The sequence below is a fragment of the Salinarchaeum chitinilyticum genome, assembly GCF_055390775.1.
The window spans coordinates 731,607-841,242 of record NZ_AP043888.1 but is presented as its reverse complement, the minus strand read 5'-3'; the positions used below and the strand labels follow the sequence as shown (position 1 = coordinate 841,242).

Sequence of the window (109,636 nt, the reverse complement as noted above, 5' to 3'; positions counted from 1 at the left end):
CTACGAGAGTCCACGAGCGGTCTCGACGGCGGAGCTGGCCGAGGCGATGGACATCTCCCAGCCCTCCATGTCGACGCTGCTGCGTCGCGGGGAACGACAGCTCCTCACGACGACGCTCGGTGCGGAACCACACTTGAATACACTTTCCAGCTAGCACCGAATTGAGGGCGGCTGCCGCCGAACACTGCACGAACACATGAAGGCAGCAGTGTACGGAGGCCCGGGCGAGATTCGTATCGAATCGCGAGCGGCGCCGTCGATCGAAGCCCCAACCGACGCGATCGTCGACGTCACGCACACCGCGATCTGTGGCTCTGACCTCTGGTTCTACCGCGGCGCTGAGGACCACGAGGACGGGGCGCCCGTCGGTCACGAACCGATGGGGATCGTGCGGGAGGTCGGTGACGCAGTCCGGCACGTCCAGCCGGGCGATCGAGTGTTCGCGCCGTTCTCCTCGAGCTGCGGGTCGTGTGAGTTCTGCCGGAAGGGGATCCACACCGCGTGTGCGAACCTCGGATTCTTCGGCCCGAACAGTGGTCGCGGCGCACAGGCCGAGCAGCTCCGCGTTCCCCAGGCGAACGGGACGCTCGTGCGAGTCCCCGATCGGTACGCCGACGACGAGGACGTCCTCGAGTCCCTGCTCCCGTTGACCGACGTCATGGCGACTGGACACCACGCCGCAGTCAGTGCGAATCTCGAGGCCGGCGATACGGCCGTCGTCATCGGGGACGGCGCCGTTGGCCTCTGTGGCGTGCTTGCGGCTCGTCGCATCGGAGCGGAACGGATCGTCGCGATGGGTCACCACGAGGACCGACTGGAGATCGCTCGCGAGTTCGGCGCGACCGACGTCGTGTCGGCTCGGGGCGAGGAAGCAGTCGCAAAAGCGCAGGAGCTCACCGGCGGCGGGGCGAACCACGTGCTCGAGTGCGTGGGTGCAGAATCGGCGCTCGAAACTGCTGCGCAGATCGTTCGACCGGGCGGCGACATCGGCTACGTCGGCGTCCCGCACGTCGAGAATCCAGCCTTCGTGGAGCAGCTCTTCTACAAGAACGCCTCCTTCACGGGCGGTCCCGCGCCGGTCCGGGCGTATGCCGAGGAGCTCATGGCCGACGTCCTCCAGGGTACCCTCGATCCCTCGCCGATCTTCACCAAGACGGTCGATCTCGACGGCGTTCCGGAGGGGTACCAGGCGATGGACGAGCGCGACGCGATCAAGGTCATGGTGAAACTCGATGGGTGAGCGAGGACAGTCGAGGACCCGCCCAGGAGGGCCTGAGACCGATCGACAGGTCTGGTTCGTCACGGGGACGAGCCGCGGGATGGGCCGCGAGTTCGCCAGGGCCGCCCTCGACGCGGGGCACGCGGTCGTGGCCACCGGCCGGGATACCGACGCCGTGGCCGAGGCCGTCGGCGCACACGACGACCTCCTCGTCACGGAACTCGACGTCACGGACACCGACGACGCCGAGGCGGCGACGGCGGCCGCCGTCGAGCGGTTCGGCCGGATCGACGTGCTGGTCAACAACGCGGGCGTCTCCTACAAGGGCTTCTTCGAGGAGATGACGATCGAGGAGATTAAGCATCAGCTGGAGGTGAATCTCTTTGGCCAGATGTACGTCACGCGGGCCGTCCTCCCGGTCATGCGCGAGCAGCGTTCCGGCCACATCATCACGATCTCTTCGGGTGCGGGATTCTCCGGGTTCGCGTTCAGCTCGGCCTACGCCACCGCGAAGCACGGGCTCGAAGGGTGGATGGACGCTCTGTACGAAGAGGTCGGGCCGTTCGGCATCGACACGACGGTCGTCAACCCGGGATTCTTCCGTACGACCCTGACCGAAGAGCGGTCGATGCCTTTCACCGACCCGTCGATCGACGACTACGACGAGCGCAGAGCCGAGCAGATGGCGTGGTGGAAGGACCAGGGCGGCGAGCAGCCCAACGACCCCGCCAGGCTCGCCGACGCGCTCGTCGAGATCGCCGGCGAGGACGATCCTCCCCGCCGGTTCGTCGCGGGCGAGGACGCGATCGAACTCGCAGAAGCGAAGGTCACCGAACTCGCCGAGCAGATCCACGCCTACCCCGAGCTCTCGCGATCGATGGCCTACGACGATGCGTAGCCGACCGAGTACCGGAACGGCGAGTCAGACCACGATGCTAGATCCGAACGCGCCGATCGACGACGGACGCTGGGGGCGGAGCTGCGATGACTGAGATAGCGGAGTCCGAGAGGTACGACGACGCGATCGACTCCGCCCGGGGCTGGCTGCTGGTCGCTCTCGGGGTTTGTATGTTGACTCTTCTCTGGGGAACGCTGTTCACCTACACCGTGTACGTCGACCAGCTGTCGGCAGCGTTCGGTCTGACGTCGTTGCAGGCTTCGGCCGTCTTCTCGATCACCTCCGCGATCTTCCTGCTGTCCGGTGGCGTCTTCGGCGTGGTCGCCGCCCGTTTCCCGCTCCGGCCGGTCGTCGCGAGCGCGGGCCTCGGACTCGCGGTCGTTGCCTGGGCGGTGCAGATCGTCAACTCCTACGCCGGATTGCTCATTGCGTTCGCCCTGCTGGGGATGGCGGGTGGGACGGCATTCATCGTGGTCGTCTCGCTCGTTCCGCAGTGGTTCGACGCCTACCAGGGTCGTGCGATGGGGATCACGATGACAGGCAACGGCCTCGGCGTCCTGACGGTCCCGTTCGTCTGGCTCTGGCTCTTCGACCGCGTCGCGTTCCAAACCGCGTTTGGCGTGGTCGCCGGTGGGGCAGCCGTCGTCGTCCTCGCGTCCAGTCTCGTCTACCGTCGCCCGCCGGGCCACACCGGGACTACCACGACCGCGGACCTGTCCTGGCTGCGTCGTCGCGTCGCCGATCGCCGGTTCCTCGGCGCCGCGATCGGCTATGGCCTCCTCTGGGGCTGGTACTACGTGCTCTCGGCCCAGCTCGTCGACATTCTGACCGGCAACGGGATCGATCGTGCGGTCGCGGCAGGTGCTTTCGGAATCGTCGGTGGCGTCAGCATCGTCGCGCGCGTCGGTGGCGGTGCCGTCGGCGATCACGTCGGTCGGCGAACCGTCTTCGTGGCCTGCGTCGGGGTCGCGGCGGCGTGCGTGCTCGTCCTCCCCGTGGTCGGCTCCCCACTTCTGCTCTACGTCGTCTTGGCCGGGTTCGGGATCGGCAACGGGACGCTCGCCGCGCTCTGGTCGCCGATCGTCCTCGATAGCTTCGGCTCTGAGAACGCGACGGCGACCGTGGGCCTGCTCAACGCCGCGACCGCCGGCGCCGCCTTCCTCTCACCGCTCGCCGTGAGCGCGCTCCGAAGTGCCACCGGCGGCTACGGGATTCCGCTCGTCGCCCTGGCGGTCGTCACGGTCCTCGGCGTCGTGCTCTTCTACTGGGGAACCGCCCACGATCCCCGCAAGGGTATAAACGCCCCATCTGGATAGCATCGAATCAAAGTCGATCCGCACACACCGCTCCCGTGGGTACAACTGATGGACGTTACTCGAGCCTGTTCACAGGCCTCCGTCGAGGGGCCCGAGGAGTATTTCACCGGCAACGCACGGATCGATCCGCTGTTCGACCCCAACGACGACGCTCGCGCTGCGGCGGCGAGCGTCACCTTCGAGCCCGGCGCTCGCACCGCCTGGCACACCCACCCACGCGGCCAGCGCCTGATCGTGACCAGTGGCTGTGGCCTGGTCCAGCGCGAGGGCGGCGAGATCGAGGAGATTCGGGCCGGCGACGTGGTCTGGTTCCCACCCGGCGAAAAGCACTGGCACGGCGCGAGACCCGACAAAGGGATGGCGCATGTCGCGATTCAGGAGGAAGCAGACGGCGAGGTCGTCAGCTGGCTGGACCACGTCACCGCCGAGGAGTACGATCCGGACCACTGACAGGCGGCGGAGCCCGCCGACCGTGAGCGTTCAGTCGTCATCCGCGGCCGCGGTCTGTGGCTCGCCGTGATCGATCTCGGTGCCGAGCACGTCGAGGAACTGCGAGAGCCACTCGGGATGGTCCGGCCAGGCCTGCGCGGTGACGAGGTTGCCGTCGGTCACGACGCCGTCGACCCACGAACATCCCGCGCGTTCACACTCCGCCCGTACGGCGGGGTACGACGTGGCGGTCCGACCGTCGAGCACGCCAGCTGCGGCGAGAATCTGCGGGCCGTGACAGAGCGTCGCGACCGGCTTGTCTTCCTCGAAGAAGTGCTGGACCGTCCCGATCACCTCGTCGTAGGTCCGGAGGTACTCCGGCGCGCGGCCGCCTGGGACGACGAGCGCGTCGTAGTCGGCGGGATCGATCTCCGCGAGCGAGGCGGTGATCTCGAAGTCGTGGCCGCGCTCCTCGAGGTAGGTCTGGTCGCCACGGAAGTCGTGGATCGCGGTCTTCACCGTGTCTCCCGGATCTTTCTCGGGACAGACGGCGTCGACGTCGTGGCCGACCATCTGAAGCGCCTGGAAGGGCACCATGTTCTCGTAGTCTTCGACGAAGTCGCCGGCGATCTGGAGGATTTTCTTGCCAGTCATTGGCATGCACCGCTCGAAACTACGGCGTCCGACAGGATAAAGCTAGCTCCGGCTCGGGGAACGAGATCGCGAACCGCCGCCGCTCAGACCGTCAGCGTCTCTTCGAGCTCGCCCTTCTCGTCGAGCTCCGCGAGCACGTCGCTCCCGCCGACGAACTCGCCGTCGACGAACGTCTGGGGGATCGTCGTCCAGCCGCTGTGTTCCTCCAGCGCCTCGCGATAGGCGTCGAGGGCCTCGAGCGTGTCCACCGTCGCGACGTCGTCGCGGTGCTGGCCGATCAGCCCGAGTGCGCGCTTGGAGTAGCCACACTGGGGCATCAGCTCGTTCCCCTTCATGAACAGGACGACCTCGTTCTGTTCGATGGCGGCGTCCACCTGCTCCTGGACCTCCTCCGGCGAGAGCGACGGTTCGGACTCGAATGACATAGTGTCGCGTAGCCGGCGAAGCGTCAAAGGCGTTCTGCAGTCGGTGCGCGCGAATAGCTTCCTGGATCGACGACTGAAACAGCGCGACGCCGGGTATCGGCTCTACTCCTCGGCCTCGGCGGGCGTCTTGGTCGTCAGCTCCACGGCGTGGATGTCCGTCGTCATGTGCTCGCCGAGCGCGTCGTAGACCAGCTCGTGCCGGTCGAGCACGGACTCGCCCTCGAACGCCGGAGAGACGACCTCCGCGGCCAGATGGTCGTCGTCATCGACGCCGCGTGGCCGCGAGACGGTCGCGGTGGCCTCGGGAATCCCCTCCTCGATCAGCGCTTCGACGTCCTCGTGATCCATATTCCTGCGGAGGCGGTCGAGCGCCAAACCGGTTGCGCACTGCCCCGAACGCCGTTGCCCTGGCTGTCTCCCGATCCGGCCGCGTCACGGCAACGCACGGCGAACGACGTGCTCCACACCTCTGGCGACGGTCTCGACCTCGCTGAACGATCGGAGGTGTGCCGAGAGGTCGAGCGCCTCGTGTCGGACGAACAGGCACTCGCCGCCTCGATCGAGCACCGCGTGAATCCCTGCGAACAGCTCGGAAAGCACGCCGCTGCCGGCGTGGGTCGGTGGGTTCGTCGCGACGAGGTCGAAGGACCGATCCGCGACGCCCTCGGTGCAGTCGCCGGTGACGACGGTCGCATCGACGACGCCAGCCCCCTCGACGCCGGTCCGTTCGAGGCTGCACTCCGCACACCGCGTCGCGATTCGATCGTCGTCGGTCAACCAGACCTCACAGTCGTCGCTCGCGGCAGCGTACGTGCCGATCGGGCCGTAGCCACAGCAGGCGTCGAGCACCCGAGCGCCGTCTGGAACGTCGAGCGTCTCGATCAGCAAGCGCGTGCCGTGATCGAGTTCGTTCGCGGCGAACAGGCCGGGGACGGTGACAAGTTCGAGTTCGACGCCGTCGACGGTGGGTTCGAGAGTCCGCGGCTCGACGTAGTTGGATCGGTCCGTGGTGCTGGAGTCGGCCGCTCGCTGCGACCGGGTCGCTTCGAGCACCGATACGCCGTCTCGCTCCTCGACGGTCTCGACGGAGCCACCGAGCGCTTCGAGCGTTTCGCGGTAACGAGCGAGTCCGGTGGTCGGTTCCGCCGCGACGAGACAGCGCCCGCCCGGTGCGAGTAGTTCGAGCGCGTCGGCGATCCGCTGGTGACTGACGGCGAGGGGAACGTAGGGTTTCGGCGCGTACGCGACGGCGTCGAACTGCGGCTCGCGATCGGTGCTTGCGCGTCGCTCCCGGAGTTCGTTGAGTGCCGCGAGAAGTGAGACGTTCATGTCGCCGTCGACGACGTTCCGCCGGACGTTCTTCCGGCAGCACGCCGCCGATCGCGCGCTCGACTCGGTCATCGTGACGCGCCCGACAGCGCCGGCGAGGACCGTTCCGACGACGCCGTAGTTGGCCTGGGGGACCAGCAGTGACGTCGGCGGATCGTCCCAAAGTGCCTCGGCGAGTAGCAACTCGGCGACGCGGAATTTCTCTGGCGAGCAGACGCCGTCGACGGTCGCGAACGCGAAGCGGTCCGGACCGTCGTCGGTTCGTGCAGCCAGTGTGAGGTCGGAGGCTGCGTCGCTCACTGGCGATCACCCGTGCCTCGGCGGACGGTGCGCCCGGGCGGGAGTGCCCCTGGAGTGCGGACAGGACACAGCAGGTGCTGGAGACGGTGCGATCGGTCGGGGGTGGTGCGTTGCATTCGGTGTGGGTCGGCAGGCTGGCAGTCGAAAGCCGGGGCGAACCACGCCCAGAAAATGAGCAGCGTGCCGTGGGTTGGCAGATGCTGCTACGTCGAGGGGCGTGGCGACCGGGTGCCGAGTTCAGCGGACGCGCCGCCGGGATCGCTGCCGATCGCGGGCCGGCAGCGGCGACGACGCGCCCACAGTCGGCGAGCCAGCCGACCCGAAGCGTCGCGACAGTACGTCGCGAAGCCTACCGGATCAGCCGAGGGGCGCTGTGCAACGTCGATTCCCGATCGAACGCGATCGTAGAAAACGGTTTTGGGAGTGGTGCTGTCGGTAGGTCTGGATACGACACTGCTGGCGACCCTGACGCCATCGCTGAGTCCGAAAACGATCGGAATCTTGTTCCGCGCTGCACCCGAATCGAAACGCAATGAAGCCCTCCAGGCTGTTGCTGGGCCTCCTGGTCCTCTCCGGCCTCGTGGTCGGACTCGCCGTCGCGTTTCCGGTGACGGTCCCCGAGGAGTACGCTTCCTCGCAGTCACCGGACGCCACCCAGCCGACGGAACTGCCCCAGTCCGAGGGCCCTTCGCCGACGCAGGAGTCACTGGCGGCCTACACCAATGGGACCGTGGGGGTGACCGGCGGCGAGATCGACGCCGACCGGACCGAGCTCTGGGCGTGGACCCAGCACGCGATGAATCGGAACGTCAACGTCACGCCGACGATCGAGATCCGGGAGTTCCCGGACGGTCTCACCGGCTCGACTGCGGGCTCTGAGGAGACGGCGTTCCGGCGGTTGCTCGTCTACGACGACCCCGACGATCCGCCGCCGGGGGAGATCCTCGCGTACGTCACCGCGTTCTCGCCGACCGTGAACGTCAACGAGGCGCTACTGCCTTCCGTGAAGGACGAGTCGGCGGGCCGGAGCGTCGAGGGACTGCTCGTCCACGAGTACGCCCACGTCGTGCAGTTCCAGACGCCCGCATTCCGGGACAACCAGCACTTCGGGTTCGGGTCGCCGTCCGACGAGACCCGGGCGTACCGGGCGATGGTCGAGGGCGGTGCGGAGTTCGTCGCGGACGCGTACACGAACGAGTCCGCGATCGAGCGCGTCCGGGCCCTTTGGAACGCTCCGTCGACGACCGCCGCCGAGCGGCTCGGCCAGTGGCCCTACTACCGCGGGCTGGTCTATCTCGACGAGCGCCTCGACGACCCCGCGAATCTCTGGGGCGTCTACCGGGACCGCCCGGTGACGACGGCGACGATCCTCCGCGGCGACGCGCCCGGCGATGGCCCGCCGGACCGGAGTCTCTCGCTCGATCTGCCGGACTACCACTCGGAGGTCGAGGATCGTCCTGGCGCTGCGATCGCCGAGGTCGCGCTGACGAAGGAGATCGACCCCGAGCGAGCGCGGAACGTCGCCGCCGGCTGGCGCTGGGGCGCGCTCCGGTCGATCCAGCCAGATCAGGGCGCCGCGTCGGATGGGTCGCTCCGGCACGTCTGGGTGACCGAGTGGCAAAACGAGTCCGCGGCCGACGAGTTCGAGACCGCGATGACCGAGTATCTCGACGGCCGCTGGACGAAGGATGGCGAGTTCTGGGACGCCAGCGGCGGCCGGTCGTTCGATCTCGTCCGCGTCGACGACGAGTCGCTGGCGTTGCTCGTCGGGCCCGAGTCGTTCCTGGCGGGCGCGACGGTCGAAGTTGAAGGCGACGAGTACACGATCGAACCGGCGACCGATGCGACGGCCGCGACTGTCGGCGCTCCGAGCGCGTCTGCCCGCGTCCCCGGCACGGCCGTTGTCGGATAGCTGCATAGCTGGGTCTCTCGTCGATTCCCGTTGCCATCTTGCACTTCGAGGCCTCCGTGAGGTATCGCGCCGGTCGACGCAAGACATATCATTCGTCTATTCGACGTGGTAATTATGCGACGGGTCCTCCGCTGGGGCTACGGCGGCGTGTTGCTGACCATGCTCATCGTGCTGGGGATCCTCGGGGTGCTCCTGCTGACCGAGCCACCGCCGCCCGAGCCGGAGATCACCGTCGTCGGTGGGGAGATCGAGTCCAACGAGAGTGCGGTCTGGAAGTGGACCCAGAACGAGCTGGGCCGACAGGTCGCGTCACCGCCCGACATCTCGATCCGGAACGTCTCGGCCGCCGATGTCTCCTCGACGGCCGGACTCGGCGGGTTCGAAGCGCTCCTCGTCGGAAACGCCTCCGCGAGCGAGCTCGAGGGCTCCCCACCGGCAGTCGCTCGTCCCCCTACCTTCGTCCGCATCGATCCCGGTAGCGTCCCTGGCGAGTGGAACGACTCGGCGACGACGCAGTTCAACCAGCTGCTCGCTCACGAGTTCACGCATCTGGTGCAGTACGACTCCGAGGTGTTCCTCCAGAACCGGCCCGACGCGGAGACGCCCACGGACGAGCGTCTCGCGTGGCTCGCGCTCGCCGAGGGCAGCGCGACCTACGTCGCGGACCGCTACGCGGACAACTCCCGGATCGAGCCGCTCCGCGAGCGCTGGCGAAATCCAGCGACCACCGTCGCCGAGCGCTACATGCTCTGGCCGTACCTCCGCGGCGCGGAGTACGCGGAAGCGACCCTCGACGATCCCAGCGAGCTATGGTCGCTCTACGGCGATCCTCCGCAGTCGACGGACACGATCCTCAAGGGTCAGGAAGATGGCGGGGGGACGCCAGATCGCCAGCTCGAGGTGGAACTCGAAGACCACAGCGTCTGGCAGGAGTCAACCGTCGGCGCGGCGTTCGTCGAGAGCGCGCTCGCGTCGACCGCGGACGCGGACCGTGCGAATTCGATCGCCGCGAACTGGCGCTGGGACACGGCCGTGCGGATCAGGAAGGGAGACGACGGCGGGGTCGACCACCGCTGGGTGTGGGTCACCGAGTGGGACGACGAGGCCGCCGCGGACGGCTTCGAGTCCGAGATGACGGCGTTCTTCGACGACCGCTGGTCGCAGACCAACGGCACGTGGGATCACCCCACGAGAGACCGTTCAGCGGCGATCGAGCGCGTGGACGCCGACGCCGTGGCGGTGCAGATCGGGTCCGAGGCGTTTCTCGCGAACGCGACGGTGACGACGACGGCGGACGGGTACTCGGTCGTCCCCGCGACGTCAGCGGAATCCGTCGGCTCAGGGACGCTCTCGACCGACACCAATACCGTCGCGCGAGCCGGCGCCTGAGCGAGTCTTTCTTACCGGCGGCCCACCAACCGACGCGTATGGACCGACAGCAGATCATCGCGCTGTTCTTCGTCCTCCTGATGGTGCTCTCGATGATCGCGGCGGGAGCGTCGGCGCTGTAAGTGAGGGGGAACGGCGGAGCAAGACGGTGCTGCAGTGATCGCCCCGGCCGGGGTCGCCAGCGACCGGCTTCGGTCGATCGGGCCGATCACGGCAGCTACCCGTCGCCCCAGACGTCGCCCAGCGGCGAGCCCTTGGCGCTCTGCTCGCCACGTCCGGTACCACCGGTGTCGTCGATAGCCGTCTCCTCGCTCTCCGTTTCCTCCTCGCGCTCCTGATCGCTGCCCTCCTCGCCTGCTTCGTCGGTGCGCTGTTCGGCAGTGCTATCCCCGGTTCCGCTCGATCCCGCGGCGGAGCCGCTGCTCCCAGACCCGCTCGCGGACCCTCGTGCGTCCGTCGATTCGGCGGCTCCGTCGGCCGTAGCGGCTGCCGGTGCCGGGGCGCTCTCTACGGGCAGACCAGAGACGTCGGGCACGCTCATCGCGTCGACCTGCTCGCGGAACCACGCGGGCATGGCCGTCCGGGCGCGCTCGAAGACGTCGAGGAGGGCGTCGTCGGCGACGTAGGTCGCGCCGTGGTCGTCGGGGGCGCGGACGATTCGGCCACAGGCCTGGATGACCGTCCGCAGCGTCGTGCGGTAGTACCACGCCCAGCGGTCCTGCTCGAGTCGGTGGGCGACCCTGGCGTCGCCGGCGTTCGGGAACGGCGCCTTGCAGAGCACCTGCCAGCGCGCGAGGTCGCCCTCCAGGTCGAGGGCCTCCTCCATCTTCACGGAGAGGAGGACGCCGGCACCGCCCGAGCGCTTCCAGGCCGCGAGCGTGCCGTCGCGGTCCTGGCTGTCGTGCTGCCAGAGTCGGGCGTCGTGCCCGCGGTCTTTCAGTAGCTCCCCGAGGCGCTCCTGGATGGCGTAGGAGTGGCAGTGGATCAGCCCCTTCTCGTCGTCGTGTTCGTCCATGAGGCGGGCAATCGTGTCTGCCATCCTGGGGAGCGTGGCGTCACGGTGATCCTGGGTCATCCGGCCGCAGGTCACGTCGTAGAGCCGGCGGTTCTCCAGCGGGAAGGTGTGGGGCAGATCTACCATTGCGACGTTCGTCGGATCGAGCCCGACCTGTCGGCAGAAGGCGTCCTTGTCGAGGATCGTCGCGGAGAGCAGCGCGAAGCGGTTCGCGCGGTCCCAGACGGTGTGGTGGAGGTAGCGTTCGGGCTCGAGCGGTTTGATCGTGATCGCGCGGTTCTCGGCCTGGTCGACGAGCCACTCCGTGGCGCTGTCTGGATCCTGATAATCCTCGCGGAACCACTGCAGTTCGCCGATGCGTTCCTGCAGGCGGTCGCGCTCGGCGACCTCGCTGGCGGAGAGCTCCGCCTGGCCGAGCAGGGCGTCCTTGCGGTGCTCGCAGGCGTTGATCGCGGTCTCGGCGAAATTGAACGCTGCTTCGGCAGTGCCGACCTCCTGGTCGGCGAGCTTGGGGACCGACAGCTCGTCCCAGACCGGCACGGAGTAGGGCCCCAGTTCGATCGTCGCGTACATCTCCGCCCACTCCGCGAGCCCGTGGGCCTCGTCGATCACGCAGACGTCGCGCTTGCGGAACACCTCCGAGCCCGCGGTCTGCATGAAGTACGCGAGCGTCATCGCGGCGATGTTGCGGTTGGCCGCGAGGTTTCGGTTCGCGAAGTACGGACAGCGGTCCTTCACCGAGCAGTCGTAGCCGGCCTTCCGGGCGCAGGGCGCCTGATCGACCGGCGTGTTGCGCTCCTCGGGCAGGATGCAGTCGTAGTTGGACTTCCCGCGGATGATCGCGAAGTCCTCCAGCAGATCGTCGCCGCTCACGTCGTCGAGCTGGGAGACCTGCGGCGTCGTGTAGTAGGAGCCGACCGCCTCCGCAGCGTGCTCGGTGTCGTCGTGCGTTTTCGCCGTGCCGCAGATGGCGCGGGCGAGAAGGGACTTGCCGCTGCCCGTCGGCGCGCGCACGAGCACCACGTCGTTACCGTCGTCGAACGCCGCTGCGATGCGATCCAGGGCGTCTTCCTGGTGACCGCGGTAGGAGGGCGCGGGGAAGGCGTCGTGAATCCGCTCTGTGTGCACTGCAAGGCGGGACGAGTCACGGCCTGCTAAAGATGTCGTTCGAATTTGCGACGCTGTTGGGTATCTGGCAGGACTGGTTCTGGCTCGATGGCTACCGCGACAGCAGGCAGCTTGGAAGCCCCCGACTGCTCCGGTCGCGCGACTCGCTGCGCTCCTCGCTCACTCCGTTCGCTGCGGTGCTTGCTTCGTCGTGCTTCCCGGAGCGGTCGGCCCCTTCCAATCCCACCCGGAGCCGGTTTCCCGAGCCCGATACGTGGTGGGGACCCAACCTGCTGAGCTGGTGGTCGGACAGCCGATTACAGCTGGCATGACAATCTACCGGAGGCGAGAGCCGATCCAGATCCCACGGGGTGGGACTGGAAGGGGCCGACCGGTCGCGTTCGTTCACGAAGGTGAGTCGAGCGAAGCGAGGCGAACGTCGAAAGACGAGCGAAGTCCTGCCGAGCGGAGCGAGGCAGGGCTCGAGAGGCGAGCGAAGCGAGTCTCTCGGCGCGAAGTCTTTCGGAATAAGCACTGCAGCGAGCGCAAGCGAGCGAAGCGCGCAGCGAGTGAGCGGGCGCGAGCGGGAGGGGGCTTCCAAATGCTGCTGCGTTGCTGTATCCCTCACGATCCCAGATTCCTCAATCGAACCCACTGATCAGCGTGACCAGCCACTGCGCGGGATCGCCCCGTTTCCGAACTTCGACTCGGACGATCCACTTCACCCACTGGAAGCCCCGCCGACCCGGAGCCACCAGTCGGACGGGCGCGCCGTGGCCGTGACTCAGCCGCTCGCCGCCGACGTGGGTCGCGAGCAGTGCGTCCTGGGCCTCCTCGATCGGCAGCGACCAGCGATAGCCCGTCACCGAGACGAAGCGGACGTACTCGGCGTCGCTCGCCGGGTCGACCTCCTCCAGCAAATCTCCCACGCGGATCCCCTGCCAGTCCTGGACGGTGTACCAGCCGCTGGTGCAATCGAGCAGGGCTTCCAGTTCTGTGTCGGAATCCAGGTCGTCGTATTCAAGCGCCAGTTCCGAATCCACTGCCCCGCGAACGTCCAGCGTCCACGAATCTCGGTCGATCGGATCGGGATCGTCGGCGACCCAGGACGTCAGCGGGAACGCGTCGTTGCCCTCGCCCTTACGGACCTGCGATCCCGTGAACCGTCGGTCCTCGCCGGCGGTGCCGAGCAGTCGATTCGCGAGCTCCTGGCCGCGGTACGCCACAGCCCCGCCGACGAAGATCGCCGAGTACTGCAGCGTCGTCCGCCGGCGATCCAGATCCGCCCGCCGGGGGAGCCGAAAGCGCGTCGTGAGGTGCGCGATCATGAGCGGAACGAGCAGGAGGCCGAACCCGACGTGGATCGAGAGCAGCGTCCAGAAGGAGAGCCGAACGTCCAGTCCGGCGACCCAGACGATTCCGGTCGCGAGCGCGCCGATCGCCGCGATCGCAGTCAGCACTGAGAACGCCATCGACCGCAGCCACCGGTCCCTGTCGAGAAGCCGACCGCGGACACGCGCGAGCTTGAAGGCGAGGAAGACCACGAACGCGAGGCCGGCGATCCGGTGCGCCCAGAAGATCCACCAGCCGGAGGGATCGGCGACGGTGAACGAGTAGAGCCCGGAGATCGTCTCGAAGACGACGATCGAAAAGAGCGTCCAGTCGACGAGCCGTGGCGGCGGCTGGAGAGCGTCCCAGGCAGTGTGGAGCGGCTCCAGCCGCGTGCGATCCATGCACACGGTTGGGTGCGTACGGCAAGAAGCGTTGGGTCGCAGCGACCCCCTCGTCGGACTCGATATCCTGTCGGATCGCGAGCGATCCGACTCAGCAGACGGGCTTGGGATCGACGCCGAGCTCTTCGAGCTGGGCGACGTGCCCCTCGTACGCGATCTGGACGGCCTCGAGCGCGGCAGCCTTGGCAGTGTCCCAGTCGTCCTCGTTCTCACAGACGGCGTCGAGCAGCTCCAGCGCGCGACCATTCTGCTCCTCGAGGTCGCCGCGAACGTCGCGGAACAGCGACGCAGTCTGCGGATCCGCATTGCCGACGAAGAAGCCGACGTACTGGGATGCCCGCTCGTCGGCGACGAGCGCGTGGCCGAGGTACGCACCGGCCCGCGGGACGGTTCCGCCGATCTCGCGGAGGTGTGCGACCAGCGGCGGTTCGGTCTCTCCAGCCTGGTAGTCGTCGAGCTCCGCGGCAATGGTGTCGGCGTGGTCGCTCGCCTCGGTCGCCGTCGCCTCGAAGGCGTCGCGGGCCTGATCGTTCTCCTCGTCGTCGGCCCAACTCTCGAAGACGGCCGCGGTGGCCCGCTTGGCGTCGGCAGCGGCCGCGAGCACGGCGTCGGATTCCATCTCGCCGCCGGTGGCGGCGTAGAGCGACTTCGAGGAGCCCAGTCGGGAGAGCTCCGTCGCCTTCTGCTCCTGGACGGCGTCGCGAACGTCGGTAGCTTCCATGCCGAGAGCCACGGCCTCGCGTCGCTTGTACCCATCGGGATCCGGGCTGTACGGAACGGCCACGAGCGCCGTCGCTGTGCACCGCCGCGGTTGCCCCAGCGCGAGGATTCTTCCCAGCCCGCTGGCAACGGTGCCGACATGGAGATCCGGAACGCGGATGTCGTCCTGACGAACCCCGGCCGGAACTACGTGATCGTCCGTCTCGAAACCGCGGACGGCCTCGTCGGCTGGGGCGACGCCACGCTCAACGGTCGCGAGAAAGCCGTCGAGGCGGCCCTGGCCGAGCACGTCTTCCCGGAGATCGAGGGACGCGACGCCCACCGAATCGAGGACGTCTGGCAGTCGCTCTATCGCGGCACGTACTGGCGCGGCGGGCCGGTCCTGCAGTCCGCGCTCTCCGGCGTGGATATGGCGCTCTGGGACCTGAAGGGGAAGGCCGCCGGCCTCCCGGTCCACGACCTTCTCGGCGGGCGAACTCGCGAGTACGCGACCGTCTACGACCACTGCGGCGACGACTCGATCGACGCGATCGTCGAGAACGCCACCGCCGCACTCGACCGAGGCATCGACCACTTCCGGGTGAACGTCGGCGATCCGATGGGCGACTACCTCGACCTCGACGGCGTGGTGGATGGCGTTCTCGAGGTCCGCGATCGGCTCGGTCCCGGTCCGGAACTCATCGTCGACGTGCACAGCCGGGCATCGCCGGCAGAAGCACGCCAGATCGCTCGCGGGCTCGAACCCGCGAATCTCTTCTTCCTCGAAGATCCGCTCGCTCCCGAGCACGAGAGCGAGTACGAGGCGCTTCGATCCGCGACCACAACGCCGATCGCGTATGGCGAACTCGCGACCGATCCCTTCACCCTCCAACCGCTGATCGAGGGCGGACTCCTCGACTTCGTCCGGGTCGACCTCTCCCACGTCGGCGGGATCACCGCCGCGCGGAAGCTCGCCACCGTCGCGGAGGGGCACGGCACCGAGACGGCGTTCCACGGCCCACCGGACCTCTCGCCGATCGGCCAGGCCGCGACCGTCCACCTCGACCTCGCGCTCCCGAACTTCGGAATCCAGGAGCTGACCGACTACGAGGAGCGCTACGGCGACGCGATCGGCGAGGTGTTCGAGGGCGGCGCGACGTTCGACCCCGAGGTCGGCGGCCTCGACGTGCCCGACGAGCCAGGACTGGGGATCGACGTCGACCTCGACGCCGCCGAGTCGTTCGGCTACGAGCGTTCGCACCTGCCGAAGCGTCGCGCGGCCGACGGGAGCGTCGCGGACTGGTAACGAGCACACGTCGACGCACCGATCATCGGTACCACGTGCGTCGAGCACCTCGAGGACGCCGTAGAAGCACTAGAAATCGACCTTTCGGACTCGGACATCGAGAAGCCCTACGAGCCCCAGCTGATCGTCGGGATCTGGATCAGTCCTCGGCACCGAGCGAATCTCTGTCAGTCCGTGACCGGATCTGCGACATCGATCCAGTCGAGCCGTTCGCCCACTCGCCGGAGTGCCGTGTCGTGCGTCCAGAGACGGCTGACGTCGTTGCGTTCCATCGTCGCGAGGACAGAGGCATCGCGGCCTCCGATGCCAGCCTGTCGGTGCGCTCCGAGTAATTCGCTTGCACGCTTTACTTCCCGGGACGTTAGATCTGCAACCCAGACGTCCTCACCTGTGAGAAACGTCTCGAGGACTTCCTGGCAATCGTCCCGTTGATTCGAGATGTAATGTAGTACCTCGAGCTGAAGGACCGTTGTAAGAAACAGTGGATTGGATCTGATGACGTCGCCGACTCGGTCCACAACCATCTCGTGCTCGGCGAGGTCCTCGTCGAGATAGTATATCCAGATGTTTGCGTCGAGACAATCCATTAGTTCGGAAGGTCGCTCGTCCAGTCGTCTTTCATCGCGAGTGGATCCATCGGCTCCGAATCGTCCGCTCTCGTCTCCTCATTGATGCACCCCTCAAGCTTCTCCGCGAACTCCTCACGGGAGATGCTCGGCTGGATGACGATGCGGCCGTCCTCGAGTCCAACGTCGACCTCTTCGCCCGGATCGATTTGGAGGGACTCTCTGATCTCCTGTGGGATCGTGATGCGTCCCTTCTCGTCGACGCGTCGTTGTTCGCTCGCTCCCATTGGTTCCCACTATGGTGGGATCGTTCATAAACCTGTGGCAGTTCCGCGACCTTCTTGACGTGTACCACCCCATCGAACCATATGGACCCGGAGGACGTGCGCGATGGCTGGGCGAACCGCTCCGGGAAGTACTCGCCCGCCTACTACGCCGAGATTGGCCCCAACGAGGTCAGCGAGACGCTCGTGGACGTTCTGAACCACTACGCCACCGACGACGCGCGGATCCTCGAGGTCGGCTGTGGCTCGGGCCGCCACCTCGAACACCTCCGAAACCACGGCTTTGCGAACCTCACCGGGATCGACATCAACGACGAGTCGTTCGACGTGATGGCCGAGCAGTATCCCCGGCTTGCCGAGACCGGACAGTTCCAGACCGGCGAGATGGAAGAACTACTCCCGGAGTTCGAGGACGACGCCTTCGACGTCGTCTACACCGTCGAGGCGCTCCAGCACGTCCACCCCGACGACGCGTGGGTGTTCGACGAGTTCGCCCGGATCACCACGGACCTGCTCGTGACCGCGGAGAACGAGGGGAACAGTCCGGATCGTGGAACGGGGGATTCGGACGTGAGTATCGTGAACGACGAGTTCCCGCTCTTTCACCGGGACTGGAAGGCGGTGTTCTCCGAGCGAGGGTTCGCGCAGTTGCTGCGGGAGCCGACGTCGCGGGATACGATTCGGGCGTTTCGGGTCGTTTGAACTAGTGAGGACTCCGATTGATCTCTCAGTGAGTGTTCAGGCCTGTAAGGTGTTGACGGAAAGCGAATTTGGTCGGATGTTAACCATGAGTCCGTCGGAATCCGGTTGTGATTCGCCGATCACCTCCCATTCGTACTCCACGCTCGAACCGCCAGTCACCGAGGCCTCCAGACGATAGTTGCCTTCTCGCTTTACAGGATTCTGATAGTCCTTCGATTCGTCCGCAGCAACTGTATCGGTTGCATCAAGCACCACGTTTCCGCGACCAGTATCCTCGACGGAGACGTGATACTCGACGTCCTCATTTCTGTCGTTCATTACGATGACGTCGGGTACCCCCTCCTTCGAGCCGGTAAGGACCGAACAGCCAGTCGTACCAGTCACGAGAAGGAGCGTGCTCAGTTGAAGCAGGGACCGGCGGCTGCGTGACATTACACGCTGTGAGGGCGCCCCCGGAATGTGCTTTCTGGTGCGGAAGTAGGGTCGCAAGAAAGCCGATTGTTCGGCTGTACGCTCACGCGCTGCGACAAAAACGAAGAAGCTTCCGTCGGATCGACCGATTAGCTGTCCTTCTCTATTGGGGCGTCGACGAGGTTGCCCCACTCCGTCCAGGAGCCGTCGTAGTTGCTCACGTCCTCGTAGCCCACCGGTTCCGAGAGCACGAACTGGGCCAGCAAGCCGCCTCCTCCGGGTTCTCTTCCGTTACGCTCCCGCGCCACCGGCCGCGATTCGATCGGTGTCGAACCCCCGAACGAGCAGCCAGATCGCCAGGGCGATCTCCTGGATGGCCATCGGGATCGAGAGCGCGACCTGGACCGTCGAGAGCGGGTTCACGATCTCGAACAGGACCAGCAGGGCTGCGGCGAGGTAGAGGAATGCGGCGAGGATCCCCCATCCCGACAGCCAGCGGGGAACCAGGCGCGAATCCCACAGGACGTAGTAGAACAGCAACGCCCCGACGGGAAAGACGAGTGCCAGGATGACGTGTCCGACGACGTCGTTGATCTCGAGGACGACCGCGCCAACGGCTTCCAGGTGGGACGCATCCGCTCCTTCGGCTTCGGCGTACTCTTGGCCGACGTGGAGGAGGACCAGCCAGACGAGTGACGAAACGAGGTAGAGCGTCGTTTCGATGGCGCCCCTGAAGACGACGTAGCCCAGCGCCAACGGTTCGCTGTGTCGCTTGAGGATCGGATACAGCAAGAGTGGGATCGCCGCGAGGGCGAACCCCATGAGCAGGATGAGGAGCGCGGCAGCCAGTACCTGGTCGGTCTGCTGGCTCACCTCCAGCAGCTCGTTCTGGGAATTCTGTATCGGCGTCAGCAGGGCGGCACTGAGCCCTCCCGCGACGGTCCCGACGATGTACAGTACGCCAACGAGTCTCGCCGTCGTTCTGGTCGATATCACGTGTGTAGTCCTCGAAGCGATCCGTGGCTGGAGTCGTGCTCCTGGGAACGAGCCGTGGCGAACGACGGATCCCTGGAACCGTGTTCCGACCAGCGATTCGGCAGCTACTGGTATAGTAATCCCCACGTTAGCACCGTCAGCGTCGAGCCTCGGCCATCGATCGCGACGCTACCGACTGTCCGCGCAAATGCCTGAAAAAGACCGAAACGGGCTGGGTAGCCCAATATAGAAGACGCTCACGCTCGCCGTCTGGAGTCGCGAGCGTCGCCGCTCCGTTCAGTTACTGCCCTTCTCGATCGGGGCGTCGACGAGGTTGCCCCACTCCGTCCAGGAACCGTCGTAGTTGGTCACGTCCTCGTAGCCCAGCAGCTCCGAGAGCGCGAACCAGGCCAGCGAGGAGCGCTCGCCGATGCGGCAGTAGGCGACGACCTCCTGGTCGTCCGTGATGCCCTCGGACTCGTAGAGCTCGAGCAGCTCGTCGTGGGGCAGGAAGCGACCGTCGTCCTGGACCGTGTCGGCCCAGGAGATGTTCTTCGCGCCGGGGACGTGGCCGCCGCGCTGGGCGGTCTCCTGCAGGCCCGGGGGCGCGAGGATCTCGCCGCTGAACTCCTCGGGGGAGCGAACGTCGACCAGCGGAATGTTTCGCTCGACGGCCTTCTCGACGTCGTCGCGGTAGGCGCGGATGCCCTCGAAGGGACCGCGTGCGGTGTACTCGACCTCGCTGAAGGAGGGGACCTCGTCCGTCGTCGTGAAGTCGTTCTCCAGCCAGTACTCGCGGCCGCCGTCGAGGATCTTGACGTCCTCGTGGCCGTAGTACTTGAACTGCCAGTAGGCGTAGGCGGCGAACCAGTTGTTGTTGTCGCCGTAGAGGACCACGGTGGACTCGTTCGAGATGCCGTGGCTGCCGAGAAGGTCCTCGAAGTCGTCCTTCTCGAGGATGTCTCGCTGGGTCTGGTCCTGGAGCTGCGTCTCCCAGTTGAACCCGATGGCGCCGGGCGCGTGAGCCTCGTCGTAGGCCTCGGTGTCCACGTCGACCTCGACCAGACGGAGGCCGGGATCGTCGCTCTGGAACTCGTCGAGTCGCTCCTCCGCCCACTCGGGCGATACGAGCACGTCGTTGGCGTAGGTGTCGTCTACCATACACAGACCCGTACGTCTCCCTTCCTTAACAAGGCACGTCACTCGGAGAGATCCGCCACTCGTCGGTTTCACCGGAGGATGTTGCCGCAACTATCCGGCATCCTGTCGACAGCCACCGAGACGCCTCGATTGCAGCCGACGCAGGCTGGGGATGGACGCTGCCACGCGAACCGACCAGAATCGTTGCCGGCAATATTATCCGGCGGCGCAGACCGCTGCGGTTTCGGGAGACTCATTCCAGCGGCCCCCGATTGCGCGACCATGACCGAGTTGCTCGTCTCGATCGACTGGCTGGCCGAGCGGATCGGGGAAGGTGATGAGGGGACCGAGGACGGTGATCGCACCGTCCGCGTCGTCGACGTTCGCGACGCGTGGGAGTACGACGGACTCGGACATCTCCCGGGCGCGATCAACGTCCCTTTCGACGAGTTCCGGAGCGAGGCGGGGCCCGAGGAGGGCGGCGACGTCGGCCATCTGCCGGGCGCGGCGGCGTTCGCCCAGCGCATGGGCGATGCCGGCCTCTCTCGCGAGGACACCATCGTCGCCTACGACGACACGAACGGCGTCTTCGCCGCGCGATTCCTCGTCACCGCGCTCGTCTACGGGTTCGAGGACGTCCACCTGCTGGACGGCGACCTGAGCGCGTGGCGCCAGTCCCAGCCCGTCAGCAACGAAGCCGTGGAACTGCCGCCGACCGACGTCGAGCCGGTGCGGGTCGAGGGCGATGCATCGCCGCTCGTCGACGCCGACGAGGTCCAGACCGCAATCGCCGAGGGCAGCGACGCGGTGTTGCTCGACACACGCGACCAGCAGGAGTACGACGACGGCCACCTTCCCGGCGCCGTCCGGTTCGACTGGCAGGAAGCCGTCGATCCCGAAACCCGCGGCGTCAAACCCCGCGAGGAACTCCTCGAACTCTTTGCCGACCGAGGCGTGACGCCGGACAAGCGCGTGATCCTCTACTGCAACACTGCGCGCCGCCTCAGCCACACGTACGTCGTCCTCCGGTGGCTTGGCTTCGAGGACGTCGGTATCTACGAGGGGAGCCTCACGGAGTGGCGCGAGATCGGCGGCGACCTCGTCGCGAGCGGGGGGTAGCGTTCGAGGGTCGCCCACGGGATGCGCTCACGACGGTCCGCACGCGGAGATTTTCACCCGGCAGTCCTGTGACGTTTCGATTCTGAACCCGGCCCTCCGATCGATGTTCGAATCGTCACTAGCAGGCGTCAGACGCCCGTCCGTCCCCCGTCTGACAGCCGTTTCGTCCCCCCCGCCGTCATCGAATTTCACTTTCACTCCGCTCGGCCAACCGTTAATGTCTCCACTGCCATACGATCGAGCGCAGTCACACGCTGGCCACTCACCGTGGCACTCCCCACTAGCTCCACTTTCCAACCTGACCGACGAGCGGCGGCACAGCCGATGCGTCTGTCGCGCCTGTTCTTGCCGAACCTTCCAAGCGAAGGCACCGACGACGTCGTCAGTTGCAGCAGTCCCGACCGAGCCCGCCGAGCGACTCCGTCGCTCGTCGTTACTCCACGCGGATCGTGTTCTCCTCGATCGACCGCGGGAAGGTCGTTAGCCGGTCGATGCCGTCCTCGGTGATCGCCACCGTGTCGGAGTGTCGATACCCCTCCGAGTCGGTGTACAGCCCCGGCTCGATCGTCCAGATCATCCCCGGTTCCATGGTCGCGTCGGCGGCGTCGGACGCCGTCGCCTCGTGCTCGCAGTGAGCGGTCCAGCCACGATCGATATACGGCGGTTCGTGCCCACCGAGGCCGATGTTGTGGCCGACGTGGTGTCTGGCGAGGTCGCTGACGCCCTGTTCCTCGAAGTAGTCCTCGACGACCTCGTCGACGTACGCGATCTCGGCGCCGGGCCCGAGCGCGTCGATCGCGAGCCGCTGGGCCTCCGTCGCGAGCTCGAAGTACTGTCGTTGCTCGTCGTCGGGCTCGCCGAGGAACATCGTGCGCTCGAGCTCCGAGTGGTAGCCGTCGACGTTCGCGGACGCCCCAGTGACCATCACGTCGCCGGGTTCGAGCCGGCGGTTCGCGGTGTGTCCGTGGGGAAGCGCCGTCTGCTCGCCGGTGATGTAGCCCGCGTGCACCGGGCCGGTGCCTCGCGTTCGCGGGACGTACTCCGATCCCAGTGCGTCGAGCATCGCACGCGAACCGTCCATCGACGCGCGCTGGCTGACCGTCGCGGGGTGTGTACCCACCTCCGTGTAGTCGGCGAGATAGCGGTGCGCGAGGTTCGCCCAGCGCGCGGACTCGCGCACGAGGTCGACCTCGGTCTGGGACTTGCGCCATCGCATGCGGTCCACCCACGACTGGGTCGACACGGACAGCTCGTCAGCGGTTCCTGCTGCGGCCGTCCAGCCCTCCGCGAGCGTCGCCCCCTCGAACCCCATGACGCCCGGTGCTCCTTCGGCGTCGGCGGCGATCGATCCAGCGTCGAGCCCCGCGAGCATCTCGACTGCGACGCCGATCGGATCGCCGCCGGGATAGTCGCGGTAGTGGTGGACTGCGTCGATTTGCGGGTTCGACTCGACCCGCTCGACTTCCAGCCGGGGGACGGTGATCTCGATCCGGTCCTGGGTCACCGCGAGCACGACCGGGCGCTCCGTCTGGATGTGCGCGAAGCCGGAGAGATACTCGATGCTCGTCGCGGAGAACCAGACGCCGGCGTCGGCATCGGCGTCGCCGATGCGATCCCGAACGTCGTCGAGGCGGTCGGCGAACTCACTCTGTGGAACAGCCGTCGGCATACCCGACCCAGGGCCGAACTGTGAATAAGCGTTGGTGGCCCGGCAGTCGCCGCCGGAGCATCCCGGGCGATCGAGCGCCGTTCCGCTGGGTTCACGCGGCTTCCTGTCCTTCGACGTGGCAACGATACGATCAAGTACTGGGAGCGTGTAACCAATTGACATGGAACGGGAGATCACGGCCGAAACTCTCCAGAGCGTCCTCGAGGAGCTGTCCTACCCAACGCTCCGGCCGGACGCGGCGGCGGAGCTCAAGGACGTCACCGTCGTGTTCGACGACGGAGAGGCGAATCTCGGTGCGCTGATCTCGGAAACGGGTCACGACTCCTACAAGACGCCCGAAGCGCTCGCGGAGGAACTCGAAGACCACATTCCGGACGCGACGCTCCCGTAGGCGCAACCCAAAGCGGACCGCTTAACTGCGAGAACGGCCCAGTTGTGTCAACCGATGCAATTCTGCGACGAGTGCGGTTCGATGATGAAAACGGAGGACGGCACCTGGGTCTGTGGCAGCTGTGGCTACGAGGAGGCCCGCGACGCCGACGCTGAGGCGTCGATGGTCACGACGCAGGGCCAGGAGGAATCGGAGGTCGTCGACACCTCGGACGTCGAGGCCGAAGACATGGGGCCCACCACGCGAGCGAACTGCCCCGAGTGCGAGAACGACCGGGCGTTCTGGGAGATGAAGCAGATCCGCGCCGCCGACGAGTCCGAGACCCGCTTCCTGACGTGCACGGAGTGCGAGCACAAGTGGCGGGAGGACGATCACTAGGGACCTTTTTTTTTCGAGAAGGGAACTCTCCTCCAAAAAATCTCCACCAAATAAAGGCCGAGCCTCGCTCTGCTCGGCTCGGAGAACCGCTCGTTGCAACCGCACCACAGCCGCGGCTGTGACGATCGCTCGACCTCCTTCGTTCTCGTGGTATAGGTCCTCGAAACCGCGGTGCGTCAGGTATTTGCCCGCGGCGAGCGACGTCTCGCGCATGTTCGGAGGAGGCGGTGGGTTCGACCCGCGCAAGATGGAACAGATGATGCAGCAGATGGGCATCGACATGGACGAGCTCGAGGCCGAGGAGGTCGTCATCAAGACGGCCGACGCCGAGTACGTCTTCGACGCGCCCGACGTCACCAAGATGGACGCGCGGGGCCAGGCGACCTATACCGTCGTCGGCGATCCCGAGGAGCGCGAGCGCGGTGCCGGTGGCGACGCTGCCGGCGCAATCGAGTCCGGTGACGACGCCGACGCTGAGGGAGACGACGGTGGTATTCCCGACGCGGACGTCGAGATGGTCCAGACCCGCACCGGCGCCAGCGAGGCCCAGGCCCGCGAGGCACTCGAGGAGAACGACGGTGATCTCGCCGCTGCCGTCGCCGCCCTGGAGTAACGGTGCACGTACTCCTGGTGCGTGACGGCCGAGAGTACCTCCTCGCACCGGGAGAGACGCTGGAGACCGATCTCGGCGTGCTGGAGGTGCCTGAGGATCCCACGAGCGGCGAGACTATCGAGACGCACATCGGCGAGCCGTTCACGGTTCGCCGGCCGCGCCTTCCCGACTTCTTCGATCACTTCGAGCGGACCGGCGCGCCGATGATGCCCCGCGACGCGGGGCTCGTGCTCGGCGAGACCGGCGCAGGCGCTGGCGATCGCGTCCTCGACGCCGGCACCGGAACCGGCGTACTTGCCGCCTATCTCGCTAACGCAGGCGCGGACGTGTTGACCTACGAACGCGACGAGGAGTTCGCAGAGAATGCTCGCGAGAACTTCGAGCGGGCCGACCTCGCCGATCGGGTCGAGGTTCGGACCGGCGACCTGACCGAGGAGATTGACGAACTGATCGCGGACGCTTCCGTCGCTGACATCGACGACGCCGAGGCCGATCCCTTCGACGTGCTTACGCTCGACACCGAGGACGCGCCGGCCGTCGTCGAGCGGGCGCCGGACCTGCTCGTCGACGGCGGCGCACTCGCGGTCTACTCGCCGTTCGTGGAGGCGACGCGCGAGGTCGTACAGGCCGCAAGAGCGGCCGACTTGCGAGAGATTCGCGCCCGGGAGACGATCCAGCGCGACCTCGACGTCGACGAGCGGGGCACGCGTCCGTCGACCCGCGGCGTCGGGCACACTGGCTATCTGGTCTTCGCGCGGCGGTAGGGCCCAGTTCGAGACAAGCATCCGCGAGCGAGCGCAGCGACGCGAGCGGTTCACGCAGGCGAGGAGCGAAGCTCCGAGCCTGCGCCTTTTTTGGTCCAGATTTTTTCGAGGAGGGTTCCCGCAGCGCCGCTCCGCGGCGCGAGGAAACCCGACGAGAAAAAAGGTGGGCCTTAGTACGCGTAGTCCGCGTAGCCGTCGGACGTGATCGCGTCGGTGGTCGTCGAGTCCTCGAGCTTCTGGAGTGCGGCCCGGAAGTCCTGCTCCTGGACTTCGGTGCGGTCGTCACGGATCGCGAACATCCCGGCTTCGGTGGTGAGGGAGTTGATGTCCGCACCAGAGAATCCTCCGGTCTCGCGGGCGAGCGCCGCGAAGTCCACGTCGTCGGCGACGTTCATGTCGCGGGTGTGGATCTGGAGGATGCGCTCGCGACCCTCGGCCTCGGGCTCGGGAACCTCGATGAGGCGATCGAACCGGCCGGGCCGGAGGATCGCGCGGTCGAGCATGTCGAAGCGGTTGGTGGCGGCCATGATCCGGATCTCGCCACGCTCCTCGAACCCGTCCATCTCAGAGAGGAGCTGCATCATGGTGCGCTGGACCTCGGCGTCGCCGGAGGTCTTGGACTCGGTGCGCTTGGCGGCGATGGCGTCGATCTCGTCGATGAAGATGACGGCGGGCTCGCGCTCGGAGGCGAGTTCGAAGAGGTCCCGCACCAGGCGGGAGCCCTCGCCGATGAACTTCCGGACGAGCTCGGAGCCGGCCATCTTGATGAAGGTCGCGTCGGTCTCGTTGGCGACGGCCTTCGCGAGCATCGTCTTGCCGGTGCCCGGCGGGCCGTGGAGCAGAACGCCGCTCGGGGGCTCGATCCCGACCTCGTCGAACTGCTCGGGGGATTCGAGGGGCTGCTCGACGGCCTCTCGAACTTCCAGCACCTGTTCGTCGATGCCGCCGATGTCGGCGTAGGAGACGCTCGGCGAGGCGTCGACTTCCATGGCCTGCGCGCGGGCGTCGGTTTCCTGGTTGAGGACAGTCTTGACGGTGAAGGAATCGTTGACGGCGACGCGGTCGCCTGCCTCGATGCGCTCGCCCATGCGCTCGGAGACCTCCGTGAGGACCTCCTGGTTGTTGCCGTGTTGCTTGACGATCGCCTCGCCGTCGTCGACCTCCTCGACGGTGGCGACGTACAGCGAGGTGGTCTTGAGGGTCTCGTTCTCGCGTTCGAGGCGGTCTGCCTCCTCCCGGAGCTCGCGTCGGCGCTCGTCCGCGCTCTCGAGCTGTTCGCGAAGCTGGCGATGTACCTCGAGAATCTCGACGTAGTGATCACGGAGGGCGCTCAACCGCTCGTCGTCGTCCATCTCCGGATCGAGTTCCAGCCGAGGCCGGTCCGGGAGCGAGGGACTGTGCGACATCAGTTGTCTCCGATAGCGGGGCGGCGTAGAAGTGCCTTTTGGGTCCGGTGATGTTCGCAGGTGAGTGCTCGTCGGACGCGTGGCGAACGGCTGGCTGACGTCCAGCGATTTTCGTCGGCGGATAGGACTGCCGACGCCAGCGGTCAGTCCGACGAACTGGAGCGACGACTGGTCTCGTTCAGAGGATCTTCTCGACGTCGTCGAGGCGCTCGTCGTACTCCGCGATCGCTGCCTCGACGGCCTCGCCCGACTCCACGTCGACGCCGACCTCGGCGAGCAGCTCCGGCGGGTAGCCTCGACCGCCCCGCGAGAGGAACTCCAGGTAGCGATCGGTGGCGTCGCCGGGCGTCCCGGTCGCGTCGTCGAAATCGGCGACGACGTCCCGCGCGATCGAGACCGCCGCGGAGATCCCCGTCGCGTACTGGTAGACGTAGAACGCCCAGTAGAAGTGCGGGATGCGCATCCACTCGCGGGCGATCCGGTCGTCGACGACGGCGGGCTCGTAGTAGTCGGCCTTGAGGCCGCGGTAGATCTCGTCGAGGCGATCGGGGGTGAGCGACTCGCCGTCCTCTACGAGGCGGTGGGTCTCCTGCTCGAAGTGTGCGAACATCGTCTGGCGGAACAGCGTCGATCGGAACCGTTCGAGATACTCTTCCAGGACGCGCTGGCGAAACGCCTCGTCCTCGACGGTGTCGAGCAGGTGTCGCGTGAGCAGCGTCTCGTTGACCGTGGAGGCGACCTCGGCGACGAAGATGTCGTAGTCGCTGTAGACGTAGGGCTGGGCGTCGTTGGTCAGTTCGGAGTGCATCGAGTGGCCCAGCTCGTGGGCCAGTGTGAACATCGAGGAGACGTCGTCCTGGTAGTTCATCAGCACGAACGGTTGGGTGTCGTACGTTCCGGCGGAGTAGGCGCCCGAGCGCTTCCCCTCGTTCTCGTAGACGTCGACCCAACCGCCGTCGAGACCGGCCTCGACCCGATCGCGATAGTCGGTGCCGAGGGGTTCGACGGCCGCCAGGACGTGTTCGGTCGCTTCGTCCCAGGAGATCTCCGGCTCCTCCTCGCCGGTCATCGGTGCGTAGAGGTCCCACATCTGGAGCTCGTCGACGCCGAGCGCCTCGCGTTTCAACTCGGCGTGGCGGTGGAGCACGTCGAGATTGTCCTCGACGGCGTCGACGAGTGCGTCGTAGACGGAGACGGGGACGTTCGACCCGTCGAGGGCGGCTTCCCGCGCGGTGTCGTAGTTCCGCGCCTCCGCGAGCCTGACGTCTGCCGTCACGCTGCTCTCGTAGCTGGCTCCAACGGTGTTCCGAACCGTCTCCCACTCGTCGTAGAACTCCTGGTGGACGGACTGGCGGAACTCGCGGCCCGGGCGCTTGAGGAGATTCGTGAGGTTCGCCTGCGAGATCTCGACGGGCTCGCCGTCGGCGTCCTCGACGGTCGGGAAGCTCATGTCGGCGTTCGCGAGTAGCTGGTAGATGTCGCCGGGCGATCCGGTGACCTCCGAGAGGTCCGCGAGCAGCTCCTCGACCTCCGGGGACCGCGTGTGGGGTTTCATCCGCAGGACGTCTTCGAGGTGAAACTCGTAGGCGTCGAGGCCGGGCTCGGCCTCGAGCAGGTCCTGGAGCTCGTCGCGGTCCCACTGCTGGATCGCCGGTTCGAGGAAGCTGGCGGCGCTCCTGGCCTCGGCGGAGAGGGTCTGGGCACGTCCCTTCATCGCCTGGTACTCCTGGTCGCGCGTGTCCTCGTCGCTGCGCAGTCGCGCGTACGTGACGACCTGCGAAACGGTGCGCATCGTCTCGTCGCGCAGCTCGAGGAGTTCGAGCAGCGCGGTCGCGTCGGTCACGTCGGACTCGTCGTGTTCGTCGAGCGTGGCGACGGCATCCTGGGCTGCCTCGAAGGCGGTCTCCCAATCCTCGTCCGTGGCGTAGATCGACTCGAGGTTCCAGGTGTCGGCGTCGTCGAGCTCGGATCGCTCGGGAACGGAAGCCATAGTTGCGCTCCCGTACCGAATCGCCGAAAGCCTTCCGCAGCTGGGGGCTCGTCGCTTGACCGGTCCGATCGGCCTCAGCGCTTATATCTGACAACCGAATACGGGGTCCAGTGACACGCCGATCGTACGTCGACGGGCTGCCGACAGTCCTCGTTTGCGGGGTGGACACCCGGTCGGTCGTTTCGCGGCTCGACGATGCCCTGGGGGACTACCGCATCGAGACGACGGACTCGATCGAGTCCGTCACCGACGGGAGCGTCTCGCTCGAGGCGGTCGCCTGCGTCGTGGCCGTCGATCCGGTCTCCGACGGATCCGGAATCGACCTCGCGGAGCGGCTCGATCGCGGCGAGCGGTCGCCGCCGGTGGTGCTCGTCCCCGAGCACGTCGACGAGGAGGTCGCCCTCGCGACGACGGCTGGCGCGAGCGCGATCGTTCCACCGGGCGCCCTCGACCGACTCGCCGAAACGGTCGACGCGGAGGGATCTGCCTATCTCGAGCGCATCGCCGACGCACGTGAGGTCGCCGCGCTGGAGACGCTGTTCGATCAGATAGAGGACGTCTTCCAGATCAAGGACGCGGAGGGGCGCTACCGGCGGCTGCTGAGCAATCGCGAGTGGCCCGCGGCGTCGGAGGCCGTCGGGAAGACCGATCGCGTGCTCCACGACGACCAGTTCGATCTCAACGAACGGTACTACGAGGAGGACGGGCAGGTGCTGTCGACCGGCGAGCCGATCGTCGGCGAGATCACGGGCTACGGTGAAGGTCCGCTGTTCTGGCTGGAGACCACGAAAGTGCCGCTGCAAGACGACAGCGGCGAGATCACCGGGCTCGTCGGTCACGTTCGCGACGTCTCCGAACGGATGCACCACCGTCAGGAGCTCCAGTCGAAGAACGACCGACTCGATCGGTTCGCGAGCTACGTCTCCCACGACCTCAAGAACCCGCTGAGCATCGCGACGGGCTATCTTGACCTCGCGCGCGAGGGCGACGAGGAGGCCCTCGACGCCGTCGACGACGCCATCGGCCGCATGGAGGAGCTCGTCGACGACGTCGAGATCCTCGCACGGGGCGAACAGCAGCTCCTCCGCGCGGACTCGGACGCGACGCTTCAGGCCACGAAACACTCGATCGCTGCGATGGTGCGCAACGTCTGGACCGTGCTCGCTACGGACCGCGCGACGCTCGAGGTCGAACTGCCGGACGACGCGGTCGTCTACGCGAGTGAAGCGGAGTTCCGATCGATGGTCGAGAACCTCCTCACGAACGCGATCGACCACGGTGGTGCGGACGTCACGGTTCGCGTCGGCCGCACCGAGAGCGGGTTCTACGTCGAAGACGACGGTCCGGGCGTCCCCGAAGACGATCGCGAACGGATCTTCGAACAGGGGTACTCGACGGCCAACGGCGGTACGGGAACGGGGCTGGCGATCGTCTCGGAAGTCGCCGCCGCGCACGAGTGGGAGGTCGCCGTAACGACCGGCCGCGAGGGCGGCGCACGCTTCGAGATCAGCAACTGTCTGCTGGTTCCGGTGACGAACCGTTCCCCAGCGCTCGGCGCCGCACTCGATCTTACGGACGCTACCGACGTCGGGAACCCGGGCGAACCCGGCCACGCCGAGTACGATCCGGACCGGGACGCCTGGACGGTCTCCGGCGCCGGCGAAGACATCTGGGGCGGGGAGAACGACTTCCACTTCGTCTACGCCACGGTTTCCGGCGACCTGCGGCTCCAGGCCCGCGTCGCTGGGGTACACGACGTCTACGAGTTCAGCAAAGCCGGCGTGATGGTACGGGATAATCTCGAGGAGGACAGCTGCCACGGCTACGTTGGACTCACCCGCGATCTCATCGAGGTGCTGTGGTGTGACTCGACTGGCGCTCCGACGACGAGCCAGCACCTCCGGAACGCCGACCGCGTCTACGACTGGATCCGCATCGACCGCGAGGGCGACCGGCTCACCGTCGCCGTCTCCGCGGACGGCGAGACGTGGCATCCCATCGACCAGCGGCGAATATCGTGTACGGAACCGGTCCACGCGGGGCTGGCGGTCTGTAGCGCGGTCCACCGTGACTCCTGCACCGCGATCTTCGAGGACGTTGCCCTCCACCGGCTCGACGATTCGTAGCCTCACCCTCTGCTACGTCAAACGGGATCTGCTATGCCAAATGGGGGCTGCTACGCCAAATGGGCGGGGACGAGGCCACGCGTAACCGGAACGGCCTCGTTGCCGAGCCGCGGGTCGGTGCGGGTCGGCTGGTGCAGCGAAGGCCACGACCGACGACCGGACCGACCACTAACAGTTTCGATGAAACGACCGCCGAGAAAGTGCGTCGGCCGAGATTTGAACTCGGGTTGCGACCGTGGCAGGGTCACGTGATACCACTACACTACCGACGCCCTCGCGTTTCGTATTTCTTCGGAGTGCCGTATAAGGGTTGCGGAACGGGGGAGGGCGTGGGGGGCGATGACGAACTCCCGACGCTGGCCCGACGTCACCAGTCCCTCCGTTACTCTCGATCCTCGCCGAAACCAACGCGTTCGGCGTCTGCCTGCGCTCGCTCGGCCGCTGCGTCGAGATCGAACTCCCGGACGACCTCGCCGTCGCGGACGAGCGGTTCGAGGAGCGGCTCCGCGTCGTCGGGAACCGACGATCCGGTACCGTCCTCATCCTCGTCGCCCGCTTCGGCAGCCGCCGGTGCGTCGGCGAGCGCGACGAGGTGCCCACCGTCGTCGGTCCGGTAGACCGTCTTCCGACCGGGCAGCTTTCCGCGCTTCGAGATCGGCTCGCCGTCGACCTCGACGACGTCAAGCGCGAAGTCCGTCGGATCCGCGTTCGTCACGTAGCTCCCGATCCCGAACCCGTCGACGACGTCCCGGAGCTTCAGGATCGCGTCGCGGTCGATGCCGCCGCTGGCGAAGATCCCCACGTCCTCGTGTCCCGCGGCGTCGAGTTCCCAGCGAACCTCCCGGAGGATGTGCCGGAAATCCCCGCGCCGAGAGCCGGTCGTGTCGATTCGCACGGAGTCGAGCGCGTCGCCCAGCGTCGCCGCAGCCTCGCGCGCTTCGACGGTCTCGTCGTAGAACGTGTCCACGAGCGCGACACGGGGCACCGAGGCTCCGACGCCGTCGTCGAACGCTCGCCAGCCCTCCGCCTGGTTGCCCTCGCCGAAACACAGCAGGAGCGCGTGGGGCATCGTCCCGCCGGCTTCCTCGCCGATCAGCTCGCCGGCGGCGACGTTCGAGATGCCGTCGAGCCCGCCGACCAGCGCCGCTCGCTCGAGCATCGGCGCGATCGCGGGGTGGAGGTGGCGCGAGCCGAAGGAGAGCACCAGCGAGTCGGGCGCGGCCAGTCTCGCCGCCAGCGCCCGCGTGGCGAACGCACTGGCCTGGGAGAGCAGCCCGAGGAGCGCCGTCTCGTAGCGCGCGAACGCTCGATACTGCCCCTCGATCCGCAGGACCGGGCCACCGTCGAAACACTGCCCGGTCCGGAGTGCGTCGACGTCGACGGGAAGCCCCTCGAGCAATGCTGCGGCGTCGGCGCAGCCGGCGAACACCTCGAAGGTCCCCGTCGGGAACTGGTCGGCGGTGACCTCGGCGACGATCGTCGGGTCGCGGTCGGCGGCCTCCAGCGTCTCCTCGGTCCGCAGGAAGTAGGCGTCGGTCGCACGACCGTCCAGGATCGTCGATTCGTCGAGGAGATCCAGCCCTGTCATGTGCGACGGTTGGTGCGCCCTGCGAAAAAGCCCGCCGCTGTCGGTCGCGGGCCCCGCGTCGGCGTTACCGGCGGCGGGCGACCTCGAACGCGACGAGCCCGAGCACGAGGATCGACCCGATCACTGCGAGTGCACCGAGTCCCGAGAGCTCGTCGGTGACCCGATCGGCCGTCCCGTCGTCCCCGTTCGAGGCCGGCAGCTCGGGAGGCTGCTGGGCGGCGTTCGCGTCGAGGGAGCGGACGGCCTCCAGCGTCGGCGCGTGGACGACGGTGACCGAGCTGCCGCTCCGACGGATCGAGACCCGCCCGTCGTAGGTGCTCTCCGGCGGGAAGCTGTACGTCCCGGCGAACTCGTTGGACCGATCGCCCCCGCGCACCTCGAGCAGCTGGACGTAGCGCTGGTAGAAGGTCGCCGCGGACTGCTCGCTCTTCCACGTGGTGCGCCATCGGACGGCGGTGTCGTCGCTGTCGGTGTACACTTCCAGCCGACCGCCCTGCCAGCCGGTCGCGGCGTCGACGCTGTAGACGTACGGCCTGAGCGGATCGAGCTCGTTCTCGCCGACGTTGTTGGTGACGTGGTTCGCGCTGTAGATCTCGCCGCCGTCGGTCGAGTCGAACGTCGGTGCGATCATCGCCGCACCGATCGTCCCCGGGCCCATGACGTCGTGAGCGGGCCGCCCGTCCGGCTCGACGAGGGTCCAGTTCGCGTCGACCTCGGTTGCGAACGTGACGGTGGCCGGCTCGAAGCTCTCCGGCGTCGACGGAACCATGATCTGCTTGCTCGAGACCGGCGGGTCGTCGTAGCGCGCGTCGACGGCCGCCCAGCCGCCCGCGTCGTACAGCGTCTCGACGTACCGGCCACCGTTGTTGTACGGCTGGAAGAAGAACAGCTCCAGTGCGAGGAACTCACCGTTCTCCGTGCTCTCCACGTCGTAATCGAGACAGCTTGTGGCCCAGCCCGGGTTCGAACAGCGCCGCTCGTAGCGGTGTTCGACCAGCGACGCGTCGCCCTCGATCAGCCCGCTCTCGGCGAGTGCGACGTCCGTGAGCGCCGCGTCGAACCGGCTCAGATCGAACTGCTGGTCCTGGAGTGCGTGGACGAGCTCGTGGGCGAGCGTCGGCTCGTCGACGTACGTGCCGTTCTCGTCGCCGACGAGGACGATCTCGTCGGTCTCGGCGTCGTAGAACCCCCGCGTCGCGCCAGCGGTCGTCGCTGCCCTCGCTTGCGTCGCGTTGGTCTTGGTGCCGAGCAGGAGCGTTGCAGCCAGGCGTGCGTCGTCGAACCGGCGGGTCGCGGCCGACCGGTTCGCCAGCATCGCCTGCTGGTCCGCGCGGACCTCGCTCCGGTTCGCGATCTCGATCGTCGGGACTGACGCGAAGGAGAGACACCGCAACGTCTCGACGCGTGCGGCAGTGCGGGCGACGACGGCCGCCGCCTCCGCCTCGTCGAGCCCGTCGCTCGCGTCGAGCTCGCGGGATTGGGAGCCGTCACCGGCGTCGCCGCCCGAGCCACCGCCTCCGGAGCCGTTCGCCTCGATCACGATCGGCTCGTCGTACCAGTAGCCGCCGACGTAGCCGATCGCGTCGCCCTCGGTCGGTGCGGAGAAGTTCGACGGCGACTCCGCCGCGCAGCTCTCGAGTGGCTGTTCGTGCTCCGCAGCACCGGCGCCGCCGGACGCCACGAGCGTCACGAGGACGATCCCCACGAGTACTGTCGCGACTGTGGGGTAAATTCGCATGATTTCGACGTGGATCCGACGCCTCAAAAGTGTGATCCCCGGCAGACGACGGGGTCCGTGGTGCTCCTCTCGCCGTCGCCGTGGATGGACTTTTCGGCAGCGAGCGTCTACCACGGCACATGAACCTCTCACCGTCGTCCGGTGCGCTGGTCGTCGTCGACGTACAGAACGGGTTCTGTCACCCCGACGGGAGCCTCTATGCCCCCGGGAGCGAGGACGCGATCGCTCCCGTCGCCGACCTCGTCGATCGCGCCCACGACGCCGGCGTCCAGGTCGTCTTCACCCGGGACGTCCACCCTCCAGAGCAGTTCGACGACGCGCACTACTACGACGAGTTCGACCAGTGGGGCGAGCACGTCCTCGAGGGGAGCTGGGAGGCCGAAATCGTCGACGCCATCGACGTGCAAGAAGACGACCACGTGGTCGAGAAACACACCTACGACGCGTTCCACCAGACGGAACTCGACGGCTGGCTTACCGCGCGGGGAATCGACGACCTCGCGATCTGTGGGACGCTCGCGAACGTCTGCGTGCTCCACACGGCGGGATCGGCGGGGCTCCGGGACTACCGGCCGGTCCTGATCGAAGACGCGATCGGGGCGATTGAGGACGACCACCGCGAGTACGCACTCGACCACGCCGACTGGCTGTTCGGCGAGGTGACGACGATCGACGCCCTCACGATGGGCGAGTAGGCGGGCCGGCCCAGAGTAAAGGGAACCGTGATCGGCGTGTGCCAGAGGGGATCCGGGTGAGCAGCGCTCGCGCCGGGCAGCGATCGGCAAAGATGGCGAAAAACGGCGGTGCTAGTGCTCCGTGGATCTCGCGTTGGTCGAACGTCCTCGGGTGAATCCTCAGGCGAACGTCGACAGGAACGCGTCGCTGAAGACGACCAGCCCGATGCCAGCCGCGACGATGATCCCCAGCCAGAGCGTCGCGATTTTCGCGGAGCGCCGCATGAAGTCCTCGTCAACGTCGGATGCGCTGCTGGACATTACCTCACCGTTCGATTCGGAACGGAAAACGACGCCGGTTCGACCCGCCCCTGTCACGTGGTTCCACGGCACAGTATCCGAACTGGGCTCACCGGAGCACGACGGGTCGGTTCGCGCCGGGAGACGCTTACGCGAACGCGTCCATCAGCACGTCCCCCCACAGGACGAGCGCCAGACTGGCGAGAAACAACATCAGTATCCAGCCGCCGACGAGCAGGGCGAGCATCCGCATTAGCTGCTCGTTCTCCTCCTCGACGGTGGGGACGACGTCAGTCTGTTCCATGAAGGATCGTTATGGTTCTGGGCACGTAAATCATGCCCCGAACCGATCCGGGACAGGGAACGACAATGCCGTCGAACCGGCCACTGCTCGCGACGCGATCCTCGTTTCGACTCCCTGTCGACCGGCTCAGGGCAACAGCGCCCTGAGCTGCTTCGTCGAGAACAGCGACGTCGGCCGGTCCATGTGGACGCCGATCTCACCCGAGAACGTCCGGAGACCGGCGCGCTGGACCGTCCGCGGGAGCGAGTACGCTCGCCGGATCGCGTGCCCGAGACGGATCTCCCGCCCGAGATCCGCCCGCCACGCCGATTCGTAGTCGGCGAGCGTCGCGGGATCGTCCGGGTCGATCTGCTCGACGGCGTGGTCGGCACAGGTCGTCCCGTAGCGGATGCCGCCGCCGGTGAACGGTTTGGTCTGGCCCGCCGCGTCGCCGATCAGCAGGCCCCGGGTTCCTGTCACGCTGTCCGGCGGGCCCACGGGAATCGCACCGGAGCAGCGCCGCGAGACCTCGACGCCGTAGGCTTCGCAGAACGCCTCGAAGTGCTCGCCGGCGTGCTCCGTCGGCGGCACCGCCAGCCCGAACTCGACGCCGGCCTCGCCGCGGGGGATCCGCCACGCGAAGAAGCGCGGCGGCGTGAGGTGGACGTCGACGAAGTCGGCGTGATCGGGCTCGTCGGTGAATCCGAGCACCCCGTGGAGGAGCTCGTCCGGCTCGGGCAACTCGAGCGCGTCTCGCACTCGCGATCGCGGGCCGTCACAGCCCGCGACCATCTTCGCCTCGAACTCCTCGGTCCCGCCCGGCCCGCGAACGGTGACGGAGATCCGATCGTCGCGCTCTTCGACGGCGGTAACGGTGTGGTCTTCCCGGCAGTCCGCGCCAGCGTCCCGCGCGAGCGCCGCGAGATGGCGATCGAGCCCGACCCGATCGATGACGTTCGATACTGGCTCGTCCTTGTAGAACGGGTACGCACCATCGAGCTCGCTGCCGGCGTCCCGCGCCACGTCGTCTGGCCGTTCTCCGTTCGTCGACGGGCCGTCGCCTTTCTCGGTCGCCGTTGGCCCGTCGCCGTTCCCGGCGGCCCCGGGACCGTCCACGTGGAATCGTGCGCCGTAGACCTCGTTCTGGAGGAGGTCGTCGCGTGCGCCCTCGCCCGTGATCGACCAGAGGTCGGTGCTCACGTGGCCCGAACACGCCAGCGGCTCGCCGACGCTGCCCTGCTCGAACGCGAGGACGTCGTGGCCAGCCTCCGCAGCGCGGCGAGCGAAGCGCGACCCGGCGGGGCCGAGGCCGACGACGACGAAGTCGTACACGTCGGAGGGTACGCGAGCCAGCGCTTACGTGTTTCGACGCTGGATCGGCGTAGGTGCCGGCTACGGGCCCCTTGCCCTCGCGCTCTCGACCGGGATCCACGCCTCGGGTCACTCCGGGCGCCATCGGCGGTATCGCTCACTCCGAAGCATCTGCTGGAACCACGGCGAGCCCTCGCGCAGTCTGCTCCTCGACCGCGGCCGGCCACTCGACGTCGATCCGCGTCCAGGCGGTGCCGAACTCCGTCGAGCGGTAACAGCCCCGGTTCGTCGCCGCGTAGACGTGCCCCGGCTCGCCGTCGGTCGCGAGGACGGCCCGGAGCACGCCCTCGCCGCTGACGGGCCCGTCGAGACGCTTCCAGCTGACCGTTTCGCCGCGTCGTTGGCCGTGGCCGCTCCGTCGGCGATAGCAGTAGGACTCGCCGGGTAGGCTGTGGGCGGATCCGGGTCCGGTCGCTGCGCTGACGAGTACGCGATCCGGATCGCCAGGATCGGGAACGACGCTCCAGACGTAACGATGGTCGAGGCCGTCGTGGCGGACAGTCCAGTGCTCTGCGCCGTCCTCCGACTCCGCGAAGCCGTCGCCCGCGGCGGAGTAGACGCGCCCCGGTGCGTCGGGATGGGTCGCGAGCTGGTGATTGTCCCGGCGCGATCCCGGTGGCCGATCCGACCAGGTCGCGCCGCCGTCGGTCGTGTAGAGCAGCGCGCCCGCCTCGATCCCGACGTAGATCCGGTCGGGATCGGCCGGATCGGGTTCGATCCACCGGACGTGGTGGGTGTCGGGCCGCGGCGGGAACGACCATTCCTCGGCGGAGGGCACGTCGGTGATGCCCTCGACCGATTCGAAGGAATCGCCGCCGTCCACGGAGCGGTAGAGCCGGCTAGGCTCCGTGCCGACCCAGACCGTCTCGGGATCGAGTGGCGATACCGCGACTGCCGTGACGGCGTCGTGGTCGAGGGTCTCGCCGACCGGATCGAACGTCCGACCGCCGTCCGTCGTGCGATGGAGGCCGGCGTCGAACGTCCCGACGAACGCGCGCTCCGGCACGCCATCGTGGGCAGCGACGGCCTCGAGGTCGTGGCCGAGCAGCGCGGTCCGCGCGTGGGGCGCTGGCCCCTCGGTGCCTTCGATCGTCAGCAGTCGGTCGCGGTGAGCGAGATACGCACGCACGCGCTTGACTACCACGGCCTCGGACAAGTCGCTGTGGGTGGGACGGCTGCCGGCACCACTCCGCGGATCCGGTCGCCGTTTCGCGGATCATGAACCCTTATGCTCCCCGCCCGGTTGCTCACTGACATGACCGACGACGAGGGCCCCGAGAGCGGGGCCGAAGCGGGCGCGACGGATGGCGCCGACGCCGAGGACGAGACGGCGACAGGTGGTGACGCGGCCGGGACAGACGGCGCCGGCGAACCAGCGCCCGACGACGGTGCTGGCAAGGATCGAACCGACGATGGGTCGGACGACGTCGCTGCGGAGGAAGCGATCGACGACGATTCGGGCGCCGACGGTACGGACTCCGCCGACGCTTCGAACTCCGCTGACGGGGCGGACTCCGACGACGAGGCCGAGGCTACCGAATCGAACGGCGCCACTCCACAGCAGCCGGCGGAGGGCGAGTCGCCGATCGGCCACGATCTCACGGATCGCATCGCCGAGTACGACGAGTCCCTGGCCGGCGAGGTCCAGCTCGTCGTCGAGAAGGCCCTGGAACTGAAAAAACGGGTCGACGAGCAGGCCGAGGAGCTCGAGGCGAAAGACGAGCGCATCGATCAGCTCGAGAGCGCGCTCGCGAAGTCGAAGGCGGACTTCCAGAACTACAAGAAGCGCCAGGACCGCGAGAAGGACCGCATCCGCGACCGTGCCACGGAGGACCTCGTCGAGCGGCTGCTCGACGTTCGCGACAACCTCACGCGTGCGGCCGAGGACGACCACGACGACGTCGAGTCGATCCAGCAGGGCGTCCGGATGACGCTCAAGGAGTTCGACCGCGTGCTCGACGCCGAGAACGTCTCCGAGATCAAACCCGATCCCGGCGAGGAGGTCGATCCCCAGCGCCACGAGGTGATGATGCGCGTCGAAAGCGACCAGCCAGAGGACACGATCGCGGACGTCTACTCCTCCGGCTACGAGATGGCCGACAAGGTGCTCAAAACCGCCCAGATCACCGTCAGCGAAGGGCCCGCCGACGACGCCGATTCCGCAGAAACCAATGCGGACGAGGAAGCCGAGGAAAGCGGTTCGCAGGCGGAGCAGGGAGACGCCGACGAGTCGGCTGACGCAGCTGCGGACGCCGCATCGTCGGAGACGGACGCGGACGGCGCCGAGGACGACTCGACGGCGACGGAGTCCACGACCGACGATCCCGAGCCAGCGGAACCTGCGCCCGCGGCCGAGGCAGCCGAACCCGTCGAGCCCACCGACGACGTCATCGCCGCGGAGCCAGTCGACGATGGCGACGACGCCGACGGTGCGTCGGCGGACGACGAATCCACGTCCGGCGCGGAACCGGTCGACGAGGCGGAAGCTGCCGACGACAGAGGATCTGCTGAGGACGGAGAAGCGGCTGACGCCGAGAGCGGGGGCACGGCGGACGCCGACCCCGGCGACGAGGAGACAGCCGACGGTGCCGAGGACGGTGGCGACGCTGCAGCGGACGACGCGGAGTCGGATTCCGAAGCGGCTGACGCCGACGGAGCGGCTACCGAGGACACCGACGGCTCGGCGGCTTCGGACGCCGATTCCGACGAGAAGTGACCCCACGCACGCGGTCGCGGTAGTCTACGATGCCCCCGGGGCAGAATTTTATTCCGAGCCGTGATTCGGTGTAGCAAGGTTTAAGCGGGACAACGTACAAAGCACGTTCAGCATGACCAGTGACAAAATTCTGGGGATCGACCTCGGAACCACGAACAGCGCATTCGCCGTCATGGAGGGCGGCGATCCCGAGATCATCGTCAACAGCGAGGGCGAGCGAACGACACCGTCCGTCGTCGCCTTCTCCGACGACGGCGAGAAGCTCGTCGGGAAGCCGGCGAAGAACCAGGCGGTCCAGAACCCCGAGCGCACGATCCAGTCGATCAAGCGCCACATGGGTGAGGAGGGCTACACCGTCGACGTCGACGGCGAGGAGTACACGCCCGAACAGATCTCGGCGATGATCCTCCAGAAGCTCAAGCGCGACGCCGAGGAGTATCTCGGCGACGAGATCGAGAAGGCCGTCATCACGGTGCCGGCGTACTTCTCGGACAGCCAGCGACAGGCGACCAAGGACGCCGGCGAGATCGCCGGCTTCGAGGTCGAGCGGATCATCAACGAGCCGACGGCCGCGTCGATGGCCTACGGCGTCGACGAGGACGCCGACCAGACGGTGCTCGTCTACGACCTCGGTGGCGGGACGTTCGACGTCTCCATCCTCGAGCTCGGCGGCGGCGTCTACGAGGTCGTCGCCACGAACGGTGACAACGACCTCGGTGGCGACGACTGGGACCACGCCATCATCGACTGGCTGACCGAAGAGTTCGAGAACGAGCACGGCATCGACCTCACTGAGGACCGACAGGCGCTCCAGCGGCTCAAGGACGCTGCCGAGGAGGCCAAGATCGAGCTCTCCTCCCGGAAAGAGACCGAGATCAACCTCCCGTTCATCACGGCGACCGACGACGGTCCGATCCACCTCGAGAAGTCCCTCACGCGGGCGAAGTTCGAGTCCCTCACGTCGGACCTCATCGAGCGGACCGTCGAGCCGACCGAGCAGGCCCTCGACGACGCCGGCTTCGACAAGGGCGACGTCGACGAGGTGCTGCTCGTCGGTGGCTCCACGCGCATGCCTCAGGTCCAGGAGAAGGTCGAGGACCTCGTCGGGCAGGACGCACAGAAGAACGTCAACCCCGACGAGGCCGTCGCGCTGGGCGCCGCGCTCCAGGGCGGCGTGCTCGGCGACGAGGTCGACGACATCGTCCTGCTCGACGTTACGCCGCTGTCGCTGGGCGTCGAGGTCAAGGGTGGCCTGTTCGAGCGCCTCATCGAGAAGAACACGACGATTCCCACCGAGGAGTCGAAGATCTTCACCACCGCTGCGGACAACCAGACCTCCGTCCAGATCCGCGTCTTCCAGGGCGAGCGCGAGATTGCCGAGGAGAACGAGCTGCTCGGCGAGTTCCAGCTGACCGGCATCCCGCCGGCGCCGGCTGGAACGCCCCAGATCGAGGTCACCTTCGCGATCGACGAGAACGGCATCGTCAACGTCTCCGCGGAGGACAAGGGCTCGGGCAACACCGAGGAGATCACGATCGAGGGCGGCACCGGTCTCGCCGACGCCGAAATCGAGCAGATGAAGGAGGAGGCCGAGGCCCACGCCGAGGAAGACCAGAAGCGCCGCGAGCGCATCGAGGCCCGTAACGACGCCGAGGCTTCGATCCAGCGCGCCGAGACGCTCCTCGAGGAGAACGAGGAGGAGATCGACGACGGGCTCCGCGACGACATCGAGGCCGCCGTCGACGACCTCGAGGCAGTCGTCGAGGACGAGGACGCCTCCGTCGAGGCGATCCGCGACGCCACCGAGGAGCTCTCCGACGTCCTCCAGGAGATCGGCAAGCAGATGTACCAGGAGGCCGCCCAAGCCGAGGCTGGCGGTGCAGGTGCCGCGGGCGCTGGTCCCGCCGGTGCAGGTCCGGCAGGTGCCGGCCCCGCAGGCGGTCCGAACCCCGGCCCCGAGGCGGGCGCCGCCGAAGACGAGGAGTACGTCGACGCCGACGTCGAGGACGTCGACGACGAGCCTGTCGAGGAGGACGCTGGCGCGGCAGACGGCGACGCCGACGAAGTCGATCCCGACGAAGCCGACTGATCCCCCGGTCGCTGTCACTGGGTGGTTCGTTTTTCGTTTCGCTGCCGGGGAGCCACTGCATCGCCCCCGAATCGCCCCGGCGTCGAGATCGCCGAACCGAGTTCGATGCGTCGAACACGTTCGGAGCAACGGTCACCCACCTCCCGACCCGACTGTTACTCGATGTCCGCCTCAGACGTCGCCGACCGACTGGACGCCCGAGAGATCGACGGCGAGCCCTTCGGTGCGATCACGGCAGCGATGGACGACCTCGCCCCCGGCGAGACGCTCCTCCTGATCAACAGCTTCGAGCCGGTGCCGCTATACGACGTGCTCGAACAGCGCGGCTTCGACCACGAGACGGAGCACGTCGACGAGGACGAGTGGCACGTCGAGATCACGAAAGAATAGCGTCCCCCGCGTACCGATCGCGTTCTCTCCTCGACGGCGGTTTTCCGTCGGTGCCTGTCGTGCGTCAGTCCCGCCAGACGACGGTAACGACCTCGTTTTCGACGTCGAGGGTCTCGTACTCGTAGCCGCGATCGTCGAGCTTGGGGTAGAGGTGCTGTGGAGCGCGGTCGTTGCGCTGGACGAGAACGGTGTCGTCGTCGAGGTCGGCGAGTAACTCGAGGGAGTTCGTGAGCGGCTGGGGCGGTGGAAGGTCGCGGGCGTCGAGTGTCTCTCTCGGTCGATCGATCGGTGCCCCAGTGTTCGCGAGAATGTCGTCGGTATCGACCATACCGATCGTTTGGTTCGGGAGCCGGAAACGGTTCTCCCGAAGATATTCTCCGACGATCGGTCGCGCGTGTGGCCGAATATATCCGGGACGGTCGATAGGGACCGCCGCGTCGTACACGGAGATATGGCCGGCTTCCCTTCGCCGTTTGGCAGCGACGACGATTCGCTGTTCAACGGCTACGACGAGTTCGTTCCGGAACATCTGCCGGACGCCGACGAGTTCCTCGCCGACCAGACGCTCCTGACCGGCGACGACCACCTCGCCTTTCACCGGCTCACCAGGGAGGTCTTCGAGGAGCGGAAGGTCTACGACATGACGTTCAACTACAACCTCGCCCGGCTGAACCTCGACACGCGCCACACCGGGGCTGGCTATCGCTACGCCCGTGAGGCCGACGACCCCTCGGTCCTGCGCGCGGAGTTCACGCCGACGACGCCCTTCTGCCCGCAGACGCACACCCTTACGATCGGCTCGTTCCGGGCGTGGAACGGCCTCGCCGATCGCCACGAGTACGACCTCGTCCGGGTTCGCGCGGCACCGCTCCACCACCAGTCGGAGGCGATCAACGAGCAGCTCGCGGAGATCGAGGCGGCCTTCCAGCGAACCGGTGACGTGACCGTCGAGCCGGAGGACGCGCCCGAGGTCGGCTCGACCCCGATGGAGCGCAACGAGATGGCGCAGTCGAACAGCCGCGGGAGCCAGGACGCACCGTTCTGAGAGTGGAGAGACTGCGTCGGTCTCCTCCGTCGCTTCTTTGTTTCGCAGTTCCGTCAGGGAGCCTCGTTCGCTCCAGCACCGAGCTACGCTACCGGACAGTCGGCCGGATCGCGCTCCGCGTCGTGACAGCACGCGCTCGGTTCGGGGACGAGCGCGTCGAGTCGATCGATCGCCTCCTCCGGCAGCACGTAGCCGATCCGGTAGCCCGCAGTCGCCGGGATCGCGACGTCGAGCTCCGACTCGAAGAATCGGCTGACGGTGCACGCCCGGCCCGCGAGGTCGCTCGCGACGACGACGCCGCGCTCGGTGAGTTCGACGCCGCGGTGCTTCTCGTAGTCGACGAACCCGTCGTTCGCGAGGCGCTCGAAGGTCTCGGTGACGGTCGCCGGGCTGACGTCGACCCGATCGCTGACGTCGCCAGTCCGGGCGCGGCCGTCGCCGTCCAGCGCGGCCCAGTAGATCGCGACGAGGTAGCGCCCGACCTGCCGGTCCACGCAGGTCTCGGGGTGTCGGCACTCGCAGGTCGTGGCGGTTCGGGTTCCTGCGGCCATACAGGAGGAAGCGGCCCCAGCAGCAACGGCCTCACCCCGAACGTCTTCGAGAACTGCGGCCGCTGTCGAGAAGGACGGCCTCTGTCGAGAACGGCGGTCGTAACCGAAAACGGCGGCCCAGTCGGGACGGCCGCGCACAGCCCAAAATGAGGTGGTGGTTCAGAACGGCGCTTCGGTGCCGCCGTCGGTGGCTTCGACGTCCTCGCCAGTCTCCACGCCCTCGGCCTTCCCGACGAGCACGCGGAATTCGCCGGGTTCCTGCTGGCGGTATTCCCACCGGAACTCCGGGCCGGCCTCGGCGTCGAACTGGTGGTAGAGCGGCTTGGGATCGTGATCGTTGACGAGGACGAACCCCTCGCCGCCATCGAGATCGGCGTAGGCCTCGAAGATCGCCTGGTGGCGCTGGGCCGGCGGCCGGTCCCGGACGTCGAGCTCTTCGGTGATCTCAAGCGAGCGATCGGACTCGGCGCCCGCGTCCGCCGGTGCGTTCGCGCCGTCGGCGTCCATGGCATGATCGTGCTCGTGGCCGTGGTCGTGGTGCTCGCGTTCGTGGTCGCCGTGGTGACCACAGCCCGCACCGTTGCCCTGCGCCGACGGCTCGTCGGTCCCGCTCTCCGACGCCTCGTCGATCCCGCTCCCTGACGTCTCGCCGTCGCCAGGAACTGCCTCAGGCTTCGTGACCTGGACGGTGCAGCGGCCTGGCTCCTCCTCGACGATCGACCACTCGAAGTCGTCGCCGTAGCGCTGGCGGAACTCCCGCTGGAGCGGCCGCGGGACGTGGGGAGCGATCAGCTCCATGGTGCCGCCCTCGGGGAGCATTCCGTAGCGATGGTGAATCGTGGGGTGGCGCTCCCGCTTTGGAATTTCCCGGACGTCGAAGCGCGTGACGACGTCGTCGTCGCCCGCGGCGGCCGCTCCCGTCTTGGTGATCTCGACGATCCACTCGCCGCCGTCCTTCGAGCGGTAGTCCCAGCCGACGACGTCCCCGCGCGTGGAGTTCAGTTCGTGGTAGAGCGGTTTGGGGTCGTGGTCGTTGACCAGGCGGAACCCCTCGCCGACGTCCAGCTCGTCGAAGGCAGCGGTCAGCGTGCTGTGGCGTTGCTGGGGTGGCAGGTGCCGTGCGTCGAAGGCGGGATGCTCGCCCTCGGCGACTGGCCCCGCGTGGGTGACGGTGAGCTTCCAGACGTCGGGGCCGACGGTTTCGTAGTCCCGGTCGAGTTCGGCCCCTCGATCGATCTGGTAGCGGATGAGGGTTGCCTCGACGTTTCGGTCCGCCAGTACGTCGATGGCGTCGCCCTGGTCCGTCTCGTCGAGCGTTTCGTGGATTCGATCCCCGACGGCGTCCGCCGCCGTCTCCCTGCAGTCGAGCTCCGGTGACATGTCGGTTCGACACAGGCGGGGCTCGCCGATAACGCTCCGGCCGAAGCGCTTCGGGGCCGGGAACCGGTGAAACTGCCGCGCAACGGGTGATCGATTGCACATAAAAATCCGACGCGAACGTGTTCGCGCCAAGTTCCTTTTAGGCAGTCCTAAAATATGGGTGTAGCAGCGGGCCCTGGTTTCGAAGCGGGCGCCCGTCATCCACCAATGCCATACGCCGAACTCACCATCACGATTCCCGAGGCAGTCTGGATCGGACGATTATCGCGAACGCACCCCGAGACGCGCTTTCGCGTGCTCGCCGCGACGGCCGACGAGGACACCGGCGTCGTCCGGCTCGAAGTGCTCGGCGAGGACGCACCGGCCGTCGTCGAGGCCATGCGCGACTGTGAGCCCGTCACGACGCTCACGGTGTTCGAGACCGGCACCGACCACTGCCGCATCCAGTTCGAGTCGAAGGTGGCGGTCCTCCTGACGGCGCTCCAGCGCTCGGGGGTCCCACTCGAGACGCCGTTCGAGGTCCAGGACGGGTCGCTCCAGCTCGCGACCACGACCCCGCGGGAGCGCCTCTCCGCGCTGGGCAACGCACTCGACAAGCTCGGGATCGGCTACACGCTCGAGCGGGTGACCGAGGAGCCCGAGACCGAGGACCCCTTGCTCACGGACCGCCAGCGCCGCCTCCTGGAGGCCGCACGGGATCGGGGCTACTACGACACGCCCCGGCGGATCACGCTCACGGAGCTGGCTGCGGAGATGGATCTCGCCGCCTCGACCTGCAGCGAGGTGCTCCACCGTGCGGAGGAGCACCTCGTCAAGGAACACCTCGGAACCGAGCGCGATCCCGTCGGTACTCTCCAGCCCGTCGGCGCCGACTGAGATCCCGCAATCGCTCCACGGTCGATCCCTCGTCCATGGGAATGCCGATGCCGCCGATGGTCGTGACAGCGCCGATGGACGTGACAGCGAATATTTTCGGGCACAACGTGAGGATCGCCGGAAGCCAACCCGCTCACATGGGCGCGATTCCCGGCGGCGTCGACACGTCCCAGCAACCGCCTATGACGGTGCCGCTCCGGCACTTCGTCGTCGGTCTGGGGTTCCTCCTGGCTGGCACGCTCCTGGGTATGGGACACGCCGCCGACGCGATCGACGGGATGGCCGGACTCGCCCACGTTCACCTCCTGCTCGTCGGCTGGGTCTGCGTGACGATCATGGGCGCGATGACGCAGTTCGTGCCGGTCTGGTCGGGAACGAAGCTCCACTCCCGGCGACTCGCGAACGTGCAGCTCGTGCTGGTCGTGGTCGGTCTGCTCGCGTTCGTCGCGGGGCTCCTGACCGTCGAACTCGAGCTGCTCGCCGTCGCCGGCATGGCCATGCTCGCCGGCTTCTGGACGTTCGTCTACAACGTCGGCCGGACGCTCGCGACCGTCGAGGAACTCGATGTCACCGAGCGGCACTTTGCGCTCTCGCTGGGGTTCTTCGTCGCGTTGACGCTGCTGGGCGTCGTGCTGGCAGCGGACTTCACACATCCGCTCCTCGCGGACCGCCCGGTCACTCGAATCGGCGTCGTCGGCGCTCACGCGACGATCGCCGTCTTCGGCGCCGTGTTGACCACGATCTACGGCGCGCTCTACCAGCTCGGAACGATGTTCACCCAGACGGAGCTCCACGGGATCGACCACCGGCTGCGGCCGATCGAGGAGGTCGGCCATCCGCTCGGCGTCGTGCTCCTGGCGGGCGGTCGGCTGTTCGAGGCCGTCCCGATCGCGCGGCTCGGCGGCCTGCTGATCGTCGTCGCCGCGCTGGCGTTCGCGACGGTGCTCGGGCGGAAGCTCTACGAGATGCAGGTCGCTCGGACGCCGATGCACACCCGCTACGCGGTCGTCGTGGTCGCGCTCGCGAGCTGGGCGCTGCTGGCCGCGCCGGCGTGGCTGGCCGACCCCACGGCGATCGATCACCGGTTTGGCGCTGCAGGCAGCGCGCACCTGCTCTTCCTCGGCGTCGTCGGATTCGTCGTGCTGGGGACGCTCTATCACATCGTCCCCTTCGTCGTCTGGGTCCACCGCTACAGCGACGAGCTCGGGTTCGAGCCGGTGCCGATGATCGACGACCTCTACGACGACCGGATCGCGGCGATCGACGGCACACTGCTCGTGACCGGGACCGCCGGGCTGGTCGCCTGGGAGCTGCTGGCGCTCTCCCAGGCCGTCGTCTCGGTCGCAGGCGGGCTCGTGTTGCTCGCGATCCTGGCGTTCCTCGCGAACGTCGTGCTCGTCCTTGTCCGGCACAGCCCACAGCCGATCGATCGCATCGTCTTCGGATCGCTCAGCCCTCGCCGCACTGGCGAGGTCGTCGAGGAGTCACCGACGGAGTCCCCCTGAGGTACGTCCAGTCATGCAATCAGTCACGCTCACGCGCACGATCGACGCACAGCCCGGGACGGTCGCCGACGCGATGGACGACCTGGAGCCGTTCATGCTCGCCGCCGGCTTCGACGAGGTTGACGTCGACGGCGACGCGATGCACGTCGCCAACCTCGTCGGGATCGCCGAGATCGAACTCGTCCTCGAACTGGTCGACGAGCCCGGGGCCGCCCTCGCCTACGAGCAACGCGAGGGGATCTTCGAGGAGATGGTGACGAGCTACGCGATCGAACCGGTCGACGCCAGTGACGAGGTCGTCGCCGCGGACGACGGGGCCGACGGCGTTGACGTCGAGACGGACGCGGTGGACGGCGATACCGATGCCCCTGACGACGATACCGAGGCCGATCCCTCGGGCACGGAGGTCACCGCCACCACCGAGTTCGCGATGGACGTCCCGCTCGTCGGCGGGATCCTCGACGCGACCGTGATCAAACGCCAGCGCCGGACGGAACTCGCCGCACAGCTGGACTGGCTCGAGGCGAACTGCTCACCGACCGGGCCCTGAGATCTCTGGATCCGGTGGATTCTTGCCCGCTCCCGAGTAGAGGTTCCTCTATGTCACTCGCCGTCACGTCGGTCGCCCGGAGTTCCCTCCGACGATCGAGAACGGCCGGCAGCCAGCTCTATCAGTATCGGCGCGAGGCGGACGTCCTCGAGACGCTCCTGCTCGTCGGCGGGTTCGCCGCCCTGACGGGACTGGCCGCACAGATCCGGATCCCGCTGTGGTTCACGCCGGTTCCGATCACGCTCCAGACGTTCGCGTTCCTGCTCGCCGGGCTCGTGCTGGGCGCACGCTACGGCGGCCTCAGCCAGGGGCTCTACGTTGGGGGCGGCGCGCTCGGCGTCCCGTGGTTCCAGTCGATGGGCGCTGGCTTTGGCCACCTCGCCGGGCCGACCGGCGGCTACCTCGTTGGCATGTTCGTCTCGACGCTGTTCGTCGGGTACGTCGTCGATCGGTTCCACGTCCGCGAGCAGTTGCCGGCGCTACTCGGCGTCCTCGGGATCGCGAACGCGCTCGTCTACGTCGTCGGGCTGCCCTGGCTGTTCGTCTGGTCGACGGTGATCTCGGGCGGATCGGTCGGCGCCTGGGAGCTGCTCACGATGGGGCTGTTCCCCTTCGTCGCCGGCGACGTCGTGAAGCTCGTCGGTGCGGCCGGCGTCGGTCGGCTGGTCGCGCCGCCGGAGGGCTGCTACGAGGACGCTGCGCTCCGTCCGGATACGGAGTAACGGTTCGGCTACTGACCGTCGCCGTGACGGGAGTCGTTCCCGCTCGACGGTGCAGGACGGAGCTGCTGGGATTCTTTAGGCCGACGCGACCGCGTCGAGTAGCTCGTCGTAGTCCGGTTCGTTCGTCGGGTCGTCGGCCTCCCAGGCGTAGGCGATCGTGCCGTCCTCGTCGACGACGAACACCGACCGGTTCGCGACCCCGTGGAGGCCGAGGTCCCCGATGTCGATCTCGACGTCGTAGGCACCGATGGCCTCCCGGGCCATGTCGCTGACGAGGTCGAACTCGAGGCCGTGCTCCTCGCGGAAGGCGCCCTGTGAGAACGGGGAGTCGGCGCTGACGCCGAAGATCGTCGCGCCGGCGTCCTGGAACCCCTCGAGGTGCTCCTGGAGGGCCACCATCTCGTTGGTGCACGGCGGCGTGAAGGCGCCCGGGAAGAACGCGAGAACGACGGGGCCGTCGCCGAGGTGGTCGTCGAGGTCGAACGGCTCGTGGTCGCTCGTTCCGATCGTCGCGGTGAACGTGGGGGCCTGATCGCCTGTCGATGGCATACTGGCGTGTTCGGTCGTCAGGTACGTAAACGGTGTCCCGCAGGTCTGCGGGGGTCCGTCCTCCTGGTTCCTTCAGTGGCGCGGCCGTTCGCGGTCTCGTGCCCCGCATAGGCCCCGCAGACCGATGCCGGGCTTTTCAAGTAGCTCAACGGACTATCCAACGCTAACTGATGAGCGAGGACTTCTACGACGTTCTCGGTGTCTCGCGGGACGCAGACGAGGACGAGATCCAGCAGGCCTACCGGAAGAAGGCCGCCGAGTACCACCCCGACGTCTCCGACGACCCCGACGCCGAGGAGAAGTTCAAGAAAGCCAAGAAGGCCAAGGAGGTCCTCACGGACGAGGAGAAACGCCAGGCCTACGACCAGCTCGGCCACGAGCGGTTCGTCGAGGCCGAGAAACGCGGCGGCTTCGACGAGGGCCGCGGCGGCATGGGCGGCCAGGGACCGTTCGGCGGCGCCGCGGGCGGGGGACAGGGCCCCTTCGGCGGCGCCGCCGGCGGCGGGCAGGGGTTCGGCAGCGTCGAGGACATCTTCGAGCAGTTCTTCGGCGGTGGCGGCGGTCGCGGTGGCGGCAGCCGGCGTCGGCAGGGCTCCGATCTCCGAACCGGCCTCGAGATCGACCTCGAGGAGGCCTACCACGGCGTCGAGAAGCAGATGACCGTCGAGCGTCCGACGCACTGCGGGAAGTGCGACGGCGAGGGCCATCCACCCGACAGCGAGCCCGAAACCTGCCCGGAGTGTAACGGCCGCGGCCAGGTCCAGCAGGTCCAGCAGACGCCCTTCGGCCGCGTCCAGCAGACCGGCACCTGCGGGCGCTGTGGGGGCAGCGGCGAGGTCTACGACGAGACCTGTAGCGAGTGCCGCGGCGAGGGCGTCGTCCGCGAGGAGACGACCCTCTCCGTCGACATCCCCGCCGGCATCGAGGAGGGGCAGACGCTCCGGATGGAGCGCGAGGGCGCGCCCAGCCCCACGCAAGGCCCCAACGGCGATCTGCTGATCGACGTCCAGATCGCCGATCACCCCGACTTCGAGCGCGACGGCGACGACCTCCGCTACCACAAGGGCGTCACCTTCCCGCAGGTCGTCTTCGGCGACACCGTCTCCGTCCCCACCATCGACGGCGAGACCGAACTCGAGGTTCCCGCCGGCACCCAGAGCGGCGAGGAGTTCCGGCTCGCCGGCGAAGGGATGCCCCGGCTCCGCCGCCGCGGCGAGGGCGACCTCTACGTCACGATCCAGGTCGTCACGCCGGAGTCGCTCAACGAGGACCAGCGGGAGGCGCTCGAAGCCTTCGCCGAGGCTGGCGGCGAGGAGATCGAGGTCGACCAGAGCTTCCTGCAGAAGATCAAATCCTCGTTCTAGCCAGCCTTTTTCTTCGTTCGAGTCGAGTGCGATCGGATTGCCCGCTCAGCTGATGACGATCGCGTCGTCGACGGATCGCCGACGCTCCGGAGTTCGGGGACAAGGGCTTTCCCGCCGCGATCCGGTGTGCGTGCAATGGCTGGAGACGCGAGCGATCGTGTCTACTACGTGATCAGCGATCTCCACATTGGGGGTGACGAGCAACTCGAAGACGTCCCCTTCCTCGAGGAACTCCTGGACTTCCTCCGGGAACTCGAGGCGACCGACGAGAACGCCGAACTCGTGATCAACGGCGACGCGTTCGGACTCTGGGAGTTCACTACGGTCGAGGGAATGGCGAAGTTCGACGCGATAGAGGAGCGCTACCCGGCGCTGTTAGAGCAGTTGCGCGCGACGGGCGAGAACGTCCCGATTACGCTCGTTCCCGGCAACCACGACCACGAGCTGTCGGCCTACGACGAGTACGTCGATCGCCTGGCTGAGTACAACGTCGACCTCGTCCAGTCGGTGTCGACGACGCGACTGATCGGCGATCGAGTGATCCACTTCGAACACGGCCACCAGCAGGATTCCAACAACCGGATCGACGCGTGGGGCGATCCCAACGCCACCCCGCTCGGCTACTACTACAACACGCGAGTCACCAGCCGGGCGGGCCAGCTCTCCGATCGCGGGCGCTTCAACTGGCTGCGGGACGTCCAGGCGGTCACGCCGACCGAGCGGCTGCCGATCTGGTTGCTATCGAAGTACTTCTACCGCGAGATGCATCCACTGCTGCGCTACGCGCTGGTTCCCTTCCTCCTCCTGTTCAACGTCAGCGCGCTGCTCGCGGTTCTCGCGGGACTCGAGCTACTCGGCGTCTCGTCGATTCCCGTCGACGGCGTCACCGCGTTCCTCGGCCAGTTCGGACGCGCCGGCACCCTCATCTGGTTCACCCTCGCGATCAACGTGGTCGTGGCGGGACTCCTGTTGCTCGTTGGCGTGCCACTGTATCTCATTCGGCGTGACATCAAACGGACGATAGCGCGGTTTGGCGTCTTCGAGACCGACCTCACGGTCGACACCGGCGTTCCCTACGAGTCGGCCGCTCGCGAGGTGTTCGAGGATCGCCCGGAGACGGCCATCTTCTGTTACGGTCACACTCACCGCCCCTCCATGCGATCGGTCGACGGACGACTGCTCGTCAACACGGGTACGTGGCTCAAGCGACTCTACCGGCGGGACGGCGTCATCGGTATCCTCCCGCCGGTGTTCTACCCCGCCTATCAGCTCTCGGTCGTCCGCATCGCCGCGGAGTCGGAGGGCATAGCCGTCGAGTACCAGGGCATCGAGAAGGAGAGCCCGACCTCGGAGGAGCTAACGCTCACCGAGCGCATCCTCACGATCGGCCGAGAGCCCGACACCGCCCTCCCCGACCGAGCGGTCGTCGACGACGAGTTCGATGGCAAGCACGGTGAGAATTCGAGCGGCGGTGGCGAATCCGGTAGGGCCGGTCCCGACGATGACGATTATGCTGCCGACGCGCCCGTGCCCGACCCCACGACGGAGTCCCGTGACTGACCTCGCATCTCGGCGAGCGGTCACTCCGCCAGCGCCTGGCGCACGCGTTCGGCCGTCCCTCTCGCTCGCTCGGCCAGTGCCTCGCTCACGTGGCCAGCCTCCACGGCGCCGTCGAGTTCGTCCTCGTCGACGACGTACACCTCGCCCTCCGGCGGGTCGATCACGTCGACGTGGAGGTCCACGTACCGTGCGGCGTCGGGGAACAGCTCTACTGGGGTACAGACGTTGACGTAGGTTCCCTTGCGCTGGCCGTCCTCGCCGCGGTACGCCGTCGGGTACCACCAGCGGCCCTCCTCGAGTTTGGTGATCGCGACGTCACCGGGCTCGCGATCGGTCCCGAGCCCGTCGTACTCGCCGGAACTCGAGATTTCCCGGCGGACGGTGAGCGATCCCTCGGGGTCGTACTCGGTGACCTCGCCGGAGCCGAGCACGAGTTTTCGGCCGTCGGGTTTCCCGTGGTGGATCGCGAGCCGATCGCCCCTCGTCGGGCCGAACTGTCTCGTGACGGCGTCGAAGGGGAACGTGGCGTCCTCCCCAACTGCTGTTTCGCCTACCAGCGCTTCTGCCAGATCGACGCCCGCACTCGCGCTCCCGTCGGCGGCCTTGATCCGGTGGTGGCCGGGAATCGTCGTGGTCACTGTGCGCCGGCGGTCGTCGAGCGCGAACCGACTCTCACGGCCGAACCAGATCCACGCCGTCGCGCGGTCCGACGTGGATGGCGTGACGATCGATCGCGGTGCCTCGTCCTCCGGATCCGGCGCGTCGGCGAGCGCGTTCTCGACCGATTCAACTCGCACGAGTGCGTCTTCCAGGGCGTCGCCGCGGGCGTCGAGGGCTGCATCGACCGCCGCTCGCTGCCACCGCAGGCCCCAGCCGTCGGGCAGTTCGAGGTCGAGGAGCTCCGTTGTCCGGGCAAGCGCGGTCGCGTCGTCATCGCGCACGTTCGCGCGGACGCCATCGTCACCGCGGACGAGGCGGAGCAGGCCACCGGGATCCTCGATCCGGATCTCCGTCGAGACGCGGGAGTCGTACTCCGTCCAGGGAGGCGTCGGATCTGTGACCTGCACGCGGAGCCGATCGCCGGCGTCGACGTAGCCGTCGACGTCGTCGAAGGGCAGGTAGCCGGTCGCGCCACCGGGGAGGTCGAGGATCGCACCGCCGCCCCGCGTCCCGGTGACTTCGGCGTTGCTGACGCTCCCGATCGGTGCCGGGTCCGGCCAGTCGAGGGCGTCGATGCCCACGTTGGCGATCGTCTCCCGGAGGTCGGCGACGACGGCGGGCTCCCCCGAGAGCTGGACGCCCTGGCGGTCGCGCGTCGCGTCGATCGTCGCGGCGGGCGCCGTGGTCCCGAACGTCGCGTCGAAGCGGCGCTCGATCGGGTCCGAGGCCTCGACGACCTCGTAGCCGCCGTCGAGGAGCAGCCGCGTGAGCGCGGTCGTGTAGATGCCACGGAGCTGGACGCTGCTCATCGGCGCACCTCTTTGCTGTCGTCGTCACCGCGTCGACGTGCCCGAACGATCCGTCCGGGGCGGGCGCTCCTCATTCGAGGCGCTCCCGCTCGGGCGCAAAGCGCACTCGGTCGTGGACGGTCGGCCCGAGCGTGAGTTCGACGAGGTCCTCGGCGAGCACGCGGCCGTCCTCGACGTAGACGCCCCAGCTCTCGAAGCGCAGCCAGCCCCGGAGCTCGTCGGCGTGCGTGTAGGTGTCGAGGTGATCGACGTCGTGCTGGGGGTACTCCGATGCGGAGTGTGCCTGGTCCATGTCCGAGTAGACGGTGTCGTGGTCGGCGAAGAACTCCTCGAGGACGACGGCGTCGGCTTCGACGAGCGCCGCCACGCTCTCGGCGGCCTCGCCGAGCTCCTCGTCGTCGAGTCCGAGGTCCCGAAGCGCCCGCTGAGTTCGCTGGTCGAAGTGCATACCCGCGGCATCGGGCGCCGGCTACAAAGAACGTGCCATCCTCGGCAGTCGGTAGCTCGTGCGGGGACTCGATTCCACACCGAGTCGGCACTTGCCCGCTCGACTCCCTCATCGGTCGCTCGTGGGGCAGCTGCCAGTGGAGTGACTGTCCGAGCACCAACGCCTTTCACTCGTCGTGGCTACGTAGGGCCCATGGGCGAACCGGATCCGGTCGAACGCGCCGCCGACGGCGAAGCGATCTACGAGGTAACCGACTGGGAGCCCCGATCGCGGCTGGATCGAATCGCCGTGCAGGTCTACGCCGGCGTCGTCACGGGCTCGAAGTGGCTCGTGGTCCTCACCGCCATCGCGATCACGGTCGCGATCGTCGGCATCTCCGGCCTGGATCTGGTCCTCGAACCGATCGTCAGCTGGCTCGTCGTGATGTCGGTCCTGCCGGCGCTGGCGATCGCGGCGTACCTCCGCTACGCCGACGTGACGAGCGGCGAACCGATCGGCCTGCTCGCGATCACGTTTTTGCTCGCAACCGTCGTCGCCGGGTTCGCCGCGGTGATTAACACCGTGGCACGGGGCGGTCTCGGGGTCGTCGCGGAACAGTTCGGCGACGTCGTCGCGATCGCGATCTTCTTCTACCTCGTCGTGGGGCCCGTCGAGGAGTCCGTCAAGCTGCTCGCGGTCAGGCTCTACGCCTACCCCGACGAGCGCTTCGACGCCGTGATCGACGGCGCGGTGTACGGCGCCGTCGCCGGGCTCGGCTTCGCGACGATCGAGAACGCGATCTACATCACCGACCTCATCCAGTCAGAGGGCGGTCTCGCGTCGAGTTCCCAGGGCGATCTCGGCGGCATCACCGCCTCGCGTGCGATCGCCGGTCCGGGCCACGTGCTCTACTCGGCGATCGCCGGCTACTACCTTGGCCTCGCGAAGTTCAACGCCGACCGCGCTGGGCCGATCATCGCGAAAGGGCTCATCGTCGCCGCCGTATTCCACGGCACCTACAACCTCACCGTCGGCCCCGGATCGAACGCCCTCTCGACGGCGCTCCCGGTCTCTCGGTTGGTGAGCGTTGCACTGTACGTGATCGGCTTCCAGTCGATCGTCGGCTACTACCTCTACAGGAAGCTGCGGCGCTACCGGCGGGCGTACGACGAGTACGACGCTGGCGCCACGCCGCCGGATCCCACCCCTGAGCTGACGGAGTTCGATCCGTAACGAAGGCTGGTTTGGGCCTCACGATACGGCCCTGTCAGGCTACCGGCGATCAACGCTCGACCATCGACTCGACGTACTTCGCAATCACGTCGTACTCGACGTTCACCGCGTCGCCGGGCTCGCGAGCCGAGAGCGTCGTCTCCTCGTACGTCTCGGGGATGATCGCGACGTCGAACGTGCCATCGTCGGCGTCGATCGCGGCGACGGTGAGGCTGATGCCGTCGAGCGTGATCGAGCCCTTGTGGACTACGTAGCGGTCCTCGTCTGGAAGGTCGAACGTGTAGCGCCAGTCCTCGCCAGCGGACTCGATTCGGTGGATTGCGACGGTGTCGTCGACGTGGCCCTGCACGACGTGGCCGTCGAAGCGCCCATCGGCGGGCATCGCGCGTTCGAGGTTGACGTGGTCGCCGACGGCGAGGTCCTCCAGCGAGGTGACGGCTCGGGTCTCCTCGGCGAGGAACGTCTCGAACCATCCGTCCCCCGCGTCCTCGACGGTGAGACAGCAGCCGCTGACGCTCACGCTCGCGCCGCGGTCGGGAACGTCGAGCCAGTCGGCGGTGATGCGGAGGCGAAGTCCATCGTCAGTCTCCGTACGATCGGTGACCTCGCCGACGCCTTCGACGATGCCGGTGAACATAGAAAATCGACCTCTGTGCGGATTAGTCGGCCTGGACCGGCTCTTTCGCCTCGTCGAGCAGCTCCTCGACGTCACGGTCGCTGGGCGCGTTCGTCAGGAGCACGTCGATCGGCAGCGTCGGCGCGCCGCCGACGAGGTTCTCCATGATGACGAGACGCTCCCGGGCCCGGCTCATTCCGACGTAGAACACGCGCCGTTCGTTGTCGGTGAGAATGGGTACCGGGTTCGTCGTCTTGGTGAACTCCTCACAGCCCTCGACGTCCGTCGGATCCTCGACGGTCGCGGCCATCTGCTCGACGACCTTCTCAGTGAGGTCTGTCCCGAGGAACACGTGGTCGGCCTCGCGACCCTTCGCGGAGTGGATCGTGCCGACGCGGACGCGGTCGCGTGCGATGGTCTGGTAGTCGCCCGCGAAGTAGGCCTTCATGCTCTCGGTCTGGAAGCTCGTGATCTTCCGGGACATGTCCGCCGCGGAGGCGGGACCGGGCATGAAGGGAACGTGGTCCGTGACGAACTCGGGGTCGACATCGATCTCCGCGAGGTCGTCGATCTCCAGCTCCTCCTGGCGGTCGTCGATGGCGTCGAAGAGGTCGTCGCGCTCGTTGGAGCCGAAGGCGGAGTCGGCGAGCATGTCCGCCAGGCGACGCGCTTCGAGTGCGGTGAGCGGTTCGCCGGCTTCAACGGCCTCGATCGCGTCGACGAACTGCCCGAGGCGGTCGGTCCACATCCGCTGGTCGGTCATCACGCCGAAGGGGATTCCTTCGTCGATGAACTCGTCGATGAATCTGAACATCTGGTAGCGCGCCCGGAACAGCAGCATCACCGACTCGTCGCCCTCTTCCTGGACGGTCCGGCGGATCTCCCGCACGAGATCGAGCATCGAGGGCGAGTCCATCGGGATCACGTCGCCCCCTTCCTTGCGCGGTTCGAGGTCCTTCTCCTGGCGCTTCTCGATGTGGCTGATCTCGCGGTTGACCGCGTTGAGCACCTTCGAAGGAAGCCGGTAGGAGTTCGGCAGGACGTTGTCGTCGTCGACTTCCTCGTCGAGCAAGAGTGCGGGATCGGCGCCCTGCCAGGAGTAGACGACCTGGTCGTCGTCGCCGGCGATCAGCACCCGCTCGACGTGGGGTTTCCACTCCTCGTAGACGTCGTACTGCAGCGTCGTGATGTCCTGAAACTCGTCGATGACGAGGAAGTCGACGCCGGGCTGGAGCGACCGCTGCTTCACGCGTTCGAGCATGTCGGCGAAGCCGGTGAGCTCGTGCTCGCCCTTGTAGGCCCGCCAGCCCCGGATCGCCTCGGGGACGTCGATCCGGTCGTCGCTGGTCGGCCACGTCGGGGTGTACTTGTTCCCCTCCTGGGCGTTCGGGTCGATCTCTGGCGGCAGTCGCACCTCCTCCTCGTCCCACTGGAAGGGAACGTCGTACCAGTCGGCGACGTCACGGCGGGTTCGCTGGAGCCACTGACTCGTCGCGATGATCTTGTTCCCGATCGTCGTCGATCGCGCGGTGCGTCGGCCGGCACCGCTGTGTTCGTCCTCGAACTCCAGCCCGAACTCCTCGCAGAACTCCTCTTTGTCGGACTCGCCGACGACGTCGCCGCGAGAGAGGTTGAGGAGCTCGTACGCCTTCGCGTGCATCGTACAGACGTTGCCCTGGAGGGAGCGGGGCGTCTCGTCGATCCGCTCTGCGAGTCGCTCGCGGATCTCCGCCGCGGCGGCCCGGGTGTAGGAAACGACGAGCACGTCCTTGACGTCGACGTCGTCGTCCTCGATGATGTCCTCGACGCGGTCCAGCAGGGCCGTGGTCTTCCCGCTTCCCGGCCCGCCGAACAGCCGGACGACGTCCGTGTCGGACTGGCTCATTGGACACTCGAAGGACCGGGAGCCGTATAAGCCCGGGGGTTTCCAGCACCGGCGGCGCTGCCCCCGGATTTCGGCGTTCTGACGGCGGCATCGGGAGCCGAACCGCCCCGACGAATGTCGCCGATCGATGCGCTCGCGATAGCGGAGACGGGGTTCTGGACTCACAGGCTATTTGTGCCCGCGGTGCTGCCCTCGACCCATGACGCTGGATCGGCTCCGCCCGCTCGCCGACAAGGGCCTCTCGCCGTTCGTCACCGCCGCTGCCCGCGTCGGACTGACACCCAACGGCGTGAGCGTGCTCGCCTTCCTCGTCGCGGTCGTCGCAGCGGGCAGTTTCGTCGCCGCGGGCGAGGAGCCGCTGTACTTCGTCGCCGGCGGGCTGCTCGTCGCCGTCAGCGGCTGGCTGGACCTCGTCGACGGCGCGCTCGCGCGGCGACTCGACGTCGCCTCGCCCGCCGGCGACCTGCTCGATCACGTGCTCGATCGCTACGCCGACATCGTCCTGATCGCCGGCATCGCGGCGGGGATCGAGCGGTACGCGCTCGGCCTGCTGGCCGTGACGGGCGTCCTGATGACCTCCTATCTTGGCACGCAGATCCAGGCCGTCGGCCTGGGCCGGGAATACGGCGGGCTCATCGGCCGTGCCGACCGGCTGGTGCTCGTCGGCGTCGCCGCGGTCGCGACGGCCGCCTACCCGGACGCGATCGAATCCCTGACGATCGTCGGCTGGCTGCTCGTCTTCTTCGCGATCGTCGGCCACTTCACCGCCCTCCAGCGCTTCGCCGGTGCGTGGCGGGACGTGTAGGGATCGGGTGTCTCCGCACGCGACCACCGCTCGACGCTCCCAGTCACCACATTCCCGTCCGTTACGACCCGAATCCCTTTGTCGTCGGGCGATCACGTCCTTGCAATGCCACGGCTCGTCCACACCGCCGACGTCCACCTCCACCCGGACGCGCCGGAGCGACGCGCCGCGCTCGAAGCGGTGCTCGAGCGCGCTGAGGCGATCGATGCCGACGCTGTGACGATCGGCGGCGACCTCTTCGAGGACGAGGGTGCCGCCGAGCGGCTCCGTCCGGAACTCCGGACCCTCTTTTCGGATCGCACGTTCCCCGTCGTCGTCATCCCGGGAAACCACGACCGCGACGCGTTCGCCGGCGACGCGTTCTTCGGGCCTGCGATCCGGCCCGCGACCGCGGACCCCTTCGAACAGTTCACGATCGCCGACGGTTCGGTGCGGCTCACCTGCGTCCCCTACACGCCGACGCTATCGGACGACCTGCTGGTCGCGCTCGGGAACCGGGACGCCTTCGACGGGCTGGACTGTCTCCTGGTTCACTGCAGCCTCGAAGCACCGAGCGCGGCCGGCGGTGCGGGGGATGCGGGTGCAGGCGAGGAGGCCGCGACCCGGTACGCGCCAGTCTCCCGGAGCGAGCTCGGGGCGCTGTCGTTCGACGTCGTACTCGCTGGCCACTACCACGGCGCGAACCGCGTCGAGTTGCCTGCGGAATCCGGTCACGCCGGCACCTTCGTCTACCCCGGCACGCCGGCCTCCGTCACGCGAGCCGAGACCGGCCGCCGGTCCATCGCGATCGTCGACCACGACGTGGCCGACCCTACCGACGCGGCCGAGGTGGCCGACGCTGCCGAGTCGGCCGAGGTGGCCAACGCGATCGACGTGGCCGCCGCGGCCAACGCAGCCGACCCGACTGACGCAGCCGAGGTGGCCGACGCTGCTGAGGCGACAGACGTAGCCGATGCTGGCGAGACTGTCAACGCCGCCGACGCGACCGAGGCCGCCCGGCCGGTGCGACTCGAACCGCTGGAGAGCTTCCACTACGACGACCTCGAGATCACCGTTCGTCCCGGCGAGGCAGACGACGCGCTCGCCACCGTCCGCGAGCAGGTCGAGACGTGGGCGGAGCGCGACGCGGGCGGCACAGCCGCTACCTCGGCAGGGTCGGCGGGCACTCCGGCGCCGACGGTCGAGGCGCGAATCACCGTCGAGGGGTTCGTCGATCGCGACGAGGCCGTTTTCGCCGAGTCGCTGGCCGAGGCCGCTGGCGACGTGCCCTTCGAGAACCGGACCCGGTCGGTATCCCAGCTGCTCGAGCACCCGATCTACCGGGAGTTCGACGCGCGTCTCGACGCCGAAACGGCAGCGACCGCGGCCGAGCACCACGCCGATCCGGATCGGCTGGCCGAGGCGGCTCGCGAGCGACTGCTCGCAGCGATGGCCGATCTCGCCGCCGAGGGTGAGCTGACGTGACGGGTCGAACTGCCGTCCCTCGGTTGCGGGGGCGCTGGCTCGCGGGAGGTGGGCGGCCGTGAAGCTCCAGTCCGTTCGCGTCGATCGCTACGGCCCGCTCTCGGGCATCGAACACGAGTTCGACGGTGGGCTGGAGGTCTGCTACGGCCCGAACGAGTCCGGGAAGACGCTGTTGCTCGACGCCATCCTCCGGCTGTGCTCGCCCGACGCCGTCGACGTGCTGCCGGACGTGGGCCGGGTCGAGGAGCAGCCCGTCGGCCACGCAGTCCTCGAAACCGGCGGTGCCGAGCCCGCAGTCGCCCGAGCTGGCGATACGAGCGACGCTACGGCCGCGGGCGGTCCGAGGAGCGTCGACGAGCACGTCCTCGGGGACGGGACCACGTTGGGCGACGTGACCGACTGCACGCCCCGTCAGCTCCGCAACGTGTTCGTCGTCCGGGACGCCGACCTCCGCCTCGACGACGAACACGAGTTCTACGACGCGACGGCCAGGCGCCTCGCGGACCTCCACACCGCCGAAATCGACGCGCTCCGGAAGGCGGTGGTCGATGCGGGCCGGCTGACGCCAACGACCCTCAACCTCGCCCGGGCCGACGAGCACGGCAACGTCAGGGAAGTCCGTGACGAGGCCGCCGACCTCGCGGAGCGCATCGATACCTACGTCACCGACTGCCGCGCGTCGGGCGTCGAATCCGCCGAGCGCGAACGCGTGGAGGTCGCGACCGAACTCGAGCGCGCCCGGGAGGCCCTCGAACGACAGCAGGCGGCGGAGGCCCTGGCGACGTACGAGCGCCTCTCCGCCCAGCTCGAGACCGTTCGGGAGGCGACGGCAACACTCGCGGACCGGGACGCCACCGAGGCTGGCCTCGATCGGCTCGAGAGCATCGACGGGGAGCTCGATCGGATCGCCGACGACCTCGACGCTGTCGAGGAACGCCGGGACGAACTGCGGGCGGAGCGACAGCGCCTCGACGGCCAGATCGAGGACCTCGCAGCCGAGCGCGGGACGCTCGCGGATCGGCTCGCGGAACTCGACGCCGTCGAGGACCGTCTGGAACGCTACCGCGAGACGGTACCCGTCGGCGCCGACGGCAAATCGGTCCACCTCGGTGCTGGCGTCGCGATCGCCGGCGCACTCGGCGCGGGTGCAGCGGCGATCGCGGGCGTGCTCCCGGCCGCACTCGGTCTAACGGCACTCGCCGTGCTGGGCGGCGCGTGGACGCTGTCTCGCCACCGAGCGCAGCGGCGGGCCCAGCGCGAGCGCGAGTCCCTCCTCGCAGCGGCTCGCGACGCAGGGATCGACACCGAGACCGCCGAGGCGATCGCCCCGGCGATCCGCGATCTCCGGGACGAACGCGACCGGCTGACCGACCGACTCGACTCGCTGGAGCAGGATCGCGAACTCGCGGAGCGCCGCCTGGACGACGTCGAAGCAGAACGCGAGGACGCGATCGAGCGCCGTCGAACGCTGCGCTCGGAGCGTCGCGAGCTCCTGCGGGAGGCCGGCGTTCCGGACGTCGAGCGCTACCGGGCGGCCGTCGCCGACGCCGAGTCCCTCCTCGCGGACCGTCGCGAGGCGATGGCCAGCCTCGCCGAGCGGTTCGGCGAACCGGACCGGGAATCGCCGGCCATCGACGAGCGGATCGACTACTGGGCGGACGAACTGGCAGCGCTCCGCGACGACGTCGACGCGCCCGCCGTCGACGCCGAGGCGTTCGATCCCGAGGAGCGCGACCGGCTCGAGTCGACGGTCGCGGAGCTGGAAGACCGGCGCACGGAGCTACGGAACCGACTCGACGACCACGAGGCCACCGTCGACCGGTTCGCCGACGAGCTGGGCCGGCTCCCGACCGGCCGATTCCGCGACGAGCCGATCGGACTCGCCGCGCGATCGGTCGCTGGGCTCGCTGCGACGGCGCGAGCGCTCGAGTCGTTCGTCGCGGAGATCGAGCGCGACGCCGACGTCTCGCGGGTGGCCGTGGCCGCCCTGGAGGACGTCCGGGCCGACGAGGAAGCCAAGCTCGCGGCGCTGTTCGGCGACGAGAGCACGGCCGCCCGCACGTTCGCGTCGATCACCGACGGCCGCTACGAGGGCGTTCGCTACGATCCCAGCGACGAGACGCTCGTCGTCGACGCGGCCGACGGCACCACGCTGACGCCGCGCGATCTCAGCCGCGGGACCACGGACCAGCTCTACCTCGCCGCGCGGATCGGGCTCGCCGACCGACTCCTGCCCGGCGAGCCGGGATTCCTCCTGCTCGACGATCCACTACTCCCGGCGGACCCGGACCGGCTCGCCGCGGGCTTCGACGCACTTCGGTCGCTGGCCGACGCGGGCTGGCAGATCGTCTACTGGACCGCGAAACCAGAGGTCGGCGAGCGACTCGTGGAGCGACACGACGTCGCGCGTCGGCGATTCGAGCAACTGGAGTGAACGACGGCACGCAGGCACCGCTGGCGGCGTCGCGACCAGTCCGACCCGATCGCTCGGTGGTGGCGTCGTCGCTGCTGTGAAGTGAAAGCGAACGTCCGGCGGCGGGGTCCCCGCCCCGCGCCGAACAGTCGTACGGTCGGTCGGGCGACCCCGACGCGATCCCAGGTGGAGCGTGTGACAAGCGAGGGCGAAACGCCCTCACACGTGGTCGGTGAACGTCCGCCCCCTTATAGATGGGCGAAGCAGACCGGAAGTGAAATCGCCAGCGGGCTATCGGGCGTCGAACTGGCGTCAGACGATCGCACGACGCCGGGCGCTGGGCCGCTTGCGACCCGCCGCGGCGCAGTGTGGTTCGGTGAGCGCCGCTTCGCCGAGCCGGGCGAATCGTGCGTGCCTGGATCGCTCCGACAACTACATTCCACGTCGCGTTCGACGGGCGTGCATGTACGTCGGACGCTTCGTCGTCGTCGGGCCGGACGTCGCAGCCTATCGAGTCTCCTCGCGATCGTTCCCGAACCGCGAGATCCGCGACCGGGACGGCACGCTCACCGTCGGCCCGACCGAGGACGCACCGCCCACCGACAACCCCTACGTCGAGTACAACTGTCTGCGAACGACCGCGGAAGGGCCCCGGGAGGAGCCGGCGGCAGTGCTCGGCAACGGTTCGCACGTCGATCCGATCGTCGAGAAAGTCGAGCTCGGCTACCCGGCACGGGACGCGCTCGCCGACGCGCTGCTCGCACTCGATTACGAGAAGGACGACTACGACACGCCGCGGATCGCTGGCGTCCTCGACGGCGACGGCGCACACGTCGGCATCGTGCGAAACGACGCGCTACTCGTCAAGGCGGTCGAGCGACCGACGCTCGTCGCGACGTACGGACGCGACGCGCCCTCGCCGGTCGAGTTCGATGCGACCGACGCGGTCGCCGCTGCGGAGGAGGCTTACGAGTTCGACTTCGAACACGCCGTCTGCGCGGCTGGCGTCGCGAGAACGGAGGACGGCTTCGAGACGGCGATCGACAACGGGGACTGATCGCCGCGCGCTCGCCGACGTTCGGATCGTGGACCGACCCGGGCTCAGCCGAGCAGGAATCGGAGCCAGGCGTTGTTCTGGACGACCTCGCTGTCCTCGAGCTTCGCGTCGAGGCCGAGGATCCGGCCGGCGCCGATCGCGGCGAGCCCGAACAGGAGGAGCACGTAGACGACGGTCTCGTCGACGACCCACCCGTGCTCGACCGGCAGCCCCGCCAGGATCCCGCCCTGCAGGTGCGAGAGCCAGAACAGGAGCATCATCAGCGCGCCCCAGAACGCCGACCATCGCACGAGGAGGCCGACGATCAGTGCGACGCCGATGAGGATCTGCCCCCAGACGACCAGCGGGTCGACCCAGGTGACACCGGCCATCTCGGCGAACAGGTCCTGTGCCGGGTTGTCAGGGTGTAAGGCGTTGTTGAGGTAGCCTGCGGCGCTGAAGCCGCCGGTCAGGGGCTGGTTCTGGATGCCCTCGATCCCGTTCCCCGTCCACTTCTCCAGCCCCGCCTGGAGGAAGATCCAGCCCATGGCCACTCTGAGCAACACCACCGAGTAGGCGATCCAGCTCTCCGAGTAATCGAACGTGACGTCGCGTCCGAACAGTTCCGCGTCGAGCGTGCGTTCAGCCGGTCTCCGGTCAGTTGCCATATGTGATCCCTCAACTGGCAGTTCACAGTCCAACCCCATATAAATGGGGCACCGTTTCCGCCCCGCGGGAATCGGACGTCGACGGCACGCAGCTCCTCGACGGCTATCGATCGCGAATTCGCATCGAGCTTCGACGCCGCCGCAGTGATCGAAATAGTATCCACAGCTGATGCATCCTCGAAACTATTGCAAATCGAGAGAATGACCGGGTCCCGTTCACATCCCGCTCCGGGCTGGGACGGAGGAGGGCAGACTGCAGCCCGCTCAGTCGTCGGCCGGTGTGGCGGCGGTCCGCTCGATGGGTTCGGCCGGCTGTGCCAGCTTGTAGACGGCGTAACACAGCCAGATGGCCAGCCCGGCGAGCACTATGTACGCCCGGAGGTCCGGGGGCACGAGCGGTTCGGCGGTGACTGCGCCCGCCTCGTTGGTCTGCTCGATGTGCGGGTTCTGCGTCAGCGTGTTCAGGGCGCCGAGGACGACGACGCCGAGGACGATCAGTCCGCCACCGAGCATGGCGATCAGATCTGCCGTGGATTCGCGTGGTTGCATTCGTTGGTCACCCCATCAGGTACCGCAGCCGTGGATGTTGCTCGAGCAGTTCGGTCCCCTCGAGGTAGCCGTCGAGGCCGTAGACGCGCCCCGCGCCGAACAGCGCGATGGTCGCGAATACGAGCAGTCCGAACAGCTCGCTCGTCACCATCCCGTTGCTCCAGCCCGCGTTCCCGAGGTAGAAGAACGTGGCCAGGATCATGCCGTTCGCGGCGGCGAGCCGCGTCAGCAGCCCGACGATCAGCCCGAGACCGATCGCGATCTGGCCCCACGGCACGAGGAGGTTGGGAACGAACGCCGCGTTGAGCGCGAACCACTCGAAGACGGGGTGCAGGACGCTCCCCTGGGTCCCCATCTCCAGCCAGCCAGTCGTGTCGTAGAGCAACCCCTGCTCCAGGACCTTCCCCAGCCCCGCGTTCAGGAACCACCACCCCGCGATCACGCGGAGCAACACGAGCCAGTAGGCGCCCCATGGCCCGTCGAAGCTGTACGCCACGTCCCGACCGAACAGTCGGGTGTCGACCGTCGCCGTGTCAGTTGGCACAGTTAGCTCACCTTACGGTTGCAGCTTTGCGGGCAGGTCCGGTCGCCCTTCCCCCGAAGTATACTGGTGTTTAAGTCGGAGATCGTCGCTCGTCGCGCACGGCCGGGGGATCGTTTGACCGGTCGTCGTCTGCGCGCTCATCATACTGCCCGACCGCCGTCCGCACGATCGTCATACGTTTCGATCGTCGTCTACGGCTCGTCATGCTGTCCGACCGTCGTCTGCGCGATCGTCCTACGACACGTTCACCGTTTGCACGATTCTCGTACAGCACTATCGTCGCGCTCCACTGTCGATCGCAGGTCGCTGACTCTGAGGTCGCTGAACCGGGCGTCAGGAGTGGCGCTCGCGGGTGCTCACCGACGTCGGCAGCAGCCGTCACACCTCGGGCTAGATCGCTGCCGACTCGACGTCGAGTGCGTCTCGAGCGCCCGACTCAGCCACCCGGACGATCGCGTCGCCGTCCCCGTGCAGTGCGACTGCAGCCGGTGCCCAGAGTGCAGTTCGCACCGCTGCCGAGACGGATTCGAGCCGCGCCATCCGCTCGCGGTGTGCGCTGCGCTGGACGAATCGTTCCCAGTCCGCCTCCGCCCCGAACGTGAAGACGAACCGCACCTGCTCGCCGTCGTCGTCCACGCCGCGATAGATCCGAAAGCTCCGCACGTCGGGCTGGGTCGTCCAGTCGAGCACGACGTTGGGAAACCACTCCTCGAACCGCTCGCGGTGGCGGTCGGATAGTTCGACGGTCACCTCGTAGGCGACGCCGTCGCTCAGCACGGTCCTTCACCCCGGTTCGATCGTCGCTGGTCGTCCGTCATCACGATTGAACGTAGGGAACTCGACCCCCTCACTGCCGTGCAGGATACTACGGGACTTTAGGCGGCGATGAGGTCGACGCCCGTCCACGCGGCCCGCTCGAGCGGACCGTCCGGTCCTCTTCTACACCGCTTCCTCGGGCGCACCGGTCGTCCCATCGTCCCTCGTGGCCAGCTCCGCCTCGCCCACCTGCTCGAGGTCGGTGGCGTCGACGAGCGCACGGATCAGCGTCGTTTCCGCCGCGTTGAGACGTTCGGACGCGGCGGACCGGGAGATCCCGAGCGCGTCGGCGATCGCGTCCAGATCGGTCGCGCGCGGGCGCTCGTAGTACCCCCGGTCGACGGCCACTGCGATCGCCTCGCGCTGTTTCGCCGTGATCGCGCCGGCGTCCACCCTGAGCTCGCGGCGACCGTCGCTGGCTTCGAGCGGGAGCACCTGCTCCAGATGGACCGTGGCCTCGCGCTCCCGTACTGCGTCGACGAGGTCGCGGAGTGCCGCCCGGTCGGGAACGGTAACGTCGACGATCAGGGCGCCGGCGCTGAACCCCTCGATCTCCGCCGCACAGTTCACCTCGCGGAACGCCGGACAGACGCAGTACTCGCCAACGGCGCCGGAGACGAACTCCCGGGACTGCTCGCCGCCGACGTCGACGGTCACGGCGGCCCGACAGGCGCAGTCCCCGTCGTCCGCCTCGCCACAGCTCGTCTGGACGATCTCCTCGCCACGCTCGCCCGCGGAGAGGACGGCACAGCTCGCCGACTCGTGGGGCTCGACGCGGAGGCGTGCGCGGAGCGGTTCGGCCGCGGCGCCGGTGGGATCGTCGGCGGTGTCCGTCATCGGTTGATTCTTCGTCGGCGGTGCTCCTATAGGGCGGGTAGCGTTCCCACGTCACGGGAACGGCGGGCTCGTCCGGATCCGCCAGTCTCCGGCTCGGCTCACTCCAGCGCAGCCACTGCGTCGCGGAAGAGGCCGTCGAGGATCTCCGGCGTCGTCGGGTGGAAGGCTCGATCGGGAAGCTCCCGAACGTCGAGGCCCAGCTCCACCACGACCTGCATCGTCTTCGCCATCACGTCGGCGTGATAGTGGAGCCCCTGGTAGCCAAGCACCGTACCGTCGGCGCCGACGACCAGCGTCGCGAGCCCCTCGGGCACGTCCTTGGTCTTGAACACGCCGTCGTCGCTCGCCGCTCGCGTCACGGCGACGTGGTCGATTTCCTGGGACTCCGCGGTGGCCTTCGAGCAGCCGACGGCGGCGTAGGGATAGACGCCCAGCCCGGTGAAGATCACGTGGTGGCGGACGTTCTCGTAGGGGGTCATCGACTCGCCGCGGGCGTGTGCGAGGACGTTCGCGGCCGCCTGGAACCCCTGCTCCTTCGCGACGTGAAGGATCGGCTCCTTCCCGTTGGCGTCGCCGACGACGAACACGCGGTCGTTGTCGCGGCACTGCATCGTGTCCGCGACCCAGTTCTCTCCGGGCGCGATCCCGGCGTCGGCGAGTCCCAGTCCGTCGAGGTTCGGACGGCGGCCGGTGAACAGGAACAGTTCGTCGGCCTCGACCGTCTCCGTCCGCCCTTCGCCGTCGGCGTCGATCCTTCGTTCGACCGCCAGTCTAACACCGCCGTCGTCGGTCGGTTCGACGCTTCGCTCGGTCGTCTCCGTCAGGATCTCGATCCCGTACTCCTCGCGATACAAATCGAGGATTTCCTCGCCGAATTCGGGGTCCGCTTCGTCGAGTGGCCGCTCGTCGTGCTCGATCACCGTGACGTCCATGCCCGCGGCCTCGCTCAGGTACGGCGCGAGCTCCAGGCCGACGTAGCCAAAGCCCATCACGACGCCAGAATCGGGGAACGTCGTCGCGTCGAGGACGTCGGCGCTCGTGGCGTAGTCGACCGATTCGATGCCGGGGAGGTCGGGGACGTTCACCGTCGAGCCGGTCGCGACGACGACGTAGTCGGGCTCGATCGTCCGGTCGTCGCCGTCCGTAGCGTCGATCGCGAGCGCGCGATCGTCGACGAACCTTGCCGTCCCGTGGACGAACTCAACGGACTCGCGTTCGGCGAGGTCGTGGACGCTCGCGCGCCGGTGTTCCGCGAAGGAGTGGACGTGTTCGTCTTTCGTCGCGACCACCGACTCGAGGTCGACCTCGGGCACGCCAATCAGTCGGTGATCCGCCCGGGCCTGGTAGCGGTGCGCCCCCGCGGAGAGCACCTCTTTCGACGGCATACAGCCCCGGAGAATGCAGAGCCCGCCGCCAGGCTCGCCGTCGTCGATCAGCGTCAACTCGACGTCCTCTCCGTCGGCGAGGTCGCCAGCAGCAGCGACTCCCGCACTCCCGTAGGCGCCAACGACTGCGACGTGGACCATACGACACCGAGGACCGCCGGTCGAAAAGGCATTCCCCCGCTCGCGCGCCGATCGCGCACGATCGACGGCGATCGCCGAACTGATCGGTGGGTGCGTTCCGACGGGCTCGGTTTCAGAGCAGCCAGAGGAAGGCGCCACCGACAGCGATCGCGATTCCACCAGCTGCCAGCCCGATCGCGAACTCCCGTGGCACGTCGAGTTGCTGCCCTGCGAGCAGGCTCCCACCAGCGGAGACCGCCCCGAACACGACGAAGAACGGCCAGATCGAGAGCCCGTCGTCCTGGCCGTTCTCGTGCCCGACGTGGCCCTCGTGGGCGACCACTGGCGTCGAGAGCACCGCGACTCCCAGGATGAGCACGAGCAGGAGTAATCCACCTCGGCGCGACCACTCGGCCATGATCGGCTCTCGGAGATCAAGCACTAACTACCTTTCTGACCGCTCCCGTCGGTCGCGGCGTTCGTGCGCTATCGCTCGAACGCTGCCGTCGGGCTCGTCCGGGCGGCGGTCCGGCGTCGCCGGGTTCGCCCGTTGCGAAACCGTCATCACGCTGCCACCGATAGCTCCTCGCGATGCAGTGCACCAAGTGCGACCGCGAGGCCGTCACCCACGCAGCCTACGCCGGCACGCACCTCTGTGAGACGCACTTCCGCCGGTCCGTCGAGAAACGAGTTCGGAGCCGGGTGCGCGAGGACGGCCTGTTGCCCGACGACGCAACGCCCGACTCGCCGACGACCTGGGTGCTCGGCCTCTCAGGCGGCAAGGACAGCGTCGTTCTCGGTGCAATCCTCCAGGACACCTTCGCGGAGGACCCCCGCGTCCAGCTTCACGCGCTGACGGTTCACGAGGGGATCGACGGCTACCGCGACGAGAGCGTCGAGGCGGCAGAGACGTTCGCCGAATCGTACGACGTTCCGCTCGAACTCGTGGCCTACGAGGACGAACACGGCGTGCGAATGGACGACGTCGCCGAGGAGGACCCCGAAAATATGGCGCCCTGTGCCTACTGCGGGGTCTTTCGCCGGGACGTCCTCGAACGGTACGCCGACGAACTCGGCGCCGATCTCCTGTTGACGGGGCACAACCTCGACGACGAGGCCCAGACCGCGCTGATGAACGTCCTCGAGGGCGACGTCGACCAGATCGCCAAACACTTCGAGGCGTCGCTGGGTCCGATCGACGACCGGGCGGATCAGGACGAGTTCGTTCCGCGCGCGAAGCCACTCCGGGACGTCCCCGAGTCCGAGGTCGCACTCTACGCCCATCTCCGGGATCTCCCGGCACAGATCGCGGAGTGTCCCCACGCCGAGGAGGCCTATCGCGGCGAGATCAAGGAGCTCCTCCACGAGCTCGAGGACGGCCATCCGGGCACGCGACACTCGATCCTCTCGGGCTACGAGGAGCTGGCCAAACTGGCCGCGGACGCCCGGGAGAACGGGTCGGCCGACGTCGGCGAGTGCGAGCGCTGTGGCGCCTCGACGGCGCGGGACGTCTGTCGCACCTGCTCGTTACTTTCCTAGATGGAGTTCGCCTGAGAACCATCAGTGTAGACCGCAGTTCAGGCACGTTGCCTGGGGTGTCGACCGGTCACTCCGTGACTTCGACGGTTCCCGTACCGGAGATCCCACGAACCTCGTATTCGTATGTTCCGGCGACTTCGAACGTGTGCGTGTGGGTCTGGTCACCGGAAATAGCGCTCGCGCCCGGCCCCGACCAGCCGTCTTCCGGCCCCGTCACGTTGCGGATGAAGAAATCTCCGCCCCCTTCTATGGCTTGCCAGCTGACGGTCTCGCCGACGGCAACCTCTACAGTTCGTGGATCGATTCCCTGGTCTCCGCCGAGCGTCACCGTGATGTCGGCGTTGGTGCCACCGTCATCGGCACTGCCGCCGCCACCACAGCCGGCGAGTGCCGTTGCGATCGCGACGCCCGATGCTTGCAGGATCCGTCTGCGTGAATGGTCAGTCCGTACCATGGAACTCAATGACTCAATGATGGCCTCTGTGATAGTCGTTATGTTATTTACGGGATAGAATCTGCAATATTAACGTTCGACGAACGCTGTCCCCCGTGCCAAATGGTCGGCGGAACTGACTGTCGATTGGAACGCCGTCGCTCGGCGGTTGACTCGCGAAGAATGACCGACCGGGTCGGCGACGGAACTACCGGATGACGTCGACGCCGTTCTCGCGGTCGCGAACGTCCTGCCCACCGTCGCTCTGTGCGCCGCCGGCGGAGACGGTCTCGACGTTGTTCGACGCGTCGAAGTCGACGTCTTCGAGCTCGGCGCGCGAGCGGTCAGCCTGGCGCTGGGTGCTCGGACCGAGGACCTGTGCGGACTGCACGCCCGTCATGATCGCCATGACTCGCACCTTGCCCTTGTAGTTCTCCTGGATGCGGGCGCCCCAGATGACGTTGGCGCTCGCGTCCAGTCGCTCGGTGATGTTGTCGGCGATTCCCTCGGCCTCCTTCAGCGTGAGGTCGGGGCCGCCAGTGATGTGGACCAGCCCACCGGAGGCGCCGCGGTAGTCCACGTCCAGTAGCGGGTGGTTCATCGCGTCTTTCACCACCTCGTCGGTCTTGTTCTTGTCCTGGGTCTCCCCGACGAGCATGACGGCGACGCCGCCCTGGTTCATGATCGTCGTCATGTCCGCGTAGTCCAGGTTGATGAGGCTCGGCTGGGTGATCGTCTCGGAGATCCCCTTGACCGTCTCGGCGATGATCTGGTCCATCACCGAGAACGCCTTGCCGATCGGGAGGTTCGGGACGTAGTCGAGCAGCCGGTTGTTGTCGAGGACGATAATCGAGTCCGCTTCGTCGCGAAGCTTCTCGAGCCCCTCCTCGGCCTTGACCGTCCGCGCGCGCTCGACGTTGAACGGCGTCGAGACCATCCCGACGACGATCGCACCCTGCTCCTTGGCGATCTTCGAGACGACCGGTGCCGCACCGGTCCCCGTGCCGCCACCCATACCGGCGGTGACGAACACGAGGTCCGCTTCGCCGAGGACCTCCTTGATCGTGCCCTGGGCCATCTCGGTTGCGCGCTCGCCCATGCTGGGGTCGCCGCCCGCACCGAGTCCGTTGGTCAGGGACTTGCCGACGAGGATCTTCGTGTCGGCCTCGATCATCTTCAGGTGCTGCTTGTCCGTGTTGATCGCGATGGTCTCGGCGCCGTCGACGCCGATGTTGTAGAGGCGGTTGATGGTGTTGTTACCCGCACCACCAGCCCCGACGATGACGATCCGGGGGTCCCCGAACTCGTCACCGTCGGTGGAGACGTCCTCCATATCGCGCTGTTCTTGCTCTGCGTTCTCGAGGGCGTCCTGGACGATGTCTTGCATCGTTTACACCTTTGCCCAGGTACGCTCTCGCGAGCGCTCGTGGACCGGTTCTCCCTGGTCCTTGATCTTTTCTCGGACCGCGGCCCTGATGGCCTCGGACCGGTTCGGGAATTCGCCCGACTCGACCATACGTTCCACTGCTTCGATCTGCTGTTTCGGAATGCGGAGTGTCACACGCTCCATGGTTATTAGCTCCCCGTTTAGTAAGACGGCGGGCGCGTGTCGTACACGCATCGAGTCCTCCACGCGTAAACCCGGGTAGGGCGCCGGCATTTGGGGGGTGCCGTCGCGTGTAAGACGACCGTCTTACGCAGACGTACCCTCTGAGGCAAGGGTAATAAAGGTAACGCCGACGTATCACACTGGTGTAAACGAGCGGAAGAGATGCTCACGCCCGAGTCTATCACCGTTTCGGAGGTCGGTTGCCGTCGATTCAGCCGGTGCAGCGGGTCGCCCCGACGGGAGCCACCAGCCCACGAGGCCGACTGGGTAAGCGACGCTTACTCCCCAATTTCGACCCGTTCGATATCTTGGCGGCGTGTTTACAGATTCGCCTGTCCACTGCCCACTACGTCTCGACGTGCAGTTCGTTCTCCCTGCTGTGGTACACGGTCTGATTCGCTGTGACACAGTGTACACGTCCGGTGGACCGCACGAGACGGCCGATGACTACAGTACCGTCGAACCGTTGCACTCCAGTGATCGAGCCGTTTTCGTCCGTACACGTCGCTGTACCACACTCCGGCGCAAACCGTTGATCGACGAGGCGGTCGATCCACAGACGCTCGATTCGAACCGGCCTCGCGTGTGCGATCGCGCTATCGATTTGACGGCCGAGCGCGGAGGCCAGCAGCTTCGGATCGCTGTTTCCACTCGCGATCCTGTGCTTGCAAACACGGCCACGTCGACAGCTTGCACCCCATCGCGTCGTCGGGACTTCGGGCCACACGCCGTCCACGATCGACCGGCATCGGCCGGTCGCCCTCTTGCGGAAAGGTAAGTCTTTTATCCGCGTCCGGCTGATTGACTCGATGCCCGCCCTTAGCTCAGACTGGTAGAGCAGTCGACTGTAGATCGACTTGTCCCCCGTTCAAATCGGGGAGGGCGGATCCGAAATAAAGTCGGTTTCGAGCCGATTCCGTTCTCCGCGTTTGCACCACGTAGCACCTCACAGACGCCGGTTTCCGATTTCGAAAATCGGCCCGAAAATCCGTGTCGGAACTGGTACCCTAACGCACCCCGGCGCCCGCACGGGATATCCATAGTTGAGTACGGAACGGCTCGAGCTGCACGGGCCGCTCCTGCCGTTGCGGATGCTTCCCCGTCCTTTCGCTGTAGGGTGTGCAACTGCTGCAATCCATCATGGTTTTTCAAACGTTCGTCGGTACATCTCTCGGCCGTCGCCACGACGAGATAACGAACTAACAGGAACGGCCCGAACTGTTTTATCGGGGCATACAGAACAGCTTGCTCACCCGAGACGCGGCGTAGTGATCGTAGTGATATACCAGTGTAGTCGGGCGAAACGGGAGCAGGATCCAAACGGGGTCGCGTGACCGTGGCGTCTACCGAGTCGATCGCGCTCGCAGTACCCTTCGTCGCCGGTGCGTTCGTGCTCCTCCTCGCGCTCCTGCAGATCAGATCGCTCCTCGACCTCGTCGATAGCCGGCGGTATCGGCAGTACTGGGCGGCAGCCGGCATTTTGATCAGCTGTTTCTTCGTCGGGTACCTGGTCGCCGCGTGGCTCCTCCTCACCGCTCACCAGTCGCTGCTCGTTCCCGTCACTGGTGCGTTCAGTTTACTGGGGGCGGTGTTCGCGTTCCTGGTGGTGTCGAGCGGCGAGCGGACGATCGACGAACTTGTGCGATCGCGGGACGAACTCGAACGTCGCGAGGAGGAGTTCGAGCGGCTCTACGAGGTGACCGACGTCCTGAATCGGATCCTCCGGCACAACCTCCGGAACAACATGAACGTGATTCTCGGCCGCTCCGACATGCTCGACGACGGGGGCGGCTCGACCGAACACGTCGACGCGATCAAGGACGAGGCCCGTCGACTCGTGGAGATCGGCGAGAAGGCGCGTGCGATCCACGACACGCTCGACGCCGAGGTCGCCACCGAGGTCCGTCCCGCCGAGTCGTTCGTCTCGCCGGCTGTGTCGCAGGTCCGCGAGGAGTTCCCCGATGCGTCCGTGACGATCGAGGCCGAGGACGATCACTGGGTGGCTGCCGGCGCGCTGTTCGAGACCGCGGTGGAGAACGTCCTCGACAACGCCGTTCGTCACAACGAGGGCACCGCGACGGTGACTGCGCGCATCGACGCGACCGACGACGGATCCGTCACGGTCTCGATCGCCGACGACGGTCCCGGGATCCACCCCTACGAGATCGAGGCGATCCGGGAACACCGCGAGACGCCCCTACAGCACGGGAGTGGCCTCGGGCTCTGGCTCGCTTCCTGGATCGTCGAGCAGTACGACGGCGAGATCAGCTTCGCGGACAACGAGCCCACCGGCACGATCGTCACGTTGCGACTGCCACGCGCCGAGCCGCCAAGCCCTGACGGCGTCGAAGCCGGCGAGCAGGTCGGTCCGGGCACGGAATCGGCCAGCGACTGAGGCCGATCGTCGCTACTCGTCGCTGTCGGTTTGCTCGCTCGGGAGTGCCCCTCTCGTCGGCATTGCTCCCTCGTCGGCGCTACAGCTACGATCCGTGGGTGGCAGTCAAAAGACCGCGCCGCTGGCGGACAACCATTCCACTGCGAGAAGCGCCCGCCTCGATCGTCGTCTACTGGACGAGCAGCTCTTCGCCCCGCTCGACGTCGATCCGACACGGCGGCGAGATCTTGTTGTACGCGCGGCGGTAGGCCTCCTTGACCGCTGCAGCCTGCTCGACCTCGCAGTAGCAGGTCAGCAGTCGTTCGTTGGCGTCGATGCGCGCGGCGGTCCCGACGACCTTGCCGAACGCCTGGCGCATTCCGTCGGAAACGCGGTCCGCACCCGCGCCGGTCGCCTGCTTGTTCTCCCGGATGACGTGGTGGGGGAACTTCCGGAGCACCATGCGGTAGTTGTTCTCACCGAGCTCCTCGATCAGGTAGCGGTTCGCGGAGAGGCGCGAAGCCTCCATCGCGTCGTGGCGGAGCTGGACCTCCTCCTCGACGCGGAGGCTGATCTGCACGGGGTAGTCCTCGGGCTCTCTCGACGAGTCGCCCATCTGGTGCTGGGCGATCTTGGAGCCGGGGATCCCGCTGATGTACTCCCGTCGCGTATACGGGGGCTTGCTGATCTCCCGGTACATAGAGGCGGGCTTGTCGACCATGATTACTACCGAATGCTCAGACCCAGCGCGCGAATAAAGCCTTCGAACCCCGGCCGCTTTCGAATCCCGACCGCCGTCTGTGTTAGACCCCCGCTGTGTTCGACCCCTGTACACAGGGCGTATCGGTCTCCCGGCGGGTCCCTCGCCGTTCGACGCTTCGCACCAGCCTGTCGTCGCGACGTCACCCCGCCCGGGGTCGACGTTCGCGGATCAGACCAGGGCAGCGTAGCCGTCGTCGGTGCGCTCGATCAGCTCTCGGCCGGCGAGCGCGTCGAGCACCGAGAGGAGGGTCAGCTTCGGGACGTCCAGTGTTTCGTGCAGTTCGGCGAGCGTCGCAGGCTCCGCGATCGAGAGCGTGAGGAAGACCAGCTTCGCCCGCGGGCTTTCGAGCTCGTCGGGCGGCGCTTCGAGCTGCACTTCGGTCTGAGGGGTCGAGATACTCATGACAGATGGTTATTCAACGAACAACGCAAAGAAACCACCGGAGCGTTTCTCCAGCTGGTAACGGTTAGCAATCCGTGTGTAAGAGCGTCACAATCGGGAACTGTTCGGTCGTTGTTATCGGGCACCTCGCACTGAAACTGCCGACGCTCCGGGGAGACGTCGCCCTGATTCTCCGGTCGAGGCAGCGGAATCAGTCCGCCGTCGGGGTCGCGAGCCCCTCTACCCGCGACCCGTCACGGCGGCAGGTCTCGAGCGCGTACTTCGCGGCCATGCCGGCCTCCGTGGCGGTCGATCCGTCGCCGATGCCGACCTGGAACTCGACGCCGACTGCGTCCCGGACGTGTTCGATCGCGTCCTCGTACGCGGCCGCGTCGAGGTCCGGACAGATCGCGATGACGTTGTCGCCGCCGACGAAGAAGGCGAGTGCGCCGTGGCGATCGTAGAGATAGCTCGAGAGCGACTGCGTGGCTGCCTGGACCTCGAGGTGGGCGCCGTAGGCGTCCACCTGGTCCGTGAGCTGCCCCGTTACGTCGACGACGTCGAAGTGTGCGACGCGGACGGTGCCGGGGCTCACATCGTCGGAGGACGACGGGCCGTCGGTTGTCTGCAGCGGGTCACCGACGAGCACCTCGGTCCGCGCGGCGTCCTGTGCACTGCCTTGCTCCTGGAGCAGCGCAGTTGCGTCGGCGAGCGCCGTCGCGGGCTGCTCGTCGTAGCCGATCGCTGCGCTAATGCTCACGGGGTAGCGCTCCGCGATCGCTGCCTGGATCGCGCGGTGATCCTCGCGATCGAGACCGTTCGTCACGGCGACGACGTTGTCGAAGCGAGTGACGAAGACGTAGCCGCCGCGGTCACCGACGGCGTCGGCGAGATCGGCGTACAGCCGAGCCTGGAGCGCCTGGAGTTCGGGCTCCGGGCGGGGCTCGGGCGTCACGGTCCAGGGACCGTAGTTGTCCAGCTGGAACAGCGTCACCTGCGTTGCGGTCACGGCAGGAGCTATCCGACCGAGGGTTATTATTTTTGTTATCCATCACGGATGCGGTGGGGATCGGGCCGCTTATAGTGGTTCGGCGGGCCCGATCTCGGTTACCGTCGCCAGAAGCGGGACCCGGACCGCCCCTTGGCGACCGTCACTGCTCCTTGTCGTCGCCCTTCAGGATCCGATCCGCCGACATCGAGAAGAAGTATATCGCAATGAAGAGCCCGAACCCGACCCCGAACGTGGCCAGCTCGAATCGTCCCACTCCCGACGGGCTCGTCACCGAGACGATCCCGATTCCGAGGACGAACAGCAACAGGGTGAACGCGCCAGCGGCAAGCGCTACTCCCTTGTCGCTCTCCGGGATCAGTCGCATGAACTCTCGTTGCAAACTCCCCGCCATATCGGTGTCGGTCTCGGAACGTGTGGCCGGTGGGGTTTCGGTGTGCTACCGGATTGGAGCTGGCCGGCGCGTTTGCGTTTGCGTGTTCTATCTGACTACTGAGAAACTCATTTGCTGACCCCGGAGATACCTGGACAGCAGTCCGCTTGGAAGCCCCCTCCCGCTCGACTCGGGCGACTCGCTGCGCGCTTCGCTCAGTCGCTACGCTCATTCGCTACAGTGCTTGCTTCGTCGTCCTTCGTTGAGCACCGGGAGAGCGAAGTTCTCCCGAGCAGACGGCGCTTCGCGCCGTCAACGGTCGGCCCCTTCCAGTCCCACCCGGTGGATTTCGAGACCAGCTATGTTCCGGTGGACTGTCCAGGAGAGTGGACGCAGGCGGGCGATTCCACGACTGAGAGCGCCCAAATTCCCGGCACACTTCGCCTCTCGAACCTCCACAGGGCGGGACTCCGGAAGGGGCCGACCGCTCGATCCGGCCCCGACGAAGTAAGCACTGCAGCGACCGCAGGGAGCGAAGCGCGCAGCGAGTCGCCCGAGTCGAGCGGCCGGGGGCTTCCGTGGCGGTTTGCAGTCCAATCGACTGCAATCCTCAGCGATTTCCTCAGTAGTCGAGTCGCGGAGACAGATCAACAGTTCAGCGGACGAGATACGAGTCGTCGGTCGCGAGGAAGCGGCCAAGATCCGAGATCTGCCGGTAGTCGCGTGCGAGCAGTTCGGAGAGCCCCTCGATCGCGGCGTCCCGATCGCCAGCCACCCAGTCGCCGGGGTCCCGGATCGGGAAGACGAGCCAGCCGCTGCCCTTGATCTCGGTGGCGTGGAGTCGCTCCATGTCGAGCGGTGTGGCTTCCGCTTCCTCCTCGAATCCGACGCTCTCGGCGGTGCCGTTCGTGGAGAGGTCGGCGAGAGACTCGGCGGTGTAGTGTCGCAGGACGTGAGCGGTGGCGCGCTCGCCCACGGGGATCAGGACGTGTGCCGCGATCGCACGGAGTTCGGCGTCGAAGAAGCGTTCGAGGTCGGCGTACGCCGCGGGGGACGGCGTCTCTCCGGCGGCCGGACAGCACATGTGGAGGTAGCTCAGGAACGTCGATTCGAGCGTCGGCTCGTCGCCGGGACTCTCCAGCAAATCGACCGCGTCGAGGACGTCCTGCACGGCGAGTCCGGCTTCGATTCCGGTGAAGGGAACGCCAGTCTCGCTGCCGCCGTGGACGCCGGGATGATCGCCAACGACGTGGATGTCCGCGTTCGCGTCGCCGTAGCCGTAGACCGCCTCGACGCCAGGTGAGCACTGCTGCTCACAGGGAGGCGACATACCGAACGGATTGCTCGTGCGGTCCGTGACGTTCTGCACGCTCCCGAGTAGGCCAGGGACGGGTCAAAACCGAATCGGTTCGTGCGCGGGTGGACAGATCTGCCGGGTCTGGACGGTTGGCTCTGCCGGGTCTCGGCAGTTGAGCTGGTCGCTCGAACTCGTTACGCCGAGCCCTCGTAGCCTGCCATCTCGACCTTCTCGACGAGGACGTCGACGTCGGCGTCGCCCTCGACGGTGGCGCTGTCGTCGGAGCGATCGGCGTCGGCGGACTCGACGCCGTCGGCCATCTCGAGTGCCTCTTCGACGACTTCCTCACAGCCATCACAGGTCATGCCTTCGACGGTAATCTCGGTGGACATACCAACGCGTTCGCGGTCGCTCCTATCAACCTTGTCGCTCTGGCACCGGTACGAGGTTCGTTCGCACACGCACCTGGCCGCCCACTCTCCACGGCCGATCGCGTTCGACGCCCGCCGTTCGCGTTCGACGCTCATTGCTCACGTTCGGTGCCCATCGCTCGCGTTCGACCGCCGGAGGCAACCGCGGATCTCAATCCTTAACAGCCCGCTCGAAGAACGCTCGTTCACAATGACGACGCCGCTGAGCCCGCCGGGCCGCACGCTGGGAATCGTCGGCGGCGGCCAGCTCGGCCGGATGCTCGCCGAGGCTGCGTCGCCGCTTGGCGTCGAAGTAATCGTGCTCGATCCGACGCCGGACTGCCCGGCGTCCGCGGTCGCACGCGACCAGCTCGTCGCGGAGTTCGACGACGCCGACGCGATCGCCGAGCTGGCCGAGCGCGCCGACGCGGTGACCTTCGAGATCGAGCTGACCGATCCCGAGGGGCTCGAACGCGCCGCCGAGGAGGCGGGCGTCCCCGTCCACCCGAAGCCGGACACGCTCCGGACGATCGAGGACAAGCTCGTCCAGAAGCGGACCCTCGCAGAGGCCGGTATCCCCGTGCCCGAGTTCCAACGCGTCGACGACGCCGGGGACCTTCGGAACGCGATCGACGATCTCGGCGCGCCGCTGATGCTCAAAGCCCGAACCGGCGGCTACGACGGCCGTGGGAACTTCCCGGTCGAATCGAAGGACGACGCCGAGTCGGCGATGGAGGCGATCGGCGGGCCGGCGATGGCCGAGACGCTCGTCGACTTCGAGCGGGAACTCTCCGTGATCGGCGCAAAAGGGGCCGGTGAGACCGACGCCTTCCCCGCTGGCGAGAACGTACACCGCGAGGAGATCCTCCGGGAGACCATCGCTCCCGCGCGGGCAGACGACGCCGTGCTCGAGGAAGCCAGCGAGGTCGCCGCGGACGTCCTCGATCTGATGGAAGGCCGGGGCGTCTACGGAATCGAACTGTTCGAACACAGCGAGCCCCGTGACGACGGCGCGCGGATCACCGTCAACGAGATCGCCCCGCGGCCGCACAACTCCGGCCACTGGACGATCGAGGGTGCGGTAGTTTCCCAGTTCGAGCAGCACGTCCGCGCAGTCCTCGGGCTACCGCTCGGGAACACGGCGCTCCGCTCGCCGACCGTGATGGCGAACCTGCTCGGCGACACCGACCGGGCGCGACCAATCGCCGAGGAGGTTCGGGGACGAGATGGCGAGGCCGCAGACGCCTCCGACGCCGCGTCGATCGAGGGCGTCGACGAGCTGCTCGCGACCGACGGCGCGCACCTCCACTGGTACGGGAAGCGCGAGGTTCGGCCGCTCCGCAAGCTTGGACACGTCACGCTGACGGGTGACGGCACCGGGATCGAGGATCGTGGTGCGATGCTCGAACGCGCGCGGGAGCTCCGGGACGGCGTGACGTTCGAGTAGCAGTATTCTTCCCCTTCGTCTCTGCTCGCTTCCCCTGCTTCCTCGTCTCCACTTTTTCTCGGCTTTGTCCCTCGGTCCACAGCTTCTTGAGCGATCACGAGGCCACCAGCCACGTGTCGATCACGAATCGAACCACCCGGCGAAAGAGCCATGTCCTATAACCTCGTACGTGATAGTACGGATGATGAATGGCCGACGGGAAGGTAGTGCTCGACCGCGCATTCGGCGTCGAGGAGCCTCCGGGTTCCCGGGTGTCGCTGTTCGCGTGCGTGGATTCGAGTCGACCCGGCGGCTACAAGTACAGCTTTCAGCAGTTCGGCCCCGAGACTGGCGAGACGCTGTTGCGATACGACAACGCACACGAACATCCGGACGCGGGCTGGCACCACCGGCACGTGGGCGGCGACGATCCCGTGCCGATCGAGTTCGACGGCCTGGAGGACCACCTGCGTCGATTCCGGCAGGAGGTGACGGCCGCCGATGACTGAAGGAAACGACCCGGACGCTGCCGATGCGTCCACCGAGTATCCGGCGACGCTCCGGTTCACGCTCGCGACGAGCGACGAGCAGTTCGACGCGGCCATCGCCGATGCCGAAGCGGCGGACTCTGGCGAGTCGGTCGGCGACGAGGCCGTCCGGGCCTTCGATTCGATCGCCGACCTCCGGGAGCTACTGACCGACCGCCGACTGGAGGCGCTCCGCTCGATCCACGCAGATCCTCCGGCGAGCATCAGCGCACTCGCGACGCGGTTGGACAGGCCGTACGCCGTCGTTCACGAGGACGTCCAGACGCTTGCCAGGCACGGCGTCGTCCAGTTCGGGGACGGACCCCGCGGCGCAAAGCGACCCTACGTGCCGTACGAGTCGGTTCGCGTCGACGTTCCACTGGTCGGTGGCACAGACGTTCCGGATTCGCTCGGCCTGCGTAGCTGACGGTACGGGGAGGTCGGTGAGGAGTGCCGAGAACGCAAATCCCCCCGTTTCATTGCGCCCCGGACAGTTGCACCGCACATGACCGATTCCGTGCAGTCGCTGATCGACGACCTGCGTGCGGAGGCCGAGCGCGACCGGCCGGCCGAGGACACTCCCGAGATCGGGATCGTGATGGGGTCGGACTCCGACCTCGAGACGATGCTGACCGGCGGACGTCGCCCCGGCGCGTACGACGCGCTCACCGAGCACCTCGGCTTCGAGGAGCAGACCGATTACGACGACTCGCCAGCGGCCCGCTTTACCTTCGAGACGTACGTGACCTCCGCACACCGGACGCCGGATCTGATGACTGCCTATGCTGAGACGGCTGCGGATCGCGGCCTCGACGTCATCATCGCGGGCGCTGGCGGGAAGTCCGCGGACCTCCCGAACATGACTGCCTCGATCGCCTACCCGCTGCCGACGATCGGCGTGCCGGTCCAGGAGAAGTCCGTCGACTCGGTGATCGGGATGCCCCAGGGCGCGCCGCTGACGGCCGTCGACGCCGGGAAGTCGTTCAACGCAGCGCTCTCGGCGGTGCAGATCCTGGCCCGACAGCACTCAGAACTCGAGGAGCGCCTGCTCGAGTACCACGACGACCTCCGGCAGGGCGTCGGCGAGGACTCCCGGGACCTGCACGAGATGGGGACGCCGGCGTATTACGACCAGATGGACGGATAGCGGCGTCACGGATAGGCGAACGATTCGTTCCGGCTCAGACGACCGCTCGTATTACCTGCACGACGAGCAACAGCGACGCGACGGAGCAAACCGTCGTCGCGAACACGTTGATCGAGGCGAGCTGCCGGTCGCCGCCGAGTTCGCTGGCGAAGACGTACGTCGAGACCGCGGAGGGCATCGCCATCATGACCACGCCCGCGCGGACCGTCGAGGCGTCTGCGCCGACGAGGACGAACGCCCCGAGCGCGATCACCGGCATCGCGACCAGTTTGAGGACGACGACTGCACTGACCGTGCCGAAGGGGATCGCGTCGGCTTCCAGGGTGAGCGCTGCACCGACACACAGTAGTGCGATCGGGAGCGCGAGCTGGCCGAGGTAGTCGAGGCCGGTGTCTGCGACGCCGGGGATGGTCACCCCGACGACGGAGGCGGCGAGCCCGACGATCACCGAGACGATCGCCGGGTTCGCGAACACGTTCCCGAGTTCGGAGTGCAGCGAGGCGTCGGCGTCGTTCATCGTGGTGAGGATGGTGACCGTCAGTCCGATCTGGACGAGCGCCGCGACCCCGAGGATCAACGCGGCCTTCGCCGTCGCCAGCGAGCCGAACGTCGTCGCGACGACCGGGACGCCGAGATAGCCGAGGTTCGAGTGGTAGGACTGCACCGTTGCGACGCTTCGGGTCGCGGGATCGGCCTCGCGGCTATGGAGCAGTGCGGCGATCCCGGCAACGGCGAGCAGCGTGCCCACGACGCCGACGAGGAGCTGTGCTGAGAGGACCTCCGAGAGCGGCTGGTCGTACGTCGAGGAGAGGATCAACGCCGGAAGTGCGACGTAGTACGCGAAGGCGTTGAGCCGCTCGCGGCGCGTGGGCTCGAGGATCCCGATCCGCCGGGCGGCAATCCCGGCGGCGAGGAGCACCAGCATCGCGAGCAGCGAGAGCAGCAGCGACACGTGCTCGGTTCGCCGTGTGGAGCGTTTAGCCGTTGCGCTCCCGGCGAGGGACTGATTGAATAGAGGTCTCGGTTACAATACTGCTATCGAATGCGCGACTGCGCCCACCAATTGACTGGCAGCGAACCGCCTGGAAGCCCCCTCCCGCTCGCGCCCGCTGACTCGCTGTGGTCCTCAGCTCACTCGCTCCGCTCGTTCGCCTGCGGTCCTTATTCCGAAAGACTTCGCTGTCGCTCGTCTTTCGACGTTCGCCTCGCGGTGCTCGGCTCACCTTCGTCAGCGAACGCGAGCGGTCGGCCCCTTCCAGTCCCACCCGGTGAAAGACCGGGCCGAGCGACGTTCGGCGGATGGGCCGGTCGGATTTCGTTGGGAAGCCTGCCAGCTGTGGCCAATGTCTGAATGTCGGATCGGAGCTTCTCCATGCCGAACGGGTGCGGACCATGGTGGGCTTCCGGGCGAGCGCGGGTGCGGTGAACCCCCGGTGTTGCGGTCGTCTCGGAGCTGGACGGTCGCGGTTCCTGGGTGGCGCCAGCCTCGGTCACACGTAGCTGGTTGAAATCACGTGAGGAAGCGGCGAAAACGTAGTTCTGAACCCTTATATGGGAGGCTCACAAAGCTCCGCTCGACACTGAGGAATGAGTGATTGGATCGCAATCGGGGCGCTCGGGCTCGTGGCGGTCGGCATCCCAGTCGGGATGATGGCGATCTCCGCCCTGATACGGCCGAGCGTACCGGAACGACACAAGCGCGCCACCTACGAGTCCGGGGAGGTGCCGACAGGGGGGACCGAGATTCGGTTCAATATCCAGTACTACATGGTCGCCCTGCTGTTCCTCGTCTTCGACGTGGAGACGGTGTTCATTCTCCCGTGGCTCGCGGTCTACCGGGAGGCCATCGGCGAAGTTGGGCTCGCTCGGGCCCTCTTCCCGATGCTCGTCTTCCTGTCGATCCTCGTGATGGGGCTCGTCTGGGCGTGGCGCAACGGCGCCGTCGAGTGGATCCGCTCGTCGCGGGCGACGGTCCGGGCACGGAGGGAGGATCAGTTATGAGTAGTGACGAACCACGCACCGCGATCTCGGGGAGTACAGCGCCGGTGACAGATACGAGGGATGCACGCCGCGGCGAGGGCGTCGACGACCGGTTCAACTCGAAGCTCCGGGAGGCCTTCGGCTCCTCGCCGTTCATTCTCACGAAGTTCGACAAGTTCATGAACTGGGCGCGGGGCTCCTCGATGTTCCTGCTCCAGTTCGGTATCGCCTGCTGTTCCATCGAGATGATGCACACGTTCGCCGTCAAACACGACAGCGACCGGTTCGGGGCCGGCGTGCCCCGTGCGTCGCCGCGACAGGCGGACGTCATGATCGTCCCGGGGACGATCGTCTCGAAGTTCACTCCCCGGATGAAGCGCGTTTACGATCAGATGCCCGAGCCGAAGTTCGTCATCGGTATGGGCTCCTGTACGATCTCCGGTGGGCCGTTCCAGGAGGGTTACAACGTCGTCAAGGGCGCCGAGGAGGCGATTCCGGTCGACATCCACGTTCCGGGTTGCCCGCCCCGTCCCGAGGCCCTGCTCTACGGTATCGCGAAGCTGCAGGAGCGCGTCGCGAACGGCGAGTCCTCACCGGTCGTCGTCAAACCCTACGAGCTCCAGCAGTTCTCGGAGATGGAAGAGGACGAGGTCGTCGACAAGCTCGCCGACCAGATTGACGAGGACGACCTCGCGATGCGGTACAACTGGGCCGATTCGCCATGAGCGAGGTGAGCTGCGCATGAGTACCGGCGAAGAGCAGTCCGACGCGGACGAGCAGGCCATCGAGCCAGCGGAGGACAAACTCGCCGAGCTCCAGTCGCTGCTCGGCGAGCACGTCCTCGACACCGAGGAGCACCTGAACGCGCCCGGGATCGTCATCCGTCCTGACGACGTCCAGGCGGTGCTCTCGACGCTCAAGGAGGAGGCCGGCTACGACCACTGCTCCTGTGTCACCGCCCAGCAGTACGAGGATCGCTACGAGTCGATCTACCACCTCAAGAAGTTCGCCGATCCGACCGACGAGGTCAGCGTCGTCGTCCCGACTTCGCGCGACGATCCGACGAGCCAGAGCGCCGCGCCGGTCTACGAGACGGCGAGCTGGCACGAGCGAGAGGCCTACGACCTCGTCGGCATCGAGTACGACGAGCACCCCGACCTCCGACGGATCCTCCTGCCCGAGACCTGGCAGGGACATCCGCTCCGGGAGGACTACGACCAGGATCGACCGCAGATCGTCACGCTCCGGGAACACGCGAATCCCCTCCAGGAGGACCATCGCGGCTCCGCGGAGGAGGGGGAGTCCGACACGATGTTCCTCAACATCGGACCCCACCACCCCGCGACGCACGGCGTGCTCCACCTCGAGACGGTGCTCGACGGCGAGCAGGTGATCGACGTCGACCCCGACATCGGCTACCTCCACCGCTGTGAGGAGCAGATGTGCCAGCAGGGAACCTACCGCCACCAGATCATGCCCTACCCCGACAGGTGGGACTACATCTCGGCGGGACTCCTGAACGAGTGGGCCTACGCCCGCGCGGCGGAGGACCTCGCGGACATCGACGTGCCGGAGTACGCGCAGGTCATCAGGACGATGGGCGCCGAGCTGTGTCGCATCGCCTCGCACATGCTCGCGATGGGAACCTTCGCACTGGACATCAACGGCGACTTCACCGCGACGTTCATGTGGGCCATCCGCGAGCGCGAGAAGGCCCAGTCGATCCTCGAGGATCTCACCGGCCAGCGCCTGATGTTCAACTACTTCCGCCTGGGCGGCGTCGCCTGGGACCTTCCCTCGCCTCGCGAGGACTTCTTCGAGAAGACCCGGGACTACCTCGACGGCCTGCCCGGCGCGACCCGCGAGTTCCACGATCTCCTGACGAACAACGAGATCATGCAGCTCCGGACGATCGACACCGGCGTCATCGATCCGGAGACCGCCAAGGACTTCGGCTGTACCGGACCGGTCGCTCGCGCCTCCGGCATCGACTACGACCTTCGCCGCGACGACCCCTACGGCTACTACGACGAGCTCGAGTGGGACGTCATCACGGAGGAGGGCTGTGACAACTACTCGCGACTGCTCGTCCGGATGCGCGAGGTCGAGCAGTCTGCGAAGATCATCGACCAGTGTATCGACCTGCTCGAGGACTGGCCCGACGAGGAGCGCGAGATCCAGTCCAACGTCCCGCGCACGCTCAAGCCCGAGCGTGACGCCGAGATCTACCGCGCGGTCGAAGGCGCGAAGGGCGAGCTCGGCATCTACATCCGCGCCGACGGCACGGACAAGCCCGGCCGGTTCAAGATCCGCTCGCCGTGTTTCTCGAACCTCCAGTCGCTGCCCGCGATGGCCGAGGGCGAGTACATCCCCGACCTCGTCGCCGCGCTGGGTAGCCTCGACATCGTGCTCGGGGAGGTGGATCGGTGATGGCGGGCGGACTCGCGTCGATTCTCGTCGCGACGCTCGCTGCCCCAACGCTGCTGCAGTCCGACGGCGCCGTCATGCTGCCGGAGTGGCTCGCGGACGTCCTCCGGCTCGACGGGCTCGGCTTCGCCGGCACCGCGATCGCCGCGCTGATCGGCGCGTTCGCGATCGCCAACGTCCTGTTGATCAACGCCGCGGTCGCCGGTCCGTGGGCCAAGCGGAAGATATTCGCGGCGTTCGCGGGCAAGCTGGGGCCGAACCGGATGGGCCCGGGCGGCACCCTGATCATCGTCGCGGACGCGTTGCGGATGCTCTCGAAGGAACTTATCGTCCCCGAGGGCGCGGACCGGCCCGCGTGGGACCTCGCACCGATCATCGTCGCCGGCTCGGCGATGCTCGGCTTCGCCGTCATTCCCTTCGGGGAGATCGGTGGCGTGCAGGTACAGCTCGCCGACCCCGAGATCGGGCTCGTGCTCGTGTTCGCGATCGCCTCGGTCACCTCGGTCGGACTGGTGATGGGCGGTTACGCCTCGTCGAACAAGTTCTCGATGCTGGGCTCGCTCCGTGCGGTCGCCCAGAACGTCGCTTACGAGATTCCGCTGATCGTCGCCGGTGCGTCGGTCGTGATTTTCGCCGGATCGCTGCAGCTCTCGGAGATCGTCCACGCCCAGACGGAAACGCTCGTGACCGTCGGTGGCTTCGGGATCCCGGCGTGGTACGTGTTCGTGAACCCATTCGCGTTCGTCTTGTTCCTGACGGCGAACCTTGCGGAGGTCGGGCGGAACCCGTTCGACATTCCCGAGGCACCCACGGAGATCGTCGCCGGGTACCAGACCGAGTACTCCTCGGTGTACTTCGTGCTCCTCTACCTCGGCGAGTTCCTGCACATCTTCCTCGGCGGCGCTCTCACCGCGGTCCTCTTCCTGGGCGGCGGTGCGGGACCGGTCCTGCCGGGCCCGATCTGGCTGATCGTCAAGATCTGGGCGTTCTTCCTCTTCACCCAGTGGGCACGCTCGACGTTCCCACGGGTCCGGATCGACCAGCTGATCGAGATCGGCTGGAAGGGTCTGCTCGTCCTCGCCTTCGCGAACCTGATCCTCACCGCGGTGCTGGTCGGGTTCCTCGAGGGTGACGTCGAGTTCGCCTTCGCGAGTCTCCAGGTGATTACAGCATGATCGGCGTTCTCAAAGCGATGGCAACGACGATGAAGCGCGCAGTCGGTGACAACACGTTCACCGTCGAGTACCCCGAGGAGACGCCGGACGTCAGCGCCCGGTTCCGCGGGGTCCACAAGTTCAGCCAGGAGCGCTGCATCTGGTGTCGCCAGTGCGAGAACGTCTGTCCGAACGACACGATCCAGATCGTCACGGACGAGCAGCGCAACGGCGAGCAGTACAACCTCCACATCGGCCAGTGCGTCTACTGCCGGCTCTGCGAGGAGGTCTGCCCCGTCGACGCGATCATCCTGACCCAGAACTTCGAGTTCACGGGCGACACGAAGGACGACCTCGTCTACAACAAGGAGCAGCTGATGTCCGTGCCGTGGTACAAGGACATCGACCCGCTCGAATCGCGCGAGCCCGATCGCGGTGCGTGGATCGGCGAGGGCGAAGGCGAAGTCGACTACCAGTAGCGAGCGGTCTTTGGTTTCGGCTCGAGCGGCGTTGCTTTTCGTTTGGATTCGTTCCGTTCGAGCGCTCGCTGTGTGACAGATTCGACTACTAGGTGACTCAAGCGGTGGAGGTGGCGGAATCGCAGTTTCAGCGGCCTCCGAAAGCCCCAGGACGCTCGGAATCCCGGGGCTCGCTGCGGTCCTCAGTCGCTTCGCTCCTTGCGGTCCTTGCATCGCCCGGGGACCGCCGAGTCGCCCTGCCCCTTTCGATGTCCCGCCCCGCCTCATGCCTCCCCAGCCTTCTGCGCTGCTCACGTCCGTTGCGCTGCTCGGCCCTCGCGCGCTGGCCGGCATCGGTCGCTCGCCCGCTTCGGGGCTCGCGATCGCGCCAGCGCGCGCCGACGCAGTCCACCGGAGTCTCGCGATCGGCGGCTTTTCGATCCGGGTGGGACTTCGGAAGGGGCCGACCGCTCGTCGATCGTAACGACGCAAGCACCGCAGCCGAGCGGAGCGAGGCGAGGAGCGCAGCGAGTTAGGATCGACGAGCGGGAGGGGGCTTCCGTGGCGGCTCGCTGCCCAATTCATTCCGCAACTACATGATTTCCCTAGTAGTCCCGTAGCGCATACCAGCTACTCCAGAATGACGTACCAGCCCGGTAGCGCCCGAGAACCGCGCGAAACCCTCTCTTGTCATACCGTTCGCTCCCGCGTCGATCCCGAACCCGTTCGCCCACATACGCTCACGCGCTCGCGCGACCGTCTCGAAATGTTGAAAGGGGCGCCAGAACGACGTTGCACCAATGGTACTCGATACGATCGCGTTCGTGCTGCTCGCCATCGTCCTGGTGGGGAGCAGCCTCGGCGCCGTCACGGTGCGCGACGTCTGGCACGCGGCATTGTTGCTCGGCGTGTCGCTCGTGACCGTCGCGGCGCTGTACGTGACATTAGCGGCGGAGTTCCTCGCCGCCATCCAGGTGCTCGTCTACGTGGGCGGCGTGCTCATCCTGATCACGTTCGCCGTCATGCTCACCAGGCGGGGGGAGGACAACGAGGAGGTGTCGGCATGAGTACACCGGCACCTGTCGCCGCCAATACTGGGGGTCGGGGATCGAGCGCTAACCAACTGCGGGCTGTGACCACGGGGGATTCGCGATGAGCAAGTCGACGTTCAAGGTCGGCAGCCACATGCTCCCGGGCCTTGTGGCCGTCGCGCTGTTCGCGGTGATGGCCTGGGTCTTCCTCGGTGCGTCATTCGGTGACGCCGCGGGTTTCCCCGGCGGCGCGAGCATGGTCGACACGATCGGCTACGCGCTGCTCGACGCCAACCCGACGGAGATCCCCTCCGAAGGGTTCCTGGCGGCGTTGATCATCATCGCGCTGGTGCTGGACGCGGCGCTCGACGGTGCGATCCACCTCGCGCGCCGCGATGACGAGTCCGAGGCCGTCGACGCCACGGGAGGTGAGGAGGCGTGACGGTTCCGGTCGAGTGGTATCTCGTCCTCTCCGCGGCCGTGTTCTGCATCGGGATCTTCGGGATCCTCACGCGAGACAACGCGCTGATCTTCCTGATCTCCGTCGAGTTGATGCTCAACGCAGCGAACATCAACCTGATCGCGTTCTCCCAGTACTACGGCAACGCGACGGGGCAGGTGTTCGCCCTGTTCACGATCGGGCTCGCTGCCGCGGAGGTCGCGATCGGGATCGGTATCATTCTGGTGTTGACCCGGAACTTCGGTGAAGCCGACGTGACGCTGCCAACGGAGATGAGGTGGTAAGATGGTGAACGCATTCGATCTCGTGCCGCTGATCGCTGCGCTGCCCTTCCTGTCGTTCGTGGTCGCAGTCACCGCCGGTCGGTGGCTGCCCAAGGAGGGTGCACTTCCCGGCGTCGCCGCGACGGCGGGCTCGCTCGTCCTGTCGCTGTGGGCGTTCCTGACGGTGCGCTCCTCTGGCGCCCACTACGAGAACAACCTCTACACCTGGATCGACGCCGGGAGCTTCGAGTTGACCTTCGGCGTTCTGGTGGATCCGCTCTCCTCGATGATGCTCGTCATCGTCTCGCTGGTGGCTTTCCTCGTCCACGTCTTCTCGATGGGCTACATGAACGACGACGAGCTCCACCGCGAGAAGGGCGGCTTCCCGCGGTACTACGCCGGGCTCGGGCTCTTCTCCGCGAGCATGCTCGCGTTCGTCTTCTCGAGCAACCTGCTGATGGCGTTCATGTTCTTCGAGCTCGTCGGCCTCTGCTCGTGGATCCTGATCGGCTTCTGGTTCCGCGAGGAGGCACCGCCGAGCGCGGCGAAGAAGGCGTTCCTCGTCACCCGTTTCGGGGACTACTTCTTCCTCGTCGGCGTCGTCGGTATTCTCGTGACGTTCGGCACCGCCGGCTTCGCCGACGGCGGCTTCCCGCAGATCGCTTCGCACTTCCTCGAGACCGGTGAGGGCGCCGACCACATCTGGGTGCCGGGCGACCTCGACACGCAGACCTGGTTCTCGATCCTCGGACTGCTCGTGCTGGGTGGCGTGATCGGCAAGTCCGCGCAGTTCCCGCTGCATACCTGGCTGCCCGACGCGATGGAGGGCCCGACGCCCGTCTCCGCGCTCATCCACGCCGCGACGATGGTCGCAGCGGGCGTCTACCTCGTCGCGCGGATGTTCGGCTTCTACGCCGGCCTGCCGACGGTGCTCGCGATCATCGCGTTCATCGGCGGCTTCACGGCGCTGTTCGCGGCGTCGATGGGCGTCGTGAAGGACGACATCAAGCAGGTGCTCGCGTACTCGACGATCTCGCAGTACGGCTATATGATGCTCGCGCTCGGTGTGGGCGGCTACGTCGCCGCGAGCTTCCACCTGCTGAACCACGCCTTCTTCAAGGCGCTCCTGTTCCTCGGCGCGGGCGCGGTGATCGTCGCCACGCACCACCATCAGGATATGTGGAAACTCGGCGGGCTCAAACGCGAGATGCCCGTCACGTACTACACGTTCCTCGCAGGGTCGCTCGCGCTCGCTGGCATCATTCCGTTCTCCGGCTTCTGGTCGAAGGACGAGGTGCTCTACGACGCCCTGCTGATCGGCCTCGAACAGCCCCTCTTCCTCGCGGCGTACGGCATGGGGCTGCTCGCCGTCTTCCTCACCGGGTTCTACACCTTCCGGATGGTGTTCCTCACCTTCCACGGTGAGCCACGCAGCGAGCACGCGCGGAACCCCGAGCCGCTCCGCTGGAACACCAAGGGGCCGCTCGCGGTGCTGGGCGTTCTCGCCGCGGTGACGGGACTCATCAACATGAAGCCCGTCGCGGAGCTGATCGGCAACCACGACATCCTCTACCTCGAGAACTGGCTCGACAGCGGAACGGCCGCTAGCGGGGGAGACTGGATGGGCGCGCTCACCTACCACCACTACGGCGATCTCGTCCACAACGTCGCGGGCCTCCACGAGGGCTCCCCGCCGCCGTCCGCCGAGCTGGCACCGATCGTGTTCGGCGCCGTCTCGCTCAGCCTCGCACTCGGGGGCGCACTGCTCGCGAAGTCGATCTACGACGTGCCCGAGCCCGAGCGGATGACCGACCGGCTCGGTCCCGTGGGTCGGGTCGTCCAGCGGAACTACTACCTGGACGAGTTCCAGGTCTGGCTGGCGACGGGCGTCACCGAGCCCGTCGCCCGCGCGAGTAACACGTTCGACCAGGGGATCATCGACGGTGCCGTCAATGCGACGAGCAGCGTGAGCCTGTTCTCGGGCGAGCGCGTGCGCCGGATCCAGTCGGGCGTCGTCACGAACTACGTCGTCGTCATTGTCATGAGTCTGATCGTCTTCGTCGTCGCCGTCGGTATCGTCGGGGGGTGGTTCCTGTGATCATCGAAGCGCTGCTCGCGGTGACGCTACTCGGCGGGATCGCGGTGCTGTTGGCGCCGGATCGTCTCGCCGGCAAGCTGGCCTTCGGCGTCAGCATCGGCCCGCTGCTGGGGAGTCTCTGGATGTTCTGGCAGTTCGACGGCAGCGGCAACCTGATGTTCGACTCGGCGGCCAAGAGCTTCGAGTCGTCGCTGTCGGGGACGACGCTGCTCTCGATGGGCCCCTGGGACGTCCAGTGGCTCGCGGCCGTCGACGGCATCAGTCTGCCGCTGGTCGTGCTCTCGACGATCCTGACGACGCTCGCGATCGTCTCCGCGTGGACGCCGATCGACGAGCGCCAGTCGCAGTTCTACGCGCTCGTCCTCTTCATGGAGGCGGCGCTGATCGGCGTGTTCACTGCCCTGGACTTCTTCGTCTGGTTCGTCTTCTGGGAAGGCGTCCTCGTGCCGATGGTCCTGCTGATCGGCGTCTGGGGCGGCCCCCGTCGGAAGTACGCCGCGATCAAGTTCCTCGTCTACACGAACGTCGCGAGCGCGGTGCTGTTCGTCGGGTTCCTCGGCCTGCTCGCGGGGCTCGACGGGTCGATCACCTCGTTCGCGTTGCCCGAGATCTCACAAGCGATCCACGCGGGCGAGCTCGAGGGCGTCGGTCCGTTCAGCCCGGAGGAGTTGGCGACCGTCGCGTTCTTCGCGATGTTCGCAGGCTTCGCGGTGAAGGTCCCGATCGTGCCGGTCCACACCTGGCTGCCCGACGCTCACGTCGAGGCGCCGACGCCGGTGTCGGTGCTGCTGGCCGGCGTCCTGCTGAAGATGGGGACGTACGCGCTGCTCCGGTTCAACTTCACGATGCTTCCCGAGGTCGCTGCCGCGAACGCGGAGCTGATCGCGGCGATCGCCGTGATCTCGATCCTCTACGGCGCGATGCTCGCGCTCGCCCAGCGCGACCTCAAGCGCATCGTCGCGTACTCCTCCGTCTCCTCGATGGGGTACGTCCTCCTCGGCCTGATCGCCTACACCGTCTACGGCGTCGGTGGCGCGACCTTCCAGATGTTATCCCACGGTCTCATCTCGGGCCTGTTGTTCATGACCGTCGGCGTGATCTACAACACGACGCACACGCGCATGGTCGGTGACATGTCCGGACTGGCGGATCGGATGCCGATCGCCTCGTGGGTGTTCGTCGCGGGTGCCTTCGGCTACATGGGCCTCCCGCTCATGTCCGGGTTCGCCGCGGAGCTGTTCGTGTTCATCGGCGCCTTCGGTGCTGCAGGACTGCAGTACTCGCCGATCTTCACCGCGCTCGCGATGTTCGGCATCGTCATCGTGGCGGGCTACCTGCTCTCCGCGATGCAGAAATCGCTGTTCGGGCCGTTCGAACTCGCGACCGACTACGAGATCGGCCGAGCGCCGTTCCACGACGTCGCGCCGCTGTTCGTCCTGCTGGGCCTGATCGTCCTGCTGGGCGTGGCACCCGACGTCGTCTTCGACATGGTCGAGAGCGCGACGCAGCCGATCGTCGACGCTGCCGCGGAGAACGGGGGTGGTGCCTGAATGGCACTCGATACGCTGGGTGGTGAGGACTGGTTCCTCCACCTCGCGCCCGCACTCCTGATGATCGCGACGGCGCTCGTGCTGTTCGGCGTCGACGCGCTCGACCCCGACTCCACGAACCACCGTGCAGTCTTCGGCGTGACGCTCGCCGGTACGCTCGCCGCGATGGGCTCGGCCGTCGCGCTTCTCTTCGGCATGGGGCCGGAGCTGGGCACGACGCTCTTCGCCGACCAGCTGGTCGCCGACGAGGCGAGCCTGCTGTTCACGCTGATCGTGACGAGCGTCACGGCAATGGTCGTCCTCGGGAGCTACGACTACCTCGAGGACGTTCCGGACAAGGGCGAGTTCTACTCGCTCACGCTGCTCGCGGCGACGGGGATGGTGCTGATGGCGCACGCGAACTCCCTGGCGACGGTCTTCGTCGCCCTGGAGCTGGCGAGCCTGCCGTCCTACGCGCTCGTCTCCTTCCTGACCCACAACCGCGGGAGCGTCGAGGGCGGGCTGAAGTACTTCCTGATCGGCGCGCTCTCCTCGGCGATCTTCGTCTACGGGATCAGCCTCGTCTACGCCGCGACGGGCTCGCTACTGCTCACCGACGTCGGTACCGCCGTCACGGAGGGCGTCGACCAGACCGGCGTGCTCGGTCTCGGCGTCCTGCTGATGGTCGCCGGCTTTGGGTTCAAGATCGCGAGCGTCCCGTTCCACTTCTGGGCGCCCGACGCGTACGAGGGCGCACCCGCACCGATCTCCGGGTTCGTCTCCTCGGCGTCGAAGGCGGCCGGGTTCCTGATCGCGTTCCGCGTCTTCACCACCGCGTTCCCGCTCGGACCGATGCAGGACGCGGGCATCGACTGGGTGTTCGTCTTCGGCATCCTCGCCGTCCTCACGATGCTCCTGGGGAACCTCGCTGCGGCGACCCAGGACGAGGTCAAGCGCATGCTCGCTTATTCCTCGATCGCCCACGCCGGCTACGTGCTAATCGCGCTGGCCGCGCTGAAAGACGGCGGCGCGCACAACGACTGGGTGCTCGCCGGCGGGATGCTCCACCTGTTCGTCTACGGGTTCATGAATACCGGCGCGTTCCTGTTCGTCGCCCTTGCCGAGCACTGGGACGTCGGCCGGACGTTCGAGGACTACGCCGGGCTCGGCGAGGAGGCGCCGGTCGCCTCCGCCGCGGTGACGGTGCTCCTGTTCAGCCTCGCTGGCCTGCCGGTCGGTGGCGGGTTCTGGAGCAAGTTCATGCTGTTCGGTGGTGCCATCCAGAACGGGTTCTGGTGGTTCGCGGCGATCGGCCTGGCCGCGAGCGCGCTCTCCCTGTTCTACTACTGGCGGCTCGTCCGCGCGCTGTGGATCGACGAGCCGACGGACGGCGGCCACGAACTCGACGGGACGCCGACCGGGCTGTACGTCGCAGTGCTCGTCGCAGCGCTCGTGACGGTCGGGCTGCTGGTCGGCGTCGGGCCGGTCGCAGACGTCGCCTCGGACGCGGCGAGCAACCTCGTTGGCTGATCGGCAGCTCGTTTTTTCCGACCCGGCTTCTCCAGGCCTCAGCTACAGCAGCGTTCAGCCCGCTGCTGGACTCCGATCGCGTCCCTCGATCGACCCCCGGAGCTGCCGGTGTCGTCAGCCTCCGACGACGACCGCCGGGACTTATTAGCCGGCCTGCCGATGCCCAGAGCATGACAGGAGCCGCTGCAGGAGGGCGATCGCCGTGAGCGACCTCGTAACGTTCGGGGAGACGATGCTGCGCCTCTCGGCGCCCCAGGGCGAGCGCCTCGAACGGACCGAGGAACTCGAGGTGTACGTCGGCGGCGCGGAGTCCAACACCGCGATCGCGGCCGAACGCCTCGGCGCGGTCTCGACGTGGCTCTCGGCGCTCCCGGACTCACCGCTGGGCCGCCGAGTCGCCTCGGAGCTGCACAGCCACGGCATCGACACCGAGATCGTCTGGGACGAGGACGGTCGCCAGGGGCTGTACTTCCTCGAACACGGCGGCGAGCCCCGCGGCACGAACGTCGTCTACGACCGTGCAGACGCACCGATCGCCAGCGTCGGTGCCGACGAGTTCGATCCGACGGTGTTCGAGGACGCCCGCCTCTTCTACACCAGCGGGATCACGCCAGCGCTCTCCGAGCAAGCACGGGAGACGACCTACCACCTGCTCCAGGGCGCACGGGAGGCTGGCCTCCGGACGGCGATGGACGTGAACTACCGATCGAAGCTCTGGAGTCCCGAGGCAGCCCGTTCGACGCTGACGAAGCTCTTCCCCGCGCTGGACGTGCTCTTCGTCGCAATCCGGGACGCCAAGGAGGTGCTCGGGTACGAGGGCAACCCGACGGAGCTCGCCAACCACCTCATCGCGGAGTACGACCTCCAGACCGTCGTCGTGACCCGCGGCGAGCACGGCGCGCTTGCGATTCACGACGGCGTCGTCCACGAGCACGACGTCTACGAGGCCGACACCTACGATCCGATCGGGACTGGCGACGCTTTCGTCGGGGCCTTCCTCGCACGCCGGCTCTCCGGCGACGACGTCGGCCGTGCGCTCGAGTACGCGGCTGCGACCGCCTCCTACAAGCGCACGATTGCTGGCGACGTCGCCTCGGTCACGAAGACCGAAGTCGAGGAGCTCATCGAGAGCGGCGCCGAGGACGTTTCGCGGTAACTACTCCCCGGGCCATCCCCGGTACTGCGTCCGCTTTTTCCTCTCGCAGTTCTGTTGCGATCCGAACACGTTTTTATGCGATGCCGAGATAGTATCGTACAAGAACCGATGCAACAAACTCGTCGATTGCTCTGCGCGTGCCTGGCGATCGGTTGCCTGCTGAGTGCAGTTCCCGTGAGCGTCGCTGCGCCCGCTGCGACGACCGAGAGTGAACCGCCGGAACCTCCACAGGCAGTCGCGGGCCTGGACCAGACGGTGGAGCGGAACGCGTCGGTGCTGCTCGACGCGACGCAGTCGTTCTCGCCGGATGGCGAGCTGGTCGCCTACGACTGGCATATCACGACGCCGACGGGGGGCAACGTCGATCCGACGTGTGACTCGTCGGACTGCGGGCTCGCTCACTTCCGCGCGTCGGAACTTGGAGAGTACGCGGTGACCGTCACGGTGACCGACGACGCCGGCCAGGAAGCCTCCGACACGCTCTACGTGACGGTGGTTCCAGAGGGTGACTTCGGCGTGGAGCTGACCGGGCCACCGGGCGCCTCCGGTGGCGACGAAGTGAACCTGACGACGACCATTAGCCCCGGTGCGTCGGTCGTCGAGAACGTGACGTGGTACCGCGGCGAGCAGGAGATCGCCAACCGGAGCGTGCCGGAGCTCGGCGGCGTGTCCAATCAATCGGCGTTGATCGTGCCTGGGGCGACCTACCGCGCTGTCGTCGCGGATCAGTGGAACCAGACGGTGAGCGACACGTGGAGCGCGCCGGGAAGTCCCGGTAGCTGGACGCCGGACACGCCGAGCGGTGACGAGTATCCACGGATCGAGGGGCCAGCGGTGGTGACGGGGGCACCCGACGCAAAGACGAGTGATGGATGGGAGTATCAGGGCGTTAGTTACACCGTTCAGTCGAGCGAGCGCGGCGAGGTAACGGATAGCGTGTGGGTGGTCGACAACGGGGAGATGGACGATTTCAGTACGAAGGATACGCTGGCCGATCTAACGTTGCTGCCCGGCGTGAACGTGGTGACGGCGAATCTGGACCTAGAACTCGAGCAACTCGGAACGTTCGCCGAGAAGAACGGTGAGAACACGACCGCGGTATTCCGTACGAATACGACGCTGGAAACCGAGACGGTGCTGAATCAGCACGTGGTCGTCGATCCTGCGCCGGAATTTGACTATGTGGTATTTAACCAATTTGATGATAGTTTAACCGTTCGTTACAGGATTTCTGACCCATATAATCCCGCTTCGTCGGTAGAAATATTCGTTGGTGGGGATATTGTCGTTGATCGTGCAATATCAGATATTGATGGTTATAATAACGAATATATTAACGTAGCGGACGACTATGGGAAAACGAGCGTCACGATTCAGGTCGAGGACGGCCGTGGGCAAACCGCTGTTCGAACCAAATCAATAACTTTGCCCCCGCCTCCGTCAGATTCACCGTCGCCTTCGGCAGATACGTCTCCGGGTTCACGGGCGTCGACGATGCCGGCAGAGCAATCGGCCTCGGCCGGCACTTCGCCTCCTTCTTCAAAACTCGATTAATTACAATATTGCATAAGCACGTACTTTCCCGTCAATTGATGTGGAATAGTACGTATTCATCGCGTATGCCATCGAATGGTACGTGGTAAATACGCCATCAACGTCCCACTGCTGTGAACCTGTTTCTTTATCAAGTGAACAAACACATCTGTCTGGCGAATTTGCGTATACGAACGAATTACCAACGACCATCGGTCTTTGTCCGGGAAAGAATATCCCCTGATTCTTCCAGTTTAATGAGCCATCTTCGAGATTTATTGCTTGAACATCCCCCATTGAACTCTCGTTCCACGTAAAACAGTAGACTGTCTCCCCAGCGACCGTTGGTGTTCCTGCGACAGTTCCCTCTGTCTCATAGTGCCAGAGCGTCTCGCCTTCGATATCGAAGGCGTGCACCCCCTCTTCGCTGCCACCGAAGAGCATCCCGTCTTTCGCTGCCAGCGACGTCGTAATCGGTTTTTCAGTCTGGACCGCTGTTCGGAGATAGCCCGACTCGAGGTTTACTTTCGCGATTGGCCCATGCTCGCGGTTCAGCCCAGGTGAGACTTTGACGTACGCTTCACCGTCGAGGACTGCCGGTATCCCGAGAACACTGGCGCCGACCGCCGAACTCGTGGCCGTCCAGCGTTCGTCACCACTCTGGGCCTCGACGGCGTTGAGCGTGGTTACGCCGTCGGTGAACAGAACGACGTCGCCGCTGACAGTCAGGTCGCGCGGTTCGCCCTCTGGCGAGTACGTCCATTGCTGCGATCCGTCCTCTCGGGCGAGGGCGGTGAGGCCCTTGGAATGGGGCAGGAGAAGGAGATCCTCTTTGATTGTCGGGCTGGCTGATGCATTTACCCCGGCAAGCGCCTTCGACCAGAGAATCTCACCGTCTTCGATCGCGTACGCTGTTCCCTCAGCGTTGAGCGTATACACCGTCTCATTCGCGACGACCGGACTGGCATTGATTGAGTCACCCACATTGACACTCCACAGCTCTTCGACGTCCTCTGTCGGTGGCGACGCGTCGACGGAGCCAGTATTCTGGGCGTCGTACTGGTACATCGGCCAGCGCTCGACCGTTGATGGCTTCGATTCGCCATCGCCGTCTGAATTCGTTCCGTTCGGGGAGGTGCCATTTGGGCCGTCGGTAGCGTTCCCACCATCTCCACCAATCGATCCGTCGATACAGCCAGCGACGGCGATCGAACCGAGTGCGACGCCGGAGCGGAGGACTGCTCGACGACTGGGGGCATCGGGCATGCCAACGCCATTGGCTGATGGCAGTAAATAAATTCCGCAATGCGAGAGGGGATAAAATGGGTCGCTGTTCGACTGCTCGTCGACATCGAGTTCTCCATTCCGAAAACTGGGAGTGACGTGACCGTTCGTCCGCCGCCCGACAACTCCAACAATCTGCCGTGGAATTTATTGGCCTGAGGCGGGTAGTATGAAACGAACATGGGGTTCGGTAGCTACGACGAATCCGAGCAAGGGAACCAGGAGATCGACACCGATCTCGACGAGGAGAACGTAGCCAGCGGGGAGACGGACCACGACGGGGACGTCGAGTTCGAGATCGGCGCGTCGAACGACGAACTCATCGATCGCCTCTCGGACATCAAGGAACAGGACGCCAACTGATGAAATCCGGCGTTCGGGCACTGGGCGTCGCGGAATCTTACGCCCCGGACGCCGAAGCGAGCACGCTCGCGGGCGTGGTCTATCGCGGTGACCACGTCGTGGACGGCTGCGTTTTCGGACGCTGTACGGTCGGCGGCACCGACGTCACCGAGTCAGTGGCGACGCTCTGGGATCGGCTCGAGCGGGAGGACGTTCCTTACGTGCTGGTCGCGGGCATCGCACTCGCGTGGTACAACGTTCTCGATCCTGTGGAGCTCGCCGATCGGATCGAACGGCCCGTCGTCGCCGTGACGTTCGAGGAGAGTGATGGGCTCGAGGACGCGCTTGCAGCGGCTTTCGAGGGGGAAGCGCTCGCGGATCGGTTAGCGCGGTACGAGGCCCTGTCGGAACGCCACGCGACGTCGATCGACGGTCACGATCTCTACTACCGGACTGGCGGGATCGATGCGGCGGCCGCCGCGGAGCTACTCGAAACGTTCGTCGCCGAGGGAGGACGCCCGGAGCCCCTTCGCGTCGCCAGGCTCGTCGCACGTGCCGCAGACGATTTCGCGCGGCCCTCACGCGATCGATCACCCGGGAACTGAAATCCCCCAGTGGCGTAGCTCCGGTCGATGGACGACATCGACGACGGCTCGATGGACGGCCTCACGGTCACGGCCTGCGAGCGGTGTCCCGAACTCGTGGACTCCCGCAGCCGGATCGTCGACGGCGTCGGTCCCGACGACGCCGACCTCTGCTTCGTCGGGGAGGCTCCGGGTGCCCAAGAGGACGAGGAGGGCGAGCCGTTCGTCGGACGGAGCGGCGGGGTACTCGACGAGGCGTTGCGCGACGTCGGGCTCGCGCGATCGGACGTGCGAATCACGAACTGCGTTCGCTGTCGGCCCCCGGACAATCGCGACCCACGGAACCAGGAGCTGGCGAACTGCAAGGGCTACCTCGAACGTGAACTCGCACTGGTCGATCCCGAGGTCCTCGTCACGCTCGGAAAGGTCCCGGCCGAGCATCTCCTCGAGCGCGACGTGGCGATCACGGCGGAAGCCGGCGACATCGTCGAGGCGACGATCGGCGATCGTCGACAGCGCATCCTGCTGTCGGTCCACCCCGCGGCGACGCTGTACGACCGGAGCCAGCGCGAGCCCTTCGAGGAGACGATCGAGCGTGCCGCCTCCCTCGCCGGGGAGGACGTCGGCGACCAGTCCCGGATCGGGGAGTTCTGAACTGACGGTTCTCTCTCTCTCTCTCTCTCTCTCGATTCGTTTCTGCTGGCCCAGGTCAGTCCACCCGGTCGCCGTCGGTCCGTGCGCGCACGTCGACGAGGTGGTTCACCGCACCCGGTCCCCGTCCCACGTCGTAGTGATGGGCGACGGCGCGTTCGAGAAACGCCGTCCCCGCTTCGACGGCCGCCGGGAGCGGTTCTCCCCGAGCGAGTGACGCGGCGATCGCAGCGGAGAGCGCACAGCCGGATCCGTGTGTCGCGTCGGTGTTCACCCGTTCGTGCTCGAAGACGTGCGTCTCGGCAGGCGTGACCAGCACGTCGCGGATGGGGTCGCTCTCGACGTGCCCGCCCTTGACGAGCGCGGCGTCGACGCCGAACTCGAGGAGAGCCTCTCCGGCCGTTTCGGCGGACTCGACGTCGGTGACCTCGACGTCGGTGAGGACAGCGGTCTCGTCGGCGTTCGGCGTTACGAGGGTGGCCTCGCCGATCAGCTGTTCGTACGCGGCTTCGGCGGCTGGTTCGAGCAGCCGATCGCCGCTCGTGGCGACCATGACGGGATCGACGACCGCTGGTGCGTCGAGGTCACCGATGCGCTGGGCGACAAGCTCGACGATCGGCGTCGTTGCGAGCATCCCGGTCTTGATCGCGCCGAGATCGGAGTCGTCGACGACGGCCTCGAACTGTGCTTCGACGACGTCGGCGTCGAGGACGTGACTGCGATCGACGCCGCGGGTGTTCTGGGCCGTGACAGCGGTGATCGCGGTCGTCCCGTAGACACCGTGGGCGGCCATCGTCTGGAGGTCGGCCTGAATTCCAGCGCCGCCTCCGGAGTCGCTACCGGCGATCGAGAGTGCGACCGGCGGCGTCGTCGGCGTCGGTTCTCGCATAATCGGGTGGTAACAGCGGGTCGTACTAAGCCGTGGTGTTCCGGCGGACCAATCCTTATGGAGCCAACCGGCATACAATCCGTCAATGCGAAGCATCACGCTCGGCCGGATCCTCGGTATTCCGATCCGGATCAACGTCTCCTTGCTCCTCTTCCTCCCGATCCTCGTCTGGTTAATCGCGGGCCAGATCGAGCTCTACGGTGACGTCGTCAACGCGATCTCGCCGACCACCGTCGACGTCGATCCGCTGACGGAGGGATCGAATCCCTGGATCATCGGTGGTGCCGCAGCTGCGGGCCTGTTCGTCGGCGTGTTGCTCCACGAGCTTGGCCACTCCATCGTCGCGATGCGTTATGGCATTCCGATTGCCTCGATCACGCTCTGGATCTTCGGTGGTCTCGCGCGGATGGAGGATCTGCCCGAGGACTGGGGGATCGAGTTCTGGGTGGCGCTTGCCGGGCCCGTGACCAGCGTCGGCGTCGCAGCGGTGTGCTATCTCGCGCTGTTCGCTATCCCTGGATCGGCGCCGGCGATGGTGATCTTCGTCGTCGCCTGGCTGGCGGTGATCAACCTCTCGCTGGCGATCTTCAACATGCTCCCAGCGTTCCCGATGGACGGCGGTCGCATTCTCCGGGCGCTGCTGGCCAGCCGTCGCCCATACGTGGAGGCAACCGCCATCGCCGCCAAGACCGGTCGGTTCTTCGGGGTCGTGATGGTCCTGCTGGGCATCCTCAGCCTCGCACCGCTGCTCGCGATCGTCGGCTTCTTCGTGTACGTCGCCGCATGTGCTGAGTCACGGGTCGTCACGCTCCGTGATCTCCTGAAAGACGTGTCGGCCGGCGATCTCCTCCGGGAGGACGCGATGACGGTATCCGGCGACATGACCGTTCAGAAACTCCTCGAACGCATGCTGTCGGATCGGCGAACGGGCTATCCCGTCGTCGACTCTGACGGCAGTCTCACCGGGCTCGTTTCCCTCGGGGCGCTCCGTTCGGTGCCGACCAAAGACCGCTCGACGACTACCGTCGTGGAGGTCATGACGGAGGACCCACCGACGATCGCTCCCGACACCCCCGCGTTCGAGGTCCTCGAACTGCTGGCGTCGAGTGGAGCGGATCGCGTGGTCGTCCTCGAGGACGGTCGCCTCCGCGGAACGCTCGACAATTAGTCGATCGTCGCGTATATCGACCTCGTCCAGGGGATCGGGCCGATCGCTGACGCTCCGGAGGTTTCCCCTCGGGACGGCTACGCCTGAGCCGGCACCGTCGCTCGGCGAACGGCACGGTTCCGGCTACGAAGGAACTGTGAGTCTGACTTCGACTCTACCCAGCAGCTCGTCGGTGATCGAATTGCCGTCGAAAACGAGTCGGCGGTCGCCGTCGCGATCAGTGGCCGCGGTCGGAGCCCGCCGACGCACTCGGTCGGTTGGACTCCGCGCCCTTGCCGCGGTTCCGGAGTCCGCGGTTGTCGGCGCCAGCACCGGTCTTGCCGCGGAACGCGCGACCGGACTGGGAATCGTCGCAGATCCAGTTGAGGTCGTCGTCGTTTTCGATCGCGGGATGCTCCGGATCGACGAGGACGATTTCATGCCACTTCTGGGAGCCGTCTTCGCCCACCCAGTAGCTGGAGAGGACGCGCAGATTCCGGAACCTCCGGCTCGCGCGCTCCTCGGCGATCCGCTGAATGTTCTTGCGTCGCCCAATGCGGTTGACGCCCTGGCGCTTTGACCGGCGACCGGCTTTGAAGCGCTGCTTGCGGGCGGTCCCCTTCCGGACGGAGACGCGAGCGACGACGATGCCCTGCTTGGCCTTGTAGCCCAGTTGGCGTGCGCGGTCGAGGCGAGTGGGGCGGTCGATGCGGACGATCGCACCCTGGTCGCGCCACTCCTGCTTGCGCTGCCACTGTAGTTCCGCGAGCTTTCCGTCGTCGGGATCGCGCCAGGCGTCCCGGATGTGTGAGTAGAAGCTTCGTGCCATGTGTTCTCCTCGGGCGTTTGGTGGTTCAACCCGTTCGCCGCGAGACCGTCGCAGTCTCGTCGGCTCTCCCGGCGTCCGCGGTCTGCGGGCGCCGGCCAGGGTCACATCCCGGCCCGTCGTGAGACGGGTGCCCGCTGGAGCCCGACTGCCAGCGAGTTGTCCAATGCTCCGGCGTTTCGGCGGTTAAACGCTTCGAATAGTCCTCGCGATGTCGCTGGGTATCTGGTACCGGGGGGGTTCGGCGGTTCGCTCGCCGGCAAGATGCTGTGCCGTTCTGGTAGCTCCCGCTCCGATTCACCGTTCACGTCGGGCGATTCGACGGCCAGCCCCGGCATGAGCGTCGATATCGCGGCCAATGTCATTTGCTATAGCGAAATAGAGTGTAAACGTCGCCGGCCACACGCCAAAATTGTAGCTTATTTGACTGTTCGATACGGGTCGTCGCCGAATATCGCTCGATTCCGGGGAGAAAGCGGACTCTGGAATGCGCCCAACCGCAACTCGGACTTCCGTCGTTCCCATGGCTCACTGGCCGATACGACGGATACTGTCGGCGGAACGAAGCCCGAATCGAAGAAGCGTCTGTGGCCGGGCTACTGCAACCCGCTCACTGCGTCGAACTCGTCAGCACGGATCGTCTCGGCCACCGTGGAGGCGGATACTTCGCCCATGACTCCGGGGTATTTGCGCTCGAAGTACCCGAGCACGTTCTCGATGTCGCGCTCCAGGTACTCTTTGGCATTCTCGTGGTCGGTCGGAATCGACTGGGGCCAGTCGAAGATCGTCACGCCGTCTTCTGCGACGAAGACGTTGTACTCGCTCATGTCGCCGTGGACGTACCCGCACGCGTACGCGGTCTGAATCTCCCGTAACAAGAGGTCGAGCACCCCGAGCACCTGCTCGTCCTCGAGGCGGGTGCGCGAGAGTTCGACGCCGTCCATCTTCGCCATCACGATGGCGTGGCGGTTCTGGTCGATCGGTTGAGGCACCGAGACGTCGGGGTAGAGCGTTTCGAGCGCCTCGTACTCGCGCTCGGCGGCCTTCCGGGCGGTGTAGAGCCAGGAGACGTGGTCGTGATCGGAGGTGTAGTCACGCTCCTTGGCGACCTCCCGGAAGTTCGTCACGCCTTCGCGGTGGTACTTCAACGCGAGCGGTCGGTAGGACTCTACCTCGTACACGTCGCTTTCCTTCCCGACCCCCAGCGACGCGCCGACGCCGGTAATCGACTCGCGTTCCGCGAAAGTGTACAGCGCGAGCGCGTCGTACCCCTCGTAAGTGAGTTTGAACCCCTCGTACTGGATTGTCTTGCGCTCGACCAGCTCGCGGTCCACGCATCGCTCGAGACGGTAGTCGACGTTCTCGGTGGTGAGCCCGGAGAACTCCGGCAGCTTGTTCCGGGCAACCCACTCCGAGAAACGCATGCCGTGCTCGACGCCCGAGAGCAGGTGGACGTCCTCGGGTTCGAGCTCGGCGACGATCCCGGCGACGTTCTGGACCATGGGGTAAGGTCGCGTTCGGCGGGGAAAAGCCCCTTGCGTCAGGTCTCCCGGTGGTTTCTTTAAGTATTGTATCGAATACCGCGATATCAATTTCTTCTAGTACCTTGCTCGACGGGCGGCCTCCGGAACCCGTCGTAGGCCGGTGTACTCCCCGGTAACGGTGGCGTTACGTACTGACGCCCACGTCCGCGAGCGTTTAAGCCGGTCCGCCACCCAGTTCGACACAGCATCCGTGATCGGCGATCACTCACTGGCCGAACTCGAGGATACGCCCGGAATCCACCACGTCACCGGCATCGTCAGGGACGCCCAGGCGAACGTCGAGTGGTACGCGGACCTCCTTGGGTTGCGACTCTGCAAGCACACGGTGAACTTCGAGGCGCAGTTTACCCGTCACCTGTTCTACGGCGACGAGACGGGCAGTCCCGGCACTGCACTCACCTTCTTCCCATATCCTGCGGAGGAAGACGGGCGGGCGGGGGCGCCACAGATCACGACGGCGTCGCTCGTGATCCCGCCGGGGTCGATCGAGTTCTGGCGGGATCGACTCGCCGAGCGTGGCGTGGCCGTCGAGGGGCCGCTGGAACGGTTCGACGAGACGGTCCTGCGCTTCTGCGATCCCGACGGCACGCAACTGGAGCTCGTCACTGGCGAATCGTCCGTCGAGCCGTGGGCGGGCGGTCCGATTCCGGCACGCCACGCCGTTCGGGGCATTCACAGCGTCACGCTGCTCCCGTCGGATCCCTACCAGACAGCGAGCCTGCTGGAGACGCTTGGCTTCGACCTCGTCGATCAGGCGGGTGATCGAGTGCGGTATCGGGCTGCCGGCGATCGAGCGACGGTCGTCGACCTCCTCGACCGCGACGCCAGGTTCGGCCGGGAGGGCGCTGGATCGCTCCACCACGTCGCGATGCGTGTGTCCGACGTCGAGCAGCTCTACAGCTGGCACGACCTCTTCCGGGAGCGCGGGTACGACGTGTCCCGCGTGACCGACCGTCACTTCTTCCATTCGCTGTACGTCCGCGAACCGGGCGGGATCCTGTTCGAGCTCGCGACCGAGTCGCCGGGACTGACTGCCGACACGTCGGCAGGGGACCTCGGCGGGTCGCTGTACCTGCCGCCGTGGCTCGAGGAAGACCGCGACCTGATCGAGGAGCAGCTACCTCCGCTCGACGTTTCGGCCGTCAGGGGAGCCGGCCGATGAGCGGACCGACGTCGTCGTCCGATCCGGGCGACGAAGCCGATCCCGACCCGCACGCGGGCCAGCCCATCGAGACGGCCGGCGCACCACCACGAGCGGCCGAGGCTGCCGTCGTTATGCTCCACGGCCGCGGCGCGAGCGCCCGGGGTATCCTCGGGTTCGTGGACGACATCTACCGGCATGGCGTCACTTACGTCGCCCCTCAGGCTGCCAGGAGCACCTGGTATCCCCGGTCGGGATCGGTGGCGATCGGTGAAAACGAACCGTGGATCACCTCCGCGCTCGGGCAGGTGAACCGGGCGATCGAAATGGCCGATGCGGCCGGAGTACCGGCCGAGCGAACCGTACTGTTCGGGTTCTCACAGGGCGGCTGTCTCGCCGCCGAGTACGTCGCTCGACGTCCGCAGCGCTATGGCGGCCTCGCCGTCCTCTCGGGGAGTCTGTTGGGTCCGGAGCCGGGGGCCGAGAGGCGTGGATCGACCGACGGCACGCCGGTGTTTCTGGGGTACGGCACCGAGGATCCATACGTCGACGGCGAGCGCGTCCGGAACACGGCCGCCGTCTTCGAAGCGCTCGACGGCGAGGTCGACTGCAGGCGCTACGACGATCTCGGGCACGCGATCAACGAGGACGAACTCGAGCGCGTCGTCGAGTTGCTCGATCGGCTCGTCTGAGTACTCGATCGGCTTGTCCGAGTACCGGTTCGCCTGGTCCGGGACGCAACGGAGACCGACGAACGCTACTCGCTGGATGGCCGCCCCTTCCGCGACCCGGGGTCCTTTCAGCGTTCGGTGCCATTCCTTCCACATGTCCACCGATCCCGAGAAGATCACCGTCTACGCCGACTACGTCTGCCCGTTCTGTTACCTCGGCAGGGAATCGCTGGAGGCGTACCGATCGCAGCGCGAGGAGGCGCTGGCCATCGAGTGGCACCCCTTCGACCTCCGGGCGCAGAAGCGCGGCCCCGACGGCGAGATCGACCACTCCGTCGACGACGGCAAGGACGAGGAGTACTTCGAGCAGGCCCGTCAGAACGTCGAGCGGCTCCAGGAGCGCTACGGCGCCGACGAGATGCTCGGCATGGACGAGGTCGAGGACGTCGACTCCCTCGACGCCCAGGTCGCCTCCCACTACGTCCAGACCGAACACCCCGACGCGTGGGAGGCCTTCGACGAGGCGATCTACGAGGCGCACTGGGAGGAGGGCCGCGACATCGGCGACGTCGAGGTACTCGCGGAACTCGCCGAGTCGGTCGGGATCGACGGCGACGAGGTCCGGACGGCCGTCGAGGACGAGGATCGTCGCGAGCGCGTCGGTGAGGCGTTCGACGACGCCCGGCAGGTCGGGATCACCGGCGTTCCGACGTTCGTCTACGACGATTACGCGGCGCGCGGCGCCGTTCCGCCCGAACAGCTGGAACGACTCGTCGAGGGGAACTGATCGGCCACCCAGGGCGGACGAGATTCACCCGGCACGGACGGCGACCGCCCGCCGAACGCGGCGCTTTTCCCCCTCCGACTCGCACCACCAGCCATGACTTCCACGCCACCGATCCGGCTGGCGACGCGAGGCTCCGAACTCGCACGAATCCAGGCCGGCTCGGTGCAGGACGCGCTCGAGCGGCGCCGTCGCGACGCGGAGCTGGTCACCGTCGAGACGACGGGCGACCGGGTTCGCGACGAGCTGATCCACCGGCTCGGCAAGACCGGCGCGTTCGTCCGTGCCCTCGACGAGCAGGTGCTCGACGGCGACGCCGACGCCGCGGTGCACTCGATGAAGGACGTGCCCACGGAGAGCCCCGACGACCTCGTCGTCGCGGCGGTTCCCGAGCGCGCCCAGGCGGGTGACGTACTCGTCACGCCGGACGGCCGGACGCTCCGGGACCTCCCCCGGGAAGCGACTGTTGGGACATCGAGTCTCCGGCGGGGTGCACAGCTCCAGGCCGAGCGGCCCGATCTCGAGATCGAGCCGCTGCGCGGGAACGTGGACACTCGCGTCGAGAAGCTGCTCGCACCGTCGCTGCAGGCCGAACGCGACCGCCGGGGCGAGGCCGCTCGCGAGGACGCCGACGATTCGGGCGCCGTCCAGGCGCCCGAGGCGACGCCCGCTGCCGAGGCGGCTATCGCCGAGTGGCGCGAGGGGCTCGACGACGTGGAGCGCCGCGCGCTCGACCGCGAGGTCGAGACCGAGTACGACGCGATCGTCCTCGCCGCTGCCGGGCTCGAACGGGTCGGGCTCCTCGAGGACCTCGCCGTCCAGCACCTTCCACAGAACGACTTCGTGCCGGCACCGGGCCAGGGTGCGCTCGCGATCACGGCCGCTGCCGACAGCGAGATCGTCGATCTGCTGCGGACGATCCTCGACCACAGACCCACGCGCATCGCGACGACGGTCGAGCGCACCGTTCTCGCGGAGCTCGGAGGCGGCTGCGTCGCCCCCCTCGGCGTCCACGCGAGTCTGCAGGGCCGTCACGTCCACGTCAGGGTCGCGGCCTTCAGCAGGGACGGCAGCGAGTCCGTCGAGCTGACGCGGGATCTTCCTGCGGAGACCTACGCGTCGGCGGCCCGGTCCTTCGCACGGGAGGTCGCCGACGCCGGCGCTGCGGAGCTGATCGAGGCCGCGAAGCGCGAGGAGGGCGAACCCGGCGTCGAGACCGCCGAGGACGGTGCCGCGAGTGCGACGGGTGATGAGACGTGAGTGAGGAGAACTCCGGTGCTGGTGGGGACGGAGATTCCGGTGGTGCCGAGGATGAAGAGCCCAGTGCTGCGGGAGGTGAGAGCGGGGGAACGGTCTACCTCGTCGGCAGCGGCCCGGGCGATCCGGAGCTGCTCACCGTTCGGGCCCGTCGGCTACTCGACGCCGCGGACGTCGTCCTCCACGACAAGCTCCCCGGCCCGGAGATCATCGAGACGATTCCGGCCGACAGGCGCGAAGACGTCGGCAAGCGCGCCGGCGGCGAACGGACGCCACAGTCCGCGATCAACGAACGTCTCGTCGAGCTGGCGCGAGCGGGAAACGACGTCGTCCGACTGAAGGGCGGCGATCCGTTCGTGTTCGGGCGTGGTGGCGAGGAGCTGCAGTATCTCGCCGAGCACGGCGTCCCAGTCGAGGTCGTCCCCGGAGTCACGTCGCCGATCGGCGGCCCGGCCGTTGCGGGGATCCCCGCGACCCATAGGGAGCACGCGTCCTCGGTGACGCTTGTCACCGGACACGAAGATCCGACGAAGGCGGAGTCCGCGGTCGACTGGGAGGCGCTGGCCGCGACCGGCGGGACGCTCGTCGTGTTGATGGGCGTCGGCAAGCTCCCGGAGTACGTCGCGGCCCTGCGTGACGCCGGCATGGACGCCGACACCCCCGTCGCGCTGGTCGAGCGCGCGACCTGGCCGGACCAGCAGGTGGCGACCGGGACGCTCGCGACGATCGAGGCCGTCCGGGACGACGTCGGCATCGAACCGCCCGCGGTGACGGTGATTGGCGAGGTCGCTGCGACGCGCGAGCAGGTTCTCAACGTGCTTGAATCGCCGTACGGCGACGGAGGAGCGTCGGTGGCTGGGGCTGGGTCGGCTCCGGCAGGGGAGTCCGACGGAGGCGCTACGGAATGACCGACGACCGACCGTCTGTCGCGGTGTTCCGCCCCGACGACGGGCGCCTGGAGGCGGCAGTGTCGGCGCTCGCCGACGCCGGCGTCGAGCCGGTCGCCGATCCGATGCTCGCCGTCGACCCGACCGACGCGACGCCCGAGCGCGACGCCGACGTCGTGGTCTTCACGAGCAAGACCGGCGTCGAACTCGTCGCCGAGGCCGGCTGGACGCCCGCGGATGCGACGACCGTCTCCGCGATCGGTGCAGCGACTGCGGACGCCCTCCGGTCGGCCGACTACGCTGTCGACGTCGTACCCGAGGAGTACTCATCGCGGGGGCTCGTCGACGCGCTCGAGCCGCGAATCGAGGGCGGCGGTGACGCCGGATCCGTGCCCAACGAAGCCGTCGATCGGGGGCCCGCAACGAGCGTCGAAGTCGCTCGCTCGGATCACGGCAGCGACGTGCTCCTCGACGGACTGCGGGCGGCCGGCGCGGCCGTCCACGAGACCGTACTCTACGAACTCCGGCGCCCGCAGGACGCCGGCGACTCGACGGAGCTGGCTGCGGCGGGCGAACTCGATGGGGTCTGTTTCACCTCCTCGTTGACCGTCGAACACTTCTTCGAGGCGGCGACCGAACGCGGCGTCGAAGCAGCCGCTCGGCAGGGGCTGGAAGACGCGGTGGTGGGCGTGATCGGCGAGCCGACGGCGGCGACCGCTCGCGAACGCGGGCTCGACGTCGACGTGGTACCAGCGTCGGCGGACGTCGACGAGCTGATCGCGGACGTCGTCGACGCCATCGAGTGACGCCATTGGCGGGCCAGATCGCAGCGGCCAGGAGCACCGCCACGCGTGCTCGACACCGTCCGTCGCTGTCGAGCATCCCTGTCTATCCGGCCACCGAGTTTTTTACGACCGGCTCCTATAGCACAGGGGATGA

110 protein-coding genes, 2 tRNA genes and 3 pseudogenes (2 of these 115 only partly in view) are annotated in these 109,636 nt (G+C 67.1%); 63 read left to right on the top strand and 52 right to left on the bottom strand.

All coding sequences use genetic code 11. From position 1 onward, the window contains the following. The 5 genes from ACZ5KP_RS04130 to ACZ5KP_RS04110 all read left to right on the top strand — a co-directional run. Positions 1–154, top strand: the end of a protein-coding gene (locus tag ACZ5KP_RS04130; protein ID WP_460920174.1) for a helix-turn-helix domain-containing protein. The gene continues 524 nt to the left of window position 1, outside the view; the window shows 154 of its 678 coding nt (coding positions 525–678); the start codon falls outside the window, past its left edge; its stop codon occupies positions 152–154. A 42-nt stretch (positions 155–196) separates the two neighbouring features. Then, positions 197–1,240 carry a zinc-dependent alcohol dehydrogenase family protein gene (locus ACZ5KP_RS04125; RefSeq protein ID WP_460920172.1) on the top strand — a complete coding sequence of 348 codons (1,044 nt, stop codon included), beginning with the start codon at positions 197–199 and terminating at the stop codon, positions 1,238–1,240. A gap of 79 nt (positions 1,241–1,319) precedes the next feature. Further along, on the top strand, positions 1,320–2,117 hold the full coding sequence (locus ACZ5KP_RS04120) for an SDR family NAD(P)-dependent oxidoreductase (RefSeq protein WP_464761884.1): 798 nt from the start codon (positions 1,320–1,322) through the stop codon (positions 2,115–2,117). 86 nt (positions 2,118–2,203) lie between these two features. Further along, complete coding sequence (locus ACZ5KP_RS04115; protein ID WP_460920168.1) at positions 2,204–3,433, top strand: MFS transporter; 1,230 nt, start codon at positions 2,204–2,206, stop codon at positions 3,431–3,433. Positions 3,434–3,481: 48 nt separating this feature from the next. Beyond that, complete coding sequence (locus ACZ5KP_RS04110; protein ID WP_460920166.1) at positions 3,482–3,883, top strand: (R)-mandelonitrile lyase; 402 nt, start codon at positions 3,482–3,484, stop codon at positions 3,881–3,883. 30 nt (positions 3,884–3,913) lie between these two features. Here the strand turns inward: ACZ5KP_RS04110 and ACZ5KP_RS04105 are convergent, their stop codons facing one another. The 4 genes from ACZ5KP_RS04105 to ACZ5KP_RS04090 all read right to left on the bottom strand — a co-directional run bounded on the left by ACZ5KP_RS04105 (position 3,914) and on the right by ACZ5KP_RS04090 (position 6,570). Next, positions 3,914–4,516: a DJ-1/PfpI family protein gene (locus ACZ5KP_RS04105; RefSeq protein WP_460921120.1), complete on the bottom strand. Its 603-nt coding sequence runs from the start codon at positions 4,514–4,516 to the stop codon at positions 3,914–3,916. An 83-nt stretch (positions 4,517–4,599) separates the two neighbouring features. Then, positions 4,600–4,941, bottom strand: coding sequence for a glutaredoxin family protein (locus ACZ5KP_RS04100; protein WP_460920164.1), 342 nt, complete (start codon positions 4,939–4,941; stop codon positions 4,600–4,602). A gap of 102 nt (positions 4,942–5,043) precedes the next feature. Next, complete coding sequence (locus tag ACZ5KP_RS04095; protein WP_460920163.1) at positions 5,044–5,289, bottom strand: BolA/IbaG family iron-sulfur metabolism protein; 246 nt, start codon at positions 5,287–5,289, stop codon at positions 5,044–5,046. Positions 5,290–5,373: 84 nt separating this feature from the next. Then, positions 5,374–6,570 (bottom strand): methyltransferase, encoded by a 1,197-nt coding sequence (locus ACZ5KP_RS04090; RefSeq protein WP_460920161.1) that lies wholly within the window; start codon positions 6,568–6,570, stop codon positions 5,374–5,376. Between the two features lie 532 nt (positions 6,571–7,102). Between ACZ5KP_RS04090 and ACZ5KP_RS04085 the strand changes: the two genes are divergently transcribed. Both ACZ5KP_RS04085 and ACZ5KP_RS04080 read left to right on the top strand, forming a co-directional pair. Continuing rightward, positions 7,103–8,482, top strand: a complete 1,380-nt coding sequence (locus ACZ5KP_RS04085) for a hypothetical protein (protein ID WP_460920159.1) — start codon at positions 7,103–7,105, stop codon at positions 8,480–8,482. 114 nt (positions 8,483–8,596) lie between these two features. Beyond that, positions 8,597–9,871 (top strand): hypothetical protein, encoded by a 1,275-nt coding sequence (locus ACZ5KP_RS04080; RefSeq protein ID WP_460920157.1) that lies wholly within the window; start codon positions 8,597–8,599, stop codon positions 9,869–9,871. A 217-nt stretch (positions 9,872–10,088) separates the two neighbouring features. On the opposite strand, the gene ACZ5KP_RS04075 is transcribed toward ACZ5KP_RS04080, so the two are convergent. The 3 genes from ACZ5KP_RS04075 to ACZ5KP_RS04065 form a co-directional block, all read right to left on the bottom strand. Next, positions 10,089–12,014: a helicase C-terminal domain-containing protein gene (locus ACZ5KP_RS04075; protein ID WP_460920155.1), complete on the bottom strand. Its 1,926-nt coding sequence runs from the start codon at positions 12,012–12,014 to the stop codon at positions 10,089–10,091. 620 nt (positions 12,015–12,634) lie between these two features. Beyond that, positions 12,635–13,726, bottom strand: coding sequence for a molybdopterin-dependent oxidoreductase (locus tag ACZ5KP_RS04070; RefSeq protein WP_460920153.1), 1,092 nt, complete (start codon positions 13,724–13,726; stop codon positions 12,635–12,637). A 91-nt stretch (positions 13,727–13,817) separates the two neighbouring features. Beyond that, entirely contained in the window at positions 13,818–14,447 is a 630-nt protein-coding gene (locus ACZ5KP_RS04065) for a rubrerythrin family protein (protein ID WP_460921118.1), read from the bottom strand. A gap of 138 nt (positions 14,448–14,585) precedes the next feature. Between ACZ5KP_RS04065 and ACZ5KP_RS04060 the strand changes: the two genes are divergently transcribed. Continuing rightward, positions 14,586–15,731, top strand: coding sequence for an enolase C-terminal domain-like protein (locus ACZ5KP_RS04060; RefSeq protein ID WP_460920151.1), 1,146 nt, complete (start codon positions 14,586–14,588; stop codon positions 15,729–15,731). A gap of 9 nt (positions 15,732–15,740) precedes the next feature. Continuing rightward, positions 15,741–15,863 (top strand): annotated as a pseudogene (locus tag ACZ5KP_RS04055) (aldo/keto reductase); the annotation flags it as partial. A 35-nt stretch (positions 15,864–15,898) separates the two neighbouring features. Here the strand turns inward: ACZ5KP_RS04055 and ACZ5KP_RS04050 are convergent. Then, on the bottom strand, positions 15,899–16,318 hold the full coding sequence (locus ACZ5KP_RS04050) for a type II toxin-antitoxin system VapC family toxin (RefSeq protein WP_460920149.1): 420 nt from the start codon (positions 16,316–16,318) through the stop codon (positions 15,899–15,901). After that, positions 16,318–16,584 (bottom strand): AbrB/MazE/SpoVT family DNA-binding domain-containing protein, encoded by a 267-nt coding sequence (locus ACZ5KP_RS04045; RefSeq protein WP_460920147.1) that lies wholly within the window; start codon positions 16,582–16,584, stop codon positions 16,318–16,320. The genes ACZ5KP_RS04050 and ACZ5KP_RS04045 overlap by 1 nt, the downstream gene beginning before the upstream one ends. Before the next feature lie 81 nt (positions 16,585–16,665). Between ACZ5KP_RS04045 and ACZ5KP_RS04040 the strand changes: the two genes are divergently transcribed. Then, positions 16,666–17,283 (top strand): class I SAM-dependent methyltransferase, encoded by a 618-nt coding sequence (locus ACZ5KP_RS04040; protein ID WP_460920145.1) that lies wholly within the window; start codon positions 16,666–16,668, stop codon positions 17,281–17,283. A gap of 36 nt (positions 17,284–17,319) precedes the next feature. On the opposite strand, the gene ACZ5KP_RS04035 is transcribed toward ACZ5KP_RS04040, so the two are convergent. The 4 genes and pseudogenes from ACZ5KP_RS04035 to ACZ5KP_RS04020 form a co-directional block, all read right to left on the bottom strand. Then, the gene (locus ACZ5KP_RS04035) at positions 17,320–17,715 is read right to left on the bottom strand and encodes a hypothetical protein (RefSeq protein ID WP_464761883.1); all 396 of its coding nucleotides are present in this window, start codon (positions 17,713–17,715) and stop codon (positions 17,320–17,322) included. Between the two features lie 128 nt (positions 17,716–17,843). Further along, positions 17,844–17,957, bottom strand: a pseudogene (locus ACZ5KP_RS04030) (sulfurtransferase); the annotation flags it as partial. A gap of 28 nt (positions 17,958–17,985) precedes the next feature. Beyond that, a complete protein-coding gene (locus ACZ5KP_RS04025) occupies positions 17,986–18,690 on the bottom strand; it encodes a DUF4386 domain-containing protein (protein ID WP_460920141.1) in 705 nt (234 codons plus the stop codon). A 276-nt stretch (positions 18,691–18,966) separates the two neighbouring features. Continuing rightward, positions 18,967–19,830 carry a sulfurtransferase gene (locus ACZ5KP_RS04020; protein ID WP_460920139.1) on the bottom strand — a complete coding sequence of 288 codons (864 nt, stop codon included), beginning with the start codon at positions 19,828–19,830 and terminating at the stop codon, positions 18,967–18,969. Between the two features lie 261 nt (positions 19,831–20,091). On the opposite strand from ACZ5KP_RS04020, the gene ACZ5KP_RS04015 reads away from it, so the two are divergent. Then, positions 20,092–20,928 (top strand): sulfurtransferase, encoded by an 837-nt coding sequence (locus ACZ5KP_RS04015; protein WP_460920137.1) that lies wholly within the window; start codon positions 20,092–20,094, stop codon positions 20,926–20,928. Between the two features lie 433 nt (positions 20,929–21,361). Here the strand turns inward: ACZ5KP_RS04015 and ACZ5KP_RS04010 are convergent, their stop codons facing one another. Further along, positions 21,362–22,597, bottom strand: coding sequence for a M24 family metallopeptidase (locus tag ACZ5KP_RS04010; protein WP_460920135.1), 1,236 nt, complete (start codon positions 22,595–22,597; stop codon positions 21,362–21,364). Between the two features lie 160 nt (positions 22,598–22,757). On the opposite strand from ACZ5KP_RS04010, the gene ACZ5KP_RS04005 reads away from it, so the two are divergent. The 4 genes from ACZ5KP_RS04005 (at position 22,758) to ACZ5KP_RS03990 (ending at position 24,743) form a co-directional block, all read left to right on the top strand. Next, positions 22,758–22,988 (top strand): DUF5789 family protein, encoded by a 231-nt coding sequence (locus tag ACZ5KP_RS04005; RefSeq protein ID WP_460920133.1) that lies wholly within the window; start codon positions 22,758–22,760, stop codon positions 22,986–22,988. A gap of 54 nt (positions 22,989–23,042) precedes the next feature. Continuing rightward, complete coding sequence (locus ACZ5KP_RS04000; protein WP_460920131.1) at positions 23,043–23,366, top strand: transcription factor S; 324 nt, start codon at positions 23,043–23,045, stop codon at positions 23,364–23,366. A 211-nt stretch (positions 23,367–23,577) separates the two neighbouring features. Beyond that, on the top strand, positions 23,578–23,979 hold the full coding sequence (locus ACZ5KP_RS03995; RefSeq protein ID WP_460920129.1) for a nascent polypeptide-associated complex protein: 402 nt from the start codon (positions 23,578–23,580) through the stop codon (positions 23,977–23,979). Between the two features lie 2 nt (positions 23,980–23,981). After that, positions 23,982–24,743 (top strand): tRNA (adenine-N1)-methyltransferase, encoded by a 762-nt coding sequence (locus ACZ5KP_RS03990; RefSeq protein ID WP_460920128.1) that lies wholly within the window; start codon positions 23,982–23,984, stop codon positions 24,741–24,743. A 170-nt stretch (positions 24,744–24,913) separates the two neighbouring features. On the opposite strand, the gene pan2 is transcribed toward ACZ5KP_RS03990, so the two are convergent. Beyond that, the gene (pan2, locus tag ACZ5KP_RS03985; protein ID WP_460920126.1) at positions 24,914–26,149 is read right to left on the bottom strand and encodes a proteasome-activating nucleotidase Pan2; all 1,236 of its coding nucleotides are present in this window, start codon (positions 26,147–26,149) and stop codon (positions 24,914–24,916) included. Between the two features lie 178 nt (positions 26,150–26,327). Beyond that, positions 26,328–28,139: an oligoendopeptidase F gene (pepF, locus tag ACZ5KP_RS03980; RefSeq protein ID WP_460920124.1), complete on the bottom strand. Its 1,812-nt coding sequence runs from the start codon at positions 28,137–28,139 to the stop codon at positions 26,328–26,330. A 110-nt stretch (positions 28,140–28,249) separates the two neighbouring features. Here pepF and ACZ5KP_RS03975 point away from each other — a divergent pair, with 110 nt between their 5' ends. After that, positions 28,250–30,265, top strand: coding sequence for an ATP-binding protein (locus tag ACZ5KP_RS03975; protein ID WP_460920122.1), 2,016 nt, complete (start codon positions 28,250–28,252; stop codon positions 30,263–30,265). A gap of 201 nt (positions 30,266–30,466) precedes the next feature. Here ACZ5KP_RS03975 and ACZ5KP_RS03970 read toward each other — a convergent pair. The 3 genes from ACZ5KP_RS03970 to ACZ5KP_RS03960 form a co-directional block, all read right to left on the bottom strand. Beyond that, positions 30,467–30,537: transfer RNA gene (locus ACZ5KP_RS03970), tRNA-Gly, on the bottom strand. 110 nt (positions 30,538–30,647) lie between these two features. Next, positions 30,648–31,853, bottom strand: a complete 1,206-nt coding sequence (locus ACZ5KP_RS03965; RefSeq protein ID WP_460920120.1) for a nicotinate phosphoribosyltransferase — start codon at positions 31,851–31,853, stop codon at positions 30,648–30,650. A 64-nt stretch (positions 31,854–31,917) separates the two neighbouring features. Beyond that, positions 31,918–33,591 (bottom strand): Hvo_1808 family surface protein, encoded by a 1,674-nt coding sequence (locus ACZ5KP_RS03960; protein ID WP_460920118.1) that lies wholly within the window; start codon positions 33,589–33,591, stop codon positions 31,918–31,920. 119 nt (positions 33,592–33,710) lie between these two features. Here ACZ5KP_RS03960 and ACZ5KP_RS03955 point away from each other — a divergent pair, with 119 nt between their 5' ends. Continuing rightward, on the top strand, positions 33,711–34,286 hold the full coding sequence (locus ACZ5KP_RS03955; protein WP_460920116.1) for a cysteine hydrolase family protein: 576 nt from the start codon (positions 33,711–33,713) through the stop codon (positions 34,284–34,286). Between the two features lie 159 nt (positions 34,287–34,445). Here ACZ5KP_RS03955 and ACZ5KP_RS03950 read toward each other — a convergent pair whose 3' ends face one another. The 4 genes from ACZ5KP_RS03950 to ACZ5KP_RS03935 form a co-directional block, all read right to left on the bottom strand. Next, positions 34,446–34,586, bottom strand: coding sequence for a hypothetical protein (locus ACZ5KP_RS03950; RefSeq protein WP_460920114.1), 141 nt, complete (start codon positions 34,584–34,586; stop codon positions 34,446–34,448). A 127-nt stretch (positions 34,587–34,713) separates the two neighbouring features. Continuing rightward, on the bottom strand, positions 34,714–34,869 hold the full coding sequence (locus ACZ5KP_RS03945; protein WP_460920112.1) for a hypothetical protein: 156 nt from the start codon (positions 34,867–34,869) through the stop codon (positions 34,714–34,716). Positions 34,870–34,995: 126 nt separating this feature from the next. Then, positions 34,996–36,180: an FAD-dependent monooxygenase gene (locus ACZ5KP_RS03940; protein ID WP_460920110.1), complete on the bottom strand. Its 1,185-nt coding sequence runs from the start codon at positions 36,178–36,180 to the stop codon at positions 34,996–34,998. 136 nt (positions 36,181–36,316) lie between these two features. Then, entirely contained in the window at positions 36,317–37,363 is a 1,047-nt protein-coding gene (locus ACZ5KP_RS03935; protein WP_460920108.1) for a WD40/YVTN/BNR-like repeat-containing protein, read from the bottom strand. Positions 37,364–37,474: 111 nt separating this feature from the next. Here ACZ5KP_RS03935 and grpE point away from each other — a divergent pair, with 111 nt between their 5' ends. The 3 genes from grpE (at position 37,475) to ACZ5KP_RS03920 (ending at position 41,414) form a co-directional block, all read left to right on the top strand. Beyond that, positions 37,475–38,935: a nucleotide exchange factor GrpE gene (gene grpE, locus ACZ5KP_RS03930; RefSeq protein ID WP_460920106.1), complete on the top strand. Its 1,461-nt coding sequence runs from the start codon at positions 37,475–37,477 to the stop codon at positions 38,933–38,935. Positions 38,936–39,047: 112 nt separating this feature from the next. Next, on the top strand, positions 39,048–41,024 hold the full coding sequence (gene dnaK / locus ACZ5KP_RS03925; RefSeq protein WP_460920104.1) for a molecular chaperone DnaK: 1,977 nt from the start codon (positions 39,048–39,050) through the stop codon (positions 41,022–41,024). Positions 41,025–41,186: 162 nt separating this feature from the next. Further along, positions 41,187–41,414: a DUF2249 domain-containing protein gene (locus ACZ5KP_RS03920; RefSeq protein ID WP_460920102.1), complete on the top strand. Its 228-nt coding sequence runs from the start codon at positions 41,187–41,189 to the stop codon at positions 41,412–41,414. Positions 41,415–41,478: 64 nt separating this feature from the next. Here ACZ5KP_RS03920 and ACZ5KP_RS03915 read toward each other — a convergent pair whose 3' ends face one another. After that, entirely contained in the window at positions 41,479–41,742 is a 264-nt protein-coding gene (locus ACZ5KP_RS03915; protein ID WP_460920101.1) for a DUF2249 domain-containing protein, read from the bottom strand. A gap of 123 nt (positions 41,743–41,865) precedes the next feature. Here ACZ5KP_RS03915 and ACZ5KP_RS03910 point away from each other — a divergent pair, with 123 nt between their 5' ends. After that, the gene (locus ACZ5KP_RS03910; RefSeq protein WP_460920099.1) at positions 41,866–42,459 is read left to right on the top strand and encodes a hypothetical protein; all 594 of its coding nucleotides are present in this window, start codon (positions 41,866–41,868) and stop codon (positions 42,457–42,459) included. Positions 42,460–42,542: 83 nt separating this feature from the next. Here the strand turns inward: ACZ5KP_RS03910 and ACZ5KP_RS03905 are convergent, their stop codons facing one another. Both ACZ5KP_RS03905 and ACZ5KP_RS03900 read right to left on the bottom strand, forming a co-directional pair. Continuing rightward, positions 42,543–43,010, bottom strand: coding sequence for a metal-dependent transcriptional regulator (locus ACZ5KP_RS03905; protein WP_460920097.1), 468 nt, complete (start codon positions 43,008–43,010; stop codon positions 42,543–42,545). 159 nt (positions 43,011–43,169) lie between these two features. Beyond that, a complete protein-coding gene (locus ACZ5KP_RS03900) occupies positions 43,170–44,390 on the bottom strand; it encodes a DUF2249 domain-containing protein (protein ID WP_460920095.1) in 1,221 nt (406 codons plus the stop codon). A gap of 207 nt (positions 44,391–44,597) precedes the next feature. Between ACZ5KP_RS03900 and ACZ5KP_RS03895 the strand changes: the two genes are divergently transcribed. From ACZ5KP_RS03895 to ACZ5KP_RS03880, 4 genes are all read left to right on the top strand, one after another. Beyond that, positions 44,598–45,266 carry a helix-turn-helix domain-containing protein gene (locus tag ACZ5KP_RS03895; protein ID WP_460920093.1) on the top strand — a complete coding sequence of 223 codons (669 nt, stop codon included), beginning with the start codon at positions 44,598–44,600 and terminating at the stop codon, positions 45,264–45,266. Between the two features lie 137 nt (positions 45,267–45,403). Beyond that, positions 45,404–46,771 (top strand): hypothetical protein, encoded by a 1,368-nt coding sequence (locus ACZ5KP_RS03890; RefSeq protein ID WP_460920091.1) that lies wholly within the window; start codon positions 45,404–45,406, stop codon positions 46,769–46,771. Positions 46,772–46,784: 13 nt separating this feature from the next. After that, the gene (locus ACZ5KP_RS03885) at positions 46,785–47,321 is read left to right on the top strand and encodes an SRPBCC family protein (protein WP_460920089.1); all 537 of its coding nucleotides are present in this window, start codon (positions 46,785–46,787) and stop codon (positions 47,319–47,321) included. Between the two features lie 50 nt (positions 47,322–47,371). After that, complete coding sequence (locus tag ACZ5KP_RS03880) at positions 47,372–48,043, top strand: biotin transporter BioY (RefSeq protein WP_460920087.1); 672 nt, start codon at positions 47,372–47,374, stop codon at positions 48,041–48,043. 75 nt (positions 48,044–48,118) lie between these two features. Here the strand turns inward: ACZ5KP_RS03880 and ACZ5KP_RS03875 are convergent, their stop codons facing one another. Further along, on the bottom strand, positions 48,119–48,592 hold the full coding sequence (locus tag ACZ5KP_RS03875) for a redoxin domain-containing protein (RefSeq protein ID WP_460920085.1): 474 nt from the start codon (positions 48,590–48,592) through the stop codon (positions 48,119–48,121). A 170-nt stretch (positions 48,593–48,762) separates the two neighbouring features. Between ACZ5KP_RS03875 and dnaJ the strand changes: the two genes are divergently transcribed. Together dnaJ and ACZ5KP_RS03865 are read left to right on the top strand one after the other, a co-directional pair. Then, a complete protein-coding gene (dnaJ, locus tag ACZ5KP_RS03870; protein ID WP_460920083.1) occupies positions 48,763–49,956 on the top strand; it encodes a molecular chaperone DnaJ in 1,194 nt (397 codons plus the stop codon). A 135-nt stretch (positions 49,957–50,091) separates the two neighbouring features. Beyond that, on the top strand, positions 50,092–51,516 hold the full coding sequence (locus ACZ5KP_RS03865; protein WP_460920081.1) for a metallophosphoesterase: 1,425 nt from the start codon (positions 50,092–50,094) through the stop codon (positions 51,514–51,516). Positions 51,517–51,536: 20 nt separating this feature from the next. Here ACZ5KP_RS03865 and ACZ5KP_RS03860 read toward each other — a convergent pair whose 3' ends face one another. Together ACZ5KP_RS03860 and ACZ5KP_RS03855 are read right to left on the bottom strand one after the other, a co-directional pair. Further along, on the bottom strand, positions 51,537–52,985 hold the full coding sequence (locus tag ACZ5KP_RS03860; RefSeq protein WP_460920079.1) for a ribonuclease FAU-1 family protein: 1,449 nt from the start codon (positions 52,983–52,985) through the stop codon (positions 51,537–51,539). A 70-nt stretch (positions 52,986–53,055) separates the two neighbouring features. Continuing rightward, entirely contained in the window at positions 53,056–53,433 is a 378-nt protein-coding gene (locus ACZ5KP_RS03855) for a DUF7532 family protein (protein WP_460920077.1), read from the bottom strand. A gap of 192 nt (positions 53,434–53,625) precedes the next feature. Here ACZ5KP_RS03855 and ACZ5KP_RS03850 point away from each other — a divergent pair, with 192 nt between their 5' ends. Then, positions 53,626–54,645, top strand: a complete 1,020-nt coding sequence (locus ACZ5KP_RS03850; protein WP_460920075.1) for a PrsW family intramembrane metalloprotease — start codon at positions 53,626–53,628, stop codon at positions 54,643–54,645. A gap of 49 nt (positions 54,646–54,694) precedes the next feature. Here the strand turns inward: ACZ5KP_RS03850 and ACZ5KP_RS03845 are convergent, their stop codons facing one another. Then, positions 54,695–55,282, bottom strand: a complete 588-nt coding sequence (locus ACZ5KP_RS03845; RefSeq protein ID WP_460920073.1) for a riboflavin synthase — start codon at positions 55,280–55,282, stop codon at positions 54,695–54,697. Positions 55,283–55,304: 22 nt separating this feature from the next. Then, entirely contained in the window at positions 55,305–57,146 is a 1,842-nt protein-coding gene (locus ACZ5KP_RS03840) for a UvrD-helicase domain-containing protein (protein ID WP_460920071.1), read from the bottom strand. 199 nt (positions 57,147–57,345) lie between these two features. Between ACZ5KP_RS03840 and ACZ5KP_RS03835 the strand changes: the two genes are divergently transcribed. The 4 genes from ACZ5KP_RS03835 to ACZ5KP_RS03820 all read left to right on the top strand — a co-directional run bounded on the left by ACZ5KP_RS03835 (position 57,346) and on the right by ACZ5KP_RS03820 (position 62,885). Next, positions 57,346–57,951, top strand: a complete 606-nt coding sequence (locus ACZ5KP_RS03835) for a CDP-alcohol phosphatidyltransferase family protein (RefSeq protein WP_460920069.1) — start codon at positions 57,346–57,348, stop codon at positions 57,949–57,951. A 105-nt stretch (positions 57,952–58,056) separates the two neighbouring features. After that, positions 58,057–59,415: a metallophosphoesterase family protein gene (locus ACZ5KP_RS03830; protein WP_460920067.1), complete on the top strand. Its 1,359-nt coding sequence runs from the start codon at positions 58,057–58,059 to the stop codon at positions 59,413–59,415. A 58-nt stretch (positions 59,416–59,473) separates the two neighbouring features. After that, entirely contained in the window at positions 59,474–61,849 is a 2,376-nt protein-coding gene (locus ACZ5KP_RS03825) for an ATP-binding protein (protein WP_460920065.1), read from the top strand. 442 nt (positions 61,850–62,291) lie between these two features. Then, entirely contained in the window at positions 62,292–62,885 is a 594-nt protein-coding gene (locus ACZ5KP_RS03820; protein ID WP_460920063.1) for an IMP cyclohydrolase, read from the top strand. A gap of 44 nt (positions 62,886–62,929) precedes the next feature. Here ACZ5KP_RS03820 and ACZ5KP_RS03815 read toward each other — a convergent pair whose 3' ends face one another. The 7 genes from ACZ5KP_RS03815 to ACZ5KP_RS03785 all read right to left on the bottom strand — a co-directional run bounded on the left by ACZ5KP_RS03815 (position 62,930) and on the right by ACZ5KP_RS03785 (position 68,201). Continuing rightward, complete coding sequence (locus ACZ5KP_RS03815) at positions 62,930–63,532, bottom strand: DoxX family protein (protein WP_460920061.1); 603 nt, start codon at positions 63,530–63,532, stop codon at positions 62,930–62,932. 264 nt (positions 63,533–63,796) lie between these two features. Continuing rightward, the gene (locus tag ACZ5KP_RS03810) at positions 63,797–64,081 is read right to left on the bottom strand and encodes a hypothetical protein (protein WP_460920059.1); all 285 of its coding nucleotides are present in this window, start codon (positions 64,079–64,081) and stop codon (positions 63,797–63,799) included. A 7-nt stretch (positions 64,082–64,088) separates the two neighbouring features. Then, complete coding sequence (locus tag ACZ5KP_RS03805; protein ID WP_460920057.1) at positions 64,089–64,625, bottom strand: DoxX family protein; 537 nt, start codon at positions 64,623–64,625, stop codon at positions 64,089–64,091. 390 nt (positions 64,626–65,015) lie between these two features. Further along, complete coding sequence (locus ACZ5KP_RS03800; protein WP_460920055.1) at positions 65,016–65,402, bottom strand: hypothetical protein; 387 nt, start codon at positions 65,400–65,402, stop codon at positions 65,016–65,018. Positions 65,403–65,564: 162 nt separating this feature from the next. After that, complete coding sequence (locus tag ACZ5KP_RS03795) at positions 65,565–66,278, bottom strand: helix-turn-helix domain-containing protein (RefSeq protein ID WP_460920053.1); 714 nt, start codon at positions 66,276–66,278, stop codon at positions 65,565–65,567. Positions 66,279–66,376: 98 nt separating this feature from the next. Beyond that, positions 66,377–67,804, bottom strand: a complete 1,428-nt coding sequence (locus ACZ5KP_RS03790; RefSeq protein ID WP_460920051.1) for a dihydrolipoyl dehydrogenase family protein — start codon at positions 67,802–67,804, stop codon at positions 66,377–66,379. A gap of 112 nt (positions 67,805–67,916) precedes the next feature. Then, the gene (locus ACZ5KP_RS03785; protein WP_460920049.1) at positions 67,917–68,201 is read right to left on the bottom strand and encodes a hypothetical protein; all 285 of its coding nucleotides are present in this window, start codon (positions 68,199–68,201) and stop codon (positions 67,917–67,919) included. Positions 68,202–68,374: 173 nt separating this feature from the next. On the opposite strand from ACZ5KP_RS03785, the gene ncsA reads away from it, so the two are divergent. Then, positions 68,375–69,322 (top strand): tRNA 2-thiolation protein NcsA, encoded by a 948-nt coding sequence (gene ncsA, locus ACZ5KP_RS03780; protein WP_460920047.1) that lies wholly within the window; start codon positions 68,375–68,377, stop codon positions 69,320–69,322. A 67-nt stretch (positions 69,323–69,389) separates the two neighbouring features. Here the strand turns inward: ncsA and ACZ5KP_RS03775 are convergent, their stop codons facing one another. From ACZ5KP_RS03775 to ACZ5KP_RS03765, 3 genes are all read right to left on the bottom strand, one after another. Continuing rightward, positions 69,390–69,776, bottom strand: coding sequence for a cupredoxin domain-containing protein (locus ACZ5KP_RS03775; protein ID WP_460920045.1), 387 nt, complete (start codon positions 69,774–69,776; stop codon positions 69,390–69,392). A 187-nt stretch (positions 69,777–69,963) separates the two neighbouring features. Then, a complete protein-coding gene (ftsZ, locus tag ACZ5KP_RS03770) occupies positions 69,964–71,142 on the bottom strand; it encodes a cell division protein FtsZ (protein WP_460920043.1) in 1,179 nt (392 codons plus the stop codon). A gap of 3 nt (positions 71,143–71,145) precedes the next feature. Further along, entirely contained in the window at positions 71,146–71,325 is a 180-nt protein-coding gene (locus tag ACZ5KP_RS03765; RefSeq protein ID WP_460921116.1) for a ribbon-helix-helix domain-containing protein, read from the bottom strand. An 852-nt stretch (positions 71,326–72,177) separates the two neighbouring features. Here ACZ5KP_RS03765 and ACZ5KP_RS03760 point away from each other — a divergent pair. Continuing rightward, a tRNA-Tyr gene (locus ACZ5KP_RS03760) sits at positions 72,178–72,251 on the top strand. Between the two features lie 443 nt (positions 72,252–72,694). After that, positions 72,695–73,759, top strand: coding sequence for a sensor histidine kinase (locus ACZ5KP_RS03755; RefSeq protein WP_460920041.1), 1,065 nt, complete (start codon positions 72,695–72,697; stop codon positions 73,757–73,759). A gap of 169 nt (positions 73,760–73,928) precedes the next feature. Here ACZ5KP_RS03755 and ACZ5KP_RS03750 read toward each other — a convergent pair whose 3' ends face one another. From ACZ5KP_RS03750 to ACZ5KP_RS03725, 6 genes are all read right to left on the bottom strand, one after another. Further along, complete coding sequence (locus ACZ5KP_RS03750; RefSeq protein ID WP_460920039.1) at positions 73,929–74,459, bottom strand: 50S ribosomal protein L16; 531 nt, start codon at positions 74,457–74,459, stop codon at positions 73,929–73,931. 210 nt (positions 74,460–74,669) lie between these two features. Then, a complete protein-coding gene (locus ACZ5KP_RS03745) occupies positions 74,670–74,903 on the bottom strand; it encodes a MarR family transcriptional regulator (RefSeq protein WP_460920037.1) in 234 nt (77 codons plus the stop codon). Positions 74,904–75,093: 190 nt separating this feature from the next. Further along, positions 75,094–75,891, bottom strand: a complete 798-nt coding sequence (locus ACZ5KP_RS03740) for a GTP cyclohydrolase IIa (RefSeq protein WP_460920035.1) — start codon at positions 75,889–75,891, stop codon at positions 75,094–75,096. Positions 75,892–76,033: 142 nt separating this feature from the next. Further along, positions 76,034–76,258, bottom strand: coding sequence for a hypothetical protein (locus ACZ5KP_RS03735; protein ID WP_460920033.1), 225 nt, complete (start codon positions 76,256–76,258; stop codon positions 76,034–76,036). 661 nt (positions 76,259–76,919) lie between these two features. After that, positions 76,920–77,633 carry a uracil-DNA glycosylase family protein gene (locus ACZ5KP_RS03730; RefSeq protein WP_460920031.1) on the bottom strand — a complete coding sequence of 238 codons (714 nt, stop codon included), beginning with the start codon at positions 77,631–77,633 and terminating at the stop codon, positions 76,920–76,922. Positions 77,634–77,755: 122 nt separating this feature from the next. Next, the gene (locus ACZ5KP_RS03725; RefSeq protein WP_460920029.1) at positions 77,756–77,953 is read right to left on the bottom strand and encodes a heavy-metal-associated domain-containing protein; all 198 of its coding nucleotides are present in this window, start codon (positions 77,951–77,953) and stop codon (positions 77,756–77,758) included. A gap of 229 nt (positions 77,954–78,182) precedes the next feature. On the opposite strand from ACZ5KP_RS03725, the gene ACZ5KP_RS03720 reads away from it, so the two are divergent. The 4 genes from ACZ5KP_RS03720 to ACZ5KP_RS03705 all read left to right on the top strand — a co-directional run bounded on the left by ACZ5KP_RS03720 (position 78,183) and on the right by ACZ5KP_RS03705 (position 81,071). After that, on the top strand, positions 78,183–79,418 hold the full coding sequence (locus tag ACZ5KP_RS03720) for a 5-(carboxyamino)imidazole ribonucleotide synthase (RefSeq protein ID WP_460920027.1): 1,236 nt from the start codon (positions 78,183–78,185) through the stop codon (positions 79,416–79,418). Between the two features lie 188 nt (positions 79,419–79,606). Then, complete coding sequence (locus ACZ5KP_RS03715) at positions 79,607–79,906, top strand: toxin-antitoxin system TumE family protein (protein WP_460920025.1); 300 nt, start codon at positions 79,607–79,609, stop codon at positions 79,904–79,906. Continuing rightward, on the top strand, positions 79,899–80,351 hold the full coding sequence (locus tag ACZ5KP_RS03710) for an HVO_A0114 family putative DNA-binding protein (RefSeq protein ID WP_460920023.1): 453 nt from the start codon (positions 79,899–79,901) through the stop codon (positions 80,349–80,351). Before ACZ5KP_RS03715 ends, ACZ5KP_RS03710 begins: the two co-directional genes overlap by 8 nt. A 78-nt stretch (positions 80,352–80,429) precedes the next feature. Beyond that, positions 80,430–81,071: an AIR carboxylase family protein gene (locus ACZ5KP_RS03705; protein WP_460920021.1), complete on the top strand. Its 642-nt coding sequence runs from the start codon at positions 80,430–80,432 to the stop codon at positions 81,069–81,071. Positions 81,072–81,105: 34 nt separating this feature from the next. Here ACZ5KP_RS03705 and ACZ5KP_RS03700 read toward each other — a convergent pair whose 3' ends face one another. After that, entirely contained in the window at positions 81,106–82,023 is a 918-nt protein-coding gene (locus ACZ5KP_RS03700; RefSeq protein WP_460920019.1) for an AEC family transporter, read from the bottom strand. Positions 82,024–82,658: 635 nt separating this feature from the next. On the opposite strand from ACZ5KP_RS03700, the gene ACZ5KP_RS03695 reads away from it, so the two are divergent. From ACZ5KP_RS03695 to ACZ5KP_RS03635, 13 genes are all read left to right on the top strand, one after another. Further along, on the top strand, positions 82,659–83,072 hold the full coding sequence (locus ACZ5KP_RS03695; RefSeq protein WP_460920017.1) for an NADH-quinone oxidoreductase subunit A: 414 nt from the start codon (positions 82,659–82,661) through the stop codon (positions 83,070–83,072). Next, the gene (locus ACZ5KP_RS03690; RefSeq protein WP_460920015.1) at positions 83,069–83,776 is read left to right on the top strand and encodes an NADH-quinone oxidoreductase subunit B; all 708 of its coding nucleotides are present in this window, start codon (positions 83,069–83,071) and stop codon (positions 83,774–83,776) included. The genes ACZ5KP_RS03695 and ACZ5KP_RS03690 overlap by 4 nt, the downstream gene beginning before the upstream one ends. Positions 83,777–83,792: 16 nt before the next feature. Continuing rightward, complete coding sequence (locus tag ACZ5KP_RS03685) at positions 83,793–85,481, top strand: NADH-quinone oxidoreductase subunit D (RefSeq protein WP_460920013.1); 1,689 nt, start codon at positions 83,793–83,795, stop codon at positions 85,479–85,481. Next, positions 85,481–86,653 carry a complex I subunit 1/NuoH family protein gene (locus ACZ5KP_RS03680; protein WP_460920011.1) on the top strand — a complete coding sequence of 391 codons (1,173 nt, stop codon included), beginning with the start codon at positions 85,481–85,483 and terminating at the stop codon, positions 86,651–86,653. The genes ACZ5KP_RS03685 and ACZ5KP_RS03680 overlap by 1 nt, the downstream gene beginning before the upstream one ends. Continuing rightward, positions 86,650–87,111: a NuoI/complex I 23 kDa subunit family protein gene (locus ACZ5KP_RS03675; RefSeq protein WP_460920009.1), complete on the top strand. Its 462-nt coding sequence runs from the start codon at positions 86,650–86,652 to the stop codon at positions 87,109–87,111. The genes ACZ5KP_RS03680 and ACZ5KP_RS03675 overlap by 4 nt, the downstream gene beginning before the upstream one ends. Positions 87,112–87,890: 779 nt before the next feature. Further along, the gene (locus ACZ5KP_RS03670) at positions 87,891–88,157 is read left to right on the top strand and encodes an NADH-quinone oxidoreductase subunit J (RefSeq protein ID WP_460920007.1); all 267 of its coding nucleotides are present in this window, start codon (positions 87,891–87,893) and stop codon (positions 88,155–88,157) included. 85 nt (positions 88,158–88,242) lie between these two features. Next, positions 88,243–88,563: a proton-conducting membrane transporter gene (locus ACZ5KP_RS03665; RefSeq protein WP_460920006.1), complete on the top strand. Its 321-nt coding sequence runs from the start codon at positions 88,243–88,245 to the stop codon at positions 88,561–88,563. Further along, positions 88,560–88,865 (top strand): NADH-quinone oxidoreductase subunit NuoK, encoded by a 306-nt coding sequence (nuoK, locus tag ACZ5KP_RS03660; protein WP_460920004.1) that lies wholly within the window; start codon positions 88,560–88,562, stop codon positions 88,863–88,865. The genes ACZ5KP_RS03665 and nuoK overlap by 4 nt, the downstream gene beginning before the upstream one ends. A gap of 1 nt (position 88,866) precedes the next feature. Further along, positions 88,867–90,942 (top strand): NADH-quinone oxidoreductase subunit L, encoded by a 2,076-nt coding sequence (gene nuoL / locus ACZ5KP_RS03655; RefSeq protein ID WP_460920002.1) that lies wholly within the window; start codon positions 88,867–88,869, stop codon positions 90,940–90,942. Then, positions 90,939–92,492, top strand: a complete 1,554-nt coding sequence (locus ACZ5KP_RS03650; RefSeq protein WP_460920000.1) for a complex I subunit 4 family protein — start codon at positions 90,939–90,941, stop codon at positions 92,490–92,492. Before nuoL ends, ACZ5KP_RS03650 begins: the two co-directional genes overlap by 4 nt. Next, complete coding sequence (locus ACZ5KP_RS03645; RefSeq protein ID WP_460919998.1) at positions 92,493–94,001, top strand: NADH-quinone oxidoreductase subunit N; 1,509 nt, start codon at positions 92,493–92,495, stop codon at positions 93,999–94,001. Between the two features lie 202 nt (positions 94,002–94,203). Further along, on the top strand, positions 94,204–95,157 hold the full coding sequence (gene kdgK1, locus ACZ5KP_RS03640; RefSeq protein ID WP_460919996.1) for a bifunctional 2-dehydro-3-deoxygluconokinase/2-dehydro-3-deoxygalactonokinase: 954 nt from the start codon (positions 94,204–94,206) through the stop codon (positions 95,155–95,157). A 75-nt stretch (positions 95,158–95,232) separates the two neighbouring features. Beyond that, on the top strand, positions 95,233–96,711 hold the full coding sequence (locus ACZ5KP_RS03635; RefSeq protein ID WP_460919994.1) for a PKD domain-containing protein: 1,479 nt from the start codon (positions 95,233–95,235) through the stop codon (positions 96,709–96,711). Here ACZ5KP_RS03635 and ACZ5KP_RS03630 read toward each other — a convergent pair whose 3' ends face one another. Continuing rightward, complete coding sequence (locus ACZ5KP_RS03630) at positions 96,712–97,956, bottom strand: outer membrane protein assembly factor BamB family protein (protein ID WP_460919992.1); 1,245 nt, start codon at positions 97,954–97,956, stop codon at positions 96,712–96,714. Between the two features lie 198 nt (positions 97,957–98,154). On the opposite strand from ACZ5KP_RS03630, the gene ACZ5KP_RS03625 reads away from it, so the two are divergent. From ACZ5KP_RS03625 to ACZ5KP_RS03615, 3 genes are read left to right on the top strand one after another with little or no spacing between them, the layout of a single operon-like run. Next, entirely contained in the window at positions 98,155–98,337 is a 183-nt protein-coding gene (locus tag ACZ5KP_RS03625; RefSeq protein WP_460919990.1) for a DUF5786 family protein, read from the top strand. Continuing rightward, a complete protein-coding gene (locus ACZ5KP_RS03620) occupies positions 98,337–98,921 on the top strand; it encodes an endonuclease dU (protein WP_460919988.1) in 585 nt (194 codons plus the stop codon). Before ACZ5KP_RS03625 ends, ACZ5KP_RS03620 begins: the two co-directional genes overlap by 1 nt. A 27-nt stretch (positions 98,922–98,948) precedes the next feature. Next, positions 98,949–99,554: a uracil-DNA glycosylase gene (locus ACZ5KP_RS03615; protein WP_460919986.1), complete on the top strand. Its 606-nt coding sequence runs from the start codon at positions 98,949–98,951 to the stop codon at positions 99,552–99,554. A gap of 85 nt (positions 99,555–99,639) precedes the next feature. Here the strand turns inward: ACZ5KP_RS03615 and thiD are convergent. Beyond that, positions 99,640–100,440, bottom strand: a pseudogene (thiD, locus tag ACZ5KP_RS03610) (bifunctional hydroxymethylpyrimidine kinase/phosphomethylpyrimidine kinase); the annotation flags it as partial. Between the two features lie 85 nt (positions 100,441–100,525). On the opposite strand from thiD, the gene ACZ5KP_RS03605 reads away from it, so the two are divergent. Beyond that, positions 100,526–101,608, top strand: a complete 1,083-nt coding sequence (locus tag ACZ5KP_RS03605) for a site-2 protease family protein (protein WP_460919984.1) — start codon at positions 100,526–100,528, stop codon at positions 101,606–101,608. 217 nt (positions 101,609–101,825) lie between these two features. On the opposite strand, the gene ACZ5KP_RS03600 is transcribed toward ACZ5KP_RS03605, so the two are convergent. Both ACZ5KP_RS03600 and ACZ5KP_RS03595 read right to left on the bottom strand, forming a co-directional pair. Continuing rightward, positions 101,826–102,416 carry a 50S ribosomal protein L15e gene (locus tag ACZ5KP_RS03600; protein WP_460919982.1) on the bottom strand — a complete coding sequence of 197 codons (591 nt, stop codon included), beginning with the start codon at positions 102,414–102,416 and terminating at the stop codon, positions 101,826–101,828. A 593-nt stretch (positions 102,417–103,009) separates the two neighbouring features. Then, complete coding sequence (locus tag ACZ5KP_RS03595; RefSeq protein WP_460919980.1) at positions 103,010–103,915, bottom strand: serine/threonine-protein kinase RIO2; 906 nt, start codon at positions 103,913–103,915, stop codon at positions 103,010–103,012. Positions 103,916–104,147: 232 nt separating this feature from the next. Here ACZ5KP_RS03595 and ACZ5KP_RS03590 point away from each other — a divergent pair, with 232 nt between their 5' ends. From ACZ5KP_RS03590 to ACZ5KP_RS03560, 7 genes are all read left to right on the top strand, one after another. Further along, a complete protein-coding gene (locus ACZ5KP_RS03590; protein WP_464761882.1) occupies positions 104,148–105,119 on the top strand; it encodes a VOC family protein in 972 nt (323 codons plus the stop codon). Continuing rightward, on the top strand, positions 105,116–105,790 hold the full coding sequence (locus ACZ5KP_RS03585; protein ID WP_460919978.1) for an alpha/beta hydrolase: 675 nt from the start codon (positions 105,116–105,118) through the stop codon (positions 105,788–105,790). Before ACZ5KP_RS03590 ends, ACZ5KP_RS03585 begins: the two co-directional genes overlap by 4 nt. Positions 105,791–105,923: 133 nt before the next feature. Then, positions 105,924–106,556 (top strand): DsbA family oxidoreductase, encoded by a 633-nt coding sequence (locus tag ACZ5KP_RS03580; RefSeq protein WP_460919976.1) that lies wholly within the window; start codon positions 105,924–105,926, stop codon positions 106,554–106,556. Between the two features lie 93 nt (positions 106,557–106,649). Further along, on the top strand, positions 106,650–107,813 hold the full coding sequence (gene hemC / locus ACZ5KP_RS03575) for a hydroxymethylbilane synthase (RefSeq protein WP_460919974.1): 1,164 nt from the start codon (positions 106,650–106,652) through the stop codon (positions 107,811–107,813). Continuing rightward, the gene (gene cobA / locus ACZ5KP_RS03570) at positions 107,810–108,718 is read left to right on the top strand and encodes a uroporphyrinogen-III C-methyltransferase (protein ID WP_460919972.1); all 909 of its coding nucleotides are present in this window, start codon (positions 107,810–107,812) and stop codon (positions 108,716–108,718) included. Before hemC ends, cobA begins: the two co-directional genes overlap by 4 nt. Continuing rightward, positions 108,715–109,503, top strand: a complete 789-nt coding sequence (locus ACZ5KP_RS03565; RefSeq protein ID WP_460919970.1) for a uroporphyrinogen-III synthase — start codon at positions 108,715–108,717, stop codon at positions 109,501–109,503. The genes cobA and ACZ5KP_RS03565 overlap by 4 nt, the downstream gene beginning before the upstream one ends. A 129-nt stretch (positions 109,504–109,632) precedes the next feature. Beyond that, positions 109,633–109,636 carry the 5' portion of a response regulator gene (locus tag ACZ5KP_RS03560; RefSeq protein ID WP_460919968.1) on the top strand. 1,157 nt of this gene lie beyond the right edge of the window, so the window shows 4 of its 1,161 coding nt (coding positions 1–4); it begins with the start codon at positions 109,633–109,635; its stop codon lies off the right edge, out of view.

What these genes read in the sequence shown, in the direction of transcription:
- ACZ5KP_RS03585 (WP_460919978.1), top strand. Translation starts at nt 105,116, where the DNA reads ATGAGCGGACCGACGTCGTCGTCCGATCCGGGCGACGAAGCCGATCCC.
- ACZ5KP_RS04065 (WP_460921118.1), bottom strand. Translation starts at nt 14,447, where the DNA reads ATGGAAGCTACCGACGTTCGCGACGCCGTCCAGGAGCAGAAGGCGACG.
- ACZ5KP_RS03625 (WP_460919990.1), top strand. Translation starts at nt 98,155, where the DNA reads ATGGGGTTCGGTAGCTACGACGAATCCGAGCAAGGGAACCAGGAGATC.
- ACZ5KP_RS03875 (WP_460920085.1), bottom strand. Translation starts at nt 48,592, where the DNA reads ATGCCATCGACAGGCGATCAGGCCCCCACGTTCACCGCGACGATCGGA.
- grpE (WP_460920106.1), top strand. Translation starts at nt 37,475, where the DNA reads ATGACCGACGACGAGGGCCCCGAGAGCGGGGCCGAAGCGGGCGCGACG.
- ACZ5KP_RS03775 (WP_460920045.1), bottom strand. Translation starts at nt 69,776, where the DNA reads ATGGTACGGACTGACCATTCACGCAGACGGATCCTGCAAGCATCGGGC.
- ACZ5KP_RS04010 (WP_460920135.1), bottom strand. Translation starts at nt 22,597, where the DNA reads ATGCCGACGGCTGTTCCACAGAGTGAGTTCGCCGACCGCCTCGACGAC.
- ACZ5KP_RS03960 (WP_460920118.1), bottom strand. Translation starts at nt 33,591, where the DNA reads ATGCGAATTTACCCCACAGTCGCGACAGTACTCGTGGGGATCGTCCTC.
- dnaK (WP_460920104.1), top strand. Translation starts at nt 39,048, where the DNA reads ATGACCAGTGACAAAATTCTGGGGATCGACCTCGGAACCACGAACAGC.
- pan2 (WP_460920126.1), bottom strand. Translation starts at nt 26,149, where the DNA reads ATGTCGCACAGTCCCTCGCTCCCGGACCGGCCTCGGCTGGAACTCGAT.
- ACZ5KP_RS03785 (WP_460920049.1), bottom strand. Translation starts at nt 68,201, where the DNA reads ATGGCCGAGTGGTCGCGCCGAGGTGGATTACTCCTGCTCGTGCTCATC.
- ACZ5KP_RS03565 (WP_460919970.1), top strand. Translation starts at nt 108,715, where the DNA reads ATGACCGACGACCGACCGTCTGTCGCGGTGTTCCGCCCCGACGACGGG.
- ACZ5KP_RS03690 (WP_460920015.1), top strand. Translation starts at nt 83,069, where the DNA reads ATGAGTAGTGACGAACCACGCACCGCGATCTCGGGGAGTACAGCGCCG.
- ACZ5KP_RS03695 (WP_460920017.1), top strand. Translation starts at nt 82,659, where the DNA reads ATGAGTGATTGGATCGCAATCGGGGCGCTCGGGCTCGTGGCGGTCGGC.
- ACZ5KP_RS03885 (WP_460920089.1), top strand. Translation starts at nt 46,785, where the DNA reads ATGCAATCAGTCACGCTCACGCGCACGATCGACGCACAGCCCGGGACG.
- ACZ5KP_RS03905 (WP_460920097.1), bottom strand. Translation starts at nt 43,010, where the DNA reads ATGGCCGCAGGAACCCGAACCGCCACGACCTGCGAGTGCCGACACCCC.
- ACZ5KP_RS04040 (WP_460920145.1), top strand. Translation starts at nt 16,666, where the DNA reads ATGGACCCGGAGGACGTGCGCGATGGCTGGGCGAACCGCTCCGGGAAG.
- ACZ5KP_RS04035 (WP_464761883.1), bottom strand. Translation starts at nt 17,715, where the DNA reads ATGTCACGCAGCCGCCGGTCCCTGCTTCAACTGAGCACGCTCCTTCTC.
- ACZ5KP_RS03735 (WP_460920033.1), bottom strand. Translation starts at nt 76,258, where the DNA reads ATGCGACTGATCCCGGAGAGCGACAAGGGAGTAGCGCTTGCCGCTGGC.
- ACZ5KP_RS03895 (WP_460920093.1), top strand. Translation starts at nt 44,598, where the DNA reads ATGCCATACGCCGAACTCACCATCACGATTCCCGAGGCAGTCTGGATC.
- ACZ5KP_RS03600 (WP_460919982.1), bottom strand. Translation starts at nt 102,416, where the DNA reads ATGGCACGAAGCTTCTACTCACACATCCGGGACGCCTGGCGCGATCCC.
- ACZ5KP_RS03840 (WP_460920071.1), bottom strand. Translation starts at nt 57,146, where the DNA reads ATGAGCCAGTCCGACACGGACGTCGTCCGGCTGTTCGGCGGGCCGGGA.
- ACZ5KP_RS03880 (WP_460920087.1), top strand. Translation starts at nt 47,372, where the DNA reads ATGTCACTCGCCGTCACGTCGGTCGCCCGGAGTTCCCTCCGACGATCG.
- ACZ5KP_RS03720 (WP_460920027.1), top strand. Translation starts at nt 78,183, where the DNA reads ATGACGACGCCGCTGAGCCCGCCGGGCCGCACGCTGGGAATCGTCGGC.
- ACZ5KP_RS03835 (WP_460920069.1), top strand. Translation starts at nt 57,346, where the DNA reads ATGACGCTGGATCGGCTCCGCCCGCTCGCCGACAAGGGCCTCTCGCCG.
- ACZ5KP_RS03955 (WP_460920116.1), top strand. Translation starts at nt 33,711, where the DNA reads ATGAACCTCTCACCGTCGTCCGGTGCGCTGGTCGTCGTCGACGTACAG.
- ACZ5KP_RS04070 (WP_460920153.1), bottom strand. Translation starts at nt 13,726, where the DNA reads ATGGATCGCACGCGGCTGGAGCCGCTCCACACTGCCTGGGACGCTCTC.
- ACZ5KP_RS03670 (WP_460920007.1), top strand. Translation starts at nt 87,891, where the DNA reads ATGGTACTCGATACGATCGCGTTCGTGCTGCTCGCCATCGTCCTGGTG.
- ACZ5KP_RS03815 (WP_460920061.1), bottom strand. Translation starts at nt 63,532, where the DNA reads ATGGCAACTGACCGGAGACCGGCTGAACGCACGCTCGACGCGGAACTG.
- ACZ5KP_RS03635 (WP_460919994.1), top strand. Translation starts at nt 95,233, where the DNA reads ATGCGATGCCGAGATAGTATCGTACAAGAACCGATGCAACAAACTCGT.
- ACZ5KP_RS03790 (WP_460920051.1), bottom strand. Translation starts at nt 67,804, where the DNA reads ATGGTCCACGTCGCAGTCGTTGGCGCCTACGGGAGTGCGGGAGTCGCT.
- ACZ5KP_RS04110 (WP_460920166.1), top strand. Translation starts at nt 3,482, where the DNA reads ATGGACGTTACTCGAGCCTGTTCACAGGCCTCCGTCGAGGGGCCCGAG.
- ACZ5KP_RS03865 (WP_460920081.1), top strand. Translation starts at nt 50,092, where the DNA reads ATGGCTGGAGACGCGAGCGATCGTGTCTACTACGTGATCAGCGATCTC.
- ACZ5KP_RS03595 (WP_460919980.1), bottom strand. Translation starts at nt 103,915, where the DNA reads ATGGTCCAGAACGTCGCCGGGATCGTCGCCGAGCTCGAACCCGAGGAC.
- ACZ5KP_RS03645 (WP_460919998.1), top strand. Translation starts at nt 92,493, where the DNA reads ATGGCACTCGATACGCTGGGTGGTGAGGACTGGTTCCTCCACCTCGCG.
- ACZ5KP_RS03965 (WP_460920120.1), bottom strand. Translation starts at nt 31,853, where the DNA reads ATGACAGGGCTGGATCTCCTCGACGAATCGACGATCCTGGACGGTCGT.
- ACZ5KP_RS03995 (WP_460920129.1), top strand. Translation starts at nt 23,578, where the DNA reads ATGTTCGGAGGAGGCGGTGGGTTCGACCCGCGCAAGATGGAACAGATG.
- nuoL (WP_460920002.1), top strand. Translation starts at nt 88,867, where the DNA reads ATGGTGAACGCATTCGATCTCGTGCCGCTGATCGCTGCGCTGCCCTTC.
- ACZ5KP_RS04015 (WP_460920137.1), top strand. Translation starts at nt 20,092, where the DNA reads ATGACCGAGTTGCTCGTCTCGATCGACTGGCTGGCCGAGCGGATCGGG.
- ACZ5KP_RS03830 (WP_460920067.1), top strand. Translation starts at nt 58,057, where the DNA reads ATGCCACGGCTCGTCCACACCGCCGACGTCCACCTCCACCCGGACGCG.
- ftsZ (WP_460920043.1), bottom strand. Translation starts at nt 71,142, where the DNA reads ATGCAAGACATCGTCCAGGACGCCCTCGAGAACGCAGAGCAAGAACAG.
- ACZ5KP_RS03605 (WP_460919984.1), top strand. Translation starts at nt 100,526, where the DNA reads ATGCGAAGCATCACGCTCGGCCGGATCCTCGGTATTCCGATCCGGATC.
- ACZ5KP_RS03820 (WP_460920063.1), top strand. Translation starts at nt 62,292, where the DNA reads ATGTACGTCGGACGCTTCGTCGTCGTCGGGCCGGACGTCGCAGCCTAT.
- ACZ5KP_RS03890 (WP_460920091.1), top strand. Translation starts at nt 45,404, where the DNA reads ATGGGCGCGATTCCCGGCGGCGTCGACACGTCCCAGCAACCGCCTATG.
- ACZ5KP_RS04120 (WP_464761884.1), top strand. Translation starts at nt 1,320, where the DNA reads ATGGGCCGCGAGTTCGCCAGGGCCGCCCTCGACGCGGGGCACGCGGTC.
- ACZ5KP_RS03580 (WP_460919976.1), top strand. Translation starts at nt 105,924, where the DNA reads ATGTCCACCGATCCCGAGAAGATCACCGTCTACGCCGACTACGTCTGC.
- ACZ5KP_RS03750 (WP_460920039.1), bottom strand. Translation starts at nt 74,459, where the DNA reads ATGGTCGACAAGCCCGCCTCTATGTACCGGGAGATCAGCAAGCCCCCG.
- ACZ5KP_RS03680 (WP_460920011.1), top strand. Translation starts at nt 85,481, where the DNA reads ATGGCGGGCGGACTCGCGTCGATTCTCGTCGCGACGCTCGCTGCCCCA.
- pepF (WP_460920124.1), bottom strand. Translation starts at nt 28,139, where the DNA reads ATGGCTTCCGTTCCCGAGCGATCCGAGCTCGACGACGCCGACACCTGG.
- ACZ5KP_RS03630 (WP_460919992.1), bottom strand. Translation starts at nt 97,956, where the DNA reads ATGCCCGATGCCCCCAGTCGTCGAGCAGTCCTCCGCTCCGGCGTCGCA.
- ACZ5KP_RS03900 (WP_460920095.1), bottom strand. Translation starts at nt 44,390, where the DNA reads ATGTCACCGGAGCTCGACTGCAGGGAGACGGCGGCGGACGCCGTCGGG.
- ACZ5KP_RS03855 (WP_460920077.1), bottom strand. Translation starts at nt 53,433, where the DNA reads ATGCACTTCGACCAGCGAACTCAGCGGGCGCTTCGGGACCTCGGACTC.
- ACZ5KP_RS04000 (WP_460920131.1), top strand. Translation starts at nt 23,043, where the DNA reads ATGCAATTCTGCGACGAGTGCGGTTCGATGATGAAAACGGAGGACGGC.
- ACZ5KP_RS03615 (WP_460919986.1), top strand. Translation starts at nt 98,949, where the DNA reads ATGGACGACATCGACGACGGCTCGATGGACGGCCTCACGGTCACGGCC.
- ACZ5KP_RS03850 (WP_460920075.1), top strand. Translation starts at nt 53,626, where the DNA reads ATGGGCGAACCGGATCCGGTCGAACGCGCCGCCGACGGCGAAGCGATC.
- ACZ5KP_RS03705 (WP_460920021.1), top strand. Translation starts at nt 80,430, where the DNA reads ATGACCGATTCCGTGCAGTCGCTGATCGACGACCTGCGTGCGGAGGCC.
- ACZ5KP_RS03665 (WP_460920006.1), top strand. Translation starts at nt 88,243, where the DNA reads ATGAGCAAGTCGACGTTCAAGGTCGGCAGCCACATGCTCCCGGGCCTT.
- ACZ5KP_RS04020 (WP_460920139.1), bottom strand. Translation starts at nt 19,830, where the DNA reads ATGGTAGACGACACCTACGCCAACGACGTGCTCGTATCGCCCGAGTGG.
- dnaJ (WP_460920083.1), top strand. Translation starts at nt 48,763, where the DNA reads ATGAGCGAGGACTTCTACGACGTTCTCGGTGTCTCGCGGGACGCAGAC.
- ACZ5KP_RS04095 (WP_460920163.1), bottom strand. Translation starts at nt 5,289, where the DNA reads ATGGATCACGAGGACGTCGAAGCGCTGATCGAGGAGGGGATTCCCGAG.
- ACZ5KP_RS04080 (WP_460920157.1), top strand. Translation starts at nt 8,597, where the DNA reads ATGCGACGGGTCCTCCGCTGGGGCTACGGCGGCGTGTTGCTGACCATG.
- ACZ5KP_RS03745 (WP_460920037.1), bottom strand. Translation starts at nt 74,903, where the DNA reads ATGAGTATCTCGACCCCTCAGACCGAAGTGCAGCTCGAAGCGCCGCCC.
- ACZ5KP_RS04125 (WP_460920172.1), top strand. Translation starts at nt 197, where the DNA reads ATGAAGGCAGCAGTGTACGGAGGCCCGGGCGAGATTCGTATCGAATCG.
- ncsA (WP_460920047.1), top strand. Translation starts at nt 68,375, where the DNA reads ATGCAGTGCACCAAGTGCGACCGCGAGGCCGTCACCCACGCAGCCTAC.
- ACZ5KP_RS03860 (WP_460920079.1), bottom strand. Translation starts at nt 52,985, where the DNA reads ATGAGCAGCGTCCAGCTCCGTGGCATCTACACGACCGCGCTCACGCGG.
- ACZ5KP_RS04060 (WP_460920151.1), top strand. Translation starts at nt 14,586, where the DNA reads ATGGAGATCCGGAACGCGGATGTCGTCCTGACGAACCCCGGCCGGAAC.
- ACZ5KP_RS03725 (WP_460920029.1), bottom strand. Translation starts at nt 77,953, where the DNA reads ATGTCCACCGAGATTACCGTCGAAGGCATGACCTGTGATGGCTGTGAG.
- ACZ5KP_RS03910 (WP_460920099.1), top strand. Translation starts at nt 41,866, where the DNA reads ATGGCCGGCTTCCCTTCGCCGTTTGGCAGCGACGACGATTCGCTGTTC.
- ACZ5KP_RS03715 (WP_460920025.1), top strand. Translation starts at nt 79,607, where the DNA reads ATGGCCGACGGGAAGGTAGTGCTCGACCGCGCATTCGGCGTCGAGGAG.
- hemC (WP_460919974.1), top strand. Translation starts at nt 106,650, where the DNA reads ATGACTTCCACGCCACCGATCCGGCTGGCGACGCGAGGCTCCGAACTC.
- ACZ5KP_RS04085 (WP_460920159.1), top strand. Translation starts at nt 7,103, where the DNA reads ATGAAGCCCTCCAGGCTGTTGCTGGGCCTCCTGGTCCTCTCCGGCCTC.
- ACZ5KP_RS03950 (WP_460920114.1), bottom strand. Translation starts at nt 34,586, where the DNA reads ATGTCCAGCAGCGCATCCGACGTTGACGAGGACTTCATGCGGCGCTCC.
- ACZ5KP_RS03710 (WP_460920023.1), top strand. Translation starts at nt 79,899, where the DNA reads ATGACTGAAGGAAACGACCCGGACGCTGCCGATGCGTCCACCGAGTAT.
- ACZ5KP_RS03810 (WP_460920059.1), bottom strand. Translation starts at nt 64,081, where the DNA reads ATGCAACCACGCGAATCCACGGCAGATCTGATCGCCATGCTCGGTGGC.
- ACZ5KP_RS03915 (WP_460920101.1), bottom strand. Translation starts at nt 41,742, where the DNA reads ATGGTCGATACCGACGACATTCTCGCGAACACTGGGGCACCGATCGAT.
- ACZ5KP_RS03765 (WP_460921116.1), bottom strand. Translation starts at nt 71,325, where the DNA reads ATGGAGCGTGTGACACTCCGCATTCCGAAACAGCAGATCGAAGCAGTG.
- ACZ5KP_RS04005 (WP_460920133.1), top strand. Translation starts at nt 22,758, where the DNA reads ATGGAACGGGAGATCACGGCCGAAACTCTCCAGAGCGTCCTCGAGGAG.
- ACZ5KP_RS03845 (WP_460920073.1), bottom strand. Translation starts at nt 55,282, where the DNA reads ATGTTCACCGGCATCGTCGAAGGCGTCGGCGAGGTCACCGATCGTACG.
- ACZ5KP_RS03920 (WP_460920102.1), top strand. Translation starts at nt 41,187, where the DNA reads ATGTCCGCCTCAGACGTCGCCGACCGACTGGACGCCCGAGAGATCGAC.
- ACZ5KP_RS04115 (WP_460920168.1), top strand. Translation starts at nt 2,204, where the DNA reads ATGACTGAGATAGCGGAGTCCGAGAGGTACGACGACGCGATCGACTCC.
- ACZ5KP_RS04100 (WP_460920164.1), bottom strand. Translation starts at nt 4,941, where the DNA reads ATGTCATTCGAGTCCGAACCGTCGCTCTCGCCGGAGGAGGTCCAGGAG.
- ACZ5KP_RS03675 (WP_460920009.1), top strand. Translation starts at nt 86,650, where the DNA reads ATGATCGGCGTTCTCAAAGCGATGGCAACGACGATGAAGCGCGCAGTC.
- ACZ5KP_RS03795 (WP_460920053.1), bottom strand. Translation starts at nt 66,278, where the DNA reads ATGACGGACACCGCCGACGATCCCACCGGCGCCGCGGCCGAACCGCTC.
- ACZ5KP_RS04045 (WP_460920147.1), bottom strand. Translation starts at nt 16,584, where the DNA reads ATGGGAGCGAGCGAACAACGACGCGTCGACGAGAAGGGACGCATCACG.
- ACZ5KP_RS03945 (WP_460920112.1), bottom strand. Translation starts at nt 34,869, where the DNA reads ATGGAACAGACTGACGTCGTCCCCACCGTCGAGGAGGAGAACGAGCAG.
- ACZ5KP_RS03685 (WP_460920013.1), top strand. Translation starts at nt 83,793, where the DNA reads ATGAGTACCGGCGAAGAGCAGTCCGACGCGGACGAGCAGGCCATCGAG.
- ACZ5KP_RS03620 (WP_460919988.1), top strand. Translation starts at nt 98,337, where the DNA reads ATGAAATCCGGCGTTCGGGCACTGGGCGTCGCGGAATCTTACGCCCCG.
- ACZ5KP_RS04105 (WP_460921120.1), bottom strand. Translation starts at nt 4,516, where the DNA reads ATGACTGGCAAGAAAATCCTCCAGATCGCCGGCGACTTCGTCGAAGAC.
- ACZ5KP_RS04050 (WP_460920149.1), bottom strand. Translation starts at nt 16,318, where the DNA reads ATGGATTGTCTCGACGCAAACATCTGGATATACTATCTCGACGAGGAC.